Origin of the sequence: Microvirga antarctica (genome assembly GCF_017921815.1) — a bacterium.
Taxonomy (GTDB): domain Bacteria; phylum Pseudomonadota; class Alphaproteobacteria; order Rhizobiales; family Beijerinckiaceae; genus Microvirga; species Microvirga antarctica.
Genome location: NZ_JAGEMM010000004.1, coordinates 1 through 115,343, shown reverse-complemented (window position 1 = coordinate 115,343; position 115,343 = coordinate 1). Strand labels below are relative to the sequence as shown.

At 62.0% G+C, this 115,343-nt stretch carries 101 protein-coding genes and 1 pseudogene (1 of these 102 running past the window's edge); 46 read left to right on the top strand and 56 right to left on the bottom strand.

What is annotated here, in order from left to right:
- The 5 genes from J4G32_RS13810 to J4G32_RS13790 form a co-directional block, all read right to left on the bottom strand.
- On the bottom strand, positions 1–533 hold the 5' portion of the coding sequence (locus J4G32_RS13810) for a M20 aminoacylase family protein (protein WP_210495420.1). The gene continues 637 nt to the left of window position 1, outside the view; 533 of the gene's 1,170 nt are visible here — the first part of the coding sequence; its start codon is at positions 531–533; its stop codon lies off the left edge, out of view.
- Between the two features lie 190 nt (positions 534–723).
- Positions 724–1,935 carry a peptide ABC transporter permease gene (locus J4G32_RS13805; RefSeq protein WP_210495416.1) on the bottom strand — a complete coding sequence of 404 codons (1,212 nt, stop codon included), beginning with the start codon at positions 1,933–1,935 and terminating at the stop codon, positions 724–726.
- A gap of 120 nt (positions 1,936–2,055) precedes the next feature.
- Entirely contained in the window at positions 2,056–2,943 is an 888-nt protein-coding gene (gene mmsB / locus J4G32_RS13800; RefSeq protein ID WP_210495411.1) for a 3-hydroxyisobutyrate dehydrogenase, read from the bottom strand.
- A gap of 61 nt (positions 2,944–3,004) precedes the next feature.
- The gene (locus J4G32_RS13795; RefSeq protein ID WP_210495399.1) at positions 3,005–4,153 is read right to left on the bottom strand and encodes an isobutyryl-CoA dehydrogenase; all 1,149 of its coding nucleotides are present in this window, start codon (positions 4,151–4,153) and stop codon (positions 3,005–3,007) included.
- A gap of 144 nt (positions 4,154–4,297) precedes the next feature.
- Complete coding sequence (locus J4G32_RS13790) at positions 4,298–5,794, bottom strand: CoA-acylating methylmalonate-semialdehyde dehydrogenase (protein ID WP_210495394.1); 1,497 nt, start codon at positions 5,792–5,794, stop codon at positions 4,298–4,300.
- Between the two features lie 100 nt (positions 5,795–5,894).
- Between J4G32_RS13790 and J4G32_RS13785 the strand changes: the two genes are divergently transcribed.
- Both J4G32_RS13785 and tal read left to right on the top strand, forming a co-directional pair.
- Positions 5,895–6,818: a LysR family transcriptional regulator gene (locus J4G32_RS13785; protein ID WP_343232652.1), complete on the top strand. Its 924-nt coding sequence runs from the start codon at positions 5,895–5,897 to the stop codon at positions 6,816–6,818.
- A gap of 95 nt (positions 6,819–6,913) precedes the next feature.
- Positions 6,914–7,879, top strand: a complete 966-nt coding sequence (gene tal, locus J4G32_RS13780; RefSeq protein ID WP_210495387.1) for a transaldolase — start codon at positions 6,914–6,916, stop codon at positions 7,877–7,879.
- Positions 7,880–7,926: 47 nt separating this feature from the next.
- On the opposite strand, the gene J4G32_RS13775 is transcribed toward tal, so the two are convergent.
- From J4G32_RS13775 to J4G32_RS13765, 3 genes are all read right to left on the bottom strand, one after another.
- On the bottom strand, positions 7,927–9,603 hold the full coding sequence (locus tag J4G32_RS13775) for a thiamine pyrophosphate-binding protein (protein WP_210495382.1): 1,677 nt from the start codon (positions 9,601–9,603) through the stop codon (positions 7,927–7,929).
- Positions 9,604–9,690: 87 nt separating this feature from the next.
- Positions 9,691–11,244 (bottom strand): L-piperidine-6-carboxylate dehydrogenase, encoded by a 1,554-nt coding sequence (gene amaB / locus J4G32_RS13770; protein ID WP_210495374.1) that lies wholly within the window; start codon positions 11,242–11,244, stop codon positions 9,691–9,693.
- A 113-nt stretch (positions 11,245–11,357) separates the two neighbouring features.
- Positions 11,358–12,485, bottom strand: a complete 1,128-nt coding sequence (locus tag J4G32_RS13765) for a saccharopine dehydrogenase family protein (RefSeq protein ID WP_210495365.1) — start codon at positions 12,483–12,485, stop codon at positions 11,358–11,360.
- Between the two features lie 115 nt (positions 12,486–12,600).
- Between J4G32_RS13765 and J4G32_RS13760 the strand changes: the two genes are divergently transcribed.
- The 6 genes from J4G32_RS13760 (at position 12,601) to J4G32_RS13735 (ending at position 18,790) form a co-directional block, all read left to right on the top strand.
- Positions 12,601–13,029 (top strand): Lrp/AsnC family transcriptional regulator, encoded by a 429-nt coding sequence (locus J4G32_RS13760; protein WP_210496100.1) that lies wholly within the window; start codon positions 12,601–12,603, stop codon positions 13,027–13,029.
- A 5-nt stretch (positions 13,030–13,034) separates the two neighbouring features.
- Positions 13,035–14,231 (top strand): NAD(P)/FAD-dependent oxidoreductase, encoded by a 1,197-nt coding sequence (locus J4G32_RS13755; RefSeq protein WP_246505063.1) that lies wholly within the window; start codon positions 13,035–13,037, stop codon positions 14,229–14,231.
- 203 nt (positions 14,232–14,434) lie between these two features.
- Positions 14,435–15,745, top strand: coding sequence for a sn-glycerol-3-phosphate ABC transporter substrate-binding protein UgpB (gene ugpB / locus J4G32_RS13750; protein WP_210495358.1), 1,311 nt, complete (start codon positions 14,435–14,437; stop codon positions 15,743–15,745).
- Between the two features lie 129 nt (positions 15,746–15,874).
- Complete coding sequence (gene ugpA, locus J4G32_RS13745) at positions 15,875–16,756, top strand: sn-glycerol-3-phosphate ABC transporter permease UgpA (RefSeq protein WP_210495355.1); 882 nt, start codon at positions 15,875–15,877, stop codon at positions 16,754–16,756.
- Positions 16,756–17,601, top strand: a complete 846-nt coding sequence (ugpE, locus tag J4G32_RS13740) for a sn-glycerol-3-phosphate ABC transporter permease UgpE (RefSeq protein ID WP_210495350.1) — start codon at positions 16,756–16,758, stop codon at positions 17,599–17,601. Before ugpA ends, ugpE begins: the two co-directional genes overlap by 1 nt.
- Before the next feature lie 109 nt (positions 17,602–17,710).
- A complete protein-coding gene (locus J4G32_RS13735; protein WP_210495347.1) occupies positions 17,711–18,790 on the top strand; it encodes a sn-glycerol-3-phosphate import ATP-binding protein UgpC in 1,080 nt (359 codons plus the stop codon).
- Positions 18,791–18,900: 110 nt separating this feature from the next.
- Here the strand turns inward: J4G32_RS13735 and J4G32_RS13730 are convergent, their stop codons facing one another.
- The 4 genes from J4G32_RS13730 to xylF form a co-directional block, all read right to left on the bottom strand.
- Positions 18,901–19,653 carry an SDR family NAD(P)-dependent oxidoreductase gene (locus J4G32_RS13730; protein ID WP_210495344.1) on the bottom strand — a complete coding sequence of 251 codons (753 nt, stop codon included), beginning with the start codon at positions 19,651–19,653 and terminating at the stop codon, positions 18,901–18,903.
- Positions 19,654–19,697: 44 nt separating this feature from the next.
- On the bottom strand, positions 19,698–20,477 hold the full coding sequence (locus J4G32_RS13725) for an ATP-binding cassette domain-containing protein (RefSeq protein ID WP_210495340.1): 780 nt from the start codon (positions 20,475–20,477) through the stop codon (positions 19,698–19,700).
- A gap of 11 nt (positions 20,478–20,488) precedes the next feature.
- Positions 20,489–21,790 (bottom strand): sugar ABC transporter permease, encoded by a 1,302-nt coding sequence (locus J4G32_RS13720; RefSeq protein WP_210495337.1) that lies wholly within the window; start codon positions 21,788–21,790, stop codon positions 20,489–20,491.
- Positions 21,791–21,948: 158 nt separating this feature from the next.
- Entirely contained in the window at positions 21,949–22,995 is a 1,047-nt protein-coding gene (gene xylF / locus J4G32_RS13715) for a D-xylose ABC transporter substrate-binding protein (protein ID WP_210495335.1), read from the bottom strand.
- Positions 22,996–23,218: 223 nt separating this feature from the next.
- Here xylF and J4G32_RS13710 point away from each other — a divergent pair, with 223 nt between their 5' ends.
- The 3 genes from J4G32_RS13710 to J4G32_RS13700 all read left to right on the top strand — a co-directional run bounded on the left by J4G32_RS13710 (position 23,219) and on the right by J4G32_RS13700 (position 28,286).
- Positions 23,219–24,427 carry an ROK family protein gene (locus J4G32_RS13710; RefSeq protein WP_210495332.1) on the top strand — a complete coding sequence of 403 codons (1,209 nt, stop codon included), beginning with the start codon at positions 23,219–23,221 and terminating at the stop codon, positions 24,425–24,427.
- Between the two features lie 73 nt (positions 24,428–24,500).
- Positions 24,501–27,491 (top strand): DNA polymerase I, encoded by a 2,991-nt coding sequence (gene polA, locus J4G32_RS13705; protein WP_210495327.1) that lies wholly within the window; start codon positions 24,501–24,503, stop codon positions 27,489–27,491.
- Between the two features lie 84 nt (positions 27,492–27,575).
- Positions 27,576–28,286, top strand: a complete 711-nt coding sequence (locus tag J4G32_RS13700) for a glutathione S-transferase (protein ID WP_210495324.1) — start codon at positions 27,576–27,578, stop codon at positions 28,284–28,286.
- A gap of 19 nt (positions 28,287–28,305) precedes the next feature.
- Here J4G32_RS13700 and J4G32_RS13695 read toward each other — a convergent pair whose 3' ends face one another.
- The 5 genes from J4G32_RS13695 to J4G32_RS13675 form a co-directional block, all read right to left on the bottom strand.
- Positions 28,306–28,998 carry an ABC transporter ATP-binding protein gene (locus tag J4G32_RS13695; protein WP_210496099.1) on the bottom strand — a complete coding sequence of 231 codons (693 nt, stop codon included), beginning with the start codon at positions 28,996–28,998 and terminating at the stop codon, positions 28,306–28,308.
- The gene (locus J4G32_RS13690) at positions 28,991–29,830 is read right to left on the bottom strand and encodes an ABC transporter ATP-binding protein (protein ID WP_246505062.1); all 840 of its coding nucleotides are present in this window, start codon (positions 29,828–29,830) and stop codon (positions 28,991–28,993) included. Before J4G32_RS13690 ends, J4G32_RS13695 begins: the two co-directional genes overlap by 8 nt.
- A complete protein-coding gene (locus J4G32_RS13685; RefSeq protein WP_210495323.1) occupies positions 29,827–30,726 on the bottom strand; it encodes a branched-chain amino acid ABC transporter permease in 900 nt (299 codons plus the stop codon). Before J4G32_RS13685 ends, J4G32_RS13690 begins: the two co-directional genes overlap by 4 nt.
- A complete protein-coding gene (locus tag J4G32_RS13680) occupies positions 30,723–31,604 on the bottom strand; it encodes a branched-chain amino acid ABC transporter permease (RefSeq protein ID WP_210495321.1) in 882 nt (293 codons plus the stop codon). The genes J4G32_RS13685 and J4G32_RS13680 overlap by 4 nt, the downstream gene beginning before the upstream one ends.
- Before the next feature lie 111 nt (positions 31,605–31,715).
- Positions 31,716–32,876 carry an ABC transporter substrate-binding protein gene (locus tag J4G32_RS13675; protein ID WP_210495318.1) on the bottom strand — a complete coding sequence of 387 codons (1,161 nt, stop codon included), beginning with the start codon at positions 32,874–32,876 and terminating at the stop codon, positions 31,716–31,718.
- Positions 32,877–33,078: 202 nt separating this feature from the next.
- Here J4G32_RS13675 and J4G32_RS13670 point away from each other — a divergent pair, with 202 nt between their 5' ends.
- Positions 33,079–34,062 carry a LacI family DNA-binding transcriptional regulator gene (locus J4G32_RS13670; protein WP_210495313.1) on the top strand — a complete coding sequence of 328 codons (984 nt, stop codon included), beginning with the start codon at positions 33,079–33,081 and terminating at the stop codon, positions 34,060–34,062.
- Between the two features lie 125 nt (positions 34,063–34,187).
- Here J4G32_RS13670 and J4G32_RS13665 read toward each other — a convergent pair whose 3' ends face one another.
- The 4 genes from J4G32_RS13665 to J4G32_RS13650 all read right to left on the bottom strand — a co-directional run bounded on the left by J4G32_RS13665 (position 34,188) and on the right by J4G32_RS13650 (position 36,759).
- A complete protein-coding gene (locus J4G32_RS13665) occupies positions 34,188–34,718 on the bottom strand; it encodes a PPC domain-containing DNA-binding protein (RefSeq protein WP_210495310.1) in 531 nt (176 codons plus the stop codon).
- Positions 34,719–34,743: 25 nt separating this feature from the next.
- Entirely contained in the window at positions 34,744–35,556 is an 813-nt protein-coding gene (locus J4G32_RS13660) for an HpcH/HpaI aldolase family protein (RefSeq protein WP_210495306.1), read from the bottom strand.
- 376 nt (positions 35,557–35,932) lie between these two features.
- Positions 35,933–36,286, bottom strand: coding sequence for a DUF1428 domain-containing protein (locus tag J4G32_RS13655; protein ID WP_210495303.1), 354 nt, complete (start codon positions 36,284–36,286; stop codon positions 35,933–35,935).
- A gap of 32 nt (positions 36,287–36,318) precedes the next feature.
- On the bottom strand, positions 36,319–36,759 hold the full coding sequence (locus J4G32_RS13650) for a VOC family protein (protein WP_210495298.1): 441 nt from the start codon (positions 36,757–36,759) through the stop codon (positions 36,319–36,321).
- 59 nt (positions 36,760–36,818) lie between these two features.
- Between J4G32_RS13650 and J4G32_RS13645 the strand changes: the two genes are divergently transcribed.
- Positions 36,819–37,505 (top strand): winged helix-turn-helix transcriptional regulator, encoded by a 687-nt coding sequence (locus J4G32_RS13645; RefSeq protein ID WP_210495295.1) that lies wholly within the window; start codon positions 36,819–36,821, stop codon positions 37,503–37,505.
- Between the two features lie 13 nt (positions 37,506–37,518).
- Here the strand turns inward: J4G32_RS13645 and J4G32_RS13640 are convergent, their stop codons facing one another.
- The 10 genes from J4G32_RS13640 to J4G32_RS13595 form a co-directional block, all read right to left on the bottom strand.
- Complete coding sequence (locus tag J4G32_RS13640) at positions 37,519–38,952, bottom strand: gamma-aminobutyraldehyde dehydrogenase (RefSeq protein ID WP_210495291.1); 1,434 nt, start codon at positions 38,950–38,952, stop codon at positions 37,519–37,521.
- On the bottom strand, positions 38,945–39,745 hold the full coding sequence (locus tag J4G32_RS13635) for a gamma-glutamyl-gamma-aminobutyrate hydrolase family protein (protein ID WP_210495288.1): 801 nt from the start codon (positions 39,743–39,745) through the stop codon (positions 38,945–38,947). The genes J4G32_RS13640 and J4G32_RS13635 overlap by 8 nt, the downstream gene beginning before the upstream one ends.
- A 42-nt stretch (positions 39,746–39,787) precedes the next feature.
- Positions 39,788–40,843 carry an ABC transporter ATP-binding protein gene (locus tag J4G32_RS13630; protein WP_210495285.1) on the bottom strand — a complete coding sequence of 352 codons (1,056 nt, stop codon included), beginning with the start codon at positions 40,841–40,843 and terminating at the stop codon, positions 39,788–39,790.
- 1 nt (position 40,844) lies between these two features.
- Positions 40,845–41,648 (bottom strand): ABC transporter permease, encoded by an 804-nt coding sequence (locus tag J4G32_RS13625; protein ID WP_210495281.1) that lies wholly within the window; start codon positions 41,646–41,648, stop codon positions 40,845–40,847.
- Positions 41,641–42,465 carry an ABC transporter permease gene (locus tag J4G32_RS13620; RefSeq protein ID WP_246505061.1) on the bottom strand — a complete coding sequence of 275 codons (825 nt, stop codon included), beginning with the start codon at positions 42,463–42,465 and terminating at the stop codon, positions 41,641–41,643. The genes J4G32_RS13625 and J4G32_RS13620 overlap by 8 nt, the downstream gene beginning before the upstream one ends.
- A 21-nt stretch (positions 42,466–42,486) precedes the next feature.
- Entirely contained in the window at positions 42,487–43,521 is a 1,035-nt protein-coding gene (locus J4G32_RS13615; protein ID WP_210495278.1) for an ABC transporter substrate-binding protein, read from the bottom strand.
- A gap of 48 nt (positions 43,522–43,569) precedes the next feature.
- Entirely contained in the window at positions 43,570–44,046 is a 477-nt protein-coding gene (locus J4G32_RS13610; protein WP_210495274.1) for a DUF3830 family protein, read from the bottom strand.
- Between the two features lie 114 nt (positions 44,047–44,160).
- Complete coding sequence (locus J4G32_RS13605) at positions 44,161–45,087, bottom strand: LysR family transcriptional regulator (RefSeq protein ID WP_210495269.1); 927 nt, start codon at positions 45,085–45,087, stop codon at positions 44,161–44,163.
- A gap of 207 nt (positions 45,088–45,294) precedes the next feature.
- Complete coding sequence (locus J4G32_RS13600; protein WP_210495265.1) at positions 45,295–47,292, bottom strand: hydantoinase B/oxoprolinase family protein; 1,998 nt, start codon at positions 47,290–47,292, stop codon at positions 45,295–45,297.
- Positions 47,293–47,294: 2 nt separating this feature from the next.
- Positions 47,295–49,343, bottom strand: a complete 2,049-nt coding sequence (locus J4G32_RS13595; protein ID WP_210495262.1) for a hydantoinase/oxoprolinase family protein — start codon at positions 49,341–49,343, stop codon at positions 47,295–47,297.
- A gap of 87 nt (positions 49,344–49,430) precedes the next feature.
- On the opposite strand from J4G32_RS13595, the gene J4G32_RS13590 reads away from it, so the two are divergent.
- Genes J4G32_RS13590 through J4G32_RS13555 form a run of 8 tightly spaced genes read left to right on the top strand, consistent with a single transcriptional unit; the run spans position 49,431 to position 57,202 of the window.
- Positions 49,431–50,255: an IclR family transcriptional regulator gene (locus J4G32_RS13590; RefSeq protein WP_210495259.1), complete on the top strand. Its 825-nt coding sequence runs from the start codon at positions 49,431–49,433 to the stop codon at positions 50,253–50,255.
- 17 nt (positions 50,256–50,272) lie between these two features.
- Positions 50,273–51,358, top strand: coding sequence for an ABC transporter substrate-binding protein (locus tag J4G32_RS13585; RefSeq protein WP_210495256.1), 1,086 nt, complete (start codon positions 50,273–50,275; stop codon positions 51,356–51,358).
- Complete coding sequence (locus J4G32_RS13580; RefSeq protein ID WP_210495255.1) at positions 51,358–52,494, top strand: ABC transporter ATP-binding protein; 1,137 nt, start codon at positions 51,358–51,360, stop codon at positions 52,492–52,494. The genes J4G32_RS13585 and J4G32_RS13580 overlap by 1 nt, the downstream gene beginning before the upstream one ends.
- Positions 52,491–53,348 (top strand): ABC transporter permease, encoded by an 858-nt coding sequence (locus tag J4G32_RS13575; RefSeq protein WP_210495254.1) that lies wholly within the window; start codon positions 52,491–52,493, stop codon positions 53,346–53,348. Before J4G32_RS13580 ends, J4G32_RS13575 begins: the two co-directional genes overlap by 4 nt.
- Positions 53,338–54,198, top strand: coding sequence for an ABC transporter permease (locus tag J4G32_RS13570; protein WP_210495253.1), 861 nt, complete (start codon positions 53,338–53,340; stop codon positions 54,196–54,198). Before J4G32_RS13575 ends, J4G32_RS13570 begins: the two co-directional genes overlap by 11 nt.
- A gap of 30 nt (positions 54,199–54,228) precedes the next feature.
- Entirely contained in the window at positions 54,229–55,209 is a 981-nt protein-coding gene (locus J4G32_RS13565) for a succinylglutamate desuccinylase/aspartoacylase family protein (protein ID WP_210495251.1), read from the top strand.
- Positions 55,210–55,217: 8 nt separating this feature from the next.
- Positions 55,218–56,201 (top strand): succinylglutamate desuccinylase/aspartoacylase family protein, encoded by a 984-nt coding sequence (locus J4G32_RS13560; protein ID WP_210495250.1) that lies wholly within the window; start codon positions 55,218–55,220, stop codon positions 56,199–56,201.
- A gap of 2 nt (positions 56,202–56,203) precedes the next feature.
- On the top strand, positions 56,204–57,202 hold the full coding sequence (locus J4G32_RS13555) for a M14 family metallopeptidase (RefSeq protein WP_210495249.1): 999 nt from the start codon (positions 56,204–56,206) through the stop codon (positions 57,200–57,202).
- 58 nt (positions 57,203–57,260) lie between these two features.
- Here the strand turns inward: J4G32_RS13555 and J4G32_RS13550 are convergent, their stop codons facing one another.
- The 7 genes from J4G32_RS13550 to J4G32_RS13520 all read right to left on the bottom strand — a co-directional run bounded on the left by J4G32_RS13550 (position 57,261) and on the right by J4G32_RS13520 (position 64,789).
- Positions 57,261–58,271, bottom strand: a complete 1,011-nt coding sequence (locus J4G32_RS13550) for a ketopantoate reductase family protein (protein ID WP_210495246.1) — start codon at positions 58,269–58,271, stop codon at positions 57,261–57,263.
- The gene (locus tag J4G32_RS13545; RefSeq protein WP_210495244.1) at positions 58,271–59,062 is read right to left on the bottom strand and encodes an SDR family NAD(P)-dependent oxidoreductase; all 792 of its coding nucleotides are present in this window, start codon (positions 59,060–59,062) and stop codon (positions 58,271–58,273) included. Before J4G32_RS13545 ends, J4G32_RS13550 begins: the two co-directional genes overlap by 1 nt.
- A 30-nt stretch (positions 59,063–59,092) precedes the next feature.
- Positions 59,093–60,838, bottom strand: coding sequence for a M28 family peptidase (locus J4G32_RS13540; RefSeq protein ID WP_210495241.1), 1,746 nt, complete (start codon positions 60,836–60,838; stop codon positions 59,093–59,095).
- A complete protein-coding gene (locus J4G32_RS13535; RefSeq protein WP_210495239.1) occupies positions 60,835–61,668 on the bottom strand; it encodes an ABC transporter permease in 834 nt (277 codons plus the stop codon). The genes J4G32_RS13540 and J4G32_RS13535 overlap by 4 nt, the downstream gene beginning before the upstream one ends.
- A gap of 3 nt (positions 61,669–61,671) precedes the next feature.
- The gene (locus J4G32_RS13530; RefSeq protein WP_210495236.1) at positions 61,672–62,595 is read right to left on the bottom strand and encodes an ABC transporter permease; all 924 of its coding nucleotides are present in this window, start codon (positions 62,593–62,595) and stop codon (positions 61,672–61,674) included.
- Entirely contained in the window at positions 62,588–63,664 is a 1,077-nt protein-coding gene (locus J4G32_RS13525; RefSeq protein WP_210495233.1) for an ABC transporter ATP-binding protein, read from the bottom strand. The genes J4G32_RS13530 and J4G32_RS13525 overlap by 8 nt, the downstream gene beginning before the upstream one ends.
- 72 nt (positions 63,665–63,736) lie before the next feature.
- A complete protein-coding gene (locus J4G32_RS13520; protein WP_210495230.1) occupies positions 63,737–64,789 on the bottom strand; it encodes an ABC transporter substrate-binding protein in 1,053 nt (350 codons plus the stop codon).
- A 198-nt stretch (positions 64,790–64,987) separates the two neighbouring features.
- Between J4G32_RS13520 and J4G32_RS13515 the strand changes: the two genes are divergently transcribed.
- Entirely contained in the window at positions 64,988–65,515 is a 528-nt protein-coding gene (locus J4G32_RS13515; protein WP_210495225.1) for an Lrp/AsnC family transcriptional regulator, read from the top strand.
- Positions 65,516–65,586: 71 nt separating this feature from the next.
- Positions 65,587–66,585, top strand: a complete 999-nt coding sequence (locus tag J4G32_RS13510) for an NADPH:quinone reductase (RefSeq protein ID WP_210495221.1) — start codon at positions 65,587–65,589, stop codon at positions 66,583–66,585.
- Between the two features lie 25 nt (positions 66,586–66,610).
- Here J4G32_RS13510 and J4G32_RS13505 read toward each other — a convergent pair whose 3' ends face one another.
- On the bottom strand, positions 66,611–67,561 hold the full coding sequence (locus tag J4G32_RS13505; RefSeq protein ID WP_210495216.1) for a polysaccharide deacetylase family protein: 951 nt from the start codon (positions 67,559–67,561) through the stop codon (positions 66,611–66,613).
- A gap of 110 nt (positions 67,562–67,671) precedes the next feature.
- On the opposite strand from J4G32_RS13505, the gene J4G32_RS13500 reads away from it, so the two are divergent.
- Positions 67,672–68,160 (top strand): GlcG/HbpS family heme-binding protein, encoded by a 489-nt coding sequence (locus J4G32_RS13500; RefSeq protein WP_210495213.1) that lies wholly within the window; start codon positions 67,672–67,674, stop codon positions 68,158–68,160.
- A 14-nt stretch (positions 68,161–68,174) separates the two neighbouring features.
- Positions 68,175–69,116 carry an alpha/beta hydrolase gene (locus tag J4G32_RS13495; RefSeq protein WP_210495207.1) on the top strand — a complete coding sequence of 314 codons (942 nt, stop codon included), beginning with the start codon at positions 68,175–68,177 and terminating at the stop codon, positions 69,114–69,116.
- A gap of 38 nt (positions 69,117–69,154) precedes the next feature.
- Here J4G32_RS13495 and J4G32_RS13490 read toward each other — a convergent pair whose 3' ends face one another.
- The 3 genes from J4G32_RS13490 to J4G32_RS13480 all read right to left on the bottom strand — a co-directional run bounded on the left by J4G32_RS13490 (position 69,155) and on the right by J4G32_RS13480 (position 75,148).
- Positions 69,155–72,304 (bottom strand): efflux RND transporter permease subunit, encoded by a 3,150-nt coding sequence (locus J4G32_RS13490; protein WP_210496096.1) that lies wholly within the window; start codon positions 72,302–72,304, stop codon positions 69,155–69,157.
- Positions 72,301–73,443, bottom strand: coding sequence for an efflux RND transporter periplasmic adaptor subunit (locus tag J4G32_RS13485; protein WP_210495203.1), 1,143 nt, complete (start codon positions 73,441–73,443; stop codon positions 72,301–72,303). The genes J4G32_RS13490 and J4G32_RS13485 overlap by 4 nt, the downstream gene beginning before the upstream one ends.
- Positions 73,444–73,780: 337 nt before the next feature.
- Positions 73,781–75,148 carry an NAD(P)/FAD-dependent oxidoreductase gene (locus J4G32_RS13480; RefSeq protein ID WP_210495199.1) on the bottom strand — a complete coding sequence of 456 codons (1,368 nt, stop codon included), beginning with the start codon at positions 75,146–75,148 and terminating at the stop codon, positions 73,781–73,783.
- Between the two features lie 335 nt (positions 75,149–75,483).
- Here J4G32_RS13480 and J4G32_RS13475 point away from each other — a divergent pair.
- From J4G32_RS13475 to J4G32_RS13445, 7 genes and pseudogenes are all read left to right on the top strand, one after another.
- A pseudogene (locus tag J4G32_RS13475) lies at positions 75,484–75,852 on the top strand (cyclophilin-like fold protein); the annotation flags it as partial.
- Between the two features lie 552 nt (positions 75,853–76,404).
- The gene (locus J4G32_RS13470) at positions 76,405–76,854 is read left to right on the top strand and encodes a tripartite tricarboxylate transporter TctB family protein (protein ID WP_210495194.1); all 450 of its coding nucleotides are present in this window, start codon (positions 76,405–76,407) and stop codon (positions 76,852–76,854) included.
- 4 nt (positions 76,855–76,858) lie between these two features.
- Positions 76,859–78,373 carry a tripartite tricarboxylate transporter permease gene (locus tag J4G32_RS13465; protein WP_210495193.1) on the top strand — a complete coding sequence of 505 codons (1,515 nt, stop codon included), beginning with the start codon at positions 76,859–76,861 and terminating at the stop codon, positions 78,371–78,373.
- Entirely contained in the window at positions 78,370–79,344 is a 975-nt protein-coding gene (locus J4G32_RS13460) for a Bug family tripartite tricarboxylate transporter substrate binding protein (protein WP_210495189.1), read from the top strand. Before J4G32_RS13465 ends, J4G32_RS13460 begins: the two co-directional genes overlap by 4 nt.
- Positions 79,345–79,369: 25 nt before the next feature.
- Positions 79,370–79,987 (top strand): glutathione S-transferase family protein, encoded by a 618-nt coding sequence (locus J4G32_RS22100; protein WP_210495185.1) that lies wholly within the window; start codon positions 79,370–79,372, stop codon positions 79,985–79,987.
- A gap of 30 nt (positions 79,988–80,017) precedes the next feature.
- Positions 80,018–81,247, top strand: coding sequence for a M24 family metallopeptidase (locus tag J4G32_RS13450; protein ID WP_210495180.1), 1,230 nt, complete (start codon positions 80,018–80,020; stop codon positions 81,245–81,247).
- A 25-nt stretch (positions 81,248–81,272) separates the two neighbouring features.
- Positions 81,273–82,457 carry an aminopeptidase P family protein gene (locus tag J4G32_RS13445; protein WP_210495170.1) on the top strand — a complete coding sequence of 395 codons (1,185 nt, stop codon included), beginning with the start codon at positions 81,273–81,275 and terminating at the stop codon, positions 82,455–82,457.
- A 7-nt stretch (positions 82,458–82,464) separates the two neighbouring features.
- Here the strand turns inward: J4G32_RS13445 and J4G32_RS13440 are convergent, their stop codons facing one another.
- The 5 genes from J4G32_RS13440 to J4G32_RS13420 all read right to left on the bottom strand — a co-directional run bounded on the left by J4G32_RS13440 (position 82,465) and on the right by J4G32_RS13420 (position 87,643).
- The gene (locus tag J4G32_RS13440) at positions 82,465–83,118 is read right to left on the bottom strand and encodes a GntR family transcriptional regulator (RefSeq protein ID WP_210495167.1); all 654 of its coding nucleotides are present in this window, start codon (positions 83,116–83,118) and stop codon (positions 82,465–82,467) included.
- Between the two features lie 127 nt (positions 83,119–83,245).
- A complete protein-coding gene (locus tag J4G32_RS13435; protein ID WP_246505060.1) occupies positions 83,246–83,677 on the bottom strand; it encodes a VOC family protein in 432 nt (143 codons plus the stop codon).
- 666 nt (positions 83,678–84,343) lie between these two features.
- The gene (locus J4G32_RS13430; RefSeq protein WP_210495166.1) at positions 84,344–86,233 is read right to left on the bottom strand and encodes a bifunctional sugar phosphate isomerase/epimerase/4-hydroxyphenylpyruvate dioxygenase family protein; all 1,890 of its coding nucleotides are present in this window, start codon (positions 86,231–86,233) and stop codon (positions 84,344–84,346) included.
- A 64-nt stretch (positions 86,234–86,297) separates the two neighbouring features.
- Positions 86,298–86,978 (bottom strand): GntR family transcriptional regulator, encoded by a 681-nt coding sequence (locus J4G32_RS13425; protein WP_210495164.1) that lies wholly within the window; start codon positions 86,976–86,978, stop codon positions 86,298–86,300.
- Entirely contained in the window at positions 86,975–87,643 is a 669-nt protein-coding gene (locus J4G32_RS13420; RefSeq protein WP_210495158.1) for a GntR family transcriptional regulator, read from the bottom strand. The genes J4G32_RS13425 and J4G32_RS13420 overlap by 4 nt, the downstream gene beginning before the upstream one ends.
- Before the next feature lie 179 nt (positions 87,644–87,822).
- Here J4G32_RS13420 and J4G32_RS13415 point away from each other — a divergent pair, with 179 nt between their 5' ends.
- From J4G32_RS13415 to J4G32_RS13380, 8 genes are all read left to right on the top strand, one after another.
- Positions 87,823–88,815, top strand: a complete 993-nt coding sequence (locus J4G32_RS13415; RefSeq protein ID WP_210495153.1) for a sialic acid TRAP transporter substrate-binding protein SiaP — start codon at positions 87,823–87,825, stop codon at positions 88,813–88,815.
- Between the two features lie 93 nt (positions 88,816–88,908).
- On the top strand, positions 88,909–89,427 hold the full coding sequence (locus tag J4G32_RS13410) for a TRAP transporter small permease (RefSeq protein ID WP_210495146.1): 519 nt from the start codon (positions 88,909–88,911) through the stop codon (positions 89,425–89,427).
- Positions 89,424–90,725: a TRAP transporter large permease gene (locus J4G32_RS13405; RefSeq protein WP_210495144.1), complete on the top strand. Its 1,302-nt coding sequence runs from the start codon at positions 89,424–89,426 to the stop codon at positions 90,723–90,725. The genes J4G32_RS13410 and J4G32_RS13405 overlap by 4 nt, the downstream gene beginning before the upstream one ends.
- A gap of 29 nt (positions 90,726–90,754) precedes the next feature.
- Positions 90,755–91,204, top strand: coding sequence for a type II 3-dehydroquinate dehydratase (locus J4G32_RS13400; protein ID WP_210495141.1), 450 nt, complete (start codon positions 90,755–90,757; stop codon positions 91,202–91,204).
- A gap of 5 nt (positions 91,205–91,209) precedes the next feature.
- Complete coding sequence (locus J4G32_RS13395) at positions 91,210–92,112, top strand: shikimate dehydrogenase (RefSeq protein ID WP_210495139.1); 903 nt, start codon at positions 91,210–91,212, stop codon at positions 92,110–92,112.
- Between the two features lie 164 nt (positions 92,113–92,276).
- On the top strand, positions 92,277–92,567 hold the full coding sequence (locus J4G32_RS13390; RefSeq protein WP_210495132.1) for a recombinase family protein: 291 nt from the start codon (positions 92,277–92,279) through the stop codon (positions 92,565–92,567).
- Between the two features lie 237 nt (positions 92,568–92,804).
- A complete protein-coding gene (locus J4G32_RS13385; protein ID WP_210495127.1) occupies positions 92,805–93,209 on the top strand; it encodes a hypothetical protein in 405 nt (134 codons plus the stop codon).
- The gene (locus tag J4G32_RS13380) at positions 93,199–93,780 is read left to right on the top strand and encodes a hypothetical protein (RefSeq protein WP_210495122.1); all 582 of its coding nucleotides are present in this window, start codon (positions 93,199–93,201) and stop codon (positions 93,778–93,780) included. Before J4G32_RS13385 ends, J4G32_RS13380 begins: the two co-directional genes overlap by 11 nt.
- Before the next feature lie 154 nt (positions 93,781–93,934).
- Here the strand turns inward: J4G32_RS13380 and J4G32_RS13375 are convergent, their stop codons facing one another.
- From J4G32_RS13375 to J4G32_RS13350, 6 genes are all read right to left on the bottom strand, one after another.
- Complete coding sequence (locus tag J4G32_RS13375; protein ID WP_210495118.1) at positions 93,935–94,933, bottom strand: D-2-hydroxyacid dehydrogenase; 999 nt, start codon at positions 94,931–94,933, stop codon at positions 93,935–93,937.
- Between the two features lie 155 nt (positions 94,934–95,088).
- Entirely contained in the window at positions 95,089–96,375 is a 1,287-nt protein-coding gene (locus tag J4G32_RS13370) for an ABC transporter substrate-binding protein (protein ID WP_210495109.1), read from the bottom strand.
- Positions 96,376–96,412: 37 nt separating this feature from the next.
- Positions 96,413–97,585, bottom strand: coding sequence for a mandelate racemase/muconate lactonizing enzyme family protein (locus J4G32_RS13365; protein ID WP_210495102.1), 1,173 nt, complete (start codon positions 97,583–97,585; stop codon positions 96,413–96,415).
- Positions 97,573–98,676, bottom strand: a complete 1,104-nt coding sequence (locus J4G32_RS13360; protein WP_210495098.1) for an ABC transporter ATP-binding protein — start codon at positions 98,674–98,676, stop codon at positions 97,573–97,575. The genes J4G32_RS13365 and J4G32_RS13360 overlap by 13 nt, the downstream gene beginning before the upstream one ends.
- A 12-nt stretch (positions 98,677–98,688) precedes the next feature.
- Positions 98,689–99,525: a carbohydrate ABC transporter permease gene (locus J4G32_RS13355; protein ID WP_210495087.1), complete on the bottom strand. Its 837-nt coding sequence runs from the start codon at positions 99,523–99,525 to the stop codon at positions 98,689–98,691.
- Positions 99,525–100,430, bottom strand: coding sequence for a carbohydrate ABC transporter permease (locus J4G32_RS13350; RefSeq protein ID WP_210495067.1), 906 nt, complete (start codon positions 100,428–100,430; stop codon positions 99,525–99,527). Before J4G32_RS13350 ends, J4G32_RS13355 begins: the two co-directional genes overlap by 1 nt.
- 105 nt (positions 100,431–100,535) lie before the next feature.
- On the opposite strand from J4G32_RS13350, the gene J4G32_RS13345 reads away from it, so the two are divergent.
- The 3 genes from J4G32_RS13345 (at position 100,536) to J4G32_RS13335 (ending at position 105,195) form a co-directional block, all read left to right on the top strand.
- Positions 100,536–102,245, top strand: coding sequence for an SMP-30/gluconolactonase/LRE family protein (locus J4G32_RS13345; protein ID WP_210495052.1), 1,710 nt, complete (start codon positions 100,536–100,538; stop codon positions 102,243–102,245).
- Between the two features lie 17 nt (positions 102,246–102,262).
- The gene (locus J4G32_RS13340; RefSeq protein ID WP_210495032.1) at positions 102,263–103,348 is read left to right on the top strand and encodes a mannonate dehydratase; all 1,086 of its coding nucleotides are present in this window, start codon (positions 102,263–102,265) and stop codon (positions 103,346–103,348) included.
- Positions 103,349–103,494: 146 nt separating this feature from the next.
- On the top strand, positions 103,495–105,195 hold the full coding sequence (locus tag J4G32_RS13335) for a GMC family oxidoreductase (protein WP_210495026.1): 1,701 nt from the start codon (positions 103,495–103,497) through the stop codon (positions 105,193–105,195).
- Between the two features lie 384 nt (positions 105,196–105,579).
- On the opposite strand, the gene J4G32_RS13330 is transcribed toward J4G32_RS13335, so the two are convergent.
- The 3 genes from J4G32_RS13330 to J4G32_RS13320 form a co-directional block, all read right to left on the bottom strand.
- Entirely contained in the window at positions 105,580–105,912 is a 333-nt protein-coding gene (locus J4G32_RS13330; RefSeq protein WP_210495018.1) for an autotransporter domain-containing protein, read from the bottom strand.
- Between the two features lie 174 nt (positions 105,913–106,086).
- Positions 106,087–108,279 carry a putative bifunctional diguanylate cyclase/phosphodiesterase gene (locus J4G32_RS13325; protein ID WP_210494996.1) on the bottom strand — a complete coding sequence of 731 codons (2,193 nt, stop codon included), beginning with the start codon at positions 108,277–108,279 and terminating at the stop codon, positions 106,087–106,089.
- Between the two features lie 725 nt (positions 108,280–109,004).
- A complete protein-coding gene (locus J4G32_RS13320; protein ID WP_210494987.1) occupies positions 109,005–112,952 on the bottom strand; it encodes an autotransporter outer membrane beta-barrel domain-containing protein in 3,948 nt (1,315 codons plus the stop codon).
- A gap of 397 nt (positions 112,953–113,349) precedes the next feature.
- On the opposite strand from J4G32_RS13320, the gene J4G32_RS13315 reads away from it, so the two are divergent.
- The 3 genes from J4G32_RS13315 (at position 113,350) to J4G32_RS13305 (ending at position 115,290) form a co-directional block, all read left to right on the top strand.
- Positions 113,350–113,769, top strand: a complete 420-nt coding sequence (locus J4G32_RS13315; protein ID WP_210494981.1) for a substrate-binding domain-containing protein — start codon at positions 113,350–113,352, stop codon at positions 113,767–113,769.
- A gap of 517 nt (positions 113,770–114,286) precedes the next feature.
- Positions 114,287–114,592 (top strand): hypothetical protein, encoded by a 306-nt coding sequence (locus J4G32_RS13310; protein WP_210494974.1) that lies wholly within the window; start codon positions 114,287–114,289, stop codon positions 114,590–114,592.
- Positions 114,593–115,122: 530 nt separating this feature from the next.
- Complete coding sequence (locus J4G32_RS13305; RefSeq protein WP_210494970.1) at positions 115,123–115,290, top strand: recombinase family protein; 168 nt, start codon at positions 115,123–115,125, stop codon at positions 115,288–115,290.
- The last annotated feature ends 53 nt before the right edge of the window (positions 115,291–115,343 follow it).

Below are 115,343 nucleotides of genomic sequence, written 5' to 3'. Positions count from 1 at the left end.
CGGATCGCGAAATGACCGAGCGGAAGACCCGGCAGGTTGTGCATGCCGTAGATCTCCTGCACCCCGAAGCGTTCCATCAGGCCGTCCTTGACCATCGCGTCGCCGCCGCCGCCACCCTCTTCGGCAGGCTGGAAGATCACGACGGCGGTGCCGTCGAAATTGCGGGTCTCGGTCAGGTATTTGGCTGCGCCGAGGAGCATGGCCGTGTGGCCGTCATGACCGCAGGCATGCATCTTGCCCGGCGTCTTCGACGCGTAGGGGACGCCCGTCGCCTCTTCGATCGGCAGGGCATCCATGTCCGCCCGCAGGCCGATGACCTTGCCGGAGGTGTTCGAGCGGCCGCGGATGATCCCCACAACACCGGTCTGCCCGATGCCGGTCACGACCTCGTCGCAACCGAAGGCCCTCAGCTTGTCGGCCACGATTCCGGCGGTGCGGTGCACGTCGTAGAGCAGTTCGGGGTTCTCGTGAAAATCACGCCGCCAGGTGGCGATCTCATCGGACAGGTCTGCAACGCGGTTGATAATGGGCATCGACATCCTCGGCGACTGGCGCTGGATTGGTCACTCCGGCACAGCGGCACCGCGAGAATTCCAGCGTTCGGGTTCGTCGCATGATCGTGCCACGCCGGTCTTGGCGATGCACCCTCATGGGCAAGCCGATACCCAAGCAGACCGCGAGGCAGGCGGTCAATCGCAATCGCGAACCCGCCCCCCCGGAGCCTCAATGGACCGGTCGGAGGATCGCCTTGGGACGTGTGGTGCGAAACTGCCCGCGGTCGATGGCAACGAAGATCAGCACCATCACCACCAGGGTGGCAAACCACCAGATCTGGGCCGTGCCGATGCCCAGGCAGCCCAGCGCATAGGCTGTCGCAAAGGCCGCCATGATTCCCGGCCCGAGGACAGGCCGGTCGCCGCCGGCGCGAGACGCCGCCGAATAGAGGATTGTGGCCGCGGCCCCTGCGCCGACGAGGCCGAGTTCGTACCAGATTTCGAACAGGAACGAGAAAGGCGCATTGGCCGGCAGCAACCCGAAGAAGCGTCCGCGCAAGGCCGTCTCGAGGCCGTGCCCGGTAATCAGGCGGTGTGGCTCCTCCAGGATCAGAGTGCGCCAGACATCAACGCTCGCGACAGCCGCGGCCTGGGGACCCAGCACGCCGATGAGCAGGGGCTTGAGCAGGAATGGAAGGAGGGGTGCGAAGAGCAACAGGCCCGCCATGGCAATCCCAGTCAACCGGGCGCCCGTGCCCGGCAGAAGGGCCGTGAGGACAAAGGCCAGGACGCCCACCGACAGGGCCTGCAGGGCCAGCGCATCCCGGGCGAACAGCGACCCCAGGGCGACGACGACCGCCAGCAGAAGCGCCTCGAGGTTGCGCCCGCGCGAATGCAGCCAGGTGATGGCCGGCCACAGGAGCAGAACCAGGACGATCATGCCGCGATCAAGGCTTTGCCCGCCCGGGTCGAGACCTGACCCTTCCCGGAACACGGCGATCATGCCCATCAGGGCCGCCATGCCGACGCCGACCGGCAGAATGTAAAGGTTGGCGGACCGCATCCGGGCGGGAATGGCCAGATACCCCACCAGCGCCATCGCGCACATGCCAAAGATGTTCAGAAGACGCTCCGACGCCTCTGGCACGAAAGGCGTCCAGAGGAGCGAAAGTGCTGCCCAGAAGAGCAGGACGCCGCCGGCGACACCCGCCGGGGAGCGGATCACGGTCATCAGCCGGTTGGCCGGGGCTTTCGAGCCGCCATCGAGAAAAACCGCCAGCAACAGCAGTACGACCGCGAACGGGGCGACGATCACCACGGCGCGCCGCGCGAACAGCGCCGTGACAGGAATGACGAAGAACAACAGCGCGAAGCCGAGTCGCCGCAACATGGCGGCCGCATCGGCTGAGGGATTGGCCGTGAGGGTGGGAGAACGGGCCATTATGGGATCATGCGCTCGCGGTTGAGCTTTCGGAACGCCGACACTAAAGGACGCCCGGTCCGAATACTGTAGGTGGCGTGCAACACCTGTGGCTCCAGATCACGCGGCCGCACCGGTCTTTCAGGTCGTGGTGCGCTCGCGCAGGAAATTGATGATGCCGGAGAAATCCACTCCGGCGTGACCCGCCTCGTTGAACTGGCCGTAGAGCTGTTCGGCCGCCGCGCCCATGGGTGTTGCGGCGCCCGACGACTGAGCGGCCTCCTGCGACAGCTTGAGGTCCTTGAGCATGAGGGCGGCCGCGAAGCCGGGCTTGTAACCGTTATTGGCCGGTGAGGTCGGCACCGGTCCGGGAACCGGGCAATAGGTGGTGAGCGACCAGCACTGTCCCGACGCCGTCGAGGCGACGTCATACAGGGCCTGGTGCGACAGCCCGAGTTTTTCGGCGAGCACGAACGCCTCGGCGACACCGATCATCGAGATTCCGAGAATCATGTTGTTACAGATCTTGGCCGCCTGACCGGCACCGCCAGCGCCGCAATGCACGACGCGTTTGCCCATGCGCGAGAGGATCGGCTCCGCCGTCGCGAAGGCCTCGTCGGACCCGCCGACCATGAAGGTAAGCGTGCCGGCCGTGGCGCCGCCGACGCCCCCGGACACCGGCGCATCCAGCGCCATCAACCCCTGCTTGCCGGCCATGGCGTGGGCCGCCCGCGCGCTGTCCACGTCGATGGTCGAACAATCGATCACGAGGGCACCCGGGCGCACCGCGCCCAGAATATCGGTCCAGACCGACAGAACGTGTTTTCCCGCCGGCAGCATGGTGATGACGATCTCGGCATCCGCCACGGCGTCCTTCGCCGAGCCGGCCGTTTTCAGCCCGTCGGCCTCTGCCTGGGCGATCGACGCGGGGACGAGGTCGAAACCCGTCACCGCATGGCCCGCCTTGACGAGATTGGCGGCCATCGGGCCACCCATATGCCCAAGTCCGATGAATGCGATGGTGGTCATGGTTCTCTCCATCGTGTCGGGCGCGGGGCGACCGACGACAGGTTGGCGTTTTTGTCCGACATCAGTTTCCGCGGCCGACGAGGTCTCTCGCCACGATCAGCCGCATGATCTCGTTGGTGCCCTCGAGAATCTGGTGCACGCGTAGGTCGCGCACGATCTTCTCGATTCCATAATCGGCCAGATAGCCGTAGCCGCCATGGATCTGCAGGGCATCGTTGGCCACGTTGAAGCCCGTATCGGTGGCCAGGCGCTTGGCCATCGCGCAGAGTTTGGTGGCATCCAGCGCCTTCTCGTCGAGGGAAGCGGCCGCGCGCCACAAGAACGTCCTGGCGCATTCGAGGTCGGTCGCCATATCGGCGAGCTTGAACTGCAGCGACTGGAAATCGGCGATCCGCTTGCCGAAGGCCTTCCGGTCGTTTGCATAGGTGAGCGACTTGTCGAGGGCCGATTGGGCGCCGCCGAGCGAGCAGGCGCCGATATTGATCCGCCCGCCGTCGAGGCCCGACATGGCAATCTTGAAGCCCATCCCCTCGTCGGCCAGACGGTTGGCCACCGGGACGCGGGCATCCTCGAAAATCACCGCCCGGGTCGGCTGTGCGTTCCAGCCCATCTTTTTCTCGATCGCGCCGAAAGACAGGCCCGGCGTGTCCTTTTCGATGACCAGCGTGGAGATTCCCGAAGGACCGCTCTCGCCGGTTCGCACCATTGTCAGATAGACGTCGGAGACGCCCGCGCCCGAGATGAACTGCTTGACGCCGTTGACCACGTACACGTCGCCGTCGAGGACCGCGCGGGTCTTCAGGGCGGCTGCGTCCGACCCGGAGCCCGGTTCGGTGAGGCAATAGCTGCCGATCAGCTCCATGGTCGACAGGCGCGGCACGAAGAGCTGGCGCTGCGCCTCGGAGCCGTACCGGTCGATCATCCACGTGACCATGTTGTGGATGGAGAGATACGCCGAGATGGTGGGACATCCCGTCGCCAGGGCCTCGAAGATCAGCGCCGCATCGAGGCGGCTCATGCCGGACCCGCCCACATCCTCCCGGGTATAGATGGACGCCATGCCAAGGGCCGCGGCTTCGCGCATGACGTCGACGGGGAAATGCCGTTTCTCGTCCCATTCGAGCGCGTGCGGCGCCAGATTCTCGGTCGCGAAAGACAGGGCCATGTCGCGGATGGCGATCTGATCGTCGGTGAGGGAGAACTGGGTCATGGCGGGTGCTGGCTCCGGGACTGACGGTGTCAGGGCGCGCGCCATGTTGCCACCAAGGGCCATCTGAGCGCGAGCTCCCCTAGAACGATAGGCTCTGTCCGGCTTGCAGCGAAGCCGAAACAGGATTTCGGGCCGAAAGGCCGCCTACTTCATGGTCGGGATCGAGAACTCCGCCCCATCCTTGATGCCGGACGGCCAGCGCGACGTCACCGTCTTGGTCTTGGTGTAGAACCGGATCGCGTCGGCGCCGTGCTGGTTGAGATCGCCGAAGCCGGAGCGCTTCCAGCCGCCGAAGGTGTAATAGGCCAGCGGAACCGGGATCGGGACGTTGATGCCGACCATGCCCACATTCACCCGGGACGCGAAGTCCCGCGCCGCATCGCCGTCGCGGGTGTAAATCGCAACGCCGTTGCCGTATTCGTGCTCGCTGGGAAGACGCAGCGCATCCTCATAATCCTTCGCGCGCACCACCGACAGGACGGGGCCAAAGATCTCTTCCTTGTAGATCCGCATGTCGGGGGTGACGTCGTCGAAGAGGCAGCCGCCCATGTAGAAGCCGTTCTCGTAGCCCTGCATCTTGAAGTCGCGCCCGTCGACCACGAGCTTGGCGCCTTCCTTGACGCCCAGATCCACATAGGACCGGACCTTGTCGAGATGGGCCTTCGTGACCATCGGGCCGAAATCGGCCGACGGATCGGTCGAGGGGCCGACCTTGAGGCTTTCCACGCGCGGGACCAGTCGGTCCATCAGTGCATCGGCCGTCGCCTTGCCGACCGGGACCGCCACCGAGATCGCCATGCAGCGCTCGCCGGCCGAGCCGTAGCCTGCGCCGATCAGCGCGTCGGCGACCTGGTCGAGATCCGCATCCGGCATGATGATCATGTGGTTCTTGGCGCCGCCGAAGCACTGGGCGCGCTTGCCGGTGGCGGTGGCGCGCGAATAGACATATTCTGCAATCGACGACGAGCCGACGAAGCCCACCGCCTTGATGTCCGGGTCGTCGAGAATGCCGTCCACCGATTCCTTGTCGCCGTTGACGACGTTGAGGATGCCGGCCGGCAGACCCGCCTCCATCATGAGTTCGGCAAGCCGCATCGGAACGCCGGGCGCCCGCTCGGACGGCTTGAGAATGAAGGCATTGCCGCAGGCAATGGCTGGGGCCAGTTTCCACAGGGGAATCATCGCCGGGAAGTTGAACGGGGTGATGCCCGCCACGACGCCGAGCGCCTGCCGGATCGAATACATGTCGATGCCGGGGCCCGCGCCCTCGGAGAAATCGCCCTTCATCAGGTGCGGAATGCCGGTGCAGAATTCCACCACCTCGACGCCGCGCTGGATGTCGCCTTTCGCATCCGCGATGGTCTTTCCGTGCTCGCGCGCCAGCAGCTCGGCCAGCGCATCGTTCTCCTTGGCGATGAGGTCGAGGAACTTCATCATGACGCGGGCGCGGCGCTGCGGGTTCGTGAATGCCCAGGCCGGCTGCGCCGCCTTGGCGTTCTCCACCGCCTTGCGCAACTCGTCCCTGGACGCGAGCGCAACCTTGCCGATGACCTCGCCCGTCATGGGCTGGAAAATGTCGGAGGTCCGGCCAGAAGTGCCGGCAACGTGCTTGCCGCCGATGAAATGTCCGACTTCGCGCATGGCGATTTCCTTCCCTGCTGTTCTGACGTGGCGTTTCGTGATTGCCCCAAGGCTATCATTGTTAAAATCGCAACACTATGGGTGAATGAGAGCCACGGCTGTGCGAAAACACCAATATCTGGCGGGGGCGGCGGTGAACACTTTCGACTGGAACGACCTGCGTTTCTTCCTGGCGGTGGCGCGCACCGGGCGGCTGACGGCTGCGGCCCGGCAACTCGAAGCCGATCACACGACCGTGTCGCGGCGGCTGACCGCGCTTGAGCACGCGCTCAAGACCAAACTCTATGAGCGGCGGCCGCAAGGTTATGCGCTGACGGAGGCGGGCGAGCGCCTGCTGGTGCGCGCCGAAACCATTGAAAGCCAGGCGCTGGCGGTGGCGAGCGAGATCGGCGGGTCCGACCTTGCCCTGTCGGGGACCGTACGGGTCGGCGCGCCTGACGGGTTCGGGACCTATTTTCTGGCCCCTGAGCTCGGCGCGCTGGCCGAACGGCATCCGGGCCTGACGCTTCAGCTCGTGGCCCTGCCGCAGACCTTCTCGCTTACTAAGCGCGAGGCCGACATCGCCATCACCCTGGAACAACCGACGGAAGGTCGCCTCGTCTCACGCAAGCTGACGGATTATCGGCTGCGGCTCTACGCCTCGCAGGATTATCTCGACCGGCATGGGCCCATCGACCACCCGACCGATCTCGCCGGGCTGACACTCGTGACTTATGTGCAGGACCTCCTCTACAGCCCTGTGCTCGATTATTTCTCGAGCCTCGAGAAATACACCGCCCGGCGCTACGAATGCGCGAGCGTCGTGGCCCAGGTGGAGGCGGTGCGCGCCGGCGCCGGCGTTGGCGTCCTGCACGATTATGCGCTGCGGTCGTTTCCGGAGCTGCGGGTCGTGCTCCCCGACCTGTCGTTCCTGCGGACCTATTGGCTGGTGACGCACAGCGAGACACGCAACCTGCGGCGCGTCGAGGAGGTGCATGCCTTCATCCTCGGCCGCGTGAAGGCCCATCGCGGCCTGTTCGTCTGACCGGCGGGGCGCGGAGCAAAATGCTGCCTTGTTCGGGGCTTCACTGGACAGGCTGGAGAGTCTAAGTCTGGCCGCAACAGCGAACGGAGCGCCCCATGCCGTCAAAACTCGATCACCTGCGTGACATGACGGTCGTCGTCGCCGATACCGGCGATCTCGATGCGGTCCGCCGCCTGAAGCCCCAGGATTGCACCACGAATCCGACCCTGCTGCTCAAGGCGGTCGAAAACCCGGCGGCAGCCCCCATCGTGGACGAGGCCTTGCGGTGGGGCCGGACCCAAACGGGACCGAGCGAGCGCGTCGTGGACGCGATCTGCGACCGGCTCGCCGTGGCCTTCGGGGCCGAGCTTGCGGCGATCGTGCCGGGCCGGGTCTCGACGGAAGTCGATGCCGATCTGTCGTTCGATACCGAGGCGACCCTTGCCAAGGCGCGCGCGATCATCCGGGCCTACCAGGAGCGCGGCATCGGCCGCGACCGTATCCTCATCAAGATCGCCGCCACCTGGGAGGGCATCCGCGCCGCCAAGGTGCTCCAGGAAGAGAGCATCGATTGCAATCTCACCCTGCTGTTCTGCCAGGCCCAAGCGCAGGCCTGCGCGGAAGCCGGCGTGTTCCTCATCTCGCCCTTCGTCGGCCGGATCCTCGACTGGCATGTGAAGGCCGGCGGCGGACCCTATACGGGCGAAACCGATCCCGGTGTCGTATCGGTCCGCAAGATCTACAAGGCCTACAAGGCTCAGGGCGTGAAGACCGTCGTCATGGGCGCGTCGTTCCGGAATATCGGGGAGATCGAGGCTCTGGCCGGCTGCGACCGGCTGACGATCTCACCCGCGCTGCTGGACGAGCTCGCCGCTGCCGAGGGGCCGCTTCCGCGCATGTTGAGCCCGCACGCCGGGCCTGCGGGTGACGCGGTGCTGCCTCTCGATGAGAAGGCGTTCCGGTTTGCCCTCAACGAAGACGCCATGGCGTCCGAAAAGCTGTCCGAGGGCATCCGGGCATTCGTGAAGGACCTGCGGTCCCTGCGCGCCCTTGTGGCCAAACGGTTGGCGGACGCAGCGTAAGGCGGACAGCGGAACCGCCCGGGGTCCCGTTTCGCGTTGGCCGGCCTCTAGCGCTCGGCCAGCGCCTTTTCGCGGATCTGCGTGATCGACATCGACGGCGTGATCGCCTCGGGATCGAGCAGGCAGTGGAGGATGGCGGGTTTACCCGATTCGAGCGCCCGTTCGAAAGCCGGCGCGAAATCTTCCGTCCGTTCGACGCGCTCCCCATGGCCCCCGAAGGCCTTGGCGTAAGCGGCGAAATCAGGGTTCTTGAGAAGCGTCGCCGAGACGCGACCGGGATAGTGGCGCTCCTGGTGCATGCGGATGGTGCCGTACATGCCGTTGTCGAGCAGGATGACGACAATTGGCAGATCGTATTGCACGGCGGTCGCGAATTCCTGTCCGTTCATGAGAAAGTCGCCGTCGCCGGCAAACACCACGACCGGAGAATCGGGCTGAACGCGTTTGGCCCCGACCGCCGCCGGCACGCCGTAGCCCATCGAGCCGGACGTTGGGGCGAGTTGAGTGCCGAAGCGCGTAAAGGGCCAGAAGCGGTGGACCCAGGTCGCGAAGTTGCCGGCACCGTTGCAGAAGATCGTCTCCGGCGGCAGCGTCTTGCGCAGATAGCCCATGACCTCGCCCATCTGCAGGGCGCCGGGGTGGCGGATGGGGGCCGGATCGCTCCAGGCGAGATAATCCGCGTGCGCTGTCTTCGTGCCCACGCGCCACGGGAGGTCGTCCATGGGTTTGAGGCCGGCAAGCGCCGCCGCAAAGGCAACCGGCGAGGCGTTGATGGCGAGGCGCGGCGCGTAGACCCGACCGAGTTCGCTCGAATCGGGATGGACGTGGACGACGGTCTGGCGCGGGGCCGGGATGTTAAGCAGCGTGTAGGACTGGCTGGCGATCTCGGACAGCCTGCTGCCGACCAGCAGGATCAGATCCGCATCGTTGATCCGGGCGAGGAGCTTCGGGTTGACGCCCAGCCCGAGATCGCCCGCGTAGGACGGATGATCGGCTGGAAACAGCATCTGGCGGCGGAACGTGCAGGCGACCGGCAACGCGAAGGCCTCGGCGAAGCTGACGAAATCTTTCACCGCCGCGTCCGACCACCGGCTTCCGCCGATGAGCGCGATGGGGTTTTTTGCACCGGCCAGGAGGGCGGAAAGGTCGTCCATCTGTGCGGGCGAAGGGTGGCTTTCAATGACGGCGTAGCGCGGCGCGTCGGCAACGCTCGCCATGTCGGTCAGCACATCTTCGGGCAGCGCGATCACCACCGGGCCGGGACGGCCGGATGTCGCCACATGAAAGGCCCTCGAGACGATCTCGGGGAAGCGGGCCGCGTCGTCGACCTCGGTGGCCCATTTCACCAGCGGTCCGAAGGCCGCCCGGTAATCCAGTTCCTGGAAGGCCTCGCGCTCGCGCATGCCGCGCTCGATCTGGCCCACGAACAGGATCATCGGCGTGGAATCCTGCTTGGCGATATGCAGGCCCGGCGAGGCGTTGGTCGCTCCCGGCCCGCGGGTCACGAAGCAGATGCCCGGGCGGCCGGTGAGTTTGCCATGGGCTTCCGCCATCATGGCCGCCCCGCCCTCCTGGCGACAGACCGTGACGGTGATCGACGCATCGTGCAGCGCATCAAGCGCCGCCAGATAGCTCTCGCCCGGGACGCAGAAGATGTGATCGACCCCCTGGGCAAGTAGCTGATCGACAAGGATCTGGCCGCCGGTGCGGGAGGGCGCTGTCATGAGGAGGCTCGCGGAATAAGAGGGCTGAAAATCACCAGACGGCGCAGTGCGAGTCAGGCCGGGGCCTGTGTCGCACTGCGCCGGATATCAGGCATCGACGTCGAAGGTCACGCCCTGCGCGAGCGGCAGGGTCTTGCCGTAATTGATGGTGTTGGTGGCCCGGCGCATATAGGCCTTCCAGGCATCCGAACCCGCCTCGCGGCCGCCGCCGGTTTCCTTCTCGCCCCCGAAAGCGCCGCCGATTTCCGCACCCGACGGGCCGATATTGACGTTGGCGATACCGCAATCCGATCCGGCGCTGGCGATGAAGGCTTCGGCCTCGCGCAGATCGGTGGTGAAGATCGACGACGACAGGCCGGCGCCGACCGCATTGTGTGCCTCGACCACGTCATCGAAGCTTGAATAGCGCATGACATAGAGGATCGGCGCGAAGGTCTCGCGCAGCACCGGGCCTGCCTGCTTGGGCATCTCGACCAAGGCGGGCTTCGCATAATAGCCTTCCGCACAGGCGCCCTCGGTGTGGCGTCCACCGCCATGCACCGTGCCGCCGACAGCGCGGGCTTCGTCGAGCGCCCGCTCCATGCCGTCGAAGGCCGATTTGTCGATCAGCGGTCCAACCAGCGTGCCGTCTGCCCGCGGATCGCCGATCTTGACGCTGCCATAGACCTTGACCAGCCGGGGCACGAGCGAATCGTAGACGCTGTCGTGCACGAACAGGCGGCGCAGGGTCGTGCAGCGTTGGCCCGCCGTTCCCATCGCGGCGAAGGCGATACCCCGCAGGGCGAGATCGAGATCGGCCGAGGGAGCCACGATGGCGGCGTTGTTGCCGCCGAGTTCCAGGATCGCGCGGGCAAAGCGGCCGGCGAGCTTGGGCCCGACCTGTCGTCCCATGGCGGTCGACCCGGTGGCCGAGAGGATCGGCACCCGCTCGTCCTCGACCAAGACCTCGCCGACCTCGCGGCCGCCGAGCAGAACTTCGCTCAAGCCCTCGGGAACGCCGCCAAAGCGTTTGGCGGCCCGCGCGACGATAGCCTGGACACCCAGGGCGGTCAGGAGAGTCTTCTCGGACGGCTTCCACACGACGCTGTCGCCGCAGACGAAGGCGAGCGCCGCGTTCCACGACCAGACCGCGACCGGAAAATTGAACGCCGAGATCACGCCGCAGACGCCCAGCGGATGCCAGGTCTCCATCATCCGGTGATCGGCGCGCTCGGTGGCGATCGTCAGGCCGTAGAGCTGGCGCGACAGGCCGACGGCGAAATCGCAGATGTCGATCATCTCCTGGACTTCGCCGAGCCCTTCGGACGTGACCTTGCCGGCTTCCAGCGTGACGAGACGACCGAGATCGTCCTTGGCGGCGCGCAGCTCCTCGCCGATCAGCCGGACGAATTCGCCCCGCTTCGGGGCCGGCACCTTGCGCCACGCCTTGAACGCCTCGTGGGCCCGGCCGATGGCGGCCTTGGCGTCCTCCGGGCTCGTCTCGCGCACATGCACGATCACGCCGCCGGAGATGGGCGAGGTGGCCGGGCGGCCCTTGTCCGAGAAAGCGCTGTCCGGGACGCCGAGGCGCGTCAGGATCGTGCGGGCTTCTTCAGCGGCTGGGGCGACGGTCTTGAGGACTGCTTGGTCACGCGCGGACATGGGAACTCCCGGTCGGTCGAAGGGCGGTGTGGCTGTTTTTAAGGCAAGCCATCCGCCGCCACGCTGGCAGCAGCGGGACGGCGGCAGGATGTGATGCCCGTGTTTAGAGGAAATCAGGCGGCCGCGTCGAGACGCTTCTTGCCGTTGACATCGACATCTTCGAGGCGTTCGCCCCCGTAGACCCGTCCAAAGCGGTTCGCGAGGAACTGGTCAAGGCTGATTTCCTCCTGCCGGACAAACCCGGTCTGCGGCAGCTCTCCGGCGACCAGCAGATCGAGCATGGCGCAGATTCCGGCAGCCGTCGTGACCTGGATGGCCGTCCGCAAGGTCCCGGCGACCGGCTGCCCGTAGATCTTGCGGGCATAGGTCTCCTGGACGTGGCGGCCTTCGCGCTCGCCGGTGACGGTGACGAAAACGATCACCATGTCCTGCATGGTCGCCGGAACGGCGTGCTCGAGGATGTCCTTCAAGACCTCGCGGCGGTGGCTGAGCTGCAGGTCGTTCAGGAGCACGCGCATCAGCGCGCAATGGCCGGGATAGCGGATGGTCTTGTAATTGAGGCTCCTGACCTTGCCTTCCAGCGTCTCGCACAGCGTGCCGAGACCGCCAGAGGTGTTGAAGGCCTCGTAGCGGGTGCCGTCGAGGGAGAATTCCTCGAGTTCCTCCATGGCCGGGACTTCGCGCAGCTTGCCCTCAACCACGGCCTCGCACCGCTCGATATATTCGTTGATGACGCCGTCGGTGCTCCAGGTGAGGTTGTACGACAGCGCATTGGACGGATATTGCGGCAGCGCGCCGACACGCAGGCGAACCGTATCGAGCTTGTCGAACCGGCTGGCGATGTCATGCGCCGCGATGGCGATGAAGCCCGGTGCGAGGCCGCATTGCGGCACCAGGGCAGAGGTCGAGCCCTCAGCCAGGTCCTTGACCATGCGGGTCGTGGCGACGTCCTCGGTGAGATCGAAATAGTTGACGCCGGTGAGCCGGGCGGCCTTCGCCACATGTCCCGTCAAATGGAAGGGAGCTGCGCTGAGAACCGCATAATGGCCCTTCAGAACCTCCTGGAGCGCCACCGCATCGGCGAAATCGAGCTGGACGGTCTTGATCCGGTCGGTCGCCACCGCCTCGAGGGACTTGACCGACTGGTCCGCGACCGTCACGGCGTAATCGCCGGTTTCATCGAGCATGTCGGCGATGGTGGAGCCGATCTTTCCGGCGCCGATGACGAGAATCGAATGCATTGTTGTCCCTCCTCTGTTAACCGCAGAAAACCCGGTGCCGGCGCAGAACGCCATAGACATCCCGACGATCAGCCGGGTATGTTTCGGCAGATTGCCGTTGGAATTGGTCGAAGTGATGCTTGATGACACGGATCGCGCCCTGATCGCGCTGCTGCGCGAGAATGCCCGCATCGGGCACGCTCAGGCGGCGCGCCGACTCAACCTGTCGCGCACCACTGTTCAGGCCCGCGTCGAAAGCCTCGAACGCCGCGGCGTGATCGTGGGCTATACCGCCCGCCTCTCCGAGGAGATCAGCCGGCGGATGGTGCGCGCCCACGTGACGATCGTCGTTGCGCCGAAGGCTTCCGCCGGGGTTGTCACCGCCCTGCAGCGGTTGCCGGAGCTGCGCGCGCTTCACTCTGTCGCCGGTGTCTTCGATCTGCTGGCGGTGGTAGAGGCAGAGGACGTTCCCACTCTCGACGCCGCCATCGACCGGATTGGCGCCGTCGCGGGCGTCGAGCGGACCCAATCGTCCATCATCCTCTCAACGAAGTTCGAACGATGACTTCCATGTCCCCGCAAAGCGCCGATGTCGTCATTGTCGGGGGGGCCGTCATGGGCTCCTCGACCGCTTATCACCTTCTGGCCGATCCCGGCTTTAGCGGACGGGTGATCGTGATCGAGAGGGACCCGACCTACCAGCTCTCCGCCTCGGCGCTCTCCGCAGCCTCGATCCGGCAGCAATATTCCTCCGCCGTCAACATCCGGATCTCGCTCTACGGGATCGGTTTTCTGCGGCAGATCGGCGAGCATCTGGCGGTCGACGGCGAGCGTCCGGAAATCGACCTCAAGGAAGGCGGGTATCTCTATTGCGCATCGCCGGCCGGCGCCCAGATCCTGCGGGAGAATCAGGCCCTCCAGGTCGCGGAGGGCGCCGACATCCTCCTGATGGATCCCGCTGCCCTCAAAGCCCGCTTCCCGTGGCTGAACACGGACGATCTCGAGGCCGGCACCTGGGGCAGGACGGGCGAGGGCTGGTTCGACGGCTGGGGACTGCTCCAGGCCTTCCGCAAGAAAGCCCGCTCTCTCGGCGCCGAATACATCAAGGGCGAGGTCGCAGCGATCGAACGGGAGGGCAATACGATCGTGGCGGTCCGCCTGACCGACGGCACCCGGATTGCCTGCGGGTCGCTCGTCAATTGTGCCGGCTCCGGGGGGCGCGGCATTGCGGAACGCGCGGGGATTTCCATCCCGGTCCAGGCCAAGCGGCGCTACGTGTTCACGTTTACGTGCCGGGACGAGGTCGCGAATTGCCCGCTCCTGATCGACACCTCTGGCGCCTATGTGCGGCCGGAGGGAACGGGCTTCATCTGCGGGGCGTCGCCGGAAGCCGATGGCGATCCCGACTGGTCAGATGCGGACCCCGCAAGCCAGGAGATCGATTTCGCGTTCTTCGAGGAGTTCATCTGGCCGTCGCTCGCCCACCGGGTTCCGGCCTTCGAGGCGATCAAGCCCGGCCGCGCCTGGGCCGGCCCTTACGACATGTGCCTGCTCGACCACAACGCCATCGTCGGACGGGCCGGCGCCCTGACGAATTTTTACGTGTGCAACGGCTTTTCGGGCCACGGCCTGCAGCAATCCCCCGCCATTGGCCGGGGCTTGTCCGAGCTGATCGTGGACGGACGCTACCGGACCCTCGACCTCTCCGATCTTGGCTACGAGCGGGTCCTGGCAAACCGCCCCCTGCTGGAGCGCAACGTCATCTGAGGGCGCTTTATCGGCCTGCAAGGGGGTGTCTGAACGGCACCCGCGCCGACGCTCCCAGGCCGTTAAGACTGCCAAACGAAAGGGCTTCCATTTTGGAGCCGGCTATGGTTGTCATTATTCTGTCATTGAAACGTCATCCGGACTTCTTGCGAGGGTGATGAACGACAAGAACATCCAACAGGATGACAAGGGAGAGATCCGCTATGATGAAGAAGTCCTTCCTCGCCGCCTTGGCCGTTGGCCTCGCGACGAGCACATCCGCCTTTGCCCAGACGGAGATTCAGTGGTGGCACGCGATGACGGGCGCCAACAACGACGTGGTCAACCGGTTGGCCGACGAGTTCAACGCGTCCCAGAAAGACTACAAGGTCGTCACGAGCTATAAGGGCCAGTACGCCGATAACATGAATGCGGGCATCGCCGCGTTCCGTGCCGGCAACGCCCCGCACATCCTGCAGGTCTTCGAAGTCGGCACCGCGACCATGATGGGCGCCAAGGGCGCCATCAAGCCGGTCCAGGAAATGATGACCGAGGCGGGCGAGAAATTCGACCCCAAGGCTTATCTCCCCGCGATCACGGGCTATTACTCGACCGCCAAGGGCGAGATGCTGTCGTTCCCCTTCAACTCGTCCTCCATGGTCATGTGGATCAACAAGGACGCGCTCAAGAAGGCCGGCATCGCCGAGATCCCCAAGACCTGGCCGGAAGTGTTCGAGGCCGGCAAGAAGCTCAAGGCGTCCGGCCAGACCACCTGCGGCTTCAGCAACGCCTGGGCGCCGTGGGCGCTCGTCGAGCAGTTCTCCGCCTGGCACAACGTGCCGATGGCCACCAAGGCCAACGGCCTCGACGGCTTCGACACGGAGATGAAGTTCAACTCGCCGCTGCACGTGAAATTCCTGCAGACGCTGGTCGATCTCCAGAAGGACAAGACCTACGATTACTCAGGCCGCGACAGCCGCTCGGAAGGCCGTTTCACCTCGGGCGAATGCGCCATCTTCCTGACCTCGTCGGGTTTCTACGGCAACGTGAAGGCCAATGCGAAGTTCGATTTCACGTCCGTTCCGATGCCCTATTACCCGGACGTGACGGGCGCTCCGCAGAATTCGATCATCGGCGGCGCATCCCTCTGGGTCATGGGCGGCAAGAAGCCTGACGAATACAAGGGCGTGGCGAAGTTCTTCGCGTTCCTGTCCGACACCGACCGTCAGGCCCGTCTGCACCAGGAATCGGGCTACCTCCCGATCACCAAGGCTGCCTACGAGAAGACCAAGGCTTCGGGCTTCTACGAGAAGAACCCGGTCCTCCAGACGCCGCTTCTCGAGCTCACCAACAAGGAGCCGACCGAGAACTCCCGCGGCCTGCGCTTCGGCAACATGGTGCAGATCCGCGACGTGGTGTCGGAAGAAATCGAAGCGGCTCTGGCCGGGCAGAAGCCCGCCAAGGACGCGCTCGATTCGGCCGTGACCCGCAGCAACCAGATCCTGCGCCAGTTCGAGCGCACGGTCACGAAGTAGTCTTCGGTCCTTCAATCGTCTCACGAACCCTTCATCCCGGGCGGTCGCAAGCCGTCCGGGATGATCGTGTGAAGTGCCTGCGGATCCGGTTGCAGCCGGTGGCCGCCATTGTCAGGTGACCTGGACGCGATGGAAAAACGAGCTCTCTTTTCAAACAAGCTGCTGCCCTACATGCTGCTGGTCCCGCAGTTGATCATCACGCTGGTGTTCTTCTACTGGCCGGCCTCGCAGGCGCTGTGGCAATCCTTCCTGCTCGAGGACGCGTTCGGTCTGTCGTCGGAATTCGTCGGGTTCGAGAATTACCGGACCCTGTTCCAGCAGCCTGAATATTACCGCGCCATGGTGACCACGGCGATTTTCTCCAGCGCGGTGGCGGTCCTGGCGCTGTCCTGCGCCCTGCTCCTGGCAACGCAGGCCGACAAGAAGCTGAAGGCCGCACAGGCCTTCAAGACCTTTCTCATCTGGCCTTACGCGGTCGCACCGGCCATTGCCGGCGTCCTGTGGATCTTCATGTTCCACCCCACCCTGGGCACGCTCGCCCGCCCGATCAAGGCGACGGGGGTGGACTGGAACCCGATGCTGAACGCCAATCACGCCATGCTGCTGCTGATCCTGTCGGCCACATGGAAACAGATCAGCTACAATTTCCTGTTTTTCCTCGCCGGCCTGCAGGCCATTCCGAAAAGCGTCATCGAGGCGGCGGCCATCGATGGATCGGGTCCGATCCGTCGCTTCTGGACGATCGTGTTTCCGCTGCTGTCCCCCACCACCTTCTTCCTGATCGTCGTCAACATCGTCTACGTGTTCTTCGATACCTTCGGCATCATCGACGCGGTGACCGGCGGTGGGCCGGCGGGCCGCACCACGACCCTCGTCTACAAGGTCTATGCCGATGGTCGCCTCGGCGGGGATCTGGGCGGCTCGGCCGCCCAATCGGTAATCCTGATGGTCATCGTGATCGCGCTCACCGCGGTCCAGTTCAAATTCGTCGAACGCAGGGTGCAATACTGATGGTCGAGAACCGCCCCTATCGCGACTTGATGGCCTATCTGGTCCTGCTGATGGGCGTCGTCATCGTGGCCTTCCCGGTTTACCTCGCGGTGCTCGGATCGACCTTCGACGCGGCGACCATCAGCAACGGCAACATGCCGCTGCTGCCGGGCGACCAGGCCGGCATCAATTATTCACAGGCCCTGCTCTCCGGCGGGCGGCTCGCCCGTGAACCGGTCAGCATGATGATGCTGAACTCGTTCATCATGGCCATGGGCATCGCGATCGGGAAAATCCTGATCTCGATCCTGTCGGCCTTCGCCGTGGTCTATTTCAGTTTCCCGTTCCGCAAGACCGCCTTCTGGATCATCTTCATCACCCTGATGCTGCCGGTCGAAGTGCGCATCTATCCGACCTACAAGATCGTGGCCGATCTCGGACTGCTCGACACCTATGCGGGCCTCATCCTGCCGCTGATCGCGTCGGCCACCGGCACGCTCCTGTTCCGGCAGTTCTTCATGACGATCCCGGACGAGCTGCTGGAGGCCTCCAAGATCGACGGCGCGGGTCCGTTCCGGTTCTTCAAGGATACGCTGCTGCCGCTCTCGATCACGACCATCGCGGCCTTGTTCGTGATCCAGTTCATCTATGGCTGGAACCAGTATCTCTGGCCGTTGCTGATCACCACGAAAAGCTCGATGCAGACCATCGTGATCGGCATCAAGAAGATGATCACCACGCAGGATGCACTCACCGAATGGCAGATCGCGATGACGACGGCCGTCCTCGCGATGATCCCGCCCGTTCTGGTCGTCATCTTCATGCAGCGGCTCTTCGTGAAGGGCCTGGTCGAAACCGAGAAATGATCCGCATCGGGCCGTCCGTCGCGCCGGTCGGGCGAGCACGGGGCCTGCTGAACATATTCACTCCCCCGGTGCCGGTGGCATGCGGGTTGACGTCAAGAGGATTAAGACAATGGCAGGCGTGACGCTCGATACGGTGCGCAAGGTCTATGCGGGCAATGTGGAAGCGGTGAAGGGCGTGTCGCTCGGCATCGAGGACGGCTCCTTCTGCGTGCTGGTCGGCCCCTCGGGCTGCGGCAAGTCCACCCTTCTGCGCATGATCGCCGGGCTGGAGACCATCTCCGGCGGCGCGATCAAGATCGGCGACCGGGTGGTCAACGAGGTCGAGCCCGCCGACCGGGACATCGCCATGGTATTCCAGAACTATGCGCTCTACCCGCATATGAGCGTCTACGACAACATGGCCTATGGGCTGAAGAACCGGGGCACGCCCAAGGACGAGATCGAGAAGCGGGTGAAGGAAGCCGCGCGCATCCTCGCCATCGAGCCGTTCCTCGACCGCAAGCCGCGGGCCTTGTCCGGCGGTCAGCGCCAGCGGGTGGCCATGGGCCGCGCCATCGTGCGCAAGCCGCAGGTCTTCCTGTTCGACGAGCCGTTGTCGAACCTGGACGCCAAGCTGCGGGTGCAGATGCGCGTCGAAATCAAGCGGCTCCAGCGCGCACTCGGCGTGACCTCCGTGTACGTCACGCACGACCAGGTCGAGGCGATGACGCTCTCGGACAAACTGGTGGTGATGAGCGGCGGCCAGATCGAGCAGGTCGGCACGCCGGCCGACGTCTATCGCCGGCCCGAAACGCGGTTCGTCGCCACCTTCATTGGCTCGCCCCCCATGAACATCCTGCCCGGCAAGGTCGAGGGACCCGGCCGGGTTTCGGTCGGCGGTCAGATGGTGAACGTGACCGACATGCGCGAGGGCCTGGCACCGGGCTCCGCCATCGAGGTGGGCCTGCGTCCGGAGGACGTTCAGGCGGGCACCACGGGCAACAGCACGCTGACGATGGACGTGGATTTCGTCGAGGAACTGGGCGCCACCCAGCTGTTTCACGGCAAGGTCGCCGGGGCCGAGTTCGTCGTTCAGGCCTCCACCGGCCAGCTCGCGGCCGATACGCGCAGCCTCACGCTCGCGGTCGATCCGCAGAACGTGCACCTGTTCGACCCCCAGACCACCAAGCGGCTCGGCCGCCAGATCTGAAAAGCGAGTCCCACCGGGTGGCGGCCCGGAGCGCTTTCAAGCGACCGCGCCGCATTTGGCCTGCCCACCCGGGTCCGTCGCGTCTTAACGAGGCCGAATCTCGTCAGGTCTCAGACCCAACCGCCATCCACCAGATAGCTCTGGGCCGTGATGGCGTCGGCGTCGTCCGAGGCGAGGAACAGGGCCACCCGGGCAACATCCTCGGGCACGAGCCGCCGCTTGACGCATTGCCGGTCCAGGAGTTCGGCCTCGCTCTCCGGGGTCAGCCAGAGGTCGATCTGGCGCTGGGTCATGATCCAGCCCGGCACGATGGAATTGACGCGGATGTGACGCGGTCCAAGCTCGCGCGCCAGCGCGCGGGTCAGGCCCACTACCGCGCTTTTGGCCGTCTTGTAGGCAGCAAACGAATCGTGGCTCACGAGATAGCTCGTCGATCCCATGTTGATGACCGATCCGCCACCGGCCCTGTCCATGTCCGGCAGCAGCGCCTGTGTGGCGAAGAACTGGTGATCGAGATTGGTGGCGAAGCGTTCGCGCCAGTAGGCCGGCGTCACGTCGTCGATGGTATGACGATCATCCCGGGCCGCGTTGTTGATGAGGATCGTGATCGGCCCGAGCGCGGTGCTGGCGCGGCGGATCGCGTCCTGCAGCGCGGGGATGTCGCGCACGTCGCTGTTTTCGAAATGGACACGCTCGCCCAGCCGTTGCGCAAGGGCCGCCCCGGCCTTTGCGTCGAAGTCCAGGATCGCCACGCGGCAGCCCTGCGCATGAAAGGCCTCGGCAATGCTCGCGCCGATGCCGCTCGCGCCGCCGGTGATGAGAACGGCCTTGCCCTTGAGGGAGCCATAGATGGTCTGGGTCATGAAACTGCTTTCTGCCGATCGGTGATCGTTGCGGCGTGTCGCCCCTAGCTCGCGCCGGGGCCGGGGGTCGCGCCCGGCGGGCATTTGCCGAGGATGATCATGCCCAGCACCTCATCCTGCGTCACATCCGTGACGCTGGCGGAGCCCACGAGCTTGCCGTTCTTCATCACGCTCACCCGATCGGCGAGACCGAAGACGTCGTGAATGTCGTGACTGATGAGGAAGATGCCGATGCCTTCCTTTTTGAGTTGCAGCACGAGGTCGGCGACCTGCTGGGTCTCCTGCGGACCCAAGGCGGCGGTCGGCTCGTCCATGATCAGGACGCGGGCATTGAAGTAGATCGCCCGGGCGATCGCCACCGATTGGCGCTGCCCGCCCGACAGGGCTTTGACCGGCTCCTTGAAGCGGCGGAAATGCGGATTGAGCCGTGCCATGACCTTGCGGGTCTCGGCCTCCATCGTGGCGTCGTCGAGGGTCCCGTAGGGCGTCAGCACCTCCCGGCCAAGGAAGATATTGCCGGCGGCGTCGATGTTGTCGGCGAGCGCCAGCGTCTGGTAAATGGTCTCGATGCCGTAGCGCTTGGCGTCACGCGGCGTGGAAATATCGGCCTTCTCGCCGTTGACGTAGATCTCGCCGCCATCGGGCTTGTAGGCGCCGGACAGGATCTTGATCAGCGTCGACTTCCCCGCGCCGTTATGGCCGAGCAGGCCCACGACCTCCCCGGGCCGCAGGTCGACCGAGACGTCGTCCACAGCCTTGATGCCGCCAAACGCGATGGAGATGTCGCGCATTTCGACCAGCGGTTTTTCACCCGTCTCGGACATGACGCTCTCCCTCACTTGATTCTGCGGCGATAGAGGCTGTCGAGCCAGACGGCCACCACCAGGACGGCACCCACGACGATGTTCTGCAGGGGCGTGTCGACGCCGAGCAGCACCATGCCCGATTGCAGCGACTGCATGACGAGCGCCCCCACCACCGCGCCCGCGATGGTGCCGACGCCACCGGCAAGCGATGTCCCGCCGATGACGGCGGCGGCGATGACATAGAGTTCATCGAGCGCGCCGGCCGAGTTGGTGGCGGCATTGAGACGGGCGGTGGAGATGCAGGCCGAAATCCCGCACAGGACACCCATCAGGCCGAACACCTTCATGAGGGCCCAGCGGGTGTTGATACCCGACAGCTCGGCCGCCTCGGGATTGCCCCCGATGGCGAAGACGTAGCGGCCGAACCGCAGGCGCCGGGCGAGGAACGTCATCAGCAGCGCCACCACCATGGCGATGACCACCGGCAGCGCGACCCCATGTGGAATGAACAACCCGCCCTCGGGCCAGGGGATCCCGTTCTCCTCGGCCCAGCGCCGGGCAATGCCGGCGGGCAGCGGATAGGCATTGGCGATGGTGGCGGCACCCAGCACCGCGCCGCACGCAAAAGCCGCGATGACCGCATCCGCCCAGCGCGGACGCAGCGGGAAGCCGAAGCGCACCCGCCGGCGGCGGGACAGGCCGAGACCGATGACGATGAGCCCGCAGGCGACCGCCGCGATGATCCACGTGGCGCTGGCGCCGAGCGCTCCCTCCACGCCCCCGCCGAACGCCTTGAAGCGGGTATCCATGGGCGCAATTGTCTGGCCCGCCGTGACCCACCAGGCCGCGCCACGCCAGACCAGAAGGCCGCCAAGCGTCACGATGAAGGACGGGATGGCCAGATAGGCGATCATCCAGCCCTGGAACAGCCCGATCAAGCCGCCGACGGTGACCGCTACGAGCACGGCGATGGGGGCCGTCAGCCAATGGTTGAAGCCCAGCCAGGAGGGCAGCCACTGGACCTGCACCACGCCGATGATCATACCCACGACGCCCAGGATGGCGCCGACCGACAGGTCGATATTGCGGGTGACGATGATCAGCACCATGCCGGTCGACATGATGGCGATCGAGGCCGTCTGGACCGAAAGATTCCAGAGATTGCGCGGCGTGAGGAAAACGCCGCCCGACAAGAGATCGAATCCGATCCAGATGACGGCAAGCGCGCCGAGCATGCCCAGCATGCGGACATCGATTTCCAGCTTCGACAGAAGCGAACCCTCCGACGCACGGGACGATTTGAGGGCGGCAGGGACGGTCGGTGCGGTCATGGCGGTCTTCCTGCGATCGGACGGCATCCCGGGGGCAAGGCGACAGGCCGTTGTCCTGTGAACATTGCGCGGAGGGCTGGCGTCGGCAACGCCATCCTCCGCGACTATTCAACGAATCCTGAGGGACGCCGACGGCGCCCCCAAGACCGCTTCTATGTTCAGTTGCAGGCCTTGACCGAACCGGCCTTCACACCCTGGCAGACCACATCCTTGCTGACCCAGCCTGCATCGATGACGACGTTGAGGTTATCCTTCGTGATCGGCACCGGCTTCAGGAAGATCGCCGTCATGGCCTGCTTCTTGGGTCCCAGATTCCACGGCATCGATCCCTTCACCTCGCTGACTTTCTTGCCGCCCGCGAGTTGCAGGGCGATCTCGGCAGCGTTGCGACCGAGTTCGCGGGCGTCCTTGAAGACCGAGACGGTCTGGGTGCCGAGCGCGACGCGGTTGAGCGCTGCCTTGTCGGCGTCCTGACCGGAAACCGGCACGGACCCCGCCAGACCCTGGGCTGCCAGAGCGGCGATCGCGCCGCCGGCGGTGCCGTCATTGGCGGCCACCACCGCGTCGACCTTGTTGTTATTCTTGGTCAGGAACTGTTCCATGTTTCGCTGGGCGTTCGCCGGCAGCCAGCCATCCGTATAGGACTCGCCCACATTCTTGATCTTGCCCGCATCGATGGCAGGCTTGAGAACCTCCATCGAACCCTGGAACAGGAAATTGGCATTGGGATCCGAGCCGGAGCCCTTGATGAACACGTAATTGCCCTCAGGCTTGGCCTTGAGCACCTCGCGGGCCTCCATGCGGCCGACCTCGACATTGTCGAAGGTCAGGTAGAACACCTGCGGGTTTTCGATCAGGCGGTCGTAGCCGACCACCGCGATGCCCTCGGCGACGGCCTTGTCGACCGCCGGGCGCACGGCTTCGGAATCCTGCGCCAGCACGATCAGCGCCTTGGCGCCGCGGGCGATCAGGCTCTCGATATCGGTCAACTGCTTGGCGGGCGAGGATTGGGCGTCGGCCGACACATAGGTTCCGCCAGCCTTTTCGACAGCGGCCTTGATGGCGGCCTCGTCGGTCTTCCAGCGCTCTTCCTGGAAATTGGACCAGCTCACCCCGACAACCGGCCCCTTGGCCTGGGCGAACGCGCCGGACGCCGACAGGGCGAGCGCGGCAACGCTCAGCAGCACGTGCTTCTTGGACAACATGGCTTCCTCCTTGGGCGACGCTTTGAGGCGCGAGGCCCTTTGTTTGCTGGCAGACTACCCGCTTTCTGCGGGACGCATAGGCTCAAGCCTGCCATCGCTATTGTTCGAGCAAGGAAATAATTATCCCGTCGCTCCGGTTGTTCAAGCGGCAAAGCTCTCATCATTTGGTCGAAGCTTGGCGTTTCAGGTGTTCTTTTTTTCGGCAAGCGAATAAATAAAGCAGATGGCCATCACCCTCCCAGCGCCGCGCGAAGCGGCCCGACGCCGGTTGCTCGACGTGCTCCGTCGGGAAGGGCCGCTTGCGCGGGTGGAGATCGGCCAGCATCTCGGGATGAGCCCGGCCAGCGTCTCGGACCTGACCGCCGGCCTGCTGGACGAAGGCGTGCTCGTCAGCGAGGAGGCCGGCGATACCGGCCCCGTGCTGATCCGGGGCCGTCCCAAGGTGCGCCTGTCGTTCGCGTCGGACCTGGGCTGCGTGATCGGGGTATGGACCGGCTTCAACCGCATCGAGCTGCGGCTCGTCGACAGCGCGGGGCGCAATCAGGCCAGTCGCCATGTGGAGCGCCCCTTGCGCAGTCTCGGCGCCGAGGACCTGATGGACGTCCTGGCCGAGACCATCTCGACCTTCGCCCAGGACGCCGGCGGACCGCCCGTCAAGGCTATCGGCCTTGCCTGTCAGGGGTATGTGGACACCCGCGACGGGGTGGTGGCCTGGAGCCCGGTGCTGGGCGCGCGCGACCTCCCTCTTGCGGCCGGCCTCAACCAGCGCCTCGGCAGGCCGGTGGTGATCGAAAACGACGCCAGCGCCATGGCGTTTGCCATCGCCCAGCGCGATCCGGCGCTGCGGTCCGGGCGCACGGCCTGCCTGATGATCGGCGATGGCGTGGGCCTCGGGTTCCTGGTGCAGGGCGAACTCTATCGCGGCGCGCGCTCAGGCGGCAGCGAGTTCGGGCACGTGCGGCTGAGGCGGAGTGGGCCGCAATGCCGCTGCGGCGGACGCGGCTGCATCGAGGCGTTTCTGGCCGATTATGCGCTCCACCGGGACGCCCAGCTCATCGATCACCGTCCCGCCCCGGCGGTTCTGATCCCCAGCGAGGACGCCATGAACGCCATCGTGGCGCAGGCGCGGGCGGGTGACACCGCACTTCTCAATCTGTTCCGGGAGGCCGGAGAGGTGCTGGGGGACGCCGCCGGCATCCTGATCCAGACGCTCGAGCCCGACCACATCGTTATCTGCGGACCCGGAACGCGCGCCATGGACCTGCTGCGCCCCTCCTTCGAGGCGGCGCTCGAATCCCAAACCATTCCCGAATTGCGGTCGCTGGCCACGATCCATGTGGTGGAATCGTCCATGGACATCCTGACGGAGGGCGTGGTCATGCAAGCGCTGCGGGAAATGGATCTCGATCTGGCGCGATTGAAGGCCGCATGAAGGGCCGCGCGCCGTAGCCACCGGCCGTCGAAAACACTATCTGTTGGGGACCACATCCTTACGATCGAGACCCATGGCATCCTCTCGTCCAGTCGGCCCCGGCGACCACGTTTTCCTGGTCGACGGCTCCTCCTTCATCTTCCGGTCCTACTTCCAGTCCATGAACCAGGACTCGAAGTACAACACCCGGACCTCGGACGGCATGCCGACGGGGGCGGTGCGCCTGTTCGTCACCAAGCTGCTGCAATTCATGCGCGACGGTGCGGCGGGCCTCAAGCCGACCCATCTGGCGATCGTCCTGGACAAGTCGGAAGGCTCGTTCCGCAAGGAACTCTACGAGGATTACAAGGGCCACCGGCCCGACCCGCCGGACGATCTGAAAGTGCAGATGCCCCTCATGCGCGAGGCCATCCGGGCCTTTGGGCTGGAGCCGATCGAACAGGCCCGCTACGAGGCCGACGACCTGATCGCCACCTATACGCAGGAGGCCAAGGCCCGCGGCGCCAACGTGCTGATCATCACGTCCGACAAGGATCTGATGCAACTCGTGGGCCCCTTGGTCTGCTTCTACGATTTCGAATCGGGCGCCAAGGGCAAGCCGGGCTACCGCCCCGAGCGCAATCTCGACGAGGCCGCTGTCACGGAGCGATGGGAGGGCCTGCCGCCGGACAAGATCGGCGATCTTCTGGCGCTGATGGGCGACGCCTCGGACAACGTGCCTGGCGTGCCGGGAATCGGCCTCAAGACTGCCGCCCAGCTCATCAAGGAATTCGGCGACCTCGAGACTTTGCTGGCGCGGGCGGAGGAGATCAAGCAGCCCAAGCGCCGTGAGACCTTGCTGGCGAATGCCGACATGGCGCGCCTGTCCAAGCAGCTCGTGACCCTCGATTGCGCGGCTCCGCTGCCTGTCGGCCTCGACGATCTACCCGTGCCGGAGCTCGATGCCCGGCCCCTCATCGCCTTCCTCAAGGCGATGGAATTCAACACAATCACCCGCCGCGTCGCCGAACTGTACAATACGGACCTGGCCGAAATCGCCCCCGATCCGCGCCTGATGCCGGGCGGCGCGGCCATTTCCTGGGAGCGCGTCGGCGCCGTCGAGGTGGCGCCGGACGGCTCGGCAGCCGTGGCGACGGCTGACGGGACGCTGATTCCCAACGGCATCGGAACGCCCTCCCTGCTGGCCTCCCAGCGGGCCACGCATGCCTCCTCGCAGCCTTTCGACACCACCGCCTATGACACGATCTTGGACGTCGCCGTGCTCAGGGAGTGGGTCGCTGCCGCCCGCGAGCAGGGCTACGTCGCCCTCGACACCGAGACGAGCGCGCTCGATGCGAACCTGGCCGATCTCGTGGGCGTCTCACTGGCTCTCGCACCGGGACGTGCGGCCTATGTGCCCCTCCAGCATCGCGGCGATTCCGACCTGTTCGGCGGCGGCATGGTGCCGGGCCAGATTCCTCTCGATGAGGCGCTGGCGGTCCTGCGCCCCATGCTGGAGGATTCCTCGGTCCTGAAGATCGGGCAGAACATCAAATACGACTGGGTGATCCTGAAGCGGCAGGGCATCGACGTGCGGCCGTTCGACGACACGATGTTGATTTCCTACGTGCTCGATGCCGGCAAGGGCCCGCACGGGATGGACGAGTTGTCCAAGCGCCATCTCGGCCACACGCCGATCACCTTTGGCGAGGTGGCCGGGACCGGCAAGGGCAAGGTCTCGTTCGACCGGGTCGAGCTCGACAAGGCCACCGCCTACGCGGCCGAGGACGCCGACGTGACGTTGCGCCTGTGGCAGGTGCTCAAGCCGCGCCTTCCCGCCGAGGGACGCGCCACCGTCTACGAGACCCTCGAGCGGCCGCTGGTCGATGTGATCGGCCGCATGGAAATGCGCGGCATCTCCGTCGACCGGCAGATCCTGAGCCGCCTGTCGGGCGATTTCGCCCAGTCGCTGGCCCGCCTGGAAGACGAGATTCAGGAGATCGCCGGCGAACGGTTCACGCTCGGGTCACCCAAGCAGATCGGCGACATCCTGTTCGGCAAGATGGGCCTTCCCGGCGCGAAGAAGACGCCCTCCGGCCAATGGGCGACGCCGGCGACGCTTCTGGACGAACTGGCGCAGGCCGGCCACGTGCTGCCCGAACGCATTCTCGAATGGCGCCAGCTCGCCAAGTTGAAATCCACCTATACGGACTCGTTGCAGCAGCACATGCATCCCGAGACCAAGCGGGTGCACACGTCGTATTCGCTGGCGTCCACGACGACAGGCAGGCTCTCCTCGTCCGAGCCGAACCTGCAGAACATCCCCATCCGCACAGAAGCCGGGCGCAAAATCCGCCGGGCCTTCATCGCCCCGCCCGGCTCCAAGATCATCTCGGCCGATTACAGCCAGATCGAGCTGCGCATTCTCGCGCATATCGCCGATATTCCGCAGTTGCAGGAGGCGTTCGCGCAAGGGATCGACATTCACGCGGCCACCGCCTCGGCGATGTTCGGCGTGCCGCTCGATCAGATGACGCCCGATCTGCGCCGGCAAGCCAAGACCATCAATTTCGGCATCATCTATGGCATTTCGGCCTTCGGCCTCGCGCAGAGGCTGAGCATTCCGCATGGCGATGCGGCGGCCTTCATCAAGCAGTATTTCGAACGCTTCCCGGGCATCCGCACCTATATGGACGACATCAAGAAGGCGACGCGCGAGAACGGCTACGTCACCACGTTGTTCGGCCGGGTGTGCCACTATCCCCAGATCAAGTCCGGCAATCCCAATGAGCGGGCTGGCGTCGAGCGGCAAGCCATCAATGCGCCAATCCAGGGAACCGCCGCCGACATCATCCGGCGCGCGATGGTCCGGATGGAGGACGCGCTGAGGGCCGAGCGGCTTTCCGCCCGGATGCTGCTGCAGGTCCACGACGAACTGGTCTTCGAAGCGCCCGACGAGGAAATCGACGCGACCCTGCCGGTGATCGCGCGTGTAATGACCGATGCGCCCTTCCCGGCCGTGACCCTCAAGGTCCCCCTCGGGGTCGACGCGCGAGCGGCGCAGAATTGGGACGAGGCGCATTGATGCGGGTGCGCCCTGCTCCACGGCAGGCACACCTTTCCAAGGCGGTTTTTGCACGGCCCCGCATCATCTCAGGAGCGTCGTCATATGGCCTATGAACTTTACTACTGGCCGGGCATTCAGGGACGCGGCGAATTTGTGCGGCTGGCGCTGGAAGAGGCCGGGGCAGATTACGTGGACGTGGCGCGGGGCCCGAAGGGCATTCGCGCCATGATGCGGATGATGGACGAGGGGCCGCATCCGTCCTTCGCGCCGCCTTTCCTGAAAGATGGGGCGCGCGTCATCGGCCAGACGGCGGCCATTCTGCTTTATCTCGGGGCGCGTCACAGCCTGGCGCCCAAGGACCCGGATGGCGGCCTCTGGACGCACCAGATCCAGCTCACCCTCGGCGATTTCATCACGGAGGCGCACGATACGCATCACCCGGTCGGATCGAGCCTGTACTACGAGGATCAGAAGGCGGAGGCTCTGCGGCGCGCCAGCGATTTCCGGCTGAACCGGATTCCGAAGTTCCTCGACTGGTTCAACACCCTGCTGGCGCGCAATCCGTCAGGTCCGCGCCATCTGGTCGGCGGCTCTCTCAGCTATGTGGACCTTTCCCTCTTCCAAATCGTCGAAGGGTTGAGCCACGCTTTCCCGCGCGCCATTCAGGACGCGCTGGGGGCGGTGCCCCATGTGGCTGCCCTGCACCACGCGGTCGCCAACCGTCCTCGCCTCAAGGCCTATCTCGCCAGCGACCGGCGGATCCCGTTCAACGAAGAGGGGATCTTCCGGCATTATCCGGAACTCGACGACTGAATGCCGCGCGGGCGAACACTCACGACAGATAGGCCTTGCTCGTCTGCTCGTCCCGGGCGACCTCGTCGGCGTTGCCACTGGCCACGATCCGTCCGCTTTCCATCACGTAGGCGCGGTGAGCCACACGCAGAGCCGCACTGGCATTCTGTTCCACCAGAAGGATGGTCGTCCCCTCCCGGTTGAGTTCCTCGATGATCTCGAAGACCTGCCGCACGATCAGCGGTGCCAGCCCCATGCTGGGTTCATCGAGTAACATCAGGCTGGGCCGCGCCAGCAAGGCGCGCGCCAGGGCCAGCATCTGCTGTTCACCGCCGCTCAGGGTCTGGGCCATCTGCGTGCGCCGTGATTCCAGCACGGCGAACCGCTGGTAGATCTTGTCGAGGTCCTTCCGCCACCCGTCGCTGCGGGTATAGGCCCCCATTTCAAGATTCTCCTCGACCGTCAGCGTCCCGATCGTCCCCCGTCCCTCCGGCACGAGAATCATGCCGGACCGCACGATGATGTGGGCGGAAGCCCCGTCGATCCGCCGATCCTTGAGCCGGACACTCCCGGTCGATTTGATCAGGCCCGCCAGCGCCAGAAGGGTGCTCGACTTGCCCGCGCCGTTGGAACCCACAAGCGCGACGATCTCGCCCTTGTCCACATGAAGCGTCACACCCTGCACGGCGCGGATCATCCCATAGGAGACATGCAGGTCCGCCACATCAAGCATGGTCATCGTCGGCTCCCAGATAGGCTTCCACGACTTTGGGATCCCGTCGCACATCCTCCGGCCGCCCATCCGCGATCACCGTGCCGAAATTCAGCACCACGACCTGATCGGAAATGTTCATGATAAAGCCCGCCTTGTGCTCGATGACGATCATGGTGAGCTTCGTTTCGCGTAACGACTGGATGAGGTCCATGACCTCGTTGGTTTCCCGCGGGGTCATGCCCGCCGTCGGTTCGTCCAGCAGAAGCAGGCGCGGGGCGCTGACCAGTGCTCGCGCGATCTCGACCCGTCGCTGGATGCCGTATGACAATTGATCCGCCCGGCGATCGCGATATTCCGTGAGTCCAAGAGATTCCAGCGTGGCATTGGCCTTCTCGCGGGCACGATTCTCCTCTTTGCGCTCCGAGCCGAGGCGGAAGACGGTTGCGAAGAGTCCGCTCTCCATCCGTGCGTGGAGGCCAGTCAGCACGTTCTCCATGACAGTCATGCCCTCGAACATCCGGATGTTTTGGAATGTCCGACTGATGCCGCCTCGAGCGGCGATCTGATAGGCGGGCCAGCCGGTGATCGTCTCGCCATTCAAGACGATCTCGCCGCTATCCGGCTTGGACAAGCCACTGATCGTGTTCAGTAGGGTGGTCTTGCCAGCCCCGTTAGGGCCGATGAGGCCCAGCACGCGTCCTTGTGCGAGCTGGAAAGACACGTCGTTGAGGGCTTTAAGCCCACCGAACCGCTTCGTGATGCCCGCAAGCGCAAGTCCAGTTGCGGATGTCGGCCGCAAGCCTGCGGCGCCGGGCGCCGGGCCGGTCATCGTTGAGAGGAGCCCCGTCATGACTCGCCCTCCGACGGCTTGGCCTGCGTCGGCTTGAAGAAGCTGAACTTGCGTCCCCGCATGGTGGCGAAAGGCGCGATCAGTCCGTTGGGAAGATAGATCACGATCACGACGAGCAGAAAGCCGATGATCATCTCGCGGTATTGTTCGAACTTGTCGAGCCATTCCGGCATCGTGCTGACAAGGAGCGCGCCCAGCACCGGACCGACCGGGTGCGAGATTCCACCGAGCAGCGTATTGACCAGCACGAAGGTGAGCTGCGGAAACCCGAATTCGAACGGCACGATGACGCGATTGACGTGAGCCCACAGGCCGCCGGCAAGGGCGGCGGTTGCCGTGCTGATCAGGAATGAGACCAGACGGTAATGCTCGACATTGATGCCCATGGCGCGTGCCGCGGACAAATCCGTCCGGATTGCATCCCAAGCCCGCCCTGTCCGCGACGTGGTGAGCACCCATGCTACATAGACCAGCACACTGACGATGATCAGCAGGTGCCACACCTTCACCGTGACCGGCACGCCGATCAACCCGGCCGGGCCGTTCGTGAGCGAATCGAGGTTCAGCGCAAGGGCCTGGACGATGCCGCCGAAACTCAGGGTCGCAATGGCGAGGTAGTGCCCGCGAAGCCTGAGAATGGGGAACACCAGGATCGATCCGACAGCAAGCGAGACCAGCACCCCGACGGTGATTCCGACGATGGAGATGGTGCCCAGCTTCACCGCAAAGATCCCGGCCGTGTAAGCCCCCAGAGCCATGAAGCCCACAGCCGAGAGATTGAAGATGCCGGCACGGAGCGAAAAGTAAAGGCTGAGCGCCATGACCGCGTTGATCAGCGCTGTCGCGAAGGAATGGTTGTAGATCTGAAACCAGTCGGCCACATCAGAGAACGTCATGGCCGGACCTCCTCGTCTCGCCCGAACAGACCGTTGGGTCTGAACAGCAGAAAGAGGAACAGCACGCCGAAGGTGACCACATCTCTGAACGTTCCAATGCCGATGACCGTGCTGAAGACCTCCAGAAGCCCGATCATCATGCTGGCCACGATCACCCCGGTGACGCTGCCGAAGCCCCCGATGACGATGGCCGCGAAGCCTTTCAGGACGTAGGGTTCTCCCATCAGGAAGTAGACGGAGTTGTACATGATGCCGAGCAGAACGCCGGCGAGGCCGCCGAGCGCGCCGGAGACGAAGAAGGTCCACCGTGCGACCGAAACCGTCGGGATGCCGAGCATGCGCGCGATCCGCTCATCGAACGCGATGGTGCGGATGGCTTTTCCCAACCGGGTGCGATTGAGCAGGATATAGGTTCCGGCCATGGTGACCATGGTCGTCACCAGGACGAGAACCTGGGTGAACGAGATTCTCATGCCGAACTCGGTCCACTGAATCTCCGGCAGCGTCCCGAACGGGAACCGCTCGACCTGCGCGCCGGACATCAACTGCGCGACAGAGATCAGGATCATCGACGCGCCGATGCTCGCCACGAGACTCGACATGGCGCTCCCTCCGCGAGAACGCAGCGGCCGGAAAACGAGAAGCTCCAACAGGACGTTGATTCCACCGCCCGCGACAGTTGCGGCAAGCAGCGCGAGGGGAAACGGTACGCCGTAGATGCTGATGAGATAGTACGCAACGAATGCACTGAGCGTGAAAATCGCGCCTTGGGCAACATTGAGAATATTGAGCGCACCCAGCACCAGATTGAATCCCAGCGCGAACAGCGCGTAGACCGATCCTGTCAGGATGCCGTTGATGACTTGTTGCAGCAGCACAGGCTTTCCCCAATGTTGAACGGCGACGTCTGTTTCGCACGCGCGTCGCCGGGAGGACGCGGAACCGCCCCATGAGGGTCACGTTCCGCGCCTGCCGGATGGAACCCTGCCTCAGGGCTTGTCGAATGCCGGCACTGCCTTGCCGGCCTTGTCGACGGTAAAGAAGAAGGGCGTCAGCGTCACCTGACGGTCTTCAAACCGTGTCTTGCCGGCGGTTCCAAAGACCGTGTCCATGTCGCCGATGGTTTCCATCGCCGTGCGGATCGCTTCGCGATCGCCGCTGCCTGCCTTCTTGATGACCTGCGCCAGCAGCCAGACCGCGTTGTACCCGTTGGCACTGAAGGTGTCCGGCTCGCGCTTGAAGCGTTCCGTATAATCCTTGACGAACTTGACGTTCGCCGGGACAGGCGAGGCCGCAAACCAATGCGACGGGAAGATCGACCCTTCCGCATTCGGCCCCGCGACACGACGCACCTCGACGGAATCGAAGTTCTGCTCACCGAGGAAGATCGTGTCCTTCATGCCCGCCTGCCGGGCCTGGACCATGGCGGGTCCGACCTGGCCGCCGAAAAGCAGAATGGCCATGACGTCCGGCTTGCCGTTTGCGATGCTGGTGAGCTGAGCGGAAAAGTCGGAATCACCCCCCGATGTCACCGCCTCGTTGGCGACGATCTTGACGCCGTTCCTCTCGAACGCCTTGGCGACAATCGGCTGCAAATTCACGAAGACCGGGTTGTCGCGCTGATAAAGGATGGCGGCCGTCTTGATCTTTCGGGCGGCGACCAGCTTGTCGATTGTCTGCTCGACGAACACATCCGACGGTCGGACCGCGCTGTAGACGTAGTTGCCAATCTTGTTGAGTCCCGGCACCACGCAATCGGCCTGCAGCGTCGGTGTCTTGAGCTCCTGCGCAACCGGCAGGGACGCCTGACAGATGTTGCTCGCCGTATAGCCCACGATCGCCGAGACCTTGTCGCGAAGCACGAGCTGTTGCGTGACGCTGATCCCCTGCGGCTGGTTCGACCGGTCATCGGCGAAGACGGGGACGAGTTTTGTCGTGCCGAGGAATCCGCTGCTGTTCACCTCATCGAAGGCGAGCTCCATCGCATCCTTCATCTTGGTTCCCGCGAAGGCAACCGGGCCCGTCAGGGAAAGCGGAACGCCGATCTTGATGTCGTCCGCAGAGACGGGCGACGTTGACGCGACAGCAATCAGGGTTGCCAACACAACCGAACTCGAGAAGGCGAGAGGTTTTGCAGAAAACTTTTTCATAGACGTTCCTCCAGGTTTGTAATTTTTTCTGAGTACGTTACATGTCCTACCGACGAACTCGTCGCAAAGCATACTGATCTGCTTTGTCGTTGAGATAGAGGTATCCGAGATGTCCTTGCGCTCGCAGGGTTCCAAGAGACGAGCCGCTCCGGAATCGTCTGCTCAGACCAGCCCGACCTTTCAGCAGGACGGGAAAGTCGGAATGAAGGAAATTGCCGAGCGGGCGAAGGTGACGAAGATGACCGTGTCGCGCGCCTTGCGTACGCCCGATAAGGTTGCGCCCGAGACGCTGCGACGCATTACGGCCGCCATGGAAGAGATGGGCTTCGTGCCCAATAGTCTGGCCGGCAGCCTGTCTGCGCGCAACAGCCCGATCGTCCCGGTCATCGTGCCCACGATGGCCAACTCGATCTTCTCCGACTTCATCGAAGAGGTCTCCCTCACCCTGGACCGCGCAGGATTCACGCCGATCTTTGGCTGTTCCAACTTCGACAACGAGTATGAAGAGCGCCTGCTGATCAAGTATCTCGGATGGCAGCCAAGCGCCATCATCCTGACGGGGGCATCCCAAACGCCGCGAACGCGCGACTTTTGCCAGCGCTCGGGACTTCCCGTCATTCAGACGTGGTGCCTTCCTGAACATCCGCTCGGTCGCGTCGTCGGCTTCTCCAACTACGACATGCTCTATCAGATCACCAAGGCATTGCAGGGCTGGGGCTACCGCAATATCGGGTTTGGCTTCCTCAACACGCCCAACAACGATCGATCGCGACAAAGGCGGCTGGGATGGGAGGTGGCTGTGCGCGAAGGTGGTGACGAACCGTTGCACACCCGCGCGCAGGGCGGCGAGCTTTCGTTGGAAGCAGGCGCCGATATTCTGAGAGGTATCCTTGGTCGCCATCCCGACACGAAGGCCATTGCGTTCGGATCGGATGTGCATGCGGTGGGCGCCGTCCTTGAATGCAAGCGGCTCGGCCTGCGTATCCCTGATGATATCGCCATTACGGGCTGCGGCGACATGGGTTTGTCGTCCGTCGTGTCGCCAACTCTGACAACGGTGCGCATCCCCGGCCGCACCATTGGCCGGGAATGCGCCACGATGGTCAATTTGTCGGTCGTGGGCACCTACGCTGGTCCCTCGACCGTCAATGTCGGATTTGAGATCGTTCGTCGCGAGAGCGCTTAAGGCGGGATTGCCGGGTTGGAGGCGCAGTGTCGCCCGTCCCGATGCTCGCACGCCTCGCGCCATTGACCGGAGCAGGTGCGTCTGCTCGGCGCCCGCCATCGATCGCCCTCTGACCTTTAGACTGATCAATCCTGAACCAGTTCGTGAATCGGGATGCCGCGCGGGTAGCGCTCGGTCGTCTCGCGCGAGACTTTGAAGTTGAGTGTCGCGCCCTCGGTCTTGGCAAGAACAATCGTGAAATGCGATTTCGGATGAAGCGATCGCACGAGGCACCCTTCGATCAGGTGACCCATGTAGGTTTCGCCCGCGACCGTGATTGTCATGTGGATATGGAGATTGGGGTCGCCGGCCTTATACAGAATTCCTGACGTCCCTTCCGAGTCGTAGGTCTCAAGCGTCTGCCCGATTGTCCCGACGCCACTGCACTCCATCAGACCTTCGAATTCGCGCACGCCCGGAGGCGCATCGGTGACTGTCGCCTCGACCGGCATGCTGAGGCGGGCCTTGCGCAGGCCGCCCACGATATTCAGGATGAAACCTGTCTTGATGTTCTCGCGGCGAGCGATTTCCATGATCTCGTTATAGAGATCGCCGTCCGGAGACAATTGCGCGTATATGATATCGGTAACACGCGCGTGCGCGATCGTATCGACCATGTTGTAACCTCCCTTATCGTTGACTTTATTCGGCCGCGACCCGAGCGGTGTGTTGCGCGAGCGACGCCTTGAACGCCTGTGCGGCTGTGCGAGCGGCATCGACCATCATTCCGGAATCGGCCGAATAGAAAAACAAGCCGACCCCTGCCTCGACCCACTTGCCAGCTTCCTGCGGCGAGTAGAGTCCGATGCCCGAGGGTACCGCGCGTTTGTGGAGGCGTGCGGCCCGGATCACCTGATCGGTTGCCGCGAGCACGAGGGGGTCCTCGACCTGTCCCGGCCGGCCAAGCGAGGATGCAAGATCCGACCGCCCCACGATGAGGGCGTCGATGCCCGGTTCGCACGCGAGAATGTCCTGGATGTTGTCGACGCCAAGCTTGTCTTCGATCTGGGCGATCAGAACGACTCTCTCATTCTGCTGCTGCGAATGCTCGAGGAAAGTCGCTCGCACGCCGCCGTAGCGCGCAGCCCGCGTCAGGGTACACGTGCCGCGCATGCCCCGCGGCGGATAATTCATCGCCCGCGCCGCGCGAACAATATCGTCCGCACTCTGAACGAATGGCAGCACAATGCCTGCGGCACCCAGCTCCAGCGCCTCGAGAATGGACTTCTCGGAATTTTCGCGAACTCGGATGAGCGCGGCCATCCCGTGAAGCTCGGCGGCGCGGATCATGTTCGCAACCGCGCTCCAGTCCTTCGGGCTGTGCTCGAGGTCGATGATCACATAGTCGAACCCTGCAAGTCCCATGATCTCGACAATGTCGGGACTTGCCAGAAATGCGAACGATCCGAAAACCGGTTCGCCCTTCGCAAGACGTTCCTTGAATGGAAGTGCCATTGGGCCTGTGCTCCGCTTTGGCCGAAGCCAAGTCCCACCGGTAGGCGCAGGACAATCCCGGGAACTCCGTATGAGTTACCGGTCACATCGAACCATCTGACGGTTGGATTGTCAATCGCGCGTCGGATTGCGCGATCGCTAAGGGGTGTCGTGAGAAGCCATGTGGCCCTCAGACACGATGCACGGAGGGCGAGGCCCTTCGTCCGCAACACGGCTCAGATCATAGGCTGACCGGATCGTGCGGGCCTGCGCAATGGGGTCGGACTGCCGCCGCTGGCGGAGCCGAAACTGCGGCCGTTTTCACATCGACAGACGAACCCCGCCCTCGTGAGGCGGGCGGGCGGCTATTGCTGACCGATGGATTGGATCGCTCACGTCATTCCGTATCGAGCAAGACCTCGAACCCGCCGAAGACAAGTCGCTTGCCGTCGAATGGCATGTCGTCGTGCATCTTCAGGCGCGGGTCCGCCATGACCTTCTGGTTGCCGGCATCGCGGACCGCCTTGGACGGCCAAACGATCCACGAGAAGACGACGTTCTCGTTGGGTTCGGCTTTCACCGCGCGCTTGAAATCCGTGGTTTTACCGTCCGGCACGTCGTGTCCCCAGCATTCCACAATGCGCAAGGCACCATGCTCCTTGAAGATCGGCGCGGCGATGGCGGCCATCTGGCGGTACGCCTCTTTCTTGTCGGTCGGGACGGGAATCACGAATCCATCGACATAGCTCATCGGTGATCTCCTCTCTGGTCGTTTGGATTTTTTCAGGTCTCGGCGCGCTCGGGGCTCTTCGACATGGCGGCCTGAGCGGCCGCGACGTCCATCCACATCACTTCCCAGATGTGGCCATCCGGGTCTTCGAAGCTACGGCCATACGTGAACCCGTGATCCTGGACTGGCCCGGGGTCGACGGTCCCGCCGGCAGCGCCCGCCTTCTCGACCGTTGCGTCGACGTCTTCGCGGGTGTCAGCGGAGATGCAGATCAGGACTTCGCTCGTGGCCTTGGCATCCGCAATGGCCTTTGGGGTGAACTGGCGGAACTTGTCGTGGGTCAGCAGCATGACGTTGATTGTTTCCGACAGCACCATGCAGCACGCCGTATGATCGGAGAATTGATCATTCTTCTGCGCGCCCACCGCCTGATAGAAGGAGGTGGCTTGCGCGAGATCGCGCACCGGCAGATTGACAAAGATGAGCTTGGCCATGGCGTTTCCTCTTCGGGTGATTTGACCGAGCATGGCGGAGCGAGTTATAAAAAGCAACTATGAGATTAGAAAATATAACTTCAACCCGCCGACACTATGACGATGCCTGTGCGGCAGCCCACGCGCTCGACCTCATCGGCGAGCGTTGGGCGCTGCTTGTCATGCGCGAATTGATGATGGGCCCGAAGCGCTTCAACGATCTGCGGAGCGGACTTCCAGGGATCAGCGCCAACGTGCTCACGCAGCGTCTGGAGGGGCTGGAGGCCACCGGCGTGGTCGTCCGCCGCAAGCTCCCGCCCCCGGCGGCCGTTCAGGTCTACGCGCTGTCCGAATGGGGCTACGAGAGCGAGCCGATTTTTCAGGCCTTGGGCCGCTGGGCGGCGCGGTCGCCGCTGCACGACCCCACCCTCCCCTTCAGCGCAGCGTCTCTGGTCCTGTCGCTCCGGACCATGATCGATCCCGATCTCGCACAGGGGCTCACGGCTTGCCTCGGCCTCCGCCTCGGCGCCGAAACCTTTCGGGCGACCTTCGCGGATAACCGGATCGAGATTGCCCGCGGCTCGGTCGATGATGCGGATGTGGTCTTTGCCGGCGACGCGCGTGTCGTGGCCGGCGCCATCTATGGCGGCCAGACAATCAGCGCGCTGGAGACCGCCGGTGTCTTGCGGATCGAAGGGGACCGGGCACTGGCAGAGCGGTTCGTCCGCCTGTTTCCATTGCCGCCCAAAGCTCCGTTGGTGCCCTGATCGCCTGCCCGCGTCAGCGGCTGTGGGCGAACATCACGTGGCGGACCTGGGTGTATTCGGTCAGGCCGGTCATCGACAGATCGCTCCCGTAGCCGGATTGGCGCATGCCGCCATGCGGCATCTCGGTGGCAAAGACCCCATGGGTGTTGACCCATGTCACGCCGTAGCGCAAGGCAGACGACAGCGCTGTGGCGCGGCCGAGATTGCGTGTCCAGATCGAAGATGCCAGCCCATAGGGCGACGCATTGGCCCATTCCACGACCTGTGCCTCGTCCCGAAACGGCGTGATGGAGACGACGGGTCCAAAGACCTCCTTCCGCACGATCTCGGAATCGGGCTCAGCCGCAATCAGGGTGGGCTCGTAGAAGAAGCCAGCCCGCGCGGCCGGGCGGCCTCCCGTGACAACCTCGGCGCCGCCCGCGCGGGCGCGATCCACGAAGCCCGCCACCCGGTCCCTCTGCCGCGCGGTAATCAGCGGTCCGAACTCCGCACGCGGGTCGTGCGGATCCCCATAGGGCAGCTTGGCGATCGCCGCGCTCAAGTCGGAAACGAGACGATCATAGATCGGAGCCGCCGCGTAGATGTGGCAGGCTGCCGTGCAATCCTGCCCGGCATTGTAAAAACTCGCCTCTTTGAGCGTCTCGATCAGCCCAGAAAGGTCGGCATCGTCGAACACGATGACGGGGGCCTTGCCGCCGAGTTCCAGATGGGTGCGTTTCATCGTGCCCGCAGCAGCCGCCAGAATCTTTTGGCCGGTGCCGACATCACCCGTCAGCGAGATCATCCGGACGGCCGGATGCGAGACAAGCCGATGCCCGACAGTGGCGCCGTTTCCCGTCACCACATTGACAACGCCCGGCGGCAGGACGTCGGCAAAGATTTCGGCGAGCTTGAGGAGCGACAGGGGCGTGTGTTCGGACGGCTTGATCACCACCGTGTTGCCGGCAGCAATCGCGGGCGCGATCTTCCAACTGGCCATCAGCAACGGATAGTTCCACGGCGCGATGGAGGCAACGACCCCGACCGGATCACGCCGCAGCATGCTGGTATGCCGGCTGTTGCGATACTCTCCCGCGGGCGCACCAGGCATCGTGCGGGCAGCCCCGGCGAAGAAGCGGAACACATCGACGACATTCGGGACTTCGCCGCCGAGAACGTAGCGGTGCGGCTTGCCGCAATTGAGCGCCTCGAGATCCGCAAACCCCGCGGCATGAGCCTCGATCCGCTCGGCGATCCTCAGGAGCGCGTGCGACCGCTCGCGCGCAGAGAGCAAAGCCCATGAGGGAAACGCCGCCTCCGCAGCCAGGACAGCACGGTCGACCTGGGCATCGCTAGCGGTGCCCATGGACGCAATCAGTTCGCCCGACGCCGGGTTCATCACGCGCTCCGCAGCGCCGTCGCCCGCCTCGAAACGGCCATTGATGAAAATCTCCGCGCGATCAGACATCGGTCATTCCTGTTGTTGAATCGGCGCTCAGGCCGGTGAGCGAGGAGGCGCGCATCATCTCTCCGAAGTGCCGAAAGAGGGCCTGCGCTGGGGGATTGTTCTCGACATTCCATTCAGGATGCCATTGGACGGCGAGGACAGGCGCCGCACCGATCTGGCCGGACACCGCTTCGACGAGGCCATCCTCCGCTGTCGCCTCCACCCGCAGGCCATCGGCCAACCGCTCGATGCCCTGGTAGTGGACCGAATTGACCGCGATGGCAGGTTGCCGAAAGACGCCCGACAGCATGCCGTCCGGCACAATCGCGACCGCGTGCGTCCATCCGAACATCGCCTCGAGGTCGGCTTCCGGCGGTGCATGGTGCGCGTGCTCGTGGGAGGCGCCAAGGTCGCGCCGCAAGGTGCCGCCAAGCGCCACGTTGATCTCCTGCAAGCCGCGACAGATCCCCAGAACGGGACGGGCGCGGGCGCCCATGGCCTGCAGCATGCGGGCGACGACCTCGTCGCGATCGTGGTCGAAAGGTCCGTCGTCGAGGGCTTCAGCTCCGTAACTGAGGCTCGCGATGTTCGAGGGGCTGCCGGTCAGCAGCAAGCCGTCCAGCATGCCCGCCAGGCGTGGTGCGTCGATAAGATCGGGCAGACTGGGAATGATCAGCAGCGATGCGTCGATGTAGGTCGCGGCGGCCACGAGGTAGCGCCGCATCACGCTGGCGGCCTGCTCCTCGCCGACAGTGCGGTTGCAGGCGACGACACCGAGCAGGGGTCTCGCGGCCTCGCGCCGATCTTCAGCCATTGTGTTTCATCCTCGGGGGCTCGCCGTAAAGGGCCTTGACCGTCAACCGTCGATCACCTGCGCGCGTCCGTCGCGCACACGCACGGCGACGGTCTCGCCGGGTGCGTAGAAATCCGTTCCCGGCGCAAGGCACTTGATCCGAAGATCCCCGACGCGCAGCACGTACCGGATGCGCGCACCCAGGAAGACGCGCGTGACGACACTCGCCATGAAGGTCTCGTCCGCGGCAGCCTCCGGCGGCAGCAGGAGAAGATCCTCCTGGCGCAGAATGAGTTGCGCAGTCTTGCTCGTCGGCGTTGCGGCCGGGACGGCGACGGACGCGCCAGACGCGAAGTGGGCGCGCTTGCCATCCGAACCGTCTTTCACCTCCGCTGCAATGAGATTGGCCGAGCCGAGAAACTCCGACGCGAAGCCTGTCCGGGGGGAAGCATAGATGTCCTGCGGGCCTCCGACCTGTTCGATCCGGCCGCCATTCATGAGGACGACGGTGTCGGAAAGGCTCAGGGCCTCCTCCTGGTCATGGGTCACGAAAACGGTGGTGAGCCCGAGTCGTCGATGCAACTCGATCAGTTCCACCTGCATGTCTTCGCGCAGGCGCGCATCCAGATTGGACAAGGGTTCGTCGAGAAGCAGGATCTTGGGATCCGACACGATGGCCCTCGCCAGGGCGACCCGCTGCTGCTGCCCGCCGGACAATTGCCGTGGCATGCGATCCGCCAGATGGGCAAGCTGAACCGTCTCCAGCACCACCCGGACCCGTTCCTCCTGCTCGGCACGAGAGCCGCGCTTGCGCATGCGCAGCGGGAACCGGACGTTCTCGCGCACACTCATGTGCGGCAGCAACGCGTAGGACTGGAACATCATCGCGATGTCGCGATCTTCCGGCGGCACATGCGTCACTTCGCGTCCATCGATGGTGAGCGATCCGCGCGTCAGGCCCTCCAGTCCGGCGATGATGCGCAGAAGGGTTGTCTTGCCGCAGCCGCTCGGCCCGAGCAGGCTGACAAACCGCCCGCTCTCGATGGTCAGCGAAATTCCGTGCAGCACATCAACGGGCCCGAAGGCCTTGACGATCCGGTTGAGTTCGAGCGTTGCCATATCAGGTGCCGACGAAACGTTGGATGCCGAGAAGTCGGTCGATCGTTGCGATCAGCGCGATGGTGATGCCCATCATCAAGGTCGAGACGGCGGCGACGGTCGGATCGGGGCTGAATTCCAGCTGGTTGTAAATCTGGATCGGGAGGGTGACGAGATCGGGCGTGCGCAGGAACAGAGCAACGACCGCCTCGTCGAACGAGATGTTGAAGGCGAAGAAGGCGCCTGCCGCAAGACCCGGCAGGCATTGCGGAAGCACCACAAAAAGAATCCGCTGCACGCGGCCAGCCCCCATGGTGCGCGCGGCCTCCTCGAGAAAGGGGTCGGAATCGGCCAACACCGCAAGGGTGGTGCGGATCACGTAGGGCAGCGCGACGACCACGTGGCCGATCCAAAGGGCCAAGAACGACACGGGTCCGACCATCGCGCTCCAGAGCATCAGCAGCCCGATGGCGAAGATGATCGACGGCAGGATCAGCGGCGACAGGAACAGGCCGGACATCAACGCCGTGCCGGGAAGCCGCCCGCGATGAAGCGTGATGGCCGCACCGGCTCCGATCACACTCACCGCCACCGTCACCAGGACGGCAAGGCGCAGGCTCGTGAAGAGCGCCTGGACATAGGCGCTGGACTCGAAGATGGCGCCGAACCAGCGCAGGCTGAACCCGGTCGGCGGGAAAGCGATGAACTGGCTTTCGGACACCGAAACCCCTGCCACCACGATCAAGGGCGCGAGGACGAAAATCAGCGTGAGGCCGACGAACGCGACGGCGAGCACGCGCACGGCATTGGGCACACCCTTAACCATTGCGGCGCCCCGAGAGCTTGATGTAGGGCGTCAGCACGAGAAGGACGCCGACGAGCAGGATCACCGACTGCGCAGCGGCGAAATTCCATTCGAGCGTCTTGGTGGCCGCATCGTAGATGGATGCCGCCACGACTGGCAGCCGCACCCCACCGAGCAGCGAGGGTGTCACGAACGAACTGACCGAGAGGGTGAAGGCGAGCAACGAGCCTGCCAGAATGCCGGGCATCGCGAGCGGCAGGACGACGGTCCGCAGGGTGCCCATGAAGCTTGCGCCCATGGTGCGCGCGGCTTCTTCCAGGCGCCGGTCGATCTTCATCACCACCCCCAGGATGGAAAGCGTCGTGAAGGGCAGGAGAACTTGCACCATGCCGATGACAATGGCCGCTTCCGTCTGCATCATGGAGAAGTTGCGGCCGACAAAACCCAGTTTCCACAGGGTAGACGGAACGAGGCCGCCGCGCCCGAGCAGCACCATCCAGCCGAATGTCCGCACGACAACGCTCGTCATAAGCGGGAGGATGATCAGCACCACCAGCCAGAGCCGCAACCGCGGGCTGACGCGCGCCATCACGTAGGCGAGGGGGAACCCGACGGCGGCACAGATCGCGGTGATCAGGAGCGACAGATAGACAGTTCGCCAGACGATGCCGAGATAATATGCATCCGTGAGAAAGCGCGTGTAGTGGAGCGTCGTAAAGCCGCCGTCGGGGCCGACGACGCTCAGGCGCACCATCTCGGCAATCGGGAACAGGAAACCCAGGCCGATGAGCAAAAGGCCGGGGCTCGCAAGAGCGAAATCTTCGAGACGATCGCGCATCATGGAGCCCCGGTGAATGGTTTAACGTGCAATCAGCTTCTTCCAACGCTCCACGAGGGAAGCGCGGGCCGCGTCGACCTCGACGGGATCGAAGCGCATCAGACCGGCAACCGCCTGCTCGCCATAGATGACCTCCTTGGCAAGCGCATCATCGAGCTTGGCGGCCTTGTTCGTCGGGGAGTAGCGCAGCTCGTTTGCCCAACCGGCCTGCACGGCCGGCGACAGCGAGAAGTCGATGAACTTCTTGGCCAGATCCTGGTTGGGACGGTTCGCCACGAGGTTCGCAGTCAGGTAAACGCCGGGCGTGCCTTCCTGGCCCTGAACAAATTCGATCGGCAGGCCGGCTTTGCGCAGCGTGTAGGCGTAGTCCTGCGCATAGGGCGCAACCCACGCGTCGTTCTGGGCAAAGTTCTGCTGAAGCTCGGGCGAGGTCGACACCACGACCGCGCTGTCGAGCAGGGCTTTCACCGCGGTGAAACCGGGCTCAGGGTTCTTGATGTCGCCGCCCTTCACCTTGTTCAACATCAGGAAGCCGAGCAGGCCATAGCTGTTGGACAGGTCGGTCAGGACCACATGATCCTTGTAGGCCGGGTCCCAGAGATCCGCCCAGAGAGCGGGCTTCTTCGGAGCCTTGTCCTTGTTGTAGAGAAGGCCGATGGCGGCCACCGCGTGAACCGGTCCCTCGCCGCGCGAGAGTCCCTCGACAGCAAAGGGATAAAGATCCTTCGCGTTCGACAATTCGCTCGCCTTGATGGGGCTGATGAGACCGTCGCGGGCCGCAACGATTTCCTGCCCTCCCGAGAAATGGATCACGTCGAATTGCGGCGACGCCTTCTGGGCGCGCAACTGGGCAAGCGCGTCGGCCGAATAGGCCGTAATGACCTGCACGTCCACGTCGTACTGCTTCATGAACGGCTCGATCACCAGCTTGCGGTGAATCTGTTCATAGGCGCCGCCATACGAGTTGATGACCAACTTGTCTTTGGCAAGAGCGGGCGCGGCGAGGACGCCGGCAAGGAGGAGCGTAGCGGTGATCTGTGAGACTCTGGCAAGCATTGTTGTCACCCTCTGGTATCGGTTGCGCAGGAGCAGGCTAGAGATCCGTCAGCCGAGACGGCCGATCTCGACCGTTTTGATTCCCTCCGCGCGGATGCTGCGGCAGGCTTCGGCGACGGCCTCGAGACCGTCGGTCATGCGGCCGAAAATGTTGCAGGGCGTCCAGCCGATGGGGCCGAAGATACGTCCCCCATTGTCGTAGAACATCCCGACTTCCCAGAATTCGTCCGTCATGCCCTTCATCATGTTCTTGGCCTGGTAGAACCACAGCAATTCGCCGGCGACCGGAAAGCAGGTCTGGTTCTCAGCCGGGATCGACAGCGGATCGAAGGTCTGCGCCTCGGGCGGCAAGCCAGTCATGATTTCGGGGCCAGCAAACATCGCGTGGCCAGCCGGAACCTGAATCGGCTTGGCAAGCGCGTTCCAGAGCGTCTCGCAGGTGACCGGGGCATTCTCCCAGTACAGCTCGATCGTTCCCTGAACCTGTTTTTCCACGAACTTCAAATAAAGGTTGCGCTTCGTCATGCCTTACATCCCCAAGGCCGGATAACACACCGGCGTTCGATCTGATTGAAGCGTCGCAGGCGGTCCCGAGGCTGTCCAATTATCGTTCTCTATGCGGTCGATAAAACTATTTTATCAGGAAATGGTCTCCACCCAGGCCAGTCCCGGCTCGATTTCCTCGCAGAATTCCAGCGCCGTCCGTCGGGCGAGCTCAGCCACCCGCTCCGTCAGCAGCAGCCCCGGCACCGGGTGATAGCTTGCGATGAAGGCAAGCGGTGGAAAGGGTTTACTGACCTGTACGGAGACAAGTTCGCCCGACTTCAGCTCCCGCTGAACATTGATCGTCGGGATGGCCGCGACCCCGAACCCGTCGATGGCGAGCCGGATCATGGTAGGCAGCGAATTGGAATTGGAGAGTTGGGAGGCCAGCACGCTCTCGTCCTGAAAATAGGGAGCGATCATCCGGTAAGGCGGCGAGCCGCGTTGAAAGGTGATGAGCGGCATCGCGCCCAGCTCCGCAACACTGTACACCCTGTCTCGGTCGATCAGGCGGGGGCTTCCGACCCATGACATGGCGTAGTTGCAGATCACGAAGCTGCGATAGCCCTCCTCGAGCACAGGATCGAGGCAGAAGCTGATATCGAGATCGCCACTCTTCAGGTGCTGGAGCAAATTGACCGTCGTATCCGCGACAATCTCGATCTGCGCGCCGGGATAGATATGGCGCAGACGGTCGTAGAGGCGCGGCAGCCAGGTCTGCACGATGGCATCGATGGCGCCGATCCTCAGGGTCACCGCAATGGCGTCCGGGCTCGTGAAGCCGAGCCTCAGATTGTCGAAATCGGCCAGCATCTTCTCGATGACCCGAAGCGCCTCCTGGCCCGCCGGCGTGAGGTGGAACGTGCGTCCCTCGCGTGAAACGAGCTGCACCCCCAGCGATCGCTCGAGTGCCGCCAATCGGGACGAGATTGCCGGCTGGGTGGTGTTCAGGAAAGCCGCCGTCCGCCCGAAATGACGCAGGCGCGCCAGATGCACGAAAGTCTCAAGATTCGCGAGCTTCATCGGCGCGGCCTTGCCGATACCCGCCACAGGTGCTCAGCATCTCGAGCTGCACGCATGAACTCGCCAACGCCAGCAGCCGCGAGACCGCCGTCCAGACGCTTCCCTGCTCGACCCTGCTCGCCCGACCCGCTGACCATCGGGCGACCTTAGCGCCCGGTCGCGGGTGATGTCTGCCCTTTTCTGGACGCAGGACCGCTGGCGCCACGATCAAACCGAATCGCTGCTGTCCGGATGCCCGTCGTCCCGCCCTTGAAACCGCCGTGACACCTGCTCCACCACCTGCCGTGTGCGGTCGGTTCCAATGGGGACCTTCCCGGACGCCAGCTCGCGGCGGCTCCGTTCAAGAACGATCCGCCTGAGACCGATCGGAACCTTCAGGACCGCATCGGAGAGCGCCCCGCTGGTCTCCGCGGGCCAGATCGCTTCGTATCGCTGCTGTTCCGCACCCGCGGAACACTGCCATCGCTGATCGGATCGAGGGCGCGCTTCGCGCAGGGCGCGCGTACGCGATCCGTCCACCCGTCCGTCGAGAACAACGACCCCATAATTGTCAGCGGCCTGCTCGGCCGTGAGCAACTCATCGAGGACATCCCGCAGGACGCTCTCGGGAGCACGCGCGAAGGCATCGCCGAAACCGCCGCCGCAGGGCGAGATCATGCGCAGGACGTCCCCTTCCAGCATCGTCAGCACCTTAATCTTGCCGATTGGGCGAGCCTCGCCATCGCGCACGAGGAAGGTCCGGCCGTTGTGGCCCGGCTCCCCTCCGAAGGCGCCCCACGGCTGAAAGCGAAACCGGTCGAGACCACGCACGGTGATCTTGACCTCCGGGGCCCGGCATTCAAGCTCGATGCACACGGCGGCTCCACCGCGGAAGCGCCCATGGCCGAAAGCCGAGGAAACCAGTTCGTGTCTGCGGACAATCAGGGGTGTTTCGACCTCCACATGCTCGATCGGTGTACTCTTGAGGTACCCGATCATCGTGTCTGTGGCGTCCACGCCATCGGCGCGGACGCGTCCGCCCGATCCGCCGGAAAAGGGCTCGACCACCGTCACACGATTACGGCCTGTCTGCGGGTCGATCCAGGACGCGCTGATGATGCCGGCTTGACCTGCCCCGCAAGCCGCGATTCCGCCGTCGATCGCCTGGTTGAGGCAACCGAGGAGAGCATCGTATGTGCGCATCACCGCCACCCAGCGGTTTCCCATGGCGGCAGGAAATTCTGCGTTCATGATCGTGCCGGGGGGCGCATAGGCGGTGATGGAGCGAAGAATGCCGCCGTTGATCGGAATCGAGGGCTCCACCGTCTGGATGTAGTTGGTCAGGGCCAGGCACAGGAACGGGTGCGTGCGGCTCCCCGTGCCGAAATTCAACGCCGCGTGAACCTGTGGTGAACTTCCCGAATAATCGATAGCCGCCTCGCTCCCGGCAATCGTCAGGCGGCACTGGATGTTGATCGCATCATCGGCCGAATCGGTCTCGAGGTAATCGGCGAAATGATAGGTGCCGTCGCGGAGACGCCCAATGACCGCGCGCGCCTTCTGGTCCGCGTAAGACAGAACGTTCTCGATCCCCGTCTGGAAGCTCTCAACCCCGACCTTCTCGCTCAGAAGAACGACCCGTTCGTTGAGCAGGCGCATGGCCGCCATCAGCGCTTCGATGTCGCCCCAGACCGCATCGCCGATCCGTGAATTGTCACGCAGGATATCCCGGATGGTGGTGTTCATTTCGCCGGCATCGACGAGCTTCATAGGCCGAAGCCGCAAGCCCTCCTGGAAGCATTCGGTCAAGTCCGGCGAGATGCTGCCGGGGACCGCGCCGCCAATATCAGACGCGTGCACGAAGGACCATGCAAAGCAGATGAGCGTCCCACCGACGAAGACAGGCCGGACAAGATGAATGTCCATCTGATGTGTCACCAATCCGCCGGTTTGAAACGGGTCGTTCGAAATCAGCACATCGCCGGGAATCAGCGCGGCAAGATCGAAATTATTCAGGAAGCCGGCGATCGACTGACCACTTCCCGAGGTGACGCCCGTCATCGTCGGATATGCAAAAAATTCGCCTGACAGGCTCGCCAGCGCGACCTGGAAATCCTGCGTCTGCTTGACGAAGGTAGTGTGCGCCGTGCGGTACGCGACAGTTGCGGCCTCCTCGGCCATGGCCGTGAAGCGGTTCTTCATGATCTCGGTCAAAACAGGGTCCATCGTCAGTCCTTCATCATCTCGAGGTCGCCGAAGAGGCCGATGCGCGCGGTGTATCCGGGAGGGACGAGCACCGTGGCGAGATCCTGCTGGACGATCGCTGGACCAGCGCACGACCAACCGACGTTCAGCGTCCGCCACGCGAAGACAGGGGTGTCCTCCCGCCATTGCCCGGCGAACCGGACGCTCCGGGACGCGAGGTTCATGGCCCTGTCTGCAGCCGCCGCGGGTGCTGCGATAGCTTGAGGCTTGGCCTGTCGACCGCTTGTTCTCAGCCGAAGGTCGTCGATCACCACCTCAGCGCTGCGGTCGGCATGGCCGAAAAGACGCTCGTGTTCGTCATGAAAGAGGGAAACGATGCGCGCGAGACTTGCGCGGTCCTGAATCGCCTCCGTCAGATCGACCGGAATGGTGAAGGATTGCGCCGCATAGCGCATTTCCGCGAGATAGAGTCGATCCGTACCGATCACCTGCCGATCGTCGCTTTGGCGCTCCAGCCAGTGATCGCCCTGCTGCCGCAGTTGCTCGTAGTGAAGGACGAGGGCAGACTGCGTCGGGGTCGCACCGCGCAGACTGCGCACGGCGTCGTGAACCAGATCCGAGACGAGGCCTCCAAAGGCGCAGAAAACCGACGGCAGCCGCGGCACGACGATGTGCCGGATACCCATCTCGTCCGCCAATAAGGGTCCATGGACGCCGCCGGCTCCTCCGTAGATCATCAGGCTGAGGTCGGTCGTCCCGACACCCATCCGCGCGAGAAACGGCAGGACCTTCGCCAGCATGGTCGAGGTCGCGACCGCGACAGCGCTCTCCGCTGCGCCGATCACATCGGTCTTCAGCGCCGCCGCGATGGGAGCGAGTGCCTTCTCGGCAAGCGCGCGGTCGAGACGGAGCGTGCCGCCCAGCAATCCGTCTGGCGAAAGATAATTGAGAACGAGATAGGCGTCGGTCAGCGTCGGCTCGAGGCCCCCCTGCCCATAGCATGCAGGACCCGGCTGCGATCCCGCACTTCGCGGCCCGACCTTGAGAAGACCGTCATCGAGCCAGATAATCGATCCGCCGCCCGCGCCCATCGCCTCAATGGCCGTGACCGGCATCAGCAGGGGAAAGTCGCCGACTTCCGCCTGTCCGCTCGTGACGGGACGCCCGTTGTCGATCAACGAGACGTCGGTAGACGTGCCGCCCATGTCGAGCGTGAGAATGCGATCGAGGCCGAGATATCCGCCCAGCGTCTGCGCCGCCGTGACGCCCGCCGCGGGGCCGGACAGCAGGGTGTGGATGGGCAACTCACGCGCCTCCGCCGACGACATGATGCCACCGTTGGATTTCGTGATGTAGAGTCGCGCTTGCGGCAGGGTTTCTGCCAGATAGGCATCGATGCGGCCGATGTATCCTTCCATGAGCGGCTTCACATAGAGGTTGAGCAGCGTCAGTGTCGCGCGCTCGTATTCCGATTGCTGCGGCCACACCTCATGCGAGGCCATGACCGTGAGCCCGGGAAAATGACGTCGCGCCACCTCAACGGCACGGCGCTCATGCACCGGATTACGGAAGGCGTGCAGGAAGCAGATTGCGACCGCGCTTGCGCCTTTGTCGAGGGCAGCCTGAACGCCGGCAATAACGGAAGCGTCGTCAATCGGTGTGTCGACCGCGCCATCCGCCGTCAGGCGCTCGCGCACTTCGAAGACGCGTTCCCGTGGGACAATCGGTGCAGGACGCCGGTTGAACAGATCGATCGGCTTGTCGAGGCGCAGACGTGCGATGCTCAGCAGATCGCGATAGCCCTCCGTCGTTAGAAGCGCGATGGGCGGCTGAGAGCGCTCGATCACCGCATTCGTGCTGACCGTCGTGCCATGCACGATCAGAACGGGATCGTTCGGCCTTACCGCGTGGCGCGCGACCAAAGCGCTGATCCCATCGATCACGGAACGCGAGAAATCGGGGCGTGAAGTCGGGAGTTTATGACTCCCGATCTGTACGTAACCGTCGCTCTCGTCGCGCCATATCGCGAAGTCGGTAAACGTCCCGCCAATATCGACGCCGATTCGAAACATCACGCACCTCGCGAAAAACCTGCTTGACGTTAAGACAAGCCGGTGGGTACCATTTGTGTCAACCCCGTTGCTGTATATGGGACAAATATGAGTTCACTCGAGAATGCGCTGAAGATCGTCGCCCTCCTCAGCAAGGAGCGGCCGGTTTTGCGCGTGGGGGAGGTCTGTCGCGAAATCAATCTTCCCAAAAGCTCGGTCTCGCGGCTTTTGAAGACCCTCGCCGATCACGGGATGCTGGAACGTGAGAGCCGCGACATGGGCTATGTGGCGGGCAAGCGCGCGCTCATCCTCGCCGATCTCTATCTTGCCAATCACACGCTTCTCGATCTCATCGACGTGTCTCTGGACGCACTGATCGCCGAATTTCAGTTTGCGGCCTACGCGGCGGTTCTTTCGGGACCCGATATCGTGATCCTGCGCGTCAAGCACGGCACCTACCCCCTACGTCTGGTGCAGGATGTGGGCAAGCGCATGCCGGCCCACACCACATCTATCGGTCGCGCGCTTCTCGCCCGTTACAGCGACGATCAGGTCACCGCTCTTCTCAAGCAGCGAGACGCGACGCCCTCCGAGATCCGTGACGTTCTCCAGGAGATGACAGAGGTCCGCACCACAGGCGTGGCGCCAACCACAAGCACCATCATACCGGGAATATCCGCTCTCGGCGTCGGCGTGCAGGACCCGACCCGAGACGAGATGCTCGGGTTTTCCATCTCCTACCCATCCAGTGCTGCGGACGAAACGGTCCGCGCGCAGATGAGCCATCGCATTCGCCAGGAGGCCCATACGATCGGGAGCCGGCTGAAGGACCCCTACTGGGCGCGTCGCACCGTTGAGGTGAGCGCCGCCCCGTCAAAAACGCAGACAAACAAAGCGTCTGCACGAGAGCGGAAAAATCTTGCGGGTGTTTGATCAGAGGGAGTCGTGTCATGGATCTTGTCGATAAGGCCGGGATATCTCGGCGAAGCGTGATGAAAGCTGGCCTCGCCCTCGCGGGCGGGGCCGCGATGGCCGGACTCAACACCGGAGATGCGATGGCGGCCTCGGATCTTCGGATCATGATGGCCGGGGGATCGTGGAAGGAATGGGTTGCAAAGGTTTTTGCCGAACCCTTCGCAAAGGCCAACAATGTGGAGCTGGTCTGGAAGCTTGGACTGACCCAGGAGCCCATCGTGATGGCGCAGCAGCGCCGCCCGCAATGGGACCTGATCCACTCCAGTCAGACACGTGCGGGTCAGCTTGGTGCGATGGGATTGTATCTTCCGTGGACCGACGAGACGATTCCCAATCTGTCAAAGATCCATCCGTCTTTCCGCTATGAGTTTCTGGCCGGAAAATGCCACACGCCCTACGGGCTGTGCGTCAACACCGCCAAGATCAAGAAGCCGATCACCTCGTGGCTCGACCTCTGGGACCCTGAGTTGAAAGGACGGATCGCGTTTCCGGCCTGGGGCTGGGTGGGCGACGAAGTGTTCCACGCGATCAACATTGCGCTGGGCGGATCATCCGACAACATCGAGCCGGGAATCACCAAATTCAAGGAGCTGTTCAGCCAGAACCAGTGCCGCATCATCAATAATGTGGAGCACACCCGGCAGCTCGTCGACGCGCAGGAGATCTGGCTCTGCCCCTTCTTCGGCGCCAGGACGCAACAGGCTGCAGCTGCCGGCGCGCCGGTCGAGTTCGTCATTCCTAAGGAGGGCGGCCTGTCCTGGATCTGGAATACCGCGCTCATTGCCAACCGGCCCAAGGACAGCATCGCCCTGTCGCAGAAATATGCCGGCACCTGCCTTGAGGCCGAGCGCCAGATCGAGTTCGCCCGCCTCACCGGCTATCCGCCGACCAACATCGAGGCAATGAAGAATCTGCCGCCGGATCTCAAGAAACTCGAACTCAGCGACGCCGATGTCGATCTCCTTGGAAAGCTTCAGCGCCAATCGGACTACATGACGCAGTTCGCCTATCGCGACCAGTACTCGGAGCGATGGAACAAGGAAGTCGTGACAGCAAAGTAATGCTTCTCTCGGCGCCCGTCCTGCGCCGCTCTCTCGTGAGACTGAAAGGGTTCAACGACGTGCAGTCGGTTCTGACACTCGATAAGATCGTCAAACGCTATGGGACGACCACGGCCCTGGGTCCGGTCGACATCCAGGTCAAGAAAGGCGAGCTGCTGACGCTGCTCGGTCCCTCTGGCTGCGGCAAGACGACGACGCTGCACATCATTGCAGGCCTCACGAGACCAACGGAAGGTCAGCTTCTGCTCTCGGGGCGAGACATTACCAGCCTCGCCCCGCCCTATCGCGATATGGGCCTCGTCTTCCAGAACTACGCGCTGTTCCCGCACCGGACGATCGGGCAGAACATCGCCTTCGGGCTGCGGATGCGAAAGGTGCCGAAGGACGAAATCACGACCCGCGTCCGCCGGATGCTGGAGATCGTCGGCCTGCCCAATGTCGCGGATCGCTTTCCGCATCAATTGTCAGGCGGCCAGCGCCAGCGTGTGGCGCTGGCACGTGCCCTCGTGATCGAGCCTTCGATCCTTCTGCTCGACGAGCCGCTTTCGAACCTGGACGCCCTGCTGCGAAAAAAGATGCGTCTCGAACTTCGCGAGATTCAACAGCGCCTCGGCATTACGACCATCTTCGTCACGCACGATCAGGACGAGGCCTTCGAGATGTCTGACCGCGTCATTCTGATGAACAGCGGCAACATCGAGCAGGTGGGCTCGCCCGAAGATCTCTACGACCGCCCCCAGACGCGCTTCGCCGCCCAGTTCATCGGCGAGGCGAGTCTGATCGAGGGGGACGTGGTCGAGCGCGAGGGGGAAGACCTCGTCGTGGATATCGGCCACGGCCTTCTTGTGCCCGCTCGCGCCGTGACGGCCGGCATGGGACGCGGAACGCGCGCTATCCTCATGACCCGGCCCGAGCGGGTGGAACTGACGATCGCGGGCGAGGACGGAATCGCCGGAATGCGGATCGCCAAGCGTGTGTTCCAGGGCGAACGCATCCTCTTCGACCTCGAAACTCCCGGCGGACAGAATTTTCAGTGTTCGGTCCCGAGCATCGAGAAATACCGCGACCTGAAACCCGGACAGCAGGTGGGAGCGCGCTTCCAGGAATGCAGGGCCATTCCGGTGAGCCGCTCATGACGCAGGAGAAGGGTCATCGTTCGGCGCCGTTCGCCGCGGCACTTCTTGCGCCGGTCAGCATTCTCTACCTGGTCTTTCTGATCGTGCCCATCGGCTATTTTCTTGCGGTCAGCTTTCTCAAGTACTCGCCGGAGCGCCTCTATCTTCCGGAGCTGACCACCGACAATTACAGGCGCCTGCTCTCCGACGGCTACTATCGACAGATCATCTACGACACCTTTCGCATTTCCGCGATCGTGACGCTCTTCAGCCTGATCTTCGGGTATACGCTTGCCTACTTTCTCTCCCGCATGAAGAGCGCCTGGCGCGGTATTCTGATGTTTCTGATCATCGCCCCGCTGATGACCGGCGTCATCGTGCGCACCTATGGCTGGATCGTGCTGCTTGGCAGCGATGGCCTGGTCAACCGGCTCTTGATTGGTCTCGGCCTTGTGTCCTCACCGATTGGCTTGCTGAACACGGAGCCCACCGTGATCGTCGCTCTCGTGCACATCATGCTTCCCTACATGGTGTTTCCGATCTTCTCGTCCCTCGTGAGCCAGGATCCCCATCTCGTTCCCGCCGCGAGCACGCTCGGCGCGCGACCGCTTCGCACGTTTTTCGAGGTGACGCTTCCGCTCAGCCGCTCAGGAATCGTCATGGGCTCCGCCCTCGTCTTCACGCTGACGGCCGGGTCCATCGTCACTCCCGAGCTCCTCGGCGGTCGCAATGTGACGATGCTGGGACAGACGATCTACCAGCTCATCCTGTCGACGTTCAACTGGCCCCTGGGCGCAGCGGTCGCGGCCATTCTGGTGGTCTGCCAGTTCTCGGTGATCTCGCTCTATTTCCGGAAGATGCGCCGTGCCTATTGATCAGCTGGCCTCCGCCAATCCGCCGCATGCCAACCGGGCCATCGTCGAGCCGGCGATCGATCTGTCCCGCGTGGGCCGTCTCCTTTTCACGGTGGCAGTTGCGGCGCTCTATGTCTTCCTGCTGGCCCCCTTGCTGATCGTCATCTACGCATCGTTCAGTCCGGATCAGGCCAACACATACGACATCTCGCGGGCGTCGCTGAGGTGGTACCGTGCCTTCCTCGACAGCGACAGTTTTGTAAGCGCCTTCAAATTCAGCGTCATGCTGGCGCTGATCGCCTCAGTCCTCGCAACCGTTATAGGTTTCGTGACCGCCTACGGGATCGTGCGCTTCCTCGGAAAGAAACGAGAGATCGGGAGGTCACTGGCCATGCTGCCGATGATGGTGCCGCATATCCTGATCAGCCTGTCGCTGCTGCTTCTGCTGACACAGCTTCCCATCCCGGAAATGGCCGCCCTAGTGATCGGCCACGTGCTCATCTGCCTGCCATTCACGATTGCAGGAATCACCGCCAGCCTCGAGGGCGTGGACGCGGACGTGGAGGCTGCCGCCTACACGCTCGGGGCATCACGCTGGGTCGTGTTGCGCGAGGTGACTCTCCCGCTCGTGGCACCCGGGGTCCTGTCCGCGCTGATCTTCGCCTTCATCATCTCGTTTGGGGACGTCTACATCGCGCTTTTCCTGTCCGGTCCCGGCATGACGACGCTGCCGATTGAAATCTTCTCTTACATCCAGTGGGAGAGCTCGCCGGTGATCGCTGCGATCACGACGGTTCAGATCGTCATGATCGTCCTGTTCGGACTGCTGATCGAACGTCTTGTCGGTCTGCGGACCGCCATGCGGCTCTAAAATTTCGCGTCTACGCTGAAGGGAGTGAACATGCAGACAATAGAGGTCGGATCAGCCAAAGCTGACGGGCCGGGACGCTTCGAGGGAACCCTCAAGGTCGGCGTGATGCCGGACGGCGCTCCTGTGGAAATCCCCGTGATCATCATCCGGGGCAAGGAACCGGGACCGGTCCTCTGGATGCACGCCTGCGTTCACGGGGACGAGTATTGCGGAACGTTCAACATCCACGCCTTCCTGCGTACACTTGATCCCGACGAGGTTCATGGCGCGGTGATCGCGCTTCCCATCCTGAACCTGACGGCGTTTCGCGCCTACCAGCGCATGAGCCCTTTCGAGGGCTTCAACAACGGCGACATGAACAGATGTTTCCCAGGCCGCGCCAACGGCGGATTCACCGAACAGGCGGCGTTCGCGGTTTACTCGGCGCTCAAAACCTATGCGACCCATCTCGTGGATTTCCACACGGCCTTCACACCCAACACCCGGTGGGCGCTCTATGCCGACGCGGGCGGAGAGGTGAGCAAGGTGGGTCGCCGGATGGCTAAGGCATTCGGCTATGAGAATACGCTTCCGACTCCTGCCGGAACATTGGTCGGCTCGGCCATGATGACGGTCGCGGCGGAGGGAATCCCCGCCTATATCGCGGAAGCCGGAGGAACCGGCACTTCGTTCACGCCCGAGACGGTCAAGGATGTGGCCGAGCGCCTGCGGAACCTGGCGCGCGCCATCGGCGTCCTGAAGGGCGAGGTCACGGATTACGGTCCCTTGACCCTGTTCTCGAACTTTCACTGGGCCAACGCACCGCGTGGCGGAATCTTCAAGCCCTCGGTCTCATGCGGTCAGACGATTGCCGAAGGCGATGTCGTCGGCACCTACTTCGATAATTTCGGCGATGAGGACGGCGTTGCTCTGTCTCCGGCCTCCGGCGTGGTGCTGGCCCACCATCCAGGCCCCATCATCCCGCAGGGCGACGTTCTGATCCATATCGGCTTAAACCCTCAACGCGCGTGAGGACTGTCATGTCAAAAGAAATCATTGTCGGAACCGCTCACTCCAAGGGAGCGGGCGTTACCAAGGGCGTCCTGAAGATCGCGGATGCGCCGGACGGCTCGCCGCTCAATGCGCCCGTCGTCATCGTCCAGGGAGAACAGGATGGACCGGTCGTGTGGATGCATGGCTGCGTCCACGGGAACGAGTATTGCGGCACCTATATCATCCATGACTTCGTGCGCAGTCTCGATCCCGCGACCCTGAAAGGCACGGTCGTTGCCCTCCCCATCCTCAACGTTTCGGCCTTTCAGACCAAGCGTCGGATGAGCCCTTATGAGGGCTATAACGGGGGCGATCTCAACCGCCAGTTTCCGGGCGATCAGGGCGGAACGATCACGCAGCAGATGGCCTATGCGCTGTACGAGCCGTTGAAGAAGTACGCGGATGTCCTGATCGACTTTCATACGGCGCTCACGCCCGATGTCCGCTGGGCCCTCTTTCCCCAGGTCGACGGAAAGGCTGGCGAAATGTCCGAAAAGGTGGCCCGCGCCTTCGGCTACCGCGACACGCTCCCAGCTCCCGATTCCATCCTTGCCGGGTCGGCGATGATGACGGCCGCGAAGGCAGGCATCGCCAGCTTCATCGTCGAGTGCGGCGGAAAGATCCGCGCCTTCACGGACGAATCCGTGGCCGATGCGGTCGACCGGCTGCACAATGTTCTCAGGGTCCTGGGAATGGAGGAAGGAGCCGTGAAAGACTATGGCACCATGAACTTCTTCTCAAACTTCGAGTGGGTCACGGCAACGGACGGCGGGTTGTTCGAGCGGCGCGTCCTGTGCGGCGACACGGTCGAGGAAGGAACGGTCATCGGGCAGTATTACGACATGTTCGGCAATGCTCGGGCGGAGGCGAAGAGTCCGGCGGCTGGAATCGTTCTGGCCATCCATCCCGGTCCCGTGATGGCAACCGGCGAGACGCTGATCCATATCGGCCTCAACCCGCGGGCGGCCTGACCATGGACAGCGGACGTTGGCAGAGTCTGACTGTCGGTTCCGCCGTGCTCCAACCCGGCCGGATGACAATCGGCGCATTGCCACTGGCCCATCAGATTGATGGGCCAGTGGCGGCGCCGGTCATGATCGCCGCCGGTGCCCGTCCCGGACCGATCCTGTGGGTGCAGGCCGCCATCCATGGCGGCGAGGTGGGTGGCACACTGGGTCTCACACGCTGTCTGCACGCGCTTGATCTCGAGAGCATGTCTGGCGCCATCGTCGGGGTGCTTGCCGCCAACCCTCTCGCGTTTCGCGCCCAGACGCGCAACACGCCACAAGACGGCGAGAATATGAACCGGCTCTTTCCGGGCACGCTCGACGGGTCGATCACCCGTCAGATGGCATTCCGGCTGATGGAAGCGGCCCATGCCACGGCGGACATCGTGGTCGACCTGCACTCGGGCGGCGCCGAGGCCGTCGTGCCGTTCTACAGCATCTTCTGGGACGACGGTTCGGATGCCTCCCTGGCATCGGGCCGCTATGCCAGGGCTGCCGCGACGGACGTGGTGTGGGCAGCCCGCGATTCCTGGTTGTCATGCGCCATGTTCACCCGCTTGACCGCATTGGGAGTACCAAGTCTGATCGTTGAGTGCGGCGGCGGCGGGGAAACACCGGACGCGGATATCGATCGGTTTGCGCAGGCGGTCCGGGGCGTTGCGCACGCCGCTGGCATCCTCGCCGATGGTGCGCCCGCACCCTCACAGTATCGCACCATCGGCACCTGTGATCTCGCCTTCACGCGCGCCGGTGGGTTTTTCATGCCGTCCGTAGGAGCCGGTGACCTCATCGAGGACGGCGGCGTGGTCGGGCGGGTTGTCGACGTGTTCGGGCGCGAGGTGGAGGTCATTACCTCTCCCAAACGCGCGTTTGTCGCTGCCATCGGGAAGCGGTTTTACCCGGTCGATACCGGCGCCATGGTGGCCGAACTGAATGATGACCATGGCTGGAGCGACGGCCGGTAGCGGCGGCCGGCGCCCCTTGGCTCTGCTTGCTCCAACCCGGTGCTGTCCCAGCGGATGACTAGGCCAGCGATTGAAGGTTCGCCCAGCTCTGGCTGCGGGCGCCTTCTTCGATCTCCTTGATGATCTGGCGCAACGTCTTGAGATTCGGCACATCCTGGCCGATCTGGTCCGCCAGCCGGATGATCTCTCCGACCTGCCAATCGACCTCGGTCGGCCGCTTGTGGATCGCCAGGTCCCGCCAGACTCCCGTATGCGTGTTGTCGTGGCTACGCCAATAGGTGTCCTGCGCCTTCCAGGAGGCCTCGACCGCCTCGTCGTCAACGGCACCCGTCATGCGGAACGCCTTGGGATCGAAGCCGTCGCAATTCTCGATTCCCACCTTCAGCGCATCGGCCACCGCAACGGCCTCGCCGGCGAACCGGCCGAGAACGGTTCGGCAGCGCGCATCGGCGTAGATGTCTAACACAGGCGCATCGACAGTGGCGGTTCCGAAATAGACGGCGCCGAGCGCCATCTTGGCCCACAGGTAGCCGAAAATGTTCGACGTCGTCTGAACCGGCTGCTGATGGGAGAGGGCTTGCTGCAGATCCTCGAGCCTCGGTGTGATGCTGCCGTCGAGTTCGCCGACCTTGAAGCTCCCCGGGCCGCCGTAGACAATGTGTCCCGGCTCCTTGTAGAAGCCGCCGAATGTCAGGTAGGCGCCGATGGTGCGAGGGTTTCCGACGATTTCGGCAATCTTGTATTCCTCAAGGCCGTTCTGCAGGGACACCACATATCCGTCATCGGCCAGAAGGTGAGAGAGCGGCGAGAGCGCGGCATTAGTGTCCCGCGATTTCACGGCCAGCAGAAGGTGCGACACCAGACCGTTAAACTCGCCCGGCGCGAAAACCTCGGGATGGACGACGATGTCGCGATGGCCCGATATCTTGAGGCCGTCGGCGCGGATCGCGGCGCGATGGTCGGCATTGGATTCGATGAAGATGACCGCATGGCCCGCCTTGATCAGATGGGCGCCCACAATGCCGCCGATCGCTCCAGCGCCGACGATCGCGAACGAACGAGCGTCCATCAGCGAAGGCCCTGTGTCGTCGGCATGTAGGTGCGTCCGCAATGGGTTCCGCCCGTGACTTCGAGGATGGCGCCCGTGGTCCAGGCGGAGCGCTCCGACGCCAGGAAAGCGACAGCCTCGGCGATATCGTTGGCGTGGCCTGTGCGGCCCATCGGTGTGCCACGAAGCGTCATGTTGACATAGGGGTGGAGCGCGTCGCTCTCCTCTGTCACCACATTGTCCATGATCAGCCCCGGGGCCACCGCGTTGACACGGATGCCGTGCGGTCCGAGCTCGATGGCGAGTGTCTCGGTCAGCAGGTTGACGGCAGCCTTCGAGCCCGCATAGCCCGCGCCCCCCGCCCGGGCCGACCGTGAGGCACCGGACGAAATATTGACGATCGAGCCTTTGACGCCGTTGGTGATCCAGCGCCGCGCCAACGCCTGTGCGGGAAGCATGGAGCCGCGCACGTTGACGGCGAAAATGCGATCCCAGACATCGGGATCGACGTCGAGGACGGGAACATTCGGGAAGATCCCGTGGGCATTGACGAGGATGTCGGGAAGCCCGACGGCCTGCGTCGCTTCCTCGACCATACGGGCGACATCGGCGGCTTGCGACACGTCGCCGGTGACGGCAATCACCCGGCCATTGGTCTTGCCGGATATCTCCCGCGCGGCCTCCTCGGCGCGCGCGGGATCGAGATCGGCGAGGACAACCGCAGCGCCTTCGCGGGCAAATGTCGTAACGATGGCGCGGCCAAGTCGGCCGGCTCCGCCGGTGACGAAGGCAACCTTATCAGTGAGCAACATGGGATGATCCTTTCTCTCAGGGAGCGACGCTTATGCTCGCAGGTCCCGCAAGCCGTCTTCGAAGGCCGTGATGGCGCTGGACAGGGCGACCGCGATGCGGTTCCGCGCCCGCATCATTCCCACCGTGAGGAACTTCGCGTCATCTGACGAAGGGTCGAGTTCGCCGAATGATTTGGCGGCCTCGAGACTCGGATAGGGGCTCTGGGCAAGCGCCGGATCCTGCTCGAAGCGATCGCCCATGGTGTAATCGACTGGCACGATCGCGCGCGAGACAGTCTTCAGAACCCGGTTGATACCCTCGGCGCGATCGCTCGATGCTGCAGATGCTTCGGCATCGAAGTCACGGGCGAGATCACCCAGGCGTGCTGCTCTCTCTGCCAAGACCGAAAGGTCGAACCGATCCCCGACGCTCTTTTGCATCGTGGCGATCTCGTTGGAGAGATAGCGGGCGTGCTCGGCATAGTCGAGCGGCAGGACCGGGTCGGTCAGCAGCCGCCAGACGGCGTGCATGTAGATCTTGGTGTCGCGCACGAGGATGGATTCCTCGATCTTGTCGAGTGTGTCGGCAGGGTTGTGCCACCACCAGCCGGTGCCGCGGCCGAGCCTGTTGCCGGCGCCGAAAACCGCCGCGGACGCGTTCGCCTGGCCAGAGGCAGGCTGCTCGCTCATGTTCTGGAAAATGCCCGGCACACCGATGCCCCAGAATGACTGATCGCCGGCGCGACTGAGGCGACGGTTGGAGAACGTCTGATCGCTGTAGGCGGCGATCGCCTCGCTGGCGAGGCCGCGCAGTTCCGCCGCCGCCGTTGTGTCGGCCACAATGACATTGCCCTTGCCGCCGGTTGAATCGACGTTCACATGCACCAGCGCGCGACGGGAAAGCTCTTCCCAGTGCTCGTCCGCATACCAGGACGAGCTCGAGTAGCGCCCCTGCGAGTGACCGGACCAGAACACCACGCGCAGCCCCCGCCGCCATTCCGAGCGGTGGGCCGCCGCGATGCGCGCCACTTCCATCATCGTGGCGTTGGCGCCGCCATTGTCCATCACGCCGAAATACCAGGTGTCATGGTGTCCGGTGTAGAAGATGAACGGTTCCTCCCCGTCGCCTTCGAGGCTGGGAAGATCGGCAACCAGGATCGGCGTCTTGCGCCAGCCGGTATCGACCTCCGCTTGGAGCGTGACTTCCACATGCGGCGTCGCAGCCAACGCCGCCCGCACTGCTTGTCCCTCGTCCAGCGGGATCGTCAGGATCACGGTCGAGGGCAGTCTGTCGCGCGTCTCGTGAGTCGGGCTGCCCCAGACCGAAGAGACGCACATCTCGTGGAGGTGCTCATGGGGCGAGATGTGGAGCTGGCCCGCCGCCCCCGCCTGGGACGCGCGCAGGGACACGGCCGGATTGGCGATACCATCCACCAGCACGATCTTGCCCTTCACATCGGTCTGGGCAAAGGCCGAGGCCGAGCCGTCACCCACATCTACGATGGCCGACGTGAGGCCGCCAGCCGGCGACGACCGTGAAAACGAGTGGCTGATCGACCGCATATCCCTCCCGGCAAACGTCACAGAGGCCTTACCCGGAATGCTGATCAGCGCATCGTGCTGGACGATCTCCGTCGCGAAGCCGTACGCGCGCATCTGCTCTTCGCAATAACGCAGGCTCTCCAGCTCCTCGGGTGTCCCGGCATATTTCGTGTAGCGATCGAAAACGGCCATGTGGCGCATCATCAATCCGCCATCGATGGCGTCGATGACCGTCTGCAGATGTTTTTTGGTCACGGCGTGTCGTCCTTCTGGGGTCGCATATCAAGGGGCAGTTGGCGGTTGCGCAACACGAGCGCCAGGCCGGCCACGATGCTGACGGCGAAGAGGATCAGCACCGATGACAGAGCGGCAATCGTGGGATCCTGCCACTTCTGCAGATAGAGAAACATTTCGATGGGGAGCGTATTGCTGTCGGTCCGCACCAGGAAGAGCGTGGTCTCGACCTGATCGAACGACGTGACGAAGGCGAATACCGCCGCCACCACCATGGATACGGAAATCTCCGGGAGGACGACGCGGATGAAGGTCTGCAGCGGACGCGCGCCCAGATCCATGGCGGCTTCCTGCAGCGTCCAGTCGAAATTATAGAGCGCAGCGGAGACAAGCGAGATCACGAACGGCAGGACGATCAGCATGTGGGTCAGCAGAAGGCTCGAATAGCTTCCGAACATCTTGATGCGGACGAAGAACATGAAGAGCGCCACGCCGAGCACGATTTTAGGGATCACGATGGGCGCCAGCAGGAACGCCTTGAGGAGGCTTGGCATCGGGAGTGGATAGCGCACCAACGCGTAGGCGGCCATCGTGCCGATCACGAGTGCTCCCGCGGTCGCAAGCCCGGCGAGGACAAGGCTCCGCCATGCCGCTCCATAGAACGCCGCCTGTCCGGCGAGGTTCTCATACCAGCGAGTCGAGAAGCCCTCTGGCGGAAAGACGTTGTAGGCGACGCTCGAGAACGAATTGACGATCACCACGGCGAGGGGCGCAATGATGAAGACGACGCCCAAAGCGGTGAACAGCCAAAGCAGCATGTATCGCAGCGGCGGCAGAGAGGAGAGGGTCATGGCTCAAGCCTCGCTGTATTTGAGCAGGCGGTTGAACAGCGCAACCGAAACAAACGCCATGAGCAGAAGCGTCAACCCGCCGACGGCGGCCACGGGCCAGTTGATGTCGGTCGTGGCATGGTAGACCTGCAGCGGCAGGACCTGCACACGCCCGCCGCCCAGCATTGCGGGTGTCACGAAAGCCCCGAGTGCCAGCGTAAAGGCGATCTGCGTGGCCGCCACCAGGCCGGGCAGAGTCAGCGGGAGCGTGACTCGCCGGAACGTGAACCACCACCCGGCGCCCAGATCCATAGCGGCCTCCCGCAACGCTGGGTCGAGCCGCGTCATCGATGCGTAGATCGGGAAAACGATGAAGGGTAGGAACACATGGCTGAGGCTGATCACGACGCCGGTGAGGTTGAACACAAGCGTCAACGGCGCACTGATCAGACCGAGCTTGAGCAGCATCCAATTGAGGGGCCCCTGATCGGCCAGGAGCACGGTCCATCCGTAACTGCGGACGACGACGCTGACGATAATCGGCGAGAAGATGATCAGCGACAGCCAACGCTTCATCCAGGGGCGTTCGAGGCGCCAGAGCGCATAGGCGAGCGGGTAGCCGATGATGACGGCCACGATCGTCACCAGGGCCGACATCCACAGCGTGTCCAGGATGATCGTTCGGTAATAGCCGTCAAACAGGAAGCGGCGGTAGGTCTCGAGAGAGAATTCCTCCACAAGACGGCCACGGCGGTAGGTGAAAAAGCTGTACTGGAAAAAGGTCAGCAGGGGCAGGATGAACGTATAGCCCATCAGCAGCAGCGTTGGGAGCAGCAGAAGAAACGGGATGCTTCTGCGTCGCCAGGCCCCCCGCTGGCGCGCCGGAAGTGACGCGTCCGGAGCAATCGCGAGCTTCAGACTGGAGGCTGGATGAGCGGTTTCAGGCATCTGGGAAAAGCCTTGTTGCGCTCGGTTCCCATCCCAGGTCGACCGTCGTGCCGGGCGCGATCGGCTGGCTCAGTCCATCGTGGGCGGCCTCGACGGTAATTTCAGCCTGGTTGGCCTCCAGCGTCATGAGATAGTGGACCGCCGAGCCGGCAAAAATCGCGTCGCGCACGAGGCCTCGCGTCATGACCGGCAGGCCCCGCGCGGCCTCCCCGATCCGAATGCGCTCGTAGCGGATCGCGATGAGAGCTTTCCTGGTCGCCGGAGGCTCCGACACGTCGGTGACGAAGCTGAGGCTGCCCATATGAACCCGGGCCTGTGTGCCCGAGATACCATCAACTTCGACAGGAAGGATATTTGCATTGCCGATGAAGTTCGCAACGAATCGAGTCATCGGCCGATCGTAGATATCCTGCGGCGAGCCGAGTTGCTCGATCCGACCATTGTTCATGACCGCGATCTGGTCGGACATCGTCAGCGCCTCGCCCTGATCATGCGTGACGTAGATGAAGGTCGTGCCGACCTCGCGCTGAATCCGCTTCAGCTCGAGTTGCATCTGCACACGCAGCTTGAGGTCGAGGGCGCCCAAGGGCTCGTCGAGAAGCAGAACCTTTGGGCGCTTCACCAGCGCACGCGCCAGCGCCACGCGTTGCATCTGGCCGCCCGAGAGCTGCTTTGGCTTGCGCGCCGCAAAACTGGTCAACCCGACGAGTTCGAGCGCCTCGCCCACCCGCGTCTTGAGCTCCGCCGGTGCGACGCGGTCCACGGTGAGGCCGAACGCGACGTTGTCGTAGACGGTCATATGAGGGAACAGCGCCCAGCGCTGAAATACCATGTTGGTGGGGCGCCGATAGGGCGCGACGTTGGACATGTCCTCACCGGCGATGAGAATTTCCCCAACGTCGGGAAACTCGAAGCCGCTGGTCATACGAAGGGTCGTCGACTTGCCGCAGCCGGATGGACCGAGCAGTGAGAAGAAGCTACCGCGCGGGACGACGAACGACACGTCGCTGACCGCCAGGTAACTTCCGAAGCGTTTGGTAACGCTTCTGAATTCGACATCCGGATGCAAGGTTCACCTCGTTGATCGATTGACAGATCACCCGCGGATCGCAATCCGCGGGTGTGCCTGGTTTGGAAAGTATCAGCGCAGCTTCGTCTTGACCTCGCGGTCCCATCGCTCACGCCAATCGGCCGCCACTTCGCCGATGTGATTGTAGTCGAGCGCAATGGCGTTCTTGGCGAGTTCCATGTTGAGCATGGGGTTCTTCTTCTGCTCTTCGTCCAGCGTCGCGTTGGAGACGAGCGGGACCGAAAAGGTCAGCTTGCTGTAGCGGCCCGCATTGTCGGGTTCCATCAATGTGTTGATGAGATCTTCGCAGACCGCCTTCTGGGCAGGCGTGACGCCATCGACCATGGCGAGAAACATCGGGAACGCGATGGCGCCTTCCTTCGGGATGGCAAAGCCCAGCGGCGAGCCTTCTGAAAGCCAGACATAGCTCAGGCCGGAGAACCACGGCGCGATATGGGCATCGCCGGAGACGAGAAGATTTTTCACCGCATCGTTGGAATCCACAAGGGCGCGGAAGTTCTTGGCGTTCTTCGCCCACACCTCGAAGCCGGGATCGGGCTTGTTCTCGTCGCCGCCATTCAGGCGCGCGGCGATCGCCAGCATGCGGGTATCGTAGTCGAACATGGTCACGCGACCGCGATATTTCGGGTCCCACATGTCAGCCCAGGTGGTCGGCGGCTCCTTCACCTGATCCTTGTTGTAGAGAATTCCGATGCCGGACATCTGATAGCCGACACCGCGGTTCTCCGGCCGCTTGTATTCCGGAATGACGTTCTTCAGATTGGTGACGCGCTTCTCGTCGAACGGGGCCCAAAGGCCAGCGACATCGCCCTTGGTCACGGAGTCGATGTTGAAGAAGCCGCAATGCACAAGCGGATCGTCCGGGGTGGTGCGGCGTGCCGCAACCATCTTCGGGAACGTGATCGCATTGTTCGATTCGAGGATATTGATGGTGACGTTCGGGTTCTTGGCTTTGTATTTTTCGATGACCTCGAGGGGCACGATGCCCTGGTTCGATCCCGCCCAGATGAAGAACGTGATCTTGACCGGATCGGCCGCCTGAGCGGTAGCGATGGATGCGCCAGCCAACAACGACGCGGCAGCGAGCAGCTGGGTGACTCTCATGATTCAATCTCCGTTCCTGTGGACCACCGAGGACAATTCCGCATTGACACAGAATTACGCCCTGCGTAGTTAATTGCTACTGAAATTACGCATTGCGAAAAACTACGCGGATTATTCTCGCTAGGTCAACAGTCTTGGCATAGCGTGATGCATGAACTGGATGCCAAGTGCCAAAAAGCTGGGCAGAGGAGAGCATGAGTGCCTGAGAGTCTCGACGACCTGGATCGACGGATCGTGTCCGCGCTTGCGCGCGACGGACGCCGCCCCTACCGAGACATCGCGCGGGAACTCGGCGTCTCGGAGGGAACCGTCCGCTCGCGCATGACGCGCCTGCAGGACGAGGGGCTCATCCGCGTAACGGCAGTGGGAAGTCCCCTGGCGCTGGGGGTTGGCGTGGTGGCGCTCATCCTCGTGCGGATCCGTCCCGGCCATGTCCAGGACGCCGCCAAAAGGCTGACGGCCTTTCCCAACATTCGCTTTGTGGGAACCTCGTTCGGTTCGGCCGACATCACCATTCAGTCCCTGCATCGCGACGTGAAGGATCTGCACCGCTTTGTGAGCGAGACCTTGCCCTCGGCCATTCCCGAGATCACAAGCACCGAAACTTTCCAGCTGGCAGAAGTGCTGAAAAGCACGTGGACCTGGGGCGACTGGTTCGAGTACGTGGACAACCCCGCCGAGGAGGCCCACGCATCGGACCGCGAGACATCAATCAGCGAGACCTGAATCGCGCCTGCAGAGGGCGCCCACGACAAGAATTTCGCGGATGCGCGTCCGCAAGTGTGGGGAAAAACACCATGAGAGCCGCCTCCTACGATCGCGTCGGCGCCGCCCAAGACGTGCTCGCAATCAGCACTGTGGCAACGCCCCACGCCCAGCCGGGCCAGCTGCTCGTTCGCATCCACGCATCGGGCGTTAACCCGTCCGATGTGAAACGCCGCGCGGGCTGGCGGAGCAACGGCCCTCTCCTGCGCCCCATCATCCCTCACAGCGATGGGGCCGGAATCGTCGAGGCCGTGGGTGACGGGGTCTCGCCGGCGTGGATCGGCCGACGGGTCTGGGTCTGGAGCATCCCCGGCAAGACCTTCACGCTTGATGCTTTCGAGTGGGGCACTGCGTGCGAGTCCCTGACGGTGCCCGTGGAGAATGCGGTGCCGCTGCCGGACGAGGCCTCCTTCGACGTCGGCGCGTGCCTCGGGATTCCCGCCTGCACCGCCCATTACGCGATTTTCGCCGACGGGTCAGTGGCCGGACTGACCATCCTTGTCCAGGGCGGCGGTGGCGCGGTTGGCGAATGTGCGATTCAGTTTGCCAAACAAGCCGGTGCGACGATTATCGCGACAGCGGGATCGAGCGAAACGGCCAAGATCGCCCGAAAGGCGGGTGCGGATCACGTGCTCGATCGCCGTGACATGCGCCTGGCGCAACTCATCACGGACCTTGCCCCGGAGGGTGTCGACCGCATCATCGAACTCGATTTCGCCGCCAATGCCGGTCTCGACGCGGCGGTCATCAGGCGGGACGGCATCATTGCCAGCTATTCATCCCCCAGCGATCCCGAACCACGCATCCCCTACTACGCGCTTCAACTCAAAGGTGCCCAGATCCGGCTCATCTCCAGCTACATCCTGCCCGAAGCAGCGCGCCATGCCGCCATTGCGGAGATCACCGCGATGCTCAGGCGCAGCACCCTGCGGCCCACCATCATGGAGCCTTTCGCCCTGGAGAACATTGCGGCAGCCCACCACGCACTGGAGACGCGCGCAGGGGTCGGGCAGGTGGTTGTTCGCCTCTGACTCGCCGGATCGGATTGACGACCGCCTATTGAACGCCCGTCGCCTTGATGATGGCCTCGGGATCGGTCAACCACACCAGATCCTGCTGTTGCAGCGTCGTCAGAACTCGACGCAAGGCTGCAGCGCCGGACGGCGTGCCCACCACAAAGGGATGAATGCCGATGGCGACCACCGTCGCGTCACGGGCCGGATCGGCCCTCGCCTCGCGGACGAGTTCGCTGACGTAGTCGGTCCACAACCGTTCAAGATCGCTGGCTTCCTTGAAGCGCGACAGATACTGGCCCATGTCGACCACAGTCGGCGGATAGGGCACCAGCCAAAGCGGATGCGGTTCAGACCCGAGGCGCGACAGGACGTCCGAATCCATCCCGTCGAGTGAATACACGATGCCTTCGGAGGCGGTCGCCGCGTAGGTGTCCGCGTTCGGATAAACGCTCGGACTCGACCACCCTGTGCTGCGAACACCGGTGCTTTTCTCGATCATGTCGATTGTCTGGCGGATGTAGGCGCGTTGCGCCTCGGGTCCCTTTGACAAGGGCAGCAGATCGGTCGTGTTGTTGAGTCCGTGAGCCACGATAGGTGCGCTCGGCACAAGGCCGCGCAATTCCCGCCAGGCGACCGGCTGCTGTTCTGGAAACTGTGCGTTCAGCGCCAGGCTGAGCGGCACCTTCATTTCGCCAAAGAGGCGCCCTACACGCGGCAATCCCCAGTTGATGGCGTATTGACGGAAGGCCTCGTCCACGAGATCGGGTTTGCGATCTGTCATGTCGGGGCGGAAATTCGGTCCCTGACCGCGACCCCAAACCTCGACATAAAGCACAAATGCGACCGCGACTTTCTTTCCGCCCGGCCACGCCTTCACCTTGATGTCCTGCCGCGGCAATCCGGTGGTCCAGTCATTCGATGTTTGACCGGCGGCGGGTGCTGCGACTGTGAGCAACGCGGCCAGACATGATAACAAACTCAAGACGCGCATGCGTGACTTCCTGTTGGGGGCATTCTCCGGAACGTCTCGTCGCGCATGCAGTCGTTGACACGCGATGCCGCACCGTGATTCTACTATAGGCATAGCGAAGGAAAAGAGTCATGGCTTTGAGTCGGGGTGTTTGTGCCGCCATCCTTGTCGGCACGCTGACGACGCCTGCGGGCGCTCAACTCATCGCCCATAAGGATCTGGCGCTCGACACTGCCCTTGTCATCGCCACGACGGCCGCGAGCCATTGCAAGGCGCAGGGCTACACTGTCTCCGTGGCCGTGGTGGGCCGCGAGGCGCAGATTCTCGTGCACCTTCGGGGTGATCGCTCTCCGCCCCATTCCATTGAAAACAGTTTTCGCCGCGCCTACACGGCGCTCACTTATCGGCAGCCTTCTGTCAATATTGAGAGACGGGTCAGGGCTGATCCCGGTGACGAACTTGTCCTCCTGAACCATATCATGCCAGCGCAAGGCGGCCTTCCCGTCATCGTGGACGGCGACACCATCGGAGCCGTCGCCGTGTCGGGTTCGCCCGGCGGCGAGAAGGATGAGGCCTGTGCGCAGGCCGGCCTCGACCGTGCGGCAGATCTTCTCAAGTGATTCGCGGGGCATTCATGCATCGTCGGCAGTTCATGATGGGCACCGTTGCGCTCGGTGCCACGTTCGGTTCCTCTGTCGTCACAGCAGCGAGGGCGCAGGAGGCTTCACGCTTCCTGGATTATACGCAGCAGCAGCTGGACGAAGCTTATGATCAGGCGTTCTGGACGCCGACGCTCAACGCTCTTCAACTGGACGACCGCCGGGCGAGCGCAGAAGTTCGACAGAGGATGCCCCCTCGGACAGAGCGCTATGGGACGGCCGATGTTGAAGTCGTCGATATCTTCACGCCGCCCAACCCGCAAGGCACGCCGGTTCTCGTCTATATCCATGGTGGCGCCTGGCTGTTCAATTCACGGCTGGATGCCTCCTTTCCCGCGCCCACGGTCGTGGGGCGGGGCGCAGCGTTTCTCGCGCCGGATTTCAACAACGTGACGCAGGTTCGCCTCCCCGAGATGATCGAGCAGTGCCGCAAGGCCGTTGGCTGGGCCGTGCGCAATGCGGAAAGTTTCGGCGGCGACCCCAAGCGCGTCTACCTCGCCGGCCATTCCTCAGGTGCGCATCTGGCAAGTTGCGTGCTGATTACCGATTGGGAGATGCGCGGGCTTCCGGCCGACACCCTCAAGGGTGCGTTGTTGATGAGCGGCATGTACGAGCTTTACCCGGCCATGCTCTCGTCACGCGGGAAGTATGTGCAGATCAGCGCAGATGAGCTGGCTGCGGCAAGCGCCATGCGTCACCTCGACCGGATTTCCTGCCCGGTCGCCGTCTCATGGGCGGTTTCAGACAGTCCCGAGTTTCGGCGCCAGTCCAGCACGTTCGCGGATGCGCTGGAAGGAATGGGCCGCCTCGCGAGCCGCACCCCGCTCTTCACGGCAAACCACTTTACCGAGCCCCGCCAGCTCGATACGCCGGATAGCCAGCTCAGCCGCGTTCTGTTCTCTGTCATGGGAATCTGACGCGGCTTCGCTTCGGATCCGCGACGACAGCACGGTTGTCAGATTCCACCCTGAGACACCGCTCTGCGTTGCGCGCTAAAGCGGGACTCCAGGCGCTGCAATACGACAAACAACGACGGGACGACAACGACCGTCAGGAGCGTCGAGCCTATCATCCCGGTCAACGTCGCAAAGCCGATCGACCGCTGGGCATTCGCGCCGGCACCACTGGCGAGGACCAGGGGCAGCAAGCCAAGGATGAAGGCAAACGACGTCATCACGATCGGTCGCAGACGCAGTCGCGCCGCCTCCACCGCGGCCTCCACCACCGGCACGCCGTCCTTCAAATGAAGGTCGCGGGCAAAGCCCACGATCAGGATCGCGTTCTTGGCCGACAATGCGATCAGCAGAATGAGCCCGATCTGCGTGTAGAGATTGCTGGAAAGGCCCAGCGCCAGCATCGCCCCCGCCGTGCCAAGAAGCGCAAGCGGCACCGACAGGATGATGCCGATTGGCGCGATCCAGCTGCCGTATTGTCCGGCGAGAACGAGATAGACCAGCAACAGGCTCAGGCCGTAGACCATCAGCACCTGCCCGCCGACCTCTTTCTCCTGATAAGACAGCGCGCTCCATTCATAGCCCGTTCCGGACGGCAGCGTCTGCGCGGCAATCTCCTCGAGGACAGCCAGCCCTTGACCAGAGCTGACATCGCGGTTGGGAACGCCGATCAGCGTCGCGGCGGGGTAGAGATTGTGGAAGCTGATCAGCGACGGCCCGATGCCCGTGCGAATATCGGCGATGGCGCCGAGGGGCACCATCTCGCCGGTCTTGCTCCGGATCTTCAGGCTCTGCAGAGCATCAGGCCCCATCCGCGCCTGCGCCTCGGCCTGGGCATAGACCTGGAAGACACGACCCGATTTGCTGAATTGTCCGATATAGGCCGAGCCCACATAGGCACCCAGCGTATCGCTCGCCGTGCCGAACGACACGCCAAGGGTTTCGGCCTTGGTGCGATCGATCACGACCTCGACCTGCGGTGCGCGAGCGCTGAAGGTATTGCGCACGACCTGAAACAGGTTCTGGTCCCGCGCCCGCTGGGCGATCGCATCCGCGAGACGCTGAAGCTTTTCGTAATCGAAGGTGCCGTCGCGCAGTTCGACCTTCATGGTGAACCCTGACGCATTGCCGATGCCCTGGATCGGCGGCGGCGGGAGCACCAGCGCAACACCGTCATCAAGACCCGCGAGCGCCTTCGACAATGCCGCATAGAGACCCCGAAGGTCCTCGCCGGCGCGGCGCGCCTTCCAGTCGGTCAGCATGATATAGGCCACGCCGGCATTGGCCAGGCTGGCATTGTCGTTCATGGCAGAAAGCCCCGCGATGGCGATCACCTTGTCGACCCCCGGCACCGCCCGGGCCCGTTCGGTGATGGTCTCGAGCGTGCGTGTCGTGCGATCAAGCGAGGCGCCGTCCGGCAATTGCACGGAGGCGAGGAAATAGCCCTGATCCTCGACCGGGAGGAAGGAGGTCGGGATGCGGGTCAGCGCCGCGACAGACAATCCGACGAGCACCAGGGTAAGCGCGAAGACCGTCCCGCTGTACGTCACCAGTCGGCGGATGATGCGAGTGTAGCCCCTTTCGCAGGCAACATAACCCCTCTCGAAAAGCCGGAAGACAAGCGCGCGCTCCCGCACGGGCTTGGGAGGCCGCAGCCAGAGCGCGCACTGGGCGGGCTTCAACGTCACGGCATTGATGGCGCTGATGAGTGCGGTGGCGGCGATCACAAGGGCGAATTGCTGATAGATCTGACCGCTCAAGCCAGGCAGGAATGCGGCCGGCAAAAAGACCGCCATCAGCACAAGCGTGATGCCGATGATCGGACCCATCAGTTCATCCATCGCCGCGATGGTGGCATCGTGCGCGTTGAGGCCGCGCTCCATGTGCTTGACCGCGCCTTCCACCACCACAATGGCATCGTCCACGACGATGCCGATGGCGAGCACCACAGCCAGCAACGTCGAGATGTTTACAGTGAAGCCGAACGCCGCCATGGCCGCAAAGGCGCCGATGATTGTCACCGGGACCGTAGTGGCTGGCACCAACATCGCGCGCCAGTCCTGCAGGAAGATCAGGATAACCAGCAGGACGAGCGCCGCAGCCTCGAACAGGGTGTGGTAGACGGCGTCCATGGAGGCTTTGACGAAGCGCGTCGTGTCGAACGGCACGCTCCACTGCATGCCTTGCGGAAAGCGCTCGGCGAGAGTCGCCATCTTGGCCTCGACGCGTTTGGCAACATCAAGCGCATTGGCCTCCGGCAGCTGGAAGACCGCAAGGCCAGCCGCAGGTTGCCCGTCGAGCCGGAAGTCCTGGCTGTAGGCCTGCGCGCCAAGCTCGATCCGCGCCACGTCCTTCAAGCGCGTAATCCTGCCGCCCTCTGCGCCATCGGCCTTGACGATAATGGCCTCGAACGCCGCAACGTCGTCGAGCCGGCCAGGGGCCACGAGGGTATATTGAAAGGCCTGCGGAGTTGAGGTCGGCGATGTGCCGAGCTGGCCGGAGGCGACGGAGCGGTTCTGCAGATTCACCGCATTGATGACGTCCGCCGGAAGAAGCCCGCGTGCCTGCAGCTTGTCGGGGTCGAGCCAGATGCGCATCGCGTATTGACCGGCGCCGAAGACGTTGACGCTGCCGACGCCGTCAATACGCGAGATCTCGTCAAGCAGGCTCAATGTGGCGTAGTTCGACAGGAACAGATTGTCGTGGCGCTTTTCGCTCGAAGTCAGGGCGACGATCTCCAGGATCGCGGTCGAGCGCTTGCTGGTCTGCACGCCCTGGACCTGCACCACCGACGGCAGGAGAGGCAGCGCGGCGGCCACGCGGTTCTGCACCAGGATCTGCGCCATGTCGGCGTCGGTGCCAATCCGAAAGGTGACGGTCAGGGTGTAGAGCCCGTCGCTGCTGCTCGTGGACGACATGTAGATCATGCCCTCGACGCCATTGACCTTCTGCTCGATGGGCAGCGCGACCTCACGCGCCATCACGGCAGCACTGGCGCCCGGATAACGGGTGGTGACCTGCACGGTCGGGGGCACGACGTCCGGATATTGCGAGACTGGCAGCCGGAGAAGCGCGACCAGACCCAGCAGAATGGTGAGAACGGCGATGACATTGGCCAGAACCGGTCGCTCGATGAAGAACTTGGCCATCAGCGCGTCACAGCCCCCGTCTCGGCGACGGGCCGGACCTTGGCGCCCGCAATGGCGGCCTGCAACTGGCCCACCACCACGCGATCGGACGCGGTGACACCCGACCGGATCACACGAAGGCCGCCGTCGGTCAGCTCGCCGATCTCGACCGGCCGCTCTTCGACCACATCCGCACCGTTGACCACAAGGAGATAACGCCCGGCCTGGTTTGCCCCCAGCGCGCTGTCGGGCACGAGCAGGGACGGGACGTCGCGTTGCAGCGGCAACCGCACGCGCACGAACATTCCCGGCAGGAGCACGCGATTGGGGTTGGGCACGACGGCGCGGACTGTGAGCGTGCCGCTGCTGGCGTCGAGCTCCGGCGCCACATAGTCCAGCCGACCCAGATGCGGATAGCCGGTCTCAGTGTCGAGGCCGATCTCCACCGGGATCGTGCCCAGGTCGGCCAGGGTCAGATTGCGTTGGAGCATGGCGGCGCGAATGCGCAGGACCACTTGCTCGTCGAGGGAGAATTTCACCTGGATCGGGTCGGCCTGAACGATGCTGGCGAGCCGTGTCGGACCGCCGACTCCAACCAGCGCGCCCACATCGACGAGACGCGCCGAGACGATGCCATCAAACGGTGCTTTGACCTCCGTGTAGGCCAGATTCAAGCGCGCTTGCGACACCTGCGCCTCCGTCTGCTCGCGGCCGGCGGCAGCCGAATCACGCTTGCTGAGAGCGTTCTCGAGCGCCGCTTCGGAGGCGGCCTGTCGGCTGGCGAGCTGCTTCTGGCGCGCAAGGTCGGATTCAGACTGGACGAGGAGGGCCCGCTGCTGCGCCTCGGCAGCCTCGGCGAGCTGCAGGCTGAGCTTGTAGTTGTCCTGCTCAATGACGAACAGGATATCGCCCTGCTTGACCGCATCACCATCCTTGTAGCGGATATCCGTCAGCGTGCCCGGCACACGGGCCACCAGATCGACCCGCTTGGCCGCGTTTGTTTGACCTGTCAGGTCGAGAGACCTGGTCATGGCGCGCGCGACGGGCTGTGCAACGCGAACCTCTGCGGGCGGCGGCGGCCGATAGGCCTGCTCGCTGTCGCAACCCGGAAGGAGAGCAGCCAAGCCGAGCATTGCGGGCCAGGCCAATACCCTGTTGGTCATCTCTTGCCTTCCTGAGCCGTTCCCGCCAGGCCATGCCTGCTTGTTGACGATCCCATGATGGGACCGGCCGTGATCAAGCGGCAAATCCGGGTCCTTCGCCAGCCTTTTCGCCGATCATGCTTTATGCGGGAGTGCAGGGCGTGGCATGACAGACGGCATTCGGTGGGTGATGGCGGGAGGTCCCGATCCCCTTACTAACCTGAGCGAGGCGCGTTCCGGCAGCGCCACGATACCTGCCTCTTCATGCAGCCAAGGCTGCGCAACATCATGTTCCGATCCAGGTCTCCATCACCGGCACGCTCTGCCCTCCCGCACCTCGGAGGCTTCGGACAGATTGTCAGAGCTGACCGCCGTCTCCCCAATTCTCAAGAAGGGTGGCATAGGCAGCGTCCTGATAACGGGACAGCAGGAACGCCTGCGCGTAGTCGGGCAAGGCGGACTCCGTGATGTAGCGGGCGATGAGTTCCCCGCCCGCACAGGATGCCATCACGCCGAACCCTGAGAAGGCGCACGAGATGTAAGCGCCTTCGACCGGGACGGGTCCGATGAGCGGCCGGTTCTCCTGCGTCCTCATGTAGTAGCCGCCATCAATGTGGGGCCGTGGGATCTCGCCATCGTAGACCTTGAGCCCGGGCACCATCGTCGACATGCCTCTCAGGGCAATCTCGGCGTAGTGCTCCGGCTCCGGCAGCGGAAAGATCGGATCGACCGGATCGCCGTGGTGATTGAAGAGCATGAACGTCGCCGATGCGCCATCCGGGCGCCCATGGACGCCCGCCGGGAACGGCCCGAGAAGCCATTGCGCCTCATCGTCGGCCGCGAGCGCCGCGCGCTCGTCGTCGGTCCAGGGCAGGTATTGCTGGTCGAGCCAGATCAGCATCGGCGCATTGCGCGGCATGCCGCCAAGCGAATCGGCAAAACTGACCTTGTAGTGGCGCTCGGCCCTGATCGGGAGATCGAGGCCGATCATGCGCGCCATGGCGCCCTGCATCGGTCCCGCGGCAAGCACCGCGTGGGTGGCGGGCAGCGTCTGACGCTCGCCGCCCTGATCGACAAGGACGGCGCGAACACGCCCGCCAGTCGTGTCGAAGCCGTCGACACGGCCTTTGACGATCTGCACGCCGTGCGCGCGGGCTTCTTCCAGCATCACCATCCCCAGTTGCTGGGCGCTGAGCCAGCCGGCCCGCCGGGCGTGCGCCAGGGCGATCGTCTCCGGCGCCAGATAGGGGAAATGCCGGCGGATTAGGAGCGGATCGGTGATGACGTCCGCGCCGGTCAACCCGCTGTCGAAGCCCCGTTCGGCGGAGGGCGCGTAGGTGCTGTCCGGCGAACCATGAAAGCGAGCAGGGCCGCCGCCATTCGCCTCAGCCATCTTTGCCATGGTCTCGAGAAAGGGAATCATGGCCGCATCCGCTGTCGCAAAGACGTAGCCGCGCCGATTGAGATTGATACGGTTGTCGGTCGCGTGGGCGATCCCCTCGATGAGATCGATGCTGCGATTCATGAAGGATGTCATGGCCCGGTCCGGGCCGGGCCACCAGTTTCGATAGGCCTCGGTGGATTTGTCCGACGTCACCGAAAGGGGGTGCCCCTCATCGACCAGCACCACATTGTCGAGTCCAGAGACTACCGCCAGGGAATAGGCCGCCGCGACGCCGGCGATCCCGGCGCCGCAGATGACAACTTGCGAGGATGAATGGGACATTGCCGCCTCATGGGTCGAGCCGCCCGTCGCGGCCCGTCGAAAGCCCCTATGATAGCAGAGCAGTCGCACCGGTGACTGCTGTTTATCTGGAGGGGGCGGGCCAGCAAGATGCGGCCGGAATCCGGTCGTGCAGCCTCGCGATCTCCAGCCACTGAGCCGCGGTGCGCCAATGGCGGTTTATTCCGGCATGGGCCATCCTGGCAGTGGCCCGCTCACTGCGCTTGATGCCACAAGACACCGAAACGCCGGGCAATCTCTCCGATGAAGGGGGCGTCAGCGGCGGCCTGCGGCTTCGGCAAGCAGGCGCCACGGTGATGAGGTAGCGGCGGAGTCGAGAGACATTGGAAATGAAAATAATATTTACCTTCGATCATAAGAGTTTGACGGCAACTCTGTACGACAATCCAGCGGCCCGCGATCTCCTCTCGCTTCTTCCGCTCGATGATCTTACGATCGATGACTACGGCCACAACGAAAAGATCGCCTACCTTCCACGCAAACTGACGGGAGAGGGAAGCGAACTATTCGACAACGAGGCGGCGGGCGACCTCTGTTATTTTGCGCCATGGGGCAACCTGGCGCTCTTCCACGCAGGTTATCGCTGGTCGAATGGCCTGATCCGTCTGGGCCGGCTCGAAGGCGAGTTTGAGACGCTGCTGAAGCAGGGGAAATTCCCACTAAGGATCGAGCCAAGCATGGCATGATGCTCGGACTGATCGCCATGACTGCGCTCGGATCCCGCTCCACCAGCGTCTGATTTGGAAGGTATGCGGTTTCCAGCGCAGTCCAATGTTCCGATCTGCTTATGCAACGATTAGACAGAGATAATCGTCTTTACATCGATTTCTCCAGTCGACTGGCAAATCGCGTAAGCACTGTCGACATATTCCGATAGCTACGCGTTGAGATCTGAACGTAATTTGCAAAGGTCACCGTTATTCCGGCGGTTGCGGTCACATGCAGTTATCTTGATTTGCTGCTGTTGTGGATTTTTTTGATTTCTAGTCTCCGCACAAGGCCCATCGATCAGAGGTCGTTCTCGCCTTATTCATCCTCCCCATTCCACCGATAAAACGCAGCGATGAACCGCGGCCAAAACAATCAAACTGGCGCCCCTTGACACTGCATGCAGCGCGTATACCGTCTGGATATCGACTCAACTGCATAAATTTTCACCATTCCTCGGGAGCTCATGATGCACGGGTGCGACGGCCATCGAGGATGCCTGCCAAACCGTCGTGCGTTGTGACCTGACGATGGCGAGAGGAAATATCGACGACATCCTCGGCGGACTGTTCTTTGCCCTTGTGGGCATTGTCGGCGCGATCCTGTCATCTCGCTACCAGATCGGCACGGCAGCAGAGATGGGACCGGGCTACATGCCTTTGGGTGTGTTCGGGATCCTCGCCTGCATCGGAACGGTCATCGCTGTCCAAGGAGCCACAGCTTCACGTGAGCCCCTCGAGGTCTTCCAGATACGGCCGGCCTTGCTCGTGATCCTCGGAACGACTGCATTTGCGCTCCTGCTACGGACAGGCGGTCTCTTCGCGGCCTCGCTCGTTCTCGTGATGATCGTCAGTTTTGCTGACGAGGACGCCCGCTTCCGGGAGAGTGCCATCGCGGGCACCATGCTGGCGATCTTTGCCACCCTGGTCTTTTCGGTAGGACTAGGCGTTCCATTGCCTATCTGGCCTTGGTCGGAGTGACGCCATGCCAGATGTCCTGACCCTATTCTTCGACGGATTGCTGATCGCCGGCACACCAACCAACCTCATGTTCTGTCTGGTGGGCGCGCTTCTCGGAACCCTCATCGGAGTGCTGCCCGGAATCGGTCCGCTGGCCACAATGGCGCTGCTGCTGCCGGTGACTTATTACCTCCCACCGCTTGCAGCCCTGATCATGCTGTCAGGTATCTATTATGGCGCTCTCTACGGTGGCTCCACGACGGCAATTCTCGTCAATCTGCCTGGCGAAACGTCTTCTGTAGTGACGATGATCGACGGGCATGCCATGGCGCGACGGGGACGCGCCGGTTCGGCGCTGGCGATCGCCGCGATCGGCTCCTTTTTCGCGGGTTGCGTCGGAACGATCCTTATCGCCTTGTTCTCTCCGGCATTGTCGAAGGTGGCGCTGCGATTCTCGGCGCCCGAATATTTCTCCATGATGGTGCTTGGACTGATAGCCTCTGTGGTCCTGGCACAAGGGCGCCTGCTCAAGGCGCTCGCTATGCTCCTGCTGGGCGTCGCCCTCGGCTTCGTCGGCACCGACGTGAACACGACTGAGCAACGCTTCACCTTTGGCCTGCCGGAACTGTTCGACGGGATTGAATTCGTTGCCGTCGCAATGGGGCTTTTCGGCATCGCAGACGTCATCGCGAATCTGGAGAAGCCGGAACGTCGCAACCAGACCACGGCAGTCATTGGATCCCTGATGCCGAGTCTCGCCGAGTTTCGCGCGTCCATCGGCGCTATCGTGCGCGGAACCGGCCTAGGCGCTGTGCTGGGTCTCTTGCCAGGTGGTGGCGCGATGCTGGCGTCTCTTGCATCATATGCGGTCGAGAAGCAGGTCGCACGCGATCCCTCGCGATTTGGACAGGGAGCCATCGAGGGCGTCGCCGGGCCGGAAGCCGCCAACAACGCTGCCGCACAACTCAGTTTCGTGCCGCTGCTGACTCTGGGCATCCCCGGCAACCCTGTTGTCGCTATGATGCTGGCCGCGATGGTCATTCACGGGATACAGCCTGGCCCGCAAGTGATGACACAGCGTCCGGAACTCTTCTGGGGCTTCGTCGCGAGTATGTGGTTTGGCAACCTGATGCTCCTCATTATCAATCTGCCCCTTGTCGGCATCTGGGTTCAATTGCTGCGTATCCCTTACAGGTTGCTGTTTCCGGCCATCTTGTTCTTCTGTTGTGTTGGAGCGTTCAGCCTCAACAACAGCGTCTTCGAAGTTGGGCTGGCAATTGCCTTCGGGGTCTTAGGTTTCGTGTTCATCAAGCTTAAGCTCGAAGCGGCGCCCCTCCTCCTCGGCTTCGTGCTCGGCCCCGCTTTGGAAGAGAATTTGCGTCGAGCATTGCTGATTTCCGGTGGGGACTGGACGGTCTTCCTCACGCGTCCATTGAGCGCCGTGTTCCTCCTCATCACGATTGTCATGTTTGCGGCAATGGCCATTCCGGCACTTGCCAAACGTCGAACGGAAACTTTTAGCCAAGGAGAAGCGTCATGAGAAAATCGGCCCTGACGACATTTGCTCTCGCAATCGCAGCTGTCACGATGTCCATCGTGCCCGCCGCAGCACAAAGCTATCCGACCAAACCCATCCGAATCATCGTTCCGTTCCCGGCCGGCGGCTCGGCTGATATTCAGACCCGCGCCTTCGCCGATGCGTTTGCAGTCGCGATGGGGCAGCCGGTCGTCGTCGACAATCGCGGTGGCGCTTCGGGCAACATCGGCACGGAGGCTGCAGCGCGCGCGGAGCCGGACGGTTATACGCTGCTGATCGGCGGCTCGAACGTCATCAACAACGGCCATCTCTACAAGACGGTACCCTACGATTGGAAGAAAGATCTCACCCCTCTGGGTTTGATGTTCTCGAATTCCAACGTTCTGATTGTGAACAAGGATGTGCCCGCCGCGAACGTCAAGGAGTTCGTTGAACTTCTGCGGGCTTCGCCCGGGAAATACAAATACGGCACCACCGGTGCGGGCGGCTCGACGCATCTGTCAACTGTTCTGTTCATGGACATGACAAAAACCGACATGCTGCACATTCCCTACAAGGGCGACAGCCAGGCGCAGACGGATCTTCTCTCTGGCGAAATTCAGACCATTTTCAACGGCATCTCGCCATCCATCGCCAACATCGACGCAAAAGAATGGAAAGCACTGGCGACCACCGGCGCGAAACGTTCTGCAAAACTGAACTCCGTCCCGACGCTCCAGGAGAGCGGGTTGGATGGCTACGTGGTGGTGAGTTGGCAGGGACTCTTCGGCCCCGCAGGAATGCCGGACGATGTCGTGGCAAAGATCAGGGCCGGCTTTGATGCCGTCTACAAGAACCCAGAGGCACTCAAGCGCTTCGAGCAGTTGGGAACCGAGCCTGCCCCGTCCACCCCGGCCGAGCACGCCGCGTTCATGGCGGCACAATCGGAGATTTGGACACCGATCTTCAGAAAACTGAATCTCACTCAGCAATAATAACCGGCATCGACGGAGACAAATCGTGTTCGATCTCTACACAGCACCCACGACCAACGGTATGCGCGCCTCGATCATGCTTGAGGAGCTGGGGCTTGCGTACCGCACCCACCGTGTAGCGCTCGGCACGACCATAGACGTCAAGCCGCCGGAGCTGGTTGAAGCCAACCCGGCGGGAACGATCCCGACGCTGATCGACCACCGGGATGGCGTGTCGATCAGCCAATCCTTCGCCATCATGCAGTATCTCTGCGAACGCGAAGGGAGGTTCTCGTTTTCGGACGCCGCGCCGCGCGCCGCGATGCTGGAATGGATGAGTTTCGTCATGACGGATATCATTTCTGCGACGCATCCCATTTTTGTGCTTGGCACGCATCTCAAAGACACGCCGGCGCATATCTTGGCGCATTACGAGGCGAGGCTGTTGCGTTATTTCGAAATGGCCGACGCCCGGCTTGCCAGGAACCGGTATCTCGCTGGCCAAGAGATATGCGTGGCTGATTTTGCTCTTTACCCCACCGCTCATTTTCGTCGTCCCCTGATTGAGAGGTCGAACAGCACCCCTCACTTGGAACGCTGGCTCGCCGAGGTCGGCGATCGCCCCGGTGTGACGCGTGGCATGGCGGTTCCGGCGGACGAGTGACGGACGCAACGACAGAAAGAATGTGAGTCTTTGGATGGAACCAACATGGGCAGATTAAACCGTCTCAGCCTCTCACTTGAAGAGCGGGCCGAGTTGTCCTCGAAGGTGGACGCCGCCGCCAGCGCGGCGAAACTGCGTTCGCTGCTCGTGGTGGGGAGCGCGAATATTGCCTACCTGACGGGAGGCGTCGTCTTCCCTTATCTCGACCAACGGATGACCCATCCTGTCGCGCTTCACATCAACTTCGCCAGCGGTCGGAGGACGATCCTGTGCACCGCAGATCTTGTGGACATTCCTGGAGATTGCGGTTGGGACGGGGAAGTCCTTCTCTACGAACTTGTGGAACCAACCCCCGAGCAGGCTCTCGCGCACGCGATCCAGAGCGTTATTTCTCGCGATGGCAACAGCGGCGCGTCCATCGGGTTCGACGCGATTCACATGAGTGGAGGGCTGCATCGCGCCTTGACCGATTGCATGCCCGACAGGCGCTTCCATGCAATAGATGGGTTTATGCGCGATCTGCGCATCACCAAGACAAGTGCTGAAATCCGCATGTTGGAAATTGCAGCCCGCATCGGCGACCGGGGGTATATCAGTGCTTTGAACCATGCCGAAGGCGCGGCACTCGACAGATTGAGCTTTCCTCTCTGGGAATATGCCGAGCGGTTTCGCGTGCACGTGGGAGAATTCGAGGGGTCGGGCGTCGGGAATCTTGCGGTCATGCAGGGGCAGCGCGCCCAGGACCTGCAACACCGGATTGGCACGCGCGAGGTTTTCGAAGATCAATCTTATCTTCGTCTTGAATACTCCATGAGCAATCGAGGCTATTGGAACGCGGGCAGCCGAACGGCTTATGTGGGGAAGCCCGGGGCGAATGCCAGGCAATGCTATGCGGACAATCTGACCCTGCGTACCTCCGCAGTTGACGCTTTGACAGCCGGAGCACGCGCCTGCGATGTATTTCACGCAGTGAAGGCGGCAAGCGTACGCTTGTCCATTCCGTTCTGGGAAGAGGCAGAGCTCGGCCACGGCGTCGGAACTTCCGAGCGGGAGGCGCCTTACTTGGCTCCCCACGACATGACGATCCTACGGGCCGATATGGTGGTGACGCTTGGCGTCTACACTTTCGGCGAAAATCGCGAACTGATCTGCAATCGCGATCTTTATCGAGTGAGAGACGGACGCGCGGAATTGCTGAGCTGGTACAAGGATTGGAACTACCTCTACCCAATTCACGGCACCTCTGCCAGGCATGGATAACGAGACGATAGGACGCCCTACCCCGATGGCCGACACATTAAAACTCGAAAAAATCCTTGACGCTATGCAAGCATCCGGGCTGGACGCAATGATCGTGGGAGACCCGTTCAATATCCGTTACGCCACAGGCCTTTGGCTGCCGATGATGCATGCGCAACCCGATCGCCCGGTTTTCGGAATCGTCCGCAGCGATGGGTCTCGGGAACTGGTTGTTCCCGCCGTGTGGGAGACATCGGCGAGAGAATGTGCCGAGGTTGATGCCATTCGCGCCTATTCGGGGGAGACGGACCAGATCCAAGGCGCCGTTGCGGCCGCTCTGGTGTTTTTACGCGAGCCCGGCGCAATCGGTTTTGATGGCGACGCAATGCCTGTCGCTGTCGCTGGCCTCCTTTCGGAAGCACTCTGCCGCGAGGGTCATCGAACCGTCAGGTGCGACGACGCGTTGCGCCGTTGCCGGATGATGAAAACGCCGATCGAGCAGGCACGTCTTGAAGATCTGGCGCTCAAGACCGATCACGCCATCAACGGCTACTTCCATCACCTCATCGCCAACCGGGCTTCATCAGCACTTGTCATTTCGGAGCAACTTCGCATCCATAGCCTCGAGCGCGATATAGAGATTTCCGGATACAACGCCTGCGCACGCGCGAAGGTTGGTGAAGGGACGAAAAAATTCTGGCCTTATGCCCCCGATTACGACTTCGCCGCGATGGACGTGCGCAAATATCCGGATGATCTCATCGTTGCGGAAGTCGCTAACACGGACGGGGGTTATTGGAGCAACGCGATCCGACTGGCCATTAACGCGACTTCAATGACTGAAGTACAGGAGCGGGCCTATGAAGATCTGAACCAACTTCGCACATTTATGCTGGACAAGATAAAGCCCGGAAATCGGTGTTCGGATATCTATCGTGAGGTCGCGTCCTTCGCAACAGATGGGGCAATCTCACTCCGTTCGGACGTCCCAATCGGGTTCGGCATAGGCGTAGCGCCGATGGAGGCTCCGTTCTTCGCTCCGGGCGACGACACCGCGATCGAGACCGGAATGGTGATGGTCATCGACCTCATCGTTCAACGAGACGGTGTGTTGTACCAGTCTCGCGATACGATCACGGTGAGCGAGGTGGGCGCACGGATTGTAAACTGGTACAAGGATTGGCGCGAACCGTATCTTGCGATCGGATTTCTTGCAGAATTCGCCATGTAAAGTGGCTTCAGAAGAGACGCTGCAAATGCGAGAGCACGCTGGCGCGGACGTTGTCGATATGTGTGCGCATAGCCTCTCGCGACCGCTCCACATCGCCCGAAACCACCGAGTCGATGATTCCGATATGCTCGATCGATCCAGCCTTTATGCGCTCTGGCACGCGGGTGGCGTCAAAAATTTGGGTCTTCATCCGAAGATCGGAAATCAGCTCAGCCAGGAGTTTTGAATCGGCTTGCAGTGCCAGGATCTCATGGAGTCTCTCGTCGGCGTTGAATTGCTCTGTGAAATCGACGACCTGAGCGTCGCGGAACCGAACGAATTGCTCGCGCAGACTTGCATACTCCGCCGTGCCATTCCGCTCGGCAGCACGGCCCGCGGCCTCGACCTCGAGCAATCTGCGGACATGGAGAACTTCGATAAACTCGTTGACGGAAAGACGTCGGACAACCGGCGCCAACCCCGGATCCCGCACCACCAAACCGGCCGAGATCAAACGCGAGATGGCCTCTCGGACGGGAGTGCGGGAGACCAAAAGGCCTTCCGCCAAGCGCTTCTCATGCAGGACAGTTCCAGTGGGCAACGTTCCATTGAGGATCATGTCGCGAAGGCGCGAATAGGTGGCGTCTCCCAACCGCACCCCAGGATCCGGAATATGGGTCATCGCAACATCGTCCTATAAAGCTGACCCTTCATCGTAAGGCCAATCACGAACGAGCGCCCGGCTGAGAGGACGTAATCCGATATCTGAGTGAACGCTGGCCGGTCAAGCAGCGCGCCTATTCCTCTCATCAGCCGGTTTGGTCGAGCGCTGACTGCATTTCGATCTGGTATCCCTCGGGATCGTTGAACGTGAACGCCCGGATCTTCAACTCGACATTCGTACGAGGTTCCGTCAGCTTATCGACTCCACCACTCGCGGCATATCGATGCCAGGCGTCGACATCCGCCACGCGTATGCAGATTTGAACGGGTTTGATATCATGAGCCCGGTGGCTGCCGCGCGTTTCGTCGACCAATCCCAAATAACCGTTCGACGTCACTCGATAAATTTTCGACCAGCCCTGATCGATTTCCAATTCAAGGCCCATGGTCTCCTCGTAGAAGCGCATGGCACGCGGCAAATCACGATAGTACAGAAATGTTATGAGTTTCTGCGTGTGGTCGTGGGGTGGGCGCTCAGGCTTTATCATTGATGTCCCAGTGTTGCCGCGATCGGTCATTCGCAGCGCATTTGTTCAGGGTGTCGGCATGCTATTTCATGACGGTATACACGTTGTATTTCATGTCAAGACTCGGGAGTCAGCTCACGCTGAGTTGACGTTAAGAAAGTCCCTATCGGGGACGCCGCGCCCTGTTGACGAAGTGTGGAGCCCGAACTCTTGCCTCGGCAGGGCAGAGAAGCCGCGATCGGATTCAGAGCTGTCGCACCACACCCAGCGGCCTGCTGCGCTCCACAATTTCACCTTCGCATAAAAGCCCGGGCTTGCTGACTCCAGGCACCAGCTCCTCCACGGAGATGCGACATGACATATGAATTCCTCAGCCGCCGCTCATTCCTCACAGCGACGCCGGGCTTAGCCGGGCCGGCATTTCTTTCCAGTCCTCTTGGCCTCGTTTTACCAGCGGCTGCTCGACCGGAATTGCCCCGACGCAGACGATGCGCGGGGGTGCCAAACGAGAGCTGTCGGAGTCCGGCGTCGGATGAAGGCCGCATCGACGATTGATGGGACGATCGGTGCGCGGAACCTGCTGAGGCCAGCGGTCAGTGGCGCGCAAGCAGGCCGGACATATGCCTGCACCCGTCCACGGGATTGAGTCTCGCCAACCTTTGCCCATCGGGTCGTTCCGCATATCAGTCTGAGCCGATTTTGGATCCTGGAGCACATTCAGAGTCCTGGCGGCAGGTCTTCGAAACCCGACTGGGACTGCGAGGCGAGACGAATGGGGGCGTTGACGGCGCCATATCCTCGGTAGTTGCGCCGTTCCACGATCTCGAAGAAGAAGCCTCCCTCCAGAGTTCTGGTGTAGACCTGAAAATACTCAGCCTCCTGCTCACGGTCATAGAGGATGTTGGCCCTCCGGAGCTTCTCGAGATCATCGGCCGAGAGGTCGGTTCTTACTTCGAGGTCGTCATAGTAGTTTTCCGGAATCGGCAGGGGATTCACGCCATTGGCTTTGAGGGCTTCAACGGTGGCGAAAATGTCTCCGGTCTCAAGGGCGATGTGCTGAACGCCGGAGCCAAACAGTTCGCTCAGGAAGCGAGACGACAGGGTGCGGAGGCTTTGAGACGCATTGAGGATCAGACGAAGCGAGCCGTCTGCAGACTCGATAGCCTGGCTCTGCACGACGCCGCCCGGGTCTATTACAGTTTGCACCGGCGTCTTCCGCACATCGAGGAGCGACGTGTAGAATAAGAGCCACGTCAGCATCTCCTCATAATGCATCGACTGGGAAACGTGATCGACAGATCGCAGCCCCACTCCGGCAAAGTCGCCCTCCCCTTCCACAGGTTCAAAATCGACCTCCCACAAACGGTCCAACCCGGTTTTTTGGTCGACGAAATACAAGATGCTGCCGCCGAGGCCGCGGACCGCCGGGATATCCATCTCGCCCGGGCCCGTCGGTTGCTGGAAGGGCTGGTCCAGGAGGGTCAGCGCACGGTGTACGGTTCCCGGCGCATCATCGACTCTTAAAGCCAAGGCGCAGACGGAAGTGCCGTGCGTGATGTTGAACGAATAGGCAAAGCCCTCCTTGTCAGCATTTAAGACGATGTTGATGTTGCCCTGCCGCCAGCGGGTCACGGCTTTCGAGCGATGAAGACCGGCCTTCTGGAACCCCAATCCCCTCAGCGTCCGCTCGAATCCGACGGCGCTGGCCTCGTCAACGGCGAATTCGAGGAACTCCACGCCCGAGCAGACTGCCTTCGATGGAAGTTCCGGCGGATTGGGATTTGCCGATTCCGTGCGCCTGCGGAGTTCATCCAACATGACGATGAGAGAACGCTGCCCATCAACCGCAACGCTGCGTGCGGAGCCGGCTCGAAAACGGTCGTTGAAGATCTCGAGGGACAGGAGCCCATCGAAACCCGTCGCATGGAGGGCGTTGATGAACTCGTCGATAGGGAGGTCGCCCTGTCCAGGGAAGCAGCGATAGTGCCGACTCCAGGAGAGATAATCCATGTCCAGCCTAGGCGCATCGGCAACCTGCACCAGGAAGATCCGGTCTGGCGGGATAGAGCGGATGGCGGAGAGATCCGTTCCACGCGCCAGCACATGGAAGGAATCGAGCGTTAGCCCGACAGCCGGATGATTGGCCCGCCGCACCACTTCCCAGGAATCGCGATAATCGGAGATGTGCCGCCCCCAGGACAATGCCTCAAAGGCTACGCGCATGCCGCGCCTGGCGGCACGCTCACCGAGCTCATGGAAATCCGCAGCTGCTCGTTCGATGCCGCCTGAGGAATCCGGCGACACGTTGCTGCACACCATCAGAAGGTCGCAGCCGAGTTGCTCCATAACGTCGAACTTGCGCTCGGCCCGGGCAAACACCTTGGAACGCTGCGGGTCGGGCATGCCCTCGAAATCGCGAAACGGCTGAAAGGCAATGGTCGTAAGGCCAAGGCCTTCGATCAGGCGCCGGGCGTCAGCCGGTGTCCCGTTATAGGATAGGAGGTCGTTCTCGAAGATCTCCACGCCTTTGAATCGCGCGGCCGCGATGGCCTCGATCTTTTCAGTCAGAGTTCCGCTCAGGCAAACGGTAGCAATAGCGGTGCGCATGCTCGTCAATTTCCTCTCAATAGCATGGGAGCGCGTTGCCGAAATGGCTGCTCATTCCTTTTTTCTAGCTGATGGTTCCGGTTGCGAGAGCATGCTCGACGCCGCCGGAAACATGGCGCGTCAGAACTTTGCAGGCTCGCGCTGAATCTCTTTGGAGAGCACATTCGAGGAGAAGAGCATGCTCATCGGCGGCGATCTCGCCGCGATAGCCCAGGGCAATCATCTGATAGCGCAGGTATTTATCGAAGACCGCCGCATGATTGTCGATCAGCATTTTAGACCCGCAGGCAGAGATGAGCGCCTGATGGAACTGCCAATCGTAGCGCTTCCAATCCTCGGTATGGCTTCTGTCCGCATGCGCCATCCGCTCTTCCATCCGGGCGAGCCGATGATGGGCGGCAACGACCCGGCCCTCCCAATCCATATCGCCGGCCTGGAAGGATTGCTCCAGAGCACGACATTCGAGGAGTTGCCGGAGGGCTGCAATTTCTCTCAGGTTGGGAATCGAGACGGGCGCCACCTCGAAACCTTTCTGTCCTTCGGCGACTACCAGCCGTTCGGAGTGGAGACGGTTCAGAATTTCCCTCAGTGTGCTGACACTGGCTCCATAATCGGCTTTCAGGCGTTCGAGCTTGAGTTTCTTGCCCGGCGCGAGGCGACCGAAAATAATGTCGGACCGGATTTTCCGGTAGGCGATCTCTCCCGCTGTTATGTTTTGCGCGACTGCCTGAGCATCGTCGGTCATGCCAGCGCACCGCTCTCGAGCGTGTAGGCCACGCATCCATTCACATGCTGCGTGAGCAGCCTGCAGGCCTCATCGGCATCGCGTGTCAGAGCGCAGTTCAGAAGCAATCGATGCTCTTCCGCCGCAATCTCTCCGCGGAAAACGACCGCTACCATCTGATAGCGCAGGTACTGGTCGAAAACCCCGCCGTAAAGATCGAGCAATGTCCGAGAGCCGCAGGCGTCGACCAGACACTGGTGAAACTCACGATCGTAGCGCTTCCAGAGTTCAGTTCCCTCCTGGTCGCCGGCCATCATCTGCCGCTCCATGAAAGCGAGCTTGTGATGAGCGGCCACGACGCGGCCTTCCCATTCCAGATCGCCGGCCTCGAACGTCAAGGGAAGCGCATAGGTCTCGAGGAGTAGTCGCATCGCTGCGACATCCTCGAACCCCGACGGCGAAACGGGGGTGACGCGAAAGCCGCGGTGTCCCTCAGCGACCACGAGGCCTTCCGATGACAGGCGGCTCAAAATCTCCCGAAGAGTGCTCACGCTCGCTCCATACGCATTGGCGAGCCGATCCAGACGAAGGCGTGCGCCCGGCTCCAACCGGCCGAAGACGATATCCGCCCGGATCCTGTCATAGGCCCGGTCGCCAATCGATGCGGCTACCAGTTCGATGCTCATTCGGTCCCCACGAGCCGCGGCGGAAATAAGTCCCACGGCCACGACCGCCGGGGATAAAATTATCGGTCTAAAGCAGAAATATCAGACAATTCTGAAATTGAATATTGATTTAATGAACGTCAAAGCAAATACTGCCTCCTAAGACGCATTCAGTGCGCAGTATCAGAGGAGAGGAAATCATGGCATTCAGTTTCAATCGGCGCCTCCTGATGGCGGCTGGCGCAGCCGTTCTCGCGTGGGGCGCAAGTGGACCGAGCAACGCACAGTCACCTGCGAACCTGCGCTTCTCAGCCGTTTTCTCGGAGCAGGATATCCGGGCTGAGATGATGAAGCGGTTCGGCGAAGAGATTAAGGCCCAAGGGTTTGTCCTTCAGCCCTATTACGGCGGCAATCTGTTCAAGCAGGGCACCGAGCTGGTTGCCATGCAGCGGGGCAACTTGGAGATGGGCAACATCGCACCGCAGGACATCTCGAACCAAATCCCGTCCTGGTCTATTGTCACCTCCGCCTACCTCTTTCGCGATGCCGATCACCTGAAGAAGGTGTTTGCCAGCGACATCGGGCAGCAGTTGAGGAAGGTTGCTTCAGACCAACTGGGCATCCACATCCTGGCCCCTACCTATTTCGGCGCCCGCCAGGTCGGGTTGAAGCCGAACAAGAAGATCAATACTCCGGAAGATCTCGCAGGCATCAAGCTTCGCATGCCCGGCGGGGACGCCTGGCAGTTCCTGGGCCAAGCCATCGGGGCGAACCCGACGCCGATGGCGTATGCGGAGGTCTATACAGGACTGCAGACGGGCGCGATCGACGGCCAGGACAATCCGCTGCCGAACGTGCAGAACATGAAGTTCTACGAGGTGATGTCGCAGGTTGCCCTGACTTCGCATCTCGTCGGTTTCGATCTGCTGGCGGTGTCCAACAAAGTCTGGAACGCCATGCCGCCGGAGAAGCAGGCTGCCTTCCAGGCCGCTGCCGACAAGGTGGTCGAGTGGAGCAACCAGGAGCATGTGAAGAAGGAAACGGAACTTGTCGGTTTTCTCAAGGAAAAGGGCCTCACCGTCTACACGCCCGACCTGAAAGCCTTCCGCGAGTTTTCTCAGAAGAAGTATCTCGCGTCGGATCTGGCGAAGAGCTGGACGCCCGGCATGCTGGACAAGATCAACGCGATGTAAGGCGTGATCCAGGGTCGCCGGACATCCGATATCCTGGCGACCCCTTTTGCTCGCAAACAACGCTTTGACCCTTCTATCAGGGGATGGATTTCCATGACGTCAGCGTTAAGGACGATTGGCGCGTGGCTTGCCCGGCGCGCTGAGAATATTGCGGCCGCCATGCTGGCGGCGATGTTCCTGGCTTTTCTCCTCCAGATCGTCTTCCGATATGTTCTCGGGCTGCCCATCGGCTGGACGCATGAGGCGAGCGTGATCCTCTGGATCTGGCTCGTTCTCTGGGGTGCGGCCTTCGTCGTCCGCGAGCGCGAGGAGATCCGCTTCGATGTGTTTTACGGAGCGGTCGGTCCCGGCGCTCGGAGGGTCATGTGCGTCATCACCGCGGCGGCACTCATCGCACTCTACATGATCTCGTTTCCGGCAGTTCTGGACTACATCACCTTCATGAAGGTCGAAAAGACGAGCTATCTCAAGATCCGTTTTGACTGGCTGTTCTCGATCTACATTGTCTTCGTCGTAGCCACCATTGTCCGCTACATCTGGCTCGGCTGGCAGGCTCTGCGCGGCGTCGCACCAGACCAGTTCGATCCCACGAAGGCGAGTTCCGGCGTATGAACCTGACGAGCCCCTTCTCGCTCGCGATTGTCGCGATCACCTTTCTCGCCTTTCTCGGACTGCCAATCGGTCACGCGATGATCGCCGGGTCGATCCTGTATCTGTTTTTGGCCGGGCTGGACATGGGAACGGCTGCGGAGCAGCTCCTGAACGGGATGTATTCCAACTACATTATCCTCTCGGTTCCGTTGTTCATTCTGGCGGCTGAGTTCATGAACATCGGCAGCATGACCGATCGGCTCATGGCCTTCTGCAACGCCTTGGTCGGCCGCTTCCGCGGTGGATTGGCTCACGTCAACATTCTTCAGAGCATCATCTTTGCCGGAATGTCCGGCTCGGCGATCGCGGATGCAGCGGGCACCGGGCGCATGATGCAGCTGATGATGACCCGGGACGGCCGATACCCGGCGAGCTACGCCGCAGCCTTGACGGCCGCCTCGTCCGTCATCGGGCCGATCATTCCCCCGTCGATCCCGATGGTGCTTTACGCCCTCGTGTCCGATGCCTCGATCGGATATCTGTTTCTGGGCGGTGTCATCCCGGGCCTATTGATGGCATTGAGTCAGATGATCATCGTGTTCATCACGGCACGCCGTCGGAATTTTCCGGTCGAGAAGCCGGTTCCACTGCGGGAGTTGCCGCGGACCACGTGGGAGGCATTCCCCACGTTGATGATGCCCGTGGTCCTTCTCGGGGGCATCTACAGCGGCGTGATGACTCCCACGGAGGCGGCTGCGGTGGCGGCTGCCTACGCGCTCGTCATTTCGGCCGGTCTTTACCGCAGCGTGAGCGGGCGGGAGTTTTATCAATCGCTCGCAACCAGCGCGCGGACGACGGCCTCGATCGGCATGCTGATCGCCGGTGCGCTCGTGTTCAATTACGTCGTCACCGTTGAGAATATTCCGGAGGGCTTGAAGGCGCTCCTCGCGGGATGGAATCTCTCGCCCATCGGCTTCCTGGTTCTCGTCAACATCCTGCTGCTGCTGTTGGGCTGCGTGCTGGAAGGAACGGCGATCCTGCTCATCGTGGTGCCGGTGTTCATTCCGTCGGCGCAGGCTATGGGCATCGATCTCGTGCATTTCGGCGTCGTGGTGGTCGTGAACATCATGATCGGTCTGATCACACCGCCTTACGGCCTGCTTCTGTTCATCATGGCGAACATCTCGGGGGAGCCGCTGCGAGACATTGTCCGCGATTCGCTCCCCTTCCTCTTCGCCATGATCGTGGCACTTGCGATCCTCACCTTCGTGCCTGAAACCGTCCTCTGGCTTCCGCGCTTGTTTGGCTACCAGGGATGAGTGGACTCGTTGCAAAAGAAGCGCCCCCCATGAGCACACCGATTTACATTCTGAACGGCCCCAATCTCAATCGCCTCGGAACGCGCGAGCCGGAGATCTATGGCCGGACCACATTGGCTGAAGTCGAGGCTACGTGCCGCGAGGCTGCTTCGGGGCAGCTTGTCGTCTTCCGTCAATCCAACCGGGAATACGAGATCATCGAGTGGGTGCATGAAGCGATCGATGAAGGCTGCGGCATCATCATCAATCCGGCGGCTTTCACGTTCACGTCGATGGCCATCATGGACGCTCTGAAGATGTTTTCGCGCCCCATCATCGAGCTCCACATCTCGAATATCCACAAACGCGAGGCGATCTATCACAGGTCCTATGTTTCCCCGGTGGCAACGGCTGTCATCGCAGGCCTCGGCACCAACGGCTATCCCGTGGCCGTGCGGGCCATGCTTGGGATGATCGGAACCTCACCTCCAGGACCCTGACGTTCATGACCGAAAAACGATCGCGCAAGCCGGCGCCCGGATCCGGCGCCGCCGGGTATCTGTGGACGTGTCCTTCGGCTCTCGTCGGTTTGGTCGGCGCCGGCATCCAGGCTTCCCGAACACCAGCTCTTCATGAACGGGAAGGGGCCGAGCAAGGCTTGCGATATATATACAAACTGATCGATCTGGAGCTGTTCGGTCTCGATACGAATGCTCTGCCTGACATCCTCGACGCTGCGCAGCATTTCGGCTTCGCCGGCCTCAACATCACACATCCCTGCAAGCAGGCCATTATCCCGTTTCTCGACGAACTGTCGCATGACGCGGCGGCGCTGGGCGCCGTCAACACCGTTGTGCTGAAGGATGGCCGGCGCGTGGGGCACAACACCGACTGGTGGGGCTTTGCCGAGAGCTTCCGGCGCGAATTGTCCGATGTGGGTCGCGACCGCGTGGTTCAGTTCGGCGCCGGTGGAGCCGGCGCTGCCGTGGCGCACGCTCTCCTGACGCTGGGTGCGGGCGAAGTCACCATCGTCGATACGGATCGCACCCGCGCCAAAAACCTCGTCGCGAGCTTGCGCGATGGCTTTGGTCAAAGCCGCGCATCAATGAGCGGTTCTATTGCTGAAGCCGTGGCGGCGGCCGATGGAGTGGTCAATACCACGCCGCTCGGCATGGCGAAATATCCCGGAACGGCTGTGCCGGTCGACCTGCTGCGCCCAGGCCTCTGGGTCGCCGACATCGTCTATTTCCCGCTGGAGACCGAGTTGCTGCGACAAGCCCGCGCACAGGGTTGCCGCACCATGTCCGGCGGCGGAATGGCCGTCTTCCAGGCAGTCGGTTCCTTCCGGCTGTTCACCGGCCGCGAACCGGACGCCGCGCGAATGCTCCGGCACTTCAGCGAGATGTAACACTGGAAATTCAAAGGCGTATCACCTGTTGGTGCCACCCGGAGAAGCAAGAGATTTTTTGCCAGCTCGAGGGCCACCAAGCCAGAGGTGCCCATGCGGACCGGCCTGCTCGCTATTCGAGCGAGAGCCAGCGCGAGGAATGGGTCAGAACGGATCGAGGCCTGATGTCGCTAAGCGGAGGGGCTGGGATTGGACGTCACGGTAGCGTTCAACGACCGGGTCATGTCGGTCTGAACAGCCATCGGCCCGGCTATCAGCCGAAACGGGGAGAGGCGCGTTGCGGCTCCTTCGATGTGGTGATCGTCGAGCCCGGCGACCGACTCGCGCGCAAACTCGTTGACGTCGCTGCGGTCAAGGATGGGCTCTCCTTCCAAGCGAGCCTTCATGGGGTCGATGTGGTGCATGATGGCATGCTCGGCCCCATGGCGGCGATCTTCCCTCGGACCTGCGCCTGAATACCAAATGGAGCCAATTCGGCCGGTTGGTGCAGGGGAAGTCCGCTGCCGGTAAAGCCTTTGGTTATGATTTGCCCGACACATGTAATTTTATGGCAGAGCGACGCCAAGTATGGAGCTGTCGAGCTCCCGCGGGGATGAAGTCGTTTATTGGAGCGCCGCCAATCGTAGCCGGGTCCCATGAGCTCGAACTTCTATTGTAGTTCCCGTTCACGCGCATCACGGGACGATGAAGGTTTGCCTGAGCGCGCTCGAAGCGGAGGAGGCTGCTTTTCTGTCGCGCCAGAAGGCGCCACGGCCGATCCCAATGTGTCCGTGCATCCGAACCTTTGCGGCCTCTATCGCCGCAAGGTGGAAGAACTGGAACCGCCGCTCGACGATGCAACCGCCCGCGAAGACGCAATGACCATCATCCGGTCGATGATCATCGAGGGGATCGTGCTGACGCCGGGTGTCAGTGCCTGCGGCGTTGAGGCAGTTTCGAGCGGCGACGTCACTCGTATTCAGTGTCGTGACGCGGGATACCCATTGGTGCTCGGGACGACGCGCCAAGGGCGTATGCAGCAACGACCGCACGATCTCCCCCCACGAGATCGAGACCCGGATCCTCACTGCCTTAAATCAGAACCACTTGTCGCCTGAACGCGTCGCCGAGTTCACCGGCCCCTATACGCAGGAGTTTAACCGCCTGGTGGCAGAGGTCGGCAGCCAGCATGCCGAGGTGGCGGGCAAGCTCACGGCGGTTGAGCGCAAGATAGCCGGCATCCTGCGGGCGATCGAGGATGGCATGTATCAGCCTGTGATGAAGACGCGCCTGACCGAGCTTGAGGCCGAGAAGGCGAGCCTGGTGGCGCGGCACGGGCCGGCGCCTGTTGTGTCGAAGGTCTCCGTGCACCCGAACCTGGCTGCCATCTACGAGCGCAAAGTCGGGGAGCTCGAAAGCCTGCTCACCGACGTAGACTGCCGGGATGAGGCGATCGAGACGATCCGTTCGATGATCGAAAGCATCACCCTGACGCCGCGGACAGATGGGCCCGGCCTTGAGGCGCTGCTCCGGGGTGGTCTCGCCCGCCTGCTGGTGTTGTGCATGGCGGGTTCTGGACAAACGAAAGCCCCCGCCGCTTTCGCGGTCGAGGGCTTGTCGCTTTCAGTGGTTGCGGGGACACGCAAACATCTTGAATTGTTGCTCTCTTGGAAGAATTTTCCGATCTGAAATCACGCCGGTCGCACATTGTCGGGGGTTGCGGGGACACGCAAACATCTTGAATTGTTGCTCTCTTGGACAGGCTTCCCTGTCTACTCGATTCCCGAGACCCGACCGTCACGGTCAGGCGAACTGGGTGCCACCTGCACTCCGGATGCAATATTCAACATGGACACAACGTTTCACCTAGAACCCTGTTCAAAAGACATTCGTTTGAGCGAAAGCGTCGTAAGTTTTCTCCGACAAGCTGTCCAAGTTTAGCGAAAGCTGGAGGAGCATACCCAGCAACACGCGGCGTTATAATAACGTTGCTCAGGTCCCAAAGTGACGAGTTTGTAGGAATTGGTTCTGGATCAAAAACGTCGAGGCCCGCTCCCGCGATTGATCCGGATTGTAGGGCGCGTACAAGTGCGCCTTGATCTACGATCTCGCCGCGACTGACATTGATCAAGATCGCCGCTCGCCTCATGAGAGCGAATTCGGGGGCGCCGAAGACGTGGCGCGATTGGGAAGAGAGCGGGAGCGACAGCACCACAGCGTCGGCCTTCGGGATCTGGTTGCGAAGGCTTTCTACCCCAACCGTCTCGATCCCCCCCACCGCACACCCCGACTTGGTAACGGCGATGATGTGCATCCCAAACGCGGATGCGCGCTTTGCAACCTGCATTCCTATCGAGCCATAGCCTATGATCAACAGGGTCTGACCTTCTACGGACCTGAGCCGACCAAACACCTCATTGCGATCATAAAGGCGACCTAATCGGTTGCGCTCCATCTGAGGGATTTGGCGGTTCAAGGCCAGCAGCAGCGTCATCGCATGTTCGGCAACTGTCGAATTCCAAACACCTGCAGCATTGGTGACGATCGCGCCCTTCGGCACGCCGTGTGCGAGGAAAGGGTCATACCCGATCGAAGCACATTGGATCCATCGAAGGCGCCGGCTTTCGCACGCAAGTTGCGCAACCTCAGCGGAGTAGGCGCTCGCACTGAGTATGATGGCATCGGCATCTCCGATACTGGCTGCGAGCTTGGCGATGCTCGCAACTTTGAAGAGATGGACGCCATCCAGTGCGCCACAATGCCGTTCAATGAATTCGTACCCGTGCTGAACATAGGCAAGGATCCTTAGCGGTCGACCGGCTTCGAGAGACAGAAGTGCCATTGTATGCTCGATTTCTCAAATCGGCCCGGCTCCCGAGCAAAGATGTTTCGGCGCCTCTATCCTGCGCAGCACGGATAGCAAGGCTATGCGCAGAAGCCACTAGTTACTTGCGCGAGCCGGTGTTCGCGGAGGTGTCGATCCTACGAGTAGGATTATTAGAGCCTTTCCGCACCGAGCCGCTCGACTTCCTTCAGTGCTTCCAGCGGGGTTGCGCGGCCCGTGATGACCTTTTGGGTCGCCTCATTCAGATCGGAGTTGAGTGCGCCGGCATTGCATTCCGACGGCAGGAACGCGACATTCTCCGACCAACCTTCCGTGACTTGCGTCATCCAGGCATTTGCATCCGACTTCATCTCCGGCATCGCGATCACGGATTTTCTGAACGGGACTTGCCCCCCAACCAGTGTCCAGAGAGGAGCCACTTCGCGGCTCATCATGTACTCGACGAACGCCGCCGCTGCTTTTGCGTTTGGGGACTTGTTCCAGACGACGGCAAACCACCCATCCATGACATACGGGCCGGATATTGCCCCGGTCCAGCTGGGCCATTTCAGGATACCGAGCTGCGACGCATCCCATGCTGCTTTCTCGCGCGTGCTCGAGACCCGGCTCGAGCCACCCACGACGATTGCCTGCCGCCCTGCCGTGAACAGGTCCTGATTGTCGTCGGAGGTCCGCGCCATCGCCTCCGGCGAGGTAGCGCTCTTCATAACGAAGTCGGCCTGCATCTGGAGCGCCTTCACACCGGCCTCGGTGGCGACGGTCGGGCGACATTTCTCATCGAACACCTTCGGTTGAAGTTCCAACAGACCGACCAGAAGCGGGTTGGTGGATGCACCATCCTTCGAAAGTGCGATTCCCATTCCCCAAGACGACGTCTGGCCGTTAGTCTTCTCCGTCAGCTGCCTGGAGGCTGCAAGCATGCCGTCCCAAGTCTTTACATCAGCGGGCGAGAGCCCCTGCTTGCTGAAGGCATCCTTCCGGTACATGACAACTCCGGAGAGCATGAACATCGGCGCGGCAAGAACCTTGCCGCCAACTGTCACTGCATCCAGCGGCGCTTTGGTGATAAAGTCCTCCTGCGCGCCCGCCGAGAGTTCATTCTGGAACAGCGGCTTGAGGTCGGCGACCACTCCCGCATTGATCGGCACCACGAGCTTTGGATAGTTGATCCAAGCCACATCGGGCGCGCCGCCGGACCCGGCCGCCAGAGTGAACTTGTCGGCCAGTTGATGCCAGATTTGAGGCTCGACCTTGATCTTGATGTCGGAATGCTTGCGCTCGAACCCGGTTATGATCTGGGCCAATGCTCGTTCACGCGGAGTATCCTTGCTTGGATCAAGAAACGACCACATCCGGACCGTCGTCTCAGCGACCGCACCGGTCGCTCCCAGGCACATCGCCATAACGACGGACCCAATTCCAAGTTTGGCGTTTTTCATGTCAGTCTTCCTCCCTGTTCTGTAGACGATACGTCAGTCAAAGCGCGAAAGCCGAGGCACAAACCTCGTTGATATCCACGCCAAGGCCGGGTCGATCGGGAACAATCAGGTTGCCCGCGGTCACTTCCCATGGGTCCAACGCCAACCCAGCCAGGAGCGGGTTTGCGGCGGCAGGATACTCGAGGATCGGGACCTGGGGGCAAGCCAGCGCGAAATGCGCCGACGCCGCCAGCAGGACCGGTCCGGCCCAGACATGGGGAACCAGCTCAATTTGATGGGCACCGGCAAGCGCACCGATCCGCATTGCTTCCGTAATGCCGCCACACACACCGAGATCCGGTTGAAACACGTCGAGGAGCTTGGGCGAGAGATAGGGGACAAAATCAAACCGGGTGAAATCGTTCTCCCCGGCGGCTATCGCCACAAGCGCGGTCGAGCGGAGTTCTTGATAATCCTGCTTGTTCTCGCCGGACAGCGGCTCTTCAAACCATCGCAGTTGAAGCGCGCGCGCGTTGGAACAGAAAAGCTTCGCCTCCGCCAACGAGTACGTTCCATGGGCGTCGACCATGATATCCACATCGTCACCGAGCACACGGCGTGCAGCCTCGATCCGAGCGATAGATACCCTCACGGCGCCGTCGCGCGCTCCGACCCGCATCTTGACGGCAGACACTCCGAGTTCCGATCGATACGAAAGCAGTTCATCGCCGATGGAGTCGACGGGACCCCATCCCCCGGAAGCATAAAGGGGCAAGCTTAGCTTCGTCCTGCCACCCAGCAATTGATACACGGGGACATTCAGGTGTTTTCCCAGAATATCCCATAGTGCGATGTCGATGGCGCTGATGGCTGCTATCGCCAGCCCTCGCCTGTTCAGGACGGGGAACGTCCGGCCTGTCCTCGCGGCGTATAAGGACCTCGGCCCGTTATACAGCAGCTCCCAGACCGCGCTGATGCCGAGCGGATCTAGCCCAACCAGCAGTGGTGCAAACTCTCGATTGATTAAAGACAGAATACCATCGTTCGTGTTCTGTGAGCCTGTGCTCGAACGTGTCTCTCCGTATCCAACGATCCCCTCCGAAGTGGTGACCCGGACAATGACAGTCGAAACCTCATCCAGTTTTCCATAGTCACTCGCAGCCTGTCTGTCGGATGCGACTGGACACCGGATGCACACCGCCTTGATGTCGGCGATCTTCACGATAGCCATACTGACTGATTGGGTTTCCTCAAGGCTTTCTGTGTCTCCGGGTCGAAGAAGTGCAGCTTGTCCAAATCGAACGTCAACCCAACTGCCGCCCCCTTCGCGAAATGAATCGTAGGATCGGCAATGCAGCTAATACTTTCGCTACCGACTTTGACGTAGAGGACAACTTGCGGTCCGATCATCTCGATCTGCTCCACGATCGCCGACGCGCGATCCGCCGCGACCACCCCGGCGACGACACCTTCCGTGCGGATCCCGAGGATTGTGGCCCCGTCTGCGGCAATGGCGAAACCGTCAACACTCCGACCGAGTGGGACGGTGACCCCGGAACCATGAAAGCGCTCGTCCGCAATCGTCCCATGCAGAAAATTGATCTCGCGTTCGCCGACGAAGTTCGCAACGAACATATTGGCGGGGAAGTTGTAGATATCGACCGGAGATGCGAACTGCTGAAGTGCGCCACCATCGAACACCGCGATCCGCGACGACATAGTGAGTGCCTCGGCTTGATCGTGGGTCACATAAACGATCGTCGATCCCAGCCTGTCGTGAAGTGCTTTGATATCGCGTCGCATTCTGATTCTCAGGCGGGCATCGAGATTGGAGAGGGGTTCGTCCAGGAGGAACACGTGCGGATCGCGAACCATGCCACGGCCGAGCGCGACACGCTGTTGCTGCCCTCCAGACAATTCTTTGGGGTAGCGCGCAAGCAGCGCCTCGATGCCTAGAATCTGAGCTACATTCTCGACTTTCTTCGATATCTGGTTGGATGTGAACTGCCTACCTTTCGCCTTGAGCGGGAAAGCTAGGTTTTCGAAGACGGTGAGATGCGGGTAGAGCGCGTAGTTCTGAAAAACCATTGCGATGTCGCGACGATCGGGTGGCAGATCGTTTACCCGCCTGTTGCCGATCGAGATCTCACCACTATCGGCTTCGACCAGTCCCGCAAGGAGGTTAAGGGTTGTCGTCTTCCCGGAACCGGAGGGTCCGAGAAGTGAAACAAACTCACCGGATTTGATGTCCAGGTCCAGTGCGTGCAGCGCGGTCACCGCGCCGTACTGCTTCGTTACTGCTCGGAATGAAACGTCAGACATACATGACTCCGCTCATCCCTTGACGCTGCCGCCGGTCATGCCGGATAGAAAGTAGCGTTGGAAAAGGATGAAGATTGCGATGACGGGAATAATTGATACCATCGAAGACGCTAGCAACGGGCCCCACTCCCGCCCGAAATAGCCAAGGAAAGAATAGATCGCGACTGGCAGAGTTTTCACGGAGTCTGACGTGATCATGACGGCCGCAACGACGAAATCGTTCCACGCGAACGTGAGAACAAACAACCCCGAGGCGATCAGGCCGGGTCCGCAAAGCGGAAGGACCACCTTCCGCAGTGAGGCCAGCCGCGAGTAGCCATCGATCATCGCCGCGTTGTCGATTTCGCGCGGGATTGTGCCGATGTAGGCATACATGATCCAGATCACGATCGGCAATTGATAGGCGGTGTACAGGACGATCAATCCCACCAGTTTGTCGGTCAGTCCGATGCTTGCCATGAGTGTGTAGCTCGGCACGATAAGCGAGGCGATCGGTATGCTCATGACGGCGATAATGATCAGGAGCACGAGACTGCGGCCCTTGAACTCAAACCGCGACAGCGAATAGGCTGCGACGGTTCCAATCGTGAGACACAGCATCACGGTGACGAGGGAGACGATCATGCTGTTCCCTACGTATGTGAGCATGTTCTGAGCGATGAGGGTCCTATAATGGACGAATGTGATCTCGGATGGAATGATCTCGGGCGGCAGGGAGAGTATCTTCTGCGTTGGCTTTAACGACGTGCTGAGACCCCACACAATCGGCGCCAGCGCGACAACGGCAATAAAGACGTTGACGCAGAACGACAACAGCTTCCTGAGGACGATCTCTCGTCTGTAATGCATCACAGTTTTCCGTTTTTCTGGAAGACGCGCACCAATGCAATCAGAAGGACAACGTTGAGAATGAAGGTAAGGAAGGTCAGCGCATTGGCGCGGCCTAGCATATAGTCGCTGAAACCAAGCCTGAAAATCCGCAGCGTCGTGGTTTCCGTTGTCGCCATCGGTCCACCGGCCGTCAGGATCAGGGGATAGGTGAGCGAATTAGCGAAATGCATCAAGAGCCGAATCAGTGTGATCAGGATGGGAAGCTTGAGCATCGGGAGCGTCAGCCTCTTGAACCGATACCAGGCGCTCGCGCCGTCAACGCGCGCCGCAAGATGCAGCTCACGCGGTATGCTTTTCAAGCCGGCCAGCAAAAGGATCATAGCGAATGCGGAGTCTCGCCAGATCGCGTTGAAGACCAAGGCGCCCATCGCCGATTTCGGGTCGGAGAGAATGCTGAAATCGCTGACGCCAAATGGCAGGAGGAGCGCCTGTGTTACGCCGGAGTCCTGAGATAGCAGCCACTTCAGCAAGAGCGACCCAACGAGCATCGACACCACGTAAGGCACGAGCACGATGGTTCTCATGAGGACGGCCGATCGTGAGTCGCGCTCAAGATACAGCGCCAACGATAATCCTATGCTGAACGTGATGACCAGCGACAACGCCGCAAAGGTTGCGGTCACGATCATGCTGTTGACAACGAGTTGAGAGTTCAGGACAGCGAGGTAGTTGTCCCAACCGACAAAGCGCCCAACGTTGAAATATCTAACGTCGTGGAGACTAAACCAGAAGCCCACGACAAGCGGCGCGAATACAAACATCGCTTCCATGGCGAGCGCCGGCACCACGAGCGCTAGGGCAAACCCCTCGGTGGGATTGAAACGCAATCGACGTGGAGAATGTAGCAAAAGCGCCAAACTCATCTCTCCTTGTTCCAACAAATGAAACACTTGTTTTTATAAATGGAACATGCGAGGAATATGTTGGATCGAGCGAAGTGTCAATACTTCGTAGCAGGAGACGTTAGATTGCATTCGCTATCTAAAGCAGCATCGTCGGAGACGATCTCGCCATCGGCGGCAACTGCGCACAAGGCGATTGCGGTCTTCGACCTCATTGGCAATTCCGACAGGCCGTTGGCTTTCAAGGAACTGGTCAATCTCAGCGGCCTGCCAAAAGCAACGCTTCATCGCATGCTCGGCGCATTGACTGAAACTGGACTCGTGAGTTTCGATACTTCGTCAAAAACCTATTGGCTCGGGATGCGTCTCGTCGATCTCGCCAATAAAATTTGGGAAAGGATCGATCTATCGGGAGCGTTCGAACGCGAGCTGAGCCATTTGAAGAAAATTTCAGGGTACTCCGCCCAGCTGGCAATGATCGACGGATTCCAGATCGTCTATCTCGACGAGCGCGCGCCACTTGACGAGATTCGTTTGTATTATCAAAAGGGGCGAAGGCTGCCCGCCTATTGCACGGCGATTGGCAAAGCGATCCTGGCGAGCCAGAATTTGTTTAGCGTACATACGCTCGTCAATAAGCACGAACTCGTGGCCTACACCCTCAACACGATCACCAACTGGCCAGCGCTTCAACGCGAACTCGCTTTGGTAAAGGAACGTGGCTATGCAATCGATGACGAGGAGCACACCGCGAACCAGCGCTGCATCGCGGCACCGATTCGAGATCACCGGGGCGTTGCCATCGCTGCCCTTGGCCTGACTGCCACCGCAACACAGCTTTCGTTAAAGGAATGCCACACTCTCGCGCCCGAGGTCATCGCGGCAGCCGAGCGGATCTCGTTTGGCATCGGTACTGTCGGTGCCAGCAAACCTCAGGATTTTGCGCGCGTGACCGTCACTCCTGACGAGCGAGTGAAGTGCATCTTTCCGGACACTAATTTCCTCGGCGACAGCCCCGTTTGGAAACCAGATACCAAAACGCTCATATGGGTGGACATATTAGCTCCATCGGTTCAGGAGGGCGATCCTGCGACCGCTGTCGTTTCCTCTCAGCAACTGCCGAGTCTGGTCGGTGCCGTCGCCTTGCGGACAAGCGGCGGCCTCGTCGCTGCGATGCAGAACGGTTTTGCCACGGTTGGCCTCTTGGGAACGGAACCCACCCCGATGGGCGATCCTGAGTCCCACCTTCCGCAGAATCGGTTCAACGATGGCAAGTGCGACAGTTCAGGCCGGTTCTGGGCCGGAACAATGAGCATGGTGAGAGATCGCGGCAGGGGGAGCCTCTACAGGCTCGATCCAACAGGCGATATCCATCTCGTCGATACCGGCCACTGGCTTTGCAATGGCATCGAGTGGAGCCTCGACGATCGGCTCCTTTTTCTTGCAGACAGCCTTGAAGGTTGCATCTACGCGTACGATTACGACCGGACTACCGGCTCGGTAAAGAACCGGCGCGTTCACATCGCAGTGCCGGAAACCGACGGAATTCTTGGCGGGCTGACCATCGACCAGGATAATTGCCTGTGGGCGGTCCTGAGCCAGAGCGGTCGCCTTGTGAGGATCGATCCGCAAGGCCAGATCGTCACGAGTATACCGATGCCAGTTCCGCATCCGATGGGAGTCACTTTCGGCGGCGAAAAATCCGACACCCTTTTCGTCACGTCGGCCCGATTGCGGCTGACCACGTCACAGATCAACGCGGCACCATTAAGCGGCAGCGTCTTCAGTGTCGCCAGCGGTCGCAAAGGCCGCGCGGCAAATCAATTTGCCGGTTGAATTTACGGAGAAGAGCCATGTCTATTCGAGTTGCCGTAGGCCAGTTCAAAGAACTGACGGCGGATGATATCAGTTTCTGTCGGCAGCTTGGCGTGTCGGGCATAACAGTCAATCGTCCGGATTTCGACGCCCCATCGTGGCGCGCGTTCCTCAATAAGCACTACCCCTATGGACCTGCGGACTTCAATCAGTCGGAAACTTGGGATTTCATGGATCTTGTCAATCTTCGCCTTCGCCTCGAGGAGAACGGTCTGAGACTGGAAGCCATCGAGAATGTTCCTTATCGCTTCATCGATCAGATTCTCACAGGTGGTCCGCAGCAGGATCGGCAGATCGATAATTACTGCGAGACCGTCAGGAACCTCGGTCGTGCAGGCATCGGTACTCTCGGCTATCACTTCGCTCCGAACCTGGTCTGGCGAACGTCCACATCGCGTCCTGGAAGAGGCGGTGCCGGCGTGAGCGCATTCGACCTCGAGCAGGCGCGCCAGGCACCGCCAACGCACAAGCGGATGATCGATGAATCAGAGCTCTGGGGGCACTACGCAAAGTTCATCACGCGTGTTCTCCCCGTCGCGGAAGAAGCTGGAGTACTGCTTTCTCTCCATCCCGACGATCCACCGGTGCCTACGCTCGGCGGCGTCGATCGAATCATGAACAGCATAGCCGGATATGAAAAGGCGTTCGCAATCGGCAACAGCCCCAATCATGGAATGACATTCTGCGTCGGCACCTGGGGCCAGATGGGCGGCGAAATTATCTACGATGCGCTAGGCAAATTCTTGCGGGAGAAGCGCGTCTTCTACCTGCACTTCCGAAACATCGACGGTGCGGTCCCGACATTCAGCGAATGCTTCATTGATGAAGGAGACGTGGACGTGACTCGAATTGTCCAGATTTTGCAGAGCAATTCCTATGACGGCTTCGTCATCGACGACCATGTCCCACAGATGGTGCATGATACGCCATGGGGACACCGTGGCCGTGCGTTCTCGACAGGCTTCCTCAAAGGCCTCATCCGCGGGATGGGAGCGGACATTGCGTACCCAGTCGGTTCGGTCGCCTCGAGCGGGCGGCAGGAATCTCTGCATCCGAGGCCATAGATAAAAACCGGAGAGTCAAGTCATCTGCCTACTTCGACGGGTAGAGTGTCGGATCTTGCAGCATGGCCGGAGCGCGCGTCCTCTTTAGTCCTCCGCGAACTGCAATCCCGTTCTCGAAGGACGGCTTATCAAGGCAAAGCGTGAGCATGGATTCGACAGTCATTTGGGACTACATCGTCGTCGGAGGTGGATCCGCCGGGTGCGTTGTTGCAAACAGACTTTCTGCGAAAAGCTCGCTCAAAGTTCTGCTCATCGAAGCCGGTATGGACTTTCTGCCCGGGCAGGAGCCAGAAGACATAAAGGACCTGTATCCCTACGGCGCCGCCTTCAACTCGAAGTATCAATGGCCGGGGCTGGAAGTCTTCTACCGCGCGGTTCCGCATAATAATCCAGCCGTTTCCAAGGCTAGGCACTACGCCCAGGCGCGAGTGATCGGTGGCGGTTCAAGTATCAACGGCGAACTCGCAAATCGCGGGACACCGGATGATTACGACGGCTGGGCAAGGTCCGGAGCGGCTGGCTGGGGGTGGGACGACGTCCTGCCTTACTTCCGCAAGCTCGAGACCGATCTGGATTTCGATGGACCGCTGCATGGCTCCGATGGGCCGGTGCCGATCAGTCGCCTCTTCGAAGATCAGTGGCCGGGCTTCACGCGAAGCTCGACCTCCGCATTCAGCGAATTCGGTTATAGAGACATTCAGGATCAGAACGGCAATTTCGGCGACGGCTGGTTTCCCATGACCTTGTCGACGGATCGAAAGCAGCGCGTTTCGACAGCCATGGCCTATCTGGATGCGACGACGCGCGCCAGACCAAATCTCAGGATCCTGACTGACACTGTGGTGGAGGGAATCGAGATCGTCGATGGGGTGACGCTCGGTGTGAGAGCCGGTGGCGTCCTGATCAGAGGTCATGAGACGATCCTCGCCGCGGGCGCCATTCAATCACCCGCACTTCTCCTGAGATCGGGTATCGGTGCGGCCGATGCGCTGAGAACTTTGGACATCGCTGTCGTTGCCGATCTGCCAGGGGTCGGTGCCAACTTGCAGGAGCACCCCTCTATCTCCCTGTCGGGTTGGCTTGAGCCCGGTTCCCGAATGGGCAAGATCCCGCGGCGCCATTTCCAAGCCGGTCTTCGCTACTCCTCCAATCATCCGGAAACACCAGAAAGCGACATGTTCATTTCCGTCGTGGCAAAATCAGCTTGGCATCCGATTGGTCGGCGCGTTGGATCTCTGGTGGGCTGCGTCAACAAGTCGTTCTCGCGCGGGCACGTCAGCCTGGCGTCACCGGACCATTCGAAACTGCCCCATGTTGAGTTTTCGTTCCTGTCCGACAGACGCGATCTTGAGAGGATGAGGGACGGTGTCCGCTTTATGGCAAAGTTGTTTCAGTCGAACGCGTTGCAGCACATCGCTTCCGCCCCATTTTGCGCGATGCACGGAAAGTTGGCGGCGATGGTTGGGACGATATCCTTCCGAAACTGGCTGATGACGATTGGACCGGCCGTGGTTCTGGACACCTCGGCGCGACTTCGTAATGAGTTTGTCGATAGGTTCCTCTCACCGGATGCAAGGCTGTCTGACGTGATGAAGGCAGATGATACGCTCGACGAATTTCTAAAGGAACGCGTCAGCGGCGGGTGGCACGCATGCGGCACGTGCCGGATGGGACCATCGACCGATCGTGACGCCGTGATCGACTCCGGGACCGCTCGCGTTCGCGGTGTAGCCGGCCTAAGTGTCGTCGATGCATCGATTATGCCTCATATTCCGCGTGCGAATACAAACCTCCCTGTCATCATGGTTGCGGAGAAAGCGTCAGACCAGATTATTCACCGGGCATGAAGCGACGAATGCAACGCAGCACGTCCTCGCCTCAGACGGAGCTCGGAAATCAAGAGGCTGTTCGAGCGTCTGTGTGACAGGTGCGCGCGAGGGCAAATCGAAACGAAGAGGAGCGGCCCGGCATCCGGGATTGTTGACAGAATTCAGGGATTACTACAACAGTCACGACATGGACGGGAGTAGGCGGGGACCTGAAACCACCGAGAACTGGCTCTGAACTATTCGATGCTTTGGCTCCATAACCTGCGGTCGAACATGGCTTGAGTTGCTTTTTTAGAGAGGAGCCGCAAGCTCCCACGTCGCGCCCTTAGAAACACATTACGAGAGTGTGCAAGTTGCGGCGCCGACGGCTTTCGTGAAACAGAGAGTTTGGGAAAGATCGTCTCAGAAACGGACTTTCAGTGCCGCGCTGAAGCCGTAGGTGCGACTGTTGTCCGCCAGCGTGCCGTCGAGACGCCCACTGAGGCTCACCTTGGAGGACATCTGATAGTCGATCACTGCCGCGACGAGAGCCGCCTCACGCTCCTCTCTCGCGCCTGAAACACTGAAGCTGGCAGCGGGCACGGGCGAGAGGCTCGCCGCGAACGTCATGTCGTGCAGGAAGTCGTGACTCCACCCGAGATCAGCGAAGACGGTCATCGCTCTGCCACCGACCTGCATTGTCACTGCCGTCTTGACGCCTAGCTCAGAGCGCATCGCCGTATTTGTCCGGTTCATTCCAACGACCCCTTACCAACGTGTTGATGATCCCGTGGAGTGACGTGGGTAACGGTGGCGAGTTGGCAATGGTCGCGCCTTCAACGTGAGTTTGGTCGAACGTTCAACCGGCGCCTACTGCCTTTTCGACATCTCGGTATGGCCTAGGTGGTTAGGCGGATATTTCATCAGGACCTAGAGTTTTTCCTCAGAGTCACCGTATGTTCCTGCTGTTGTGCGGCCCTTCTGCAAAGATGAGACAAGAGCCGGAACGAAGCTTCGCGGTCCCGGCTTGGCGAACAAATAGCCCTGTCCAAGGTCACAACCATGGGTTCGGAAGAATGTCGCTTGGGCTATCGTTTCGATGCCTTCCGCTACCGTTACGAGCCCAAGCCCTTGACCAAGGGAGAGGATGGCCTTCAAAATCGCGGTGTCCTCAGGATTGCTCTCGAGATCCTGGACAAAGGTACGATCAATTTTGATGACGTCCACCGGGAAGTGTTTCAGGTGCGAAAGAGAGGCATAGCCGGTGCCAAAATCGTCTAAAGCTATTGTTATACCTTCTGCGTGAAGCATCCGAAGGGCTTGCTCAACAAACTCCGCGCCGCGCCCAAGAAACACGGTCTCTGTGACCTCCACCTCAAGACATTGCGCAGTGATACCATTCTTATGAAGACGTTCCAACAATTGCTCTGCATAGTTGCCGCTGCGGAATTCAGCCGCCGATGCATTGATGGCGACATGCCCGAACTCAACCCCCGCATCCAGCCAATGACGCATGTCCGTAAGGACCTGTACCTGCATCTGCGTGCCTATGGCGACAGCGAGACGTGGGTCCTCGAATGCGGCTTGGATCGCCCCCGGGAGCTCGATCATGCCGTGCGGGTTGTGCCACCGCAGCAGAGCTTCGAAGCCTGCCAGTTCTCCTGTTTGCAGAATTACCTTTGGTTGGTAGAACGGTTCGATCTGCTGTTTCTCCACAACTCGGCGTGCGTGGTTGAGCATCGAAGCCCTGCGGTGGGCGGCGGCCCGCATCTCCGGCTCGAACAAAATCCCCTTGCCGCGGCCTGAAGATTTGGCGACCTGGAGAGCTAAGTCGGCTTGCTTCTGGAGGTCTGGAGCATCGGCGGCCAAATTGGGCCAGAGGCTGGCCCCGATACTCACCAGACATTCGACCGGTTGCTCCCCATACGAAAACGGCGCCTTCAGGCCGTTGAAAATGTCAGTGATGATGCCTTCTAAGCGAGCAGCACTCTCGATATCTCGGAGGACCACCGCGAACTCGTCTCCGCCAATCCGCGAGACCGTATCCCAGCTTCGAACCGATTTTCGCAGCCTGGTTGCAACCTCCACTAGGAGCGCGTCGCCCGCGCTATGGCCCAAAGTGTCGTTTACCTGCTTCAGATGGTCGATGTCGAGGTAGAGCAGACCAAGGGAACAGCCGGTGCCTGACGTCTGCTCAACTCCTTCTTCAAGTCGCTCACTGAAGAGCACTCTATTCGGGAGTCCCGTCAGGGGATCATGCTGGGCGGTCCAGCGGATGCGTTCGTCTGCTTCCTTCTGGCGAGTGATATCGATGATAATGCCTTCAGCGAACATTGGGGTAGCCGAAGCGTCACTGACGAGTTGCATTCGGTGTAAAACCCAACGCACGTCGCCTGAATATGTAATTATCCTGTATTCCGCACTGGATGGCCCACGCGACTCTTTCGCCTTTGAAACGATGTTTTCAAGACGCTTCAGGTCTTCCGGATAGACAATGTCGGCCCAACGGAGATGCCCCGCTACGAAATCGGCCGCACGATAGCCCGTCAGCGTTTCCGCGCCCTCACTCATCAGAGTAAACGGCCATGGAGGATCGGCGTCACATCGGAAAATCACGCCAGGCATATTATCGATGAGGGTGGCGAGTTGGCGCTTGCTCTCCTGGAGCTCCTCCTCAACCTGATGCCGAACTGTGATGTCCAGGTAGGAGAGGAAATGATTGGTGACGGTACCTTGACCGTCATCAATGGGACTGGCGAACAGCATCGCCCAAAATGAGGTGCCATCCTTGCGATATTGCTTGATCTCCTGGGTTTCGTCCCGCCCCTCCATGATAGCGGACTCATACCGCCGGATGGCCTCAGGGTCGGTAGCTTCGCCATTCATGAAGTGCGGGGCCTGCCCCAGCAACTCGGCCATGGTGTAGCCGGACAGCGCGACGAAGGAGTGGTTGGCAAAAACGATGGGATTGCCGGGCAGAGTGGCATCGGTCACCAACATAGGCATGCGCGTGCGCCGAACGGCCTCGACGAACATCCCGCCTTGCTCCCGAACGGCCTCTATGTGATCCTCAGACACCGTTTGATCAGGTGTCTCCGCCTTGTTTTCCTCGAAATGGTTCATGGCCACTCTGGTACGATTTTAGGTGCGAGTACAAGGGCCAGGCGTCTGGCGGCTGCTCGGGACTAACGCCTATGCGCCCGTTTAGGGCAGCGTTGCGGTCATCCCGCCGTTTGCTCTGCCTCAAGAGCAACCTGACGCTCGGCTACCCTCACCCTCGTCCTAGTTTGTTTACTGCGCAAGCCGCTGCTTAGTTCGGCCATTGGCTGCCGTATCGATGTGGTGGGCGAGATGCTAAGCGCCCGATTGAGTAGATCCGGTCCGATAGCTACTTTGTCATTTGCTACGATGTATTGACACTCCTGCGAACCTCCGCACGCCTCATGGCCTAGGTCATGGCGAACACCTTCCGGAAAGTGCAGAAAGAATCATCGCCTCTGTTCCACCGTTGCCCTAAGTGCAGGTTTGACGCGGTCAGTGCGCGGGATGAAAGCCGGGTTGTCGCCTTGCATTTCCGCGCCGGTCATCCAAGAAACGTCCAATTCCAAGCTAAGCCGAACGCGCTACCGGACCTTCCTAGGGTCCGATAAGGGGGAAGCCGAAGCGCTGTCTCACAGTATCGGCGCACCTTTGGACATTGCACGCAGCATCGTTCAGCAGCCGAACATTAGCGTGGAATGAGCTCTGTGGGGGCCGTCGATAGCGGACCCTGACTCGGAGTCAGATCATTCTCGACGCTGCTGTTGCGAGCCCTCGTGAACGCGCGAACCGATAGCAATAGTCGCAATTCACCATCTCAGGGTGAGTCCGAGGTCCCCTTTGAGGGCGTGGCGGCCATCGTTACTCCTGCCGATTGGCAACGCATAGCTAGCCTGGCCAAACAATTCTACATTCCGGCCTATCTGCACCTTCGCGCCACCGCCCAATTGTAGGGAAGTGCCGCCGAACTTTGTCGGCACAACGTTGATTGCAGCAGCTGTATTGAATGAGGCCAGATCCGTGCCAACAAATCGATGCCACAGGTTTGCCAACAGATAGGGTTGCCACATCGTGCCGCCCTCGTCCTGCCACGAGCCCTGCAGCCTTGCGCCCACTCGGCCGGTCCAGCCGTCGTCGGCATCAAGCTTCACGAAGGCATGCGTGATCGACGTATGATCCCAATCCAGGCGTTGGTAAATCAGCTGAACCTGTGGCTCGATTGCCCAGTGGTCACTCAGCCGAAACGGCACGCCTGCTTCTAGCGAGACAGTCCACAACCGCCCCTCAGTGCTTGGGTCAGACAGGACGTCAAGGGTTCGGGCTCGGCTGCCTAGCCAGCTACGCTGCGTTACGCCGTCCACGTACCACCCGGAGGCCCCGACATGGGTGACATAGCCGCCGAACGTCGTAGCGTCCGTGGTCAGGGTGCCCACGGCCCGGTTAAATATGCCGCTGGCATATCCAGACACGTCACCTTCGCCATAAGTGTAGGCACCGAACACGCCAGATCGGGTGCGGGCGCCGTCCGACCAGTCGTGCTGCCATAGGTCGATCCCGATCTGAAAGCCCCCGATAGCGGCGTCCGTCTCGGGTCGGACCACACCGCGCTGTGTCGTCCAAGACCTCTGGCCAAATGCTCGGCCCCAGAGGCCGGAGGCCATGTTCGTTCCATCGTCCCCGATTTGGGAGGCGATGATCGGCTGGCCGAGCCCCAAGCGGGAGAGATCGTCGCCGCTGATCCGCTCGTGCCACGTGCCAAGCGTCGCCATGCCCATTTCGCGCGCGAGGTTCGGCAGGGCCGAAAGCAGAGGCACCACAGGGCGATAGGCTACGCTCGGTACGGGAGGTGTCGGCGGCGCCGGCGGGTTCGGGGGCACGGGAGGAGCCGGGGGCCTGGGCGGCAGGGGCGGGTCTGGGGGGACGGGTGGTGTCGGAGGGATCGGAGGTATGGGTGGAGCCTCAGACCTCAGGTACCAACTGTCGGAGGAGCCCTGGCTCCCCCGAAAGAGGTTGTACTCGTAGGCGCCTGCTGCGACTGGCGCGCTGAGCGAGAACGCGCTCGCTGCCGTCGTACCGCCATTGACAGCGGCGACGACAAGGATGCCCGTGCCCACAGTCCGTGCTCCAAGGCCGCCCGCATTGGTTACCCCGATGCCGGACATGCCGGTAGCCGTTCCGCTATCGATGACGAGCCGGTCGCCTGCTGAGCCATCCGTGCCAAGGGCCGTGTTCAAGGCTATCACACCACCCTGCCCCACATAGTTGCCGGTAACGGTGAGCGTATTGCCCACACTTCCGCCGCCGATTTGGACAAGGCCGGCGTTCGTCAGATTCCCATCGATGGTAAAGTTGCCGGCGGGACCTCCGGCAAAGGCCGCAAGCGCGTTAGCCACGGCAATGCGACCCGCATTGGTGATCGTGCCAGTGACGCCGCCATAGCCGCCGAGCGTGGCACCTGCCGCTACCGCTAAGGCACCGCCACCGGACAATGCGGCCGAGGGGCTGGTGGCGCTGCCGACGGCAAGAGCACCCGCGGTGACAGACGTGCCTCCGCTATAGGTATTGTCAGCGGTGAGTACCGTCGTTCCAGCGCCCTTTTGGCTAACATGTCCTGCACCCGTCACAATGCCGTTGAAGGTCACCACGTCGGAGCGGTTGAAGCTCAGGGTTCCGCTGTTGGTGACGTTGCCGAGGATGCTGCCGGTGGTTCCGCCATTGCCGAGTTGCAGCGTGCCGGCCGTGATGGTGGTGCCACCCGTAAAGGTGTTGTCTGCCGTCAGCACGGTCGTGCCGGTGCCGAGCTGCGCGGCCCTGCCAGTGCCCGAGATGACACCCGGAAAGGTCGCTACGTCAGAGCGGTTAAAGCTCAGCGTGCCGCCGTTGGTGACGTTGCCGAGAATGCCGCCGCTAGTGCCGCCATTGCCGAGTTGCAGCGTGCCGGCCGTGATGGTGGTGCCGCCGGTGTAGGAGTTGTCGGCCGTCAGCACGGTCGTGCCGATGCCAAGCTGCGCGACCCCGCCGGTGCCCGAGATGACGCCGGGAAAGGTCGCCACGTCGGAGCGGTTAAAGCTCAGCGTACCGCCGTTGGTGACGTTGCCGAGAATGCCGCCGCTGGTTCCGCCATTGCCGAGTTGTAACGTGCCGGCCGTGATGGTGGTGCCGCCGGTGTAGCGATTTGTGCCTGTTAGAACCAGCCTGGCTGCGCCAGTCTTGACAAGATTGCCAGTGCCGATGACGAGTCCAGTTGCGAAGAGGGCGGCATTAGTCTGGAATCGTCCACCGCCGGCGTTAATCGTAACGCTTCGACCGGTCGTGATGGTATTCGTGTTCAGCAGCGTGCCGCCGTCGAATGTCAGGGCACCCGAAACGGCGCCGAGATTGCCATCCGATGAGACTATCAGGGTTCCCGAAGTTAGGTTCGTACCGCCTGAATAGGTGTTAGAGGCGGTAAGCTCCAATAAACCATTTCCCACATGGTTCAGCCCACCGGTGCCGGACAACAGGCCATTCATCCGCGCGTGACCAGAGATAAGACCGCCGTCTCCCTGAACAGCGCGAACGCCGCCACTGAGATCGATCCCGTTCTGGAAGTCCAAGGTGCTGTTGCTGTCTGTTCCGAGGACTAGGCGGCTGCCGGTCGGCACGAAGCCGCCGCTCCCCCACGTTAGTGTCGTGCCTGCACCACCAAGGTTGACGACACGGGCGGAACCCGAGGCAACAAAGCCGCCGTCACCAGCCCATCGTACTTGTCCCGCACCGGTTCCCAAACCTCGCGTGAAGTTACCCGATGCGCTGGTCAGTCCCAACGATCCACCGGTCCCGGTCGTCCCGTTGAAGACCAGATTACTGCCGGGTGAGAGTCCGCCTGCGCTTCCCGCCTGCAGTTTGCCCTGCGTAATAGTGGTTGTGCCGGTGTAGCTGTTGCTTCCAGACAGTATGGTGGCCAATGTGCCACTTTTGGTGAGCGAGAGGATGTTGGCACCTGTATTGGCCAGATTCCCAGACATCGTCACACTCGTGAGTGTACCGTTGAAATTCAAGTTTGTGGAACTGGTGAGCGTCGGGGATCCGTTCCACGTGAAGGTTCCAGCGCTCTGCACATTTACAACGCCTCCTGTCAGCGTGAAATTGTGCGTAAAATTTGTGCCGAGGAGGAGAGTCGAACCGCTGTTCAGCACCAGACCAGCAGCAGACGTTGAGACTCCAAGGGCATTCGCACTGTTGATCCGCAAGGTCCCAGCAGCAACCGTGGTGGCACCAGTGTACCCTACGTTGCTGCCCCCAAGAGCGAGGGTAGCAGTACCGGCTTTTGTAAAGCCTGTGCTGCCGTTTATTGCGGAATTGAGAGTGGTGACCCCGACGTTGGTCGTCACTACGGGACTGAGGCCACCAAACGTTAAGGTACTCCCTGCCACGGTATAGCCGCCGACATTGAATGTCAGATTGTGTGCGCTGATGGGGGTGGCCAGCGTGACTGTACCAGCAGAACCCGCGAAAACGGCATTGTCAAAGGTCGCGTTGTTCCAGGGTTGGGAGGTGGTCCCGTTGAACCACAATGGCGAGGTCGTATTCCAGCTACCTGTTCCCCCGACCCCCGTGGTAGCGCCGTTGACATCCCATGTCAGATTCTGTTGCGCTTGGGCGCGAGGCATCAGGCCCGAAATCACGAAAAAAGTGGCAAGGACGGGAAATCCGATGCGGACTTGACCTAAAAAACTCGTGCGTACCGTGTTGCGATCGAACGCGCAAAAGGTCATCGCGTTGGGCGCAACAGTAGCGACAGCAGCTGATTTATGAAGATGTCATCACCGGACTTTCTCTGCAAAACTGGGAACAAAAACTTTGATATTCTGTAACTAAGCACTATATCACTTCGCTAGAATATCTCCAGTTTCGAGCCGTTCCACCAACGACGGCCCCGGTCCTCCCAATAGAGCAGTTTCCTCTTAAACGGTAGAGTCGGATTATCGGCACGAACCTCTGGTGCGGAGGATCTCGAGGGTGGGCTGCGGGCAATCTGCTTCCAGGACCAGCCAGTTGCCCTCCTCCATCATCGCCACCGAGGCCACTCGCTTGACAGCATCCAAAGCGTTGACTTGACCGTCCCTGGTCGTCTGCTTGGCGCTCATACCGTAGCGATCAGGTGCGAGATTCTTGAGAAATCGCAACATCTATGGGGCTAAGCGTCGTGGCGCGCAGAGAGTTCAAGAGTGCTGTTGCCACCTGCGCACCTCATCGGCGGCCACGTCACGCCGTGCCTTCCAAATTCTAAGGGCGAACGGGAATCTACCGTCGGCCGTGATCACCAGCAACGACATCATCGCCGGTGGCGTCATTCTCGAATGCCTCGCACTGGGCATTTCAGTTCCGGCTGAACTGTCCGTAACCGGCTTCGGTGATCTTGATATAGCCGCTCAGTTCAGCCCGTCGATCACTACCGTCCGAACACCCCGCTCACAGCTCGGTTCGATCGCCGCCACATATCTGATCCGGAAACTACGCGGCGAAGATGCCATTGACGACTTAAGGCTGGATGTCGAGTTGATTGTGCGTGAATCGACTGGCCCCGCTTGAGATTGCTCTAGTACCACTGCGCATGCGTGAAGAATTGGTGCAGGGGCAAGCCAGCCGCGACGTCCGATCCCGCCTCTTAGCTGGAGTGCAAGCAATTGCCGACCTGCTTGATCGTGCCCGACGAAGTATCCACGCTGCCGAGCAAGGTTAGGAGGCCTTCGCCTCGCGCAAGGAGCGCAACGAGGAAAGGCACGCTCGCGCGGCAACGCCGTCGCTTGCCGCCTTTTCTCTACTTTTTATTTGCGCTCGTGGCGGCGGCAGTTTCGGAATATGGCAGCGCAAGCTACCCCGCAATGCGAACGATTGAGGAAAGTCTTTGCCGGCCGCCGATGAAAGAGCCCGGCTCTCGGTGCAACACGGTAAGCTCTCAGCTGACAACGGGGGGCGAGCGGTCAACGTGAACCACCTGGCTACCACGGTATTCATGCATCCCAAGTCTGCTGCAGTGTACCGGCGCAACCTGCGGTGCTCGATTAGCTGCTCACGGATTTTCAGACGGGTTGGAGACTATCGCTTGATGATCGGGAGCATCACCCTGACGGCGCGGAATATTCATGCACGGACGCGAACTCCGCACCTTGCCGTCGCGTGTCTGGCCGCAATCCTCGCGCCGCTCGTGGTCCTTGGCAACATCAGCTTACTCGCCTCAGCGACCGTGCTCATGCTTCGAGTGGTGTTCACCGTGATGAACGGGGCGTTGTTCATCCTAAGTCGCCGAACGGGAGAGCCACAGGGTAGTTTCGAGGTCTGGCCGATCGTTCCCCTCATGGGAGGGATAGTTTGCCTGGCGCTGATCGTCGTCCGCGTCTCGACAGGTGATTGAAGGGCGCCTGCGCTCGCCGGAGCGATGCTCCTCGGAATTCTTGGCCTTTACTGGATGATGCAACCACGGGCTGTTTCCGGACAATCGTAAGGACGGGATCGAGTTCAGATATGAAATCGGCTCATTTATCTCTTCAGGGTCCAGCTAATTTCCGGCATGGAGAGATGCCTTTTCTTCGATCTGGTATCGGGTATGCAAAGTCCAGAACGGAGGCGCTTTCTTTAGCGGGCTACCCCGGAACCGTCCGATTGCTGAACTGGGAACAGTATGCGCGTGCAAAATTGGCGCTCCGTCACACCCGGCCCTCTTGCTCCATCGATGGGGTGCCCGCAGCCGCGATTGCCCATCAGGACGAAGGCGACGCATCCGTCGAGCGAACACGACTTTCGCAGGTCGGAGCTGGGGAACGGGGCTATACGACGTCGTCTGCGCCACCCTTCAGCTTCACCGGGATCATCAGGTAGCGAATCGCCGACGTCTCTCGGTTAAACTCAAGGGTCAGACGAGTCGTTCAAGCCAGAGGTTCCTTCATGCACGCCGCCGTCTACGCCCGCTACTCGTCCGATCTCCAGTCAGCCTCCTCTGCCGAGGATCAAATCGCCATCTGCAGGGAGCGGATTGCCCGCGAGGGCGGGACGCTGACCGGTACCTTTGTCGACAAGGGCATCTCCGGAGCCAGCATGCTCCGCCCGGGCTAACAGAGCCTGCTGCAGGTGGCGCGCTCAGGCGGTTGCGACGTGGTGGTGGCGGA

Coding starts and splice junctions, on each gene's coding strand:
- J4G32_RS13805 (WP_210495416.1), bottom strand. CDS start 1,935: ATGGCCCGTTCTCCCACCCTCACGGCCAATCCCTCAGCCGATGCGGCC.
- mmsB (WP_210495411.1), bottom strand. CDS start 2,943: ATGACCACCATCGCATTCATCGGACTTGGGCATATGGGTGGCCCGATG.
- J4G32_RS13795 (WP_210495399.1), bottom strand. CDS start 4,153: ATGACCCAGTTCTCCCTCACCGACGATCAGATCGCCATCCGCGACATG.
- J4G32_RS13790 (WP_210495394.1), bottom strand. CDS start 5,794: ATGCGCGAAGTCGGACATTTCATCGGCGGCAAGCACGTTGCCGGCACT.
- tal (WP_210495387.1), top strand. CDS start 6,914: ATGCCGTCAAAACTCGATCACCTGCGTGACATGACGGTCGTCGTCGCC.
- J4G32_RS13775 (WP_210495382.1), bottom strand. CDS start 9,603: ATGACAGCGCCCTCCCGCACCGGCGGCCAGATCCTTGTCGATCAGCTA.
- amaB (WP_210495374.1), bottom strand. CDS start 11,244: ATGTCCGCGCGTGACCAAGCAGTCCTCAAGACCGTCGCCCCAGCCGCT.
- J4G32_RS13765 (WP_210495365.1), bottom strand. CDS start 12,485: ATGCATTCGATTCTCGTCATCGGCGCCGGAAAGATCGGCTCCACCATC.
- J4G32_RS13760 (WP_210496100.1), top strand. CDS start 12,601: ATGCTTGATGACACGGATCGCGCCCTGATCGCGCTGCTGCGCGAGAAT.
- J4G32_RS13755 (WP_246505063.1), top strand. CDS start 13,035: ATGTCCCCGCAAAGCGCCGATGTCGTCATTGTCGGGGGGGCCGTCATG.
- ugpB (WP_210495358.1), top strand. CDS start 14,435: ATGATGAAGAAGTCCTTCCTCGCCGCCTTGGCCGTTGGCCTCGCGACG.
- ugpA (WP_210495355.1), top strand. CDS start 15,875: ATGGAAAAACGAGCTCTCTTTTCAAACAAGCTGCTGCCCTACATGCTG.
- ugpE (WP_210495350.1), top strand. CDS start 16,756: ATGGTCGAGAACCGCCCCTATCGCGACTTGATGGCCTATCTGGTCCTG.
- J4G32_RS13735 (WP_210495347.1), top strand. CDS start 17,711: ATGGCAGGCGTGACGCTCGATACGGTGCGCAAGGTCTATGCGGGCAAT.
- J4G32_RS13730 (WP_210495344.1), bottom strand. CDS start 19,653: ATGACCCAGACCATCTATGGCTCCCTCAAGGGCAAGGCCGTTCTCATC.
- J4G32_RS13725 (WP_210495340.1), bottom strand. CDS start 20,477: ATGTCCGAGACGGGTGAAAAACCGCTGGTCGAAATGCGCGACATCTCC.
- J4G32_RS13720 (WP_210495337.1), bottom strand. CDS start 21,790: ATGACCGCACCGACCGTCCCTGCCGCCCTCAAATCGTCCCGTGCGTCG.
- xylF (WP_210495335.1), bottom strand. CDS start 22,995: ATGTTGTCCAAGAAGCACGTGCTGCTGAGCGTTGCCGCGCTCGCCCTG.
- J4G32_RS13710 (WP_210495332.1), top strand. CDS start 23,219: ATGGCCATCACCCTCCCAGCGCCGCGCGAAGCGGCCCGACGCCGGTTG.
- polA (WP_210495327.1), top strand. CDS start 24,501: ATGGCATCCTCTCGTCCAGTCGGCCCCGGCGACCACGTTTTCCTGGTC.
- J4G32_RS13700 (WP_210495324.1), top strand. CDS start 27,576: ATGGCCTATGAACTTTACTACTGGCCGGGCATTCAGGGACGCGGCGAA.
- J4G32_RS13695 (WP_210496099.1), bottom strand. CDS start 28,998: ATGCTTGATGTGGCGGACCTGCATGTCTCCTATGGGATGATCCGCGCC.
- J4G32_RS13690 (WP_246505062.1), bottom strand. CDS start 29,830: ATGACGGGGCTCCTCTCAACGATGACCGGCCCGGCGCCCGGCGCCGCA.
- J4G32_RS13685 (WP_210495323.1), bottom strand. CDS start 30,726: ATGACGTTCTCTGATGTGGCCGACTGGTTTCAGATCTACAACCATTCC.
- J4G32_RS13675 (WP_210495318.1), bottom strand. CDS start 32,876: ATGAAAAAGTTTTCTGCAAAACCTCTCGCCTTCTCGAGTTCGGTTGTG.
- J4G32_RS13670 (WP_210495313.1), top strand. CDS start 33,079: ATGAAGGAAATTGCCGAGCGGGCGAAGGTGACGAAGATGACCGTGTCG.
- J4G32_RS13665 (WP_210495310.1), bottom strand. CDS start 34,718: ATGGTCGATACGATCGCGCACGCGCGTGTTACCGATATCATATACGCG.
- J4G32_RS13660 (WP_210495306.1), bottom strand. CDS start 35,556: ATGGCACTTCCATTCAAGGAACGTCTTGCGAAGGGCGAACCGGTTTTC.
- J4G32_RS13655 (WP_210495303.1), bottom strand. CDS start 36,286: ATGAGCTATGTCGATGGATTCGTGATTCCCGTCCCGACCGACAAGAAA.
- J4G32_RS13650 (WP_210495298.1), bottom strand. CDS start 36,759: ATGGCCAAGCTCATCTTTGTCAATCTGCCGGTGCGCGATCTCGCGCAA.
- J4G32_RS13645 (WP_210495295.1), top strand. CDS start 36,819: ATGAGATTAGAAAATATAACTTCAACCCGCCGACACTATGACGATGCC.
- J4G32_RS13640 (WP_210495291.1), bottom strand. CDS start 38,952: ATGTCTGATCGCGCGGAGATTTTCATCAATGGCCGTTTCGAGGCGGGC.
- J4G32_RS13635 (WP_210495288.1), bottom strand. CDS start 39,745: ATGGCTGAAGATCGGCGCGAGGCCGCGAGACCCCTGCTCGGTGTCGTC.
- J4G32_RS13630 (WP_210495285.1), bottom strand. CDS start 40,843: ATGGCAACGCTCGAACTCAACCGGATCGTCAAGGCCTTCGGGCCCGTT.
- J4G32_RS13625 (WP_210495281.1), bottom strand. CDS start 41,648: ATGGTTAAGGGTGTGCCCAATGCCGTGCGCGTGCTCGCCGTCGCGTTC.
- J4G32_RS13620 (WP_246505061.1), bottom strand. CDS start 42,465: ATGCGCGATCGTCTCGAAGATTTCGCTCTTGCGAGCCCCGGCCTTTTG.
- J4G32_RS13615 (WP_210495278.1), bottom strand. CDS start 43,521: ATGCTTGCCAGAGTCTCACAGATCACCGCTACGCTCCTCCTTGCCGGC.
- J4G32_RS13610 (WP_210495274.1), bottom strand. CDS start 44,046: ATGACGAAGCGCAACCTTTATTTGAAGTTCGTGGAAAAACAGGTTCAG.
- J4G32_RS13605 (WP_210495269.1), bottom strand. CDS start 45,087: ATGAAGCTCGCGAATCTTGAGACTTTCGTGCATCTGGCGCGCCTGCGT.
- J4G32_RS13600 (WP_210495265.1), bottom strand. CDS start 47,292: ATGGACCCTGTTTTGACCGAGATCATGAAGAACCGCTTCACGGCCATG.
- J4G32_RS13595 (WP_210495262.1), bottom strand. CDS start 49,343: ATGTTTCGAATCGGCGTCGATATTGGCGGGACGTTTACCGACTTCGCG.
- J4G32_RS13590 (WP_210495259.1), top strand. CDS start 49,431: ATGAGTTCACTCGAGAATGCGCTGAAGATCGTCGCCCTCCTCAGCAAG.
- J4G32_RS13585 (WP_210495256.1), top strand. CDS start 50,273: ATGGATCTTGTCGATAAGGCCGGGATATCTCGGCGAAGCGTGATGAAA.
- J4G32_RS13580 (WP_210495255.1), top strand. CDS start 51,358: ATGCTTCTCTCGGCGCCCGTCCTGCGCCGCTCTCTCGTGAGACTGAAA.
- J4G32_RS13575 (WP_210495254.1), top strand. CDS start 52,491: ATGACGCAGGAGAAGGGTCATCGTTCGGCGCCGTTCGCCGCGGCACTT.
- J4G32_RS13565 (WP_210495251.1), top strand. CDS start 54,229: ATGCAGACAATAGAGGTCGGATCAGCCAAAGCTGACGGGCCGGGACGC.
- J4G32_RS13560 (WP_210495250.1), top strand. CDS start 55,218: ATGTCAAAAGAAATCATTGTCGGAACCGCTCACTCCAAGGGAGCGGGC.
- J4G32_RS13555 (WP_210495249.1), top strand. CDS start 56,204: ATGGACAGCGGACGTTGGCAGAGTCTGACTGTCGGTTCCGCCGTGCTC.
- J4G32_RS13550 (WP_210495246.1), bottom strand. CDS start 58,271: ATGGACGCTCGTTCGTTCGCGATCGTCGGCGCTGGAGCGATCGGCGGC.
- J4G32_RS13545 (WP_210495244.1), bottom strand. CDS start 59,062: ATGTTGCTCACTGATAAGGTTGCCTTCGTCACCGGCGGAGCCGGCCGA.
- J4G32_RS13535 (WP_210495239.1), bottom strand. CDS start 61,668: ATGACCCTCTCCTCTCTGCCGCCGCTGCGATACATGCTGCTTTGGCTG.
- J4G32_RS13530 (WP_210495236.1), bottom strand. CDS start 62,595: ATGCCTGAAACCGCTCATCCAGCCTCCAGTCTGAAGCTCGCGATTGCT.
- J4G32_RS13520 (WP_210495230.1), bottom strand. CDS start 64,789: ATGAGAGTCACCCAGCTGCTCGCTGCCGCGTCGTTGTTGGCTGGCGCA.
- J4G32_RS13510 (WP_210495221.1), top strand. CDS start 65,587: ATGAGAGCCGCCTCCTACGATCGCGTCGGCGCCGCCCAAGACGTGCTC.
- J4G32_RS13505 (WP_210495216.1), bottom strand. CDS start 67,561: ATGCGCGTCTTGAGTTTGTTATCATGTCTGGCCGCGTTGCTCACAGTC.
- J4G32_RS13500 (WP_210495213.1), top strand. CDS start 67,672: ATGGCTTTGAGTCGGGGTGTTTGTGCCGCCATCCTTGTCGGCACGCTG.
- J4G32_RS13495 (WP_210495207.1), top strand. CDS start 68,175: ATGCATCGTCGGCAGTTCATGATGGGCACCGTTGCGCTCGGTGCCACG.
- J4G32_RS13485 (WP_210495203.1), bottom strand. CDS start 73,443: ATGACCAACAGGGTATTGGCCTGGCCCGCAATGCTCGGCTTGGCTGCT.
- J4G32_RS13480 (WP_210495199.1), bottom strand. CDS start 75,148: ATGTCCCATTCATCCTCGCAAGTTGTCATCTGCGGCGCCGGGATCGCC.
- J4G32_RS13470 (WP_210495194.1), top strand. CDS start 76,405: ATGGCGAGAGGAAATATCGACGACATCCTCGGCGGACTGTTCTTTGCC.
- J4G32_RS13465 (WP_210495193.1), top strand. CDS start 76,859: ATGCCAGATGTCCTGACCCTATTCTTCGACGGATTGCTGATCGCCGGC.
- J4G32_RS13460 (WP_210495189.1), top strand. CDS start 78,370: ATGAGAAAATCGGCCCTGACGACATTTGCTCTCGCAATCGCAGCTGTC.
- J4G32_RS13445 (WP_210495170.1), top strand. CDS start 81,273: ATGGCCGACACATTAAAACTCGAAAAAATCCTTGACGCTATGCAAGCA.
- J4G32_RS13440 (WP_210495167.1), bottom strand. CDS start 83,118: ATGACCCATATTCCGGATCCTGGGGTGCGGTTGGGAGACGCCACCTAT.
- J4G32_RS13435 (WP_246505060.1), bottom strand. CDS start 83,677: ATGACCGATCGCGGCAACACTGGGACATCAATGATAAAGCCTGAGCGC.
- J4G32_RS13430 (WP_210495166.1), bottom strand. CDS start 86,233: ATGCGCACCGCTATTGCTACCGTTTGCCTGAGCGGAACTCTGACTGAA.
- J4G32_RS13425 (WP_210495164.1), bottom strand. CDS start 86,978: ATGACCGACGATGCTCAGGCAGTCGCGCAAAACATAACAGCGGGAGAG.
- J4G32_RS13420 (WP_210495158.1), bottom strand. CDS start 87,643: ATGAGCATCGAACTGGTAGCCGCATCGATTGGCGACCGGGCCTATGAC.
- J4G32_RS13415 (WP_210495153.1), top strand. CDS start 87,823: ATGGCATTCAGTTTCAATCGGCGCCTCCTGATGGCGGCTGGCGCAGCC.
- J4G32_RS13410 (WP_210495146.1), top strand. CDS start 88,909: ATGACGTCAGCGTTAAGGACGATTGGCGCGTGGCTTGCCCGGCGCGCT.
- J4G32_RS13405 (WP_210495144.1), top strand. CDS start 89,424: ATGAACCTGACGAGCCCCTTCTCGCTCGCGATTGTCGCGATCACCTTT.
- J4G32_RS13400 (WP_210495141.1), top strand. CDS start 90,755: ATGAGCACACCGATTTACATTCTGAACGGCCCCAATCTCAATCGCCTC.
- J4G32_RS13395 (WP_210495139.1), top strand. CDS start 91,210: ATGACCGAAAAACGATCGCGCAAGCCGGCGCCCGGATCCGGCGCCGCC.
- J4G32_RS13390 (WP_210495132.1), top strand. CDS start 92,277: ATGTCGCTAAGCGGAGGGGCTGGGATTGGACGTCACGGTAGCGTTCAA.
- J4G32_RS13375 (WP_210495118.1), bottom strand. CDS start 94,933: ATGGCACTTCTGTCTCTCGAAGCCGGTCGACCGCTAAGGATCCTTGCC.
- J4G32_RS13370 (WP_210495109.1), bottom strand. CDS start 96,375: ATGAAAAACGCCAAACTTGGAATTGGGTCCGTCGTTATGGCGATGTGC.
- J4G32_RS13365 (WP_210495102.1), bottom strand. CDS start 97,585: ATGGCTATCGTGAAGATCGCCGACATCAAGGCGGTGTGCATCCGGTGT.
- J4G32_RS13360 (WP_210495098.1), bottom strand. CDS start 98,676: ATGTCTGACGTTTCATTCCGAGCAGTAACGAAGCAGTACGGCGCGGTG.
- J4G32_RS13355 (WP_210495087.1), bottom strand. CDS start 99,525: ATGCATTACAGACGAGAGATCGTCCTCAGGAAGCTGTTGTCGTTCTGC.
- J4G32_RS13350 (WP_210495067.1), bottom strand. CDS start 100,430: ATGAGTTTGGCGCTTTTGCTACATTCTCCACGTCGATTGCGTTTCAAT.
- J4G32_RS13340 (WP_210495032.1), top strand. CDS start 102,263: ATGTCTATTCGAGTTGCCGTAGGCCAGTTCAAAGAACTGACGGCGGAT.
- J4G32_RS13335 (WP_210495026.1), top strand. CDS start 103,495: ATGGATTCGACAGTCATTTGGGACTACATCGTCGTCGGAGGTGGATCC.
- J4G32_RS13330 (WP_210495018.1), bottom strand. CDS start 105,912: ATGAACCGGACAAATACGGCGATGCGCTCTGAGCTAGGCGTCAAGACG.
- J4G32_RS13325 (WP_210494996.1), bottom strand. CDS start 108,279: ATGAACCATTTCGAGGAAAACAAGGCGGAGACACCTGATCAAACGGTG.
- J4G32_RS13320 (WP_210494987.1), bottom strand. CDS start 112,952: ATGACCTTTTGCGCGTTCGATCGCAACACGGTACGCACGAGTTTTTTA.
- J4G32_RS13310 (WP_210494974.1), top strand. CDS start 114,287: ATGATCGGGAGCATCACCCTGACGGCGCGGAATATTCATGCACGGACG.
- J4G32_RS13305 (WP_210494970.1), top strand. CDS start 115,123: ATGCACGCCGCCGTCTACGCCCGCTACTCGTCCGATCTCCAGTCAGCC.